This window comes from Lentzea sp. NBC_00516, from assembly GCF_036346835.1.
GTDB classification, from domain to species: domain Bacteria; phylum Actinomycetota; class Actinomycetes; order Mycobacteriales; family Pseudonocardiaceae; genus Lentzea; species Lentzea sokolovensis.
Genome location: NZ_CP107840.1, coordinates 2,918,615 through 3,033,723, shown reverse-complemented (window position 1 = coordinate 3,033,723; position 115,109 = coordinate 2,918,615). Strand labels below are relative to the sequence as shown.

Sequence of the window (115,109 nt, the reverse complement as noted above, 5' to 3'; positions counted from 1 at the left end):
GCACCTGGGCGAACCGGGACTACCAGGTAGTGACTTGATCTCAAACCGCCGGTATAACTTGTTCTCATGCGCCCACAGTGAGGAAGATCACATGACCCACACAATGACGTGTGACAACGGTTTCGAGGGTCCTTCACGACGTTCGTTCATTACTGGAACAGGTTCTATTCTTGGGGCTGTCGCTCTCGGGGGCGTCACTCCGGTGGCGCGAGCGGCGGCGTCGATCGCCGACGCCGCGGTCATACCCGCTCTCGTGATCGGCACCGGCTACGGCGGAAGCGTGGCGGCCCTGCGTCTCGCCCAGGCCGGGGTCGACGTCCACATGGTCGAGATGGGCATGGCGTGGGACACCCCCGGCGCGGACGGGAAGATCTTCGCGAACACGACGACCCCGGACCAGCGGTCGTTCTGGCTGCGGACCAAGACGAAGCAGCCGCTGAGCCACTTCCTGGGCATCCCGATCGACAAGGCGGTCCCGAAGTACGCGGGCATCCTCGACGCCGAGGAGTTCCCCGGCATCACCGTCTACCAGGGACGTGGTGTCGGTGGCGGCTCGCTCGTCAACGGCGGCATGGCCGTGACGCCGAAGCGGGAGACCTTCGGCGACGTCCTGCCGACGGTGAACGCCGACGAGATGTACAACACCTACTACCCGCGGGCCAACCAGGAGCTCGGCGTCAACATGATCAGGGCGGCCTGGTTCGACTCGACCCCGGCCTACCAGTACGCGCGGGTCGGCCGGAAGCACGCCCAGCGGTCGAACTTCCCGTACGTCTTCGTGCCCACCGTGTACGACTGGAACTACATGGAGCAGGAGGCCGCCGGGACGGTGCCGAAGTCGGCGCTGGCGGGGGAGATCCTGTTCGGCAACAACTACGGCAAGAAGTCGTTGCAGAAGACCTACCTCAGCAAGGTCAGGGCGACCGGCCGCGTCACGATCTCACCGCTGCACCGGGTCGTCGACGTCAGGCCGGCGACGGGCGGTTACAAGGTCACCATCGAGCAGCTCAACACCACCGGTGACGCGATCGCGGTCAAGGAGGTGACCGCGGCGAAGGTGTTCTTCGCGGCGGGCAGCGTCGGCACGAGCAAGCTCCTGGTCAAGCTGAAGGCCACGGGCGCGTTGCCGAACCTGAACGGCGAGGTTGGCAAGGGCTGGGGCGACAACGGCAACGTCATGTGCGGCCGCGCGAACCACATGTGGGACGCGACCGGCACACTGCAGTCGTCCATCCCGACCCTGGGCATCGACAACTGGGCCGCGGGCGGCGCCTTCGCCGAGGTGGCACCGCTACCGACCGGGATCGAGACCTACGCGTCGTTCTACCTCTCGATCACGAAGACCCCGAACCGCGGCCAGTTCACCTGGAACGCCGCCGCGGGCAAGGCCGAGCTGAACTGGCAGACGGCGTGGAAGGAGGTCTCGATCAACGCCGCGAAGTCCATCTTCGACAAGATCAACTCAAAGGAGGGGACGATCTACCGGACCGACCTCTTCGGCGTGTACAAGATCTGGGGCGACCACCTGACCTACCACCCGCTCGGCGGCGCGATCCTGAACAGGGCCACCGACAACTACGGTCGCCTGCAGGGCTATCCGGGGCTGTACGTCATCGACGGGTCGTTGATTCCCGGCAGCACCGTGGTGAACCCGTTCGTCACGATCACGGCGCTGGCCGAGAGGAACATCGAGAAGATCATCGCGACCGATCTCTGAGCGGTCCCGTCCGGACTCCTCAGAACTTCGGTAGCACGCACATCGCGTCGAGGCCGAACACCCGGTTCAGCCTGCCGAACACGAGCCAGGCCCCGATGCTCATCGTGAGTTCCACGATCTCGACCTGGCTGTAGTGCGCGGTCATGCGCGACCAGAACTCGTCGTCGAGACCGTGGTGATCCAGTGCGTACCGCTCGGCGTACTCCGCGGCCAGCCTCGCCCGGTCGTCGAAGGCGTCGGTGGTGCGCCACTGGGTCACCGCGTCGACGAAGTCGTCCTCGACCTTCACGCCGTCGCGTTCGGTCCGCCAGTCGAGGCAGAACATGCAGCCGTTGATCTGCGCGATCCGCAGCCGCGCCGCCTCGAACTCGCGCAGTCCCAGCGTGGTGTGCTGGTAGACGGCGAGCGAGAGGTTCGCGGCGGAGATGCCGATGCCGGGCACCAGTTCGCCCCACACGTACCCGATGGGGTCCTTGCCCTCGGGGATGTCGATGTTCATGGCCTGCTCCTTCCGAGCTTGCCGGCGACGGGACGCAGCGGGACGTCGAGCGCGTCGTAGAGACCGGGATCCGCGCCGGCCAGCCAGTCGATCGCGTTGACGATGCGACCGACCGCCGTGGCGTTGCCGCCGGCGGACCGGTTCTCGCCCTCGTCGACGGCCTCGACCGACACCTCGATGCGCGGCCGGCCCTCGATGATCACCTTGTGCGCGCCGTCGCCCGACGGCGGCATCGGCCAGTCCGTGGCGCACGAGTTGTGGATGCGCGTGACGTGTTCGATGACGATGAGCGGCTCGCCGCCCACGATTCCCTGCACCTCGAACCGGATCGCGCCCTGGGTGCCCTTCTCGAACTCGCCCATGGTCCGCGTCGTCACGGTCTCGTCGAGCGCGCGCCGGTCGACGGTCTCGCGGATCTCGTCGAGCTCCACGCCGAGAGCCCGCGCCAGCAACCGGATCTGCCCGCCCCACACCATGGTCGGCACCGTCGGCATCAGCATCGGGGCCTGGTAGTCGAGCGGCTGGCCGAACCCGATCAGCCACCGCACCGCGTCGGGCTGGTCGTAGGTGGAGTAGTCGAAGATCTCCTGGCAGCGGACCGCGTCGATCGTGCTGCCCAGGCCGCTGATCATCAACGGCAGCACGTCGTTGCCCCAGCCGGGGTCGACGCCGGAGACGAACAGCGAACCGCCGCCCTCCTCGATCGCTTCGAGAACAGGTTCTCGAAGCTCCGGAGGGGCGCTGCGCGGGTCGTAGAGCGCGTAGAGGGACGGCGTGACGACCACCGCGCCCGCCCTGATCGCCTTGGTGATGTCGGCGAGCGCGTCGTCGGGACGGATGTCACCGGACGCCGCGTACACCACGGCACGCGGACTCGCGGCGAGCACCGCGTCGATGTCGTTCGTTGCCGTGATCCCGAGTTCGGTGTCCAGCCCGGCGAGATCGCCCGCGTCGCGGCCGACCTTCTCGGGGTTGTGGACGACCACGGCCGTCAGTTTCAGCGCCGGATGGGCATCGACGGCGCGAATGGCGGCACGGCCGACGTTTCCCGTACCCCACACCACTGTGGCGATCATGTGGTGCAGATTACCTAGAACACGTTCTAGTTGTACAGTGCCCATCCGGCGAGAACCTGGGGGCGTGATCAGGTGTAGAGCCTCACTCCCGACAGCTGACCCGCAGGCCAGCCCGTGTTTCCGGTGAACGTGAGCCGGACGTGCCGGACCTGAACGCCGGGCAGTGCCGCCGTGGCCGAGTTCCCGGTCGCGGGGTCGAAAACGTACCCGGCCGACTGCGCGAGCGGGCTGAACGTCTGGCCGTCGGCACTGCCTTCGATCGTCACGGTCTGGGTCCGCCGTCCCCAGGCGGGGTTCGGTGGGAGCGTGAGCACGGCCCGCCTCACGGCTTGAGCGGTCCCGAGGTCGACCTGGATCCACTGCGGGAAGGCGTTGTTGGCGCTCTCCCAGTACGTGTTCGGGTCGTTGTCGACCGCGAACCCGCTGCCGTAGTGCTGGGTCTGCGAACTGTGGGACGTCGGTCGTCCGGCGGCCAGGTCGACGTCCGGGGCAGGCGGCCCACCGATCCACGGCTGGGTGGGCCTAGTGGCGGTCAGCGCGATCTGGCCCTTGAGCATCCTGCCGCCGTCGCCCGTGAGCCTCATGTAGTAGTCGGCCGAGCAACGCGTGCCGTCCTCGTCCAGCGCGAGGTAACCGGAACCGACGGGCACGTCGGCCAGCGTCTCGGCGGTCTTGCAGATCTGGTTGCCCTCGTTGAACTCGTCGAACATCGAGATGTAGATGCCTTGTGCGCCAAGGCGGACCATGTTGTAGAACTGCCGCCACATGAAGTCGCCGTGCAGCCGTTGCCGCGACCCCACGTCGCCCGGCAGCACGCACGGCTGGTAGTCGATCCCGCGTGCGTCGCACTCGGCCTGGTCGGGGCTGTTCACGTTGGTGTGGAAGCGATCCGTGTCCGCCGGGGTGCCGATCCGGCCGACCATCCACGGCGAGATCATGTCGAACGACCGGTACACGCCCGCGAAGCCCTGCCGCGAGTCCTCGATCTCCAGCCGCCAGTGCGTCGGGACACCGCCGATCACGTAACAGCCCCGCGCCTTGAACCAGTTGATCACGTCCTGACAGGCCTCCGGGCCGAACGGCCGGCCGGGGTCGTTGAACCCGAAACCCCAGACGCAGACGACGGGTTTGCCGTTCTGCCGGGCGTAGGCGGGGGAGGACGTGTAGGCGGACATCTTGTCCAGCCAGTCGGTCTTGATCTCCGACTGCATGTTCGTCCAGTTCGTGACGTCGTACATGATGTAGAACTTCCGCCCGGCCGCCTCCGCGGCGGGCCGGACGTGCGCGGTCACGGCGTCGCGGATCGGGCCCTCGCCGCCGGTCGGGTTGAAGCGCTGCAACGCCGCCGTGTCGATGTTGTTGTCGCGCATCCACTGGAAGTGCACGTCGACGGTCTGCCGGTCGTAGTGGGAGAAGAGCGTGGCGGGCCGGCCGTCGCCGAGGTTCGCGAACGCGGTCTGGTAGGTGCGGGCGTAGTCGCGGACGTCCGGCCACGCGACGATCGAGCTCGTGGGCGGTGCGGGCGGCTGGCTCCAGTTGTCGTTCCAGTGCCACCAGCCGTCGATGGGGGAGTTGTCCCCCCGGCAGGCGAACCAGCCCTGGTACCCGACGGTGATCTTGCCGACGACGTCGCCGGGAGGGCTGACCGCGTGCGCCGGGGCGGGCAGGAGCCCCAGCGCGGGGGCGGCGAGCGCGGTGCTGAGCAGTGTTCGGCGTGACAGGGACATCGCGAACTCCTTTGTCGGCGATTCGACTCCAGAGTGCAAGATGTCAACAAGATCACGCAAGAAGTTGACGAACCGGTCTTTTGGTCGCGGACTTCAGCGACCCGGCCCGCCGCGGGGCGCGTGGATCGAGGACGGCGATCAAGGACGGCGACGTCGTGCCGATCCACCCGATCCGAGGTCAGCGGTTCGAGGGCGGGAACCGGCCGTCGAGGCTGCCGAGCGCCACCAGTTCGGTGTACTGGTCCTGCCACGACCGCTCGGTGGCGAGGAGGTCTGCGAGCCGCTGCACCCATTCCTCGTCGACCGTTCGCTTGGCGCCGGCGGCCAGGTGGCGGGCTGTCTCCTCGCGGGCCTTCAACCATTCGGCCAGCGTGGGGGCCAGCGCGGGGCCGCCTTCGTCTTCGGGCATGGGGGCGACCCTACGCGGTGCGCCTGGTGCTCGCCGCTGGTCATTGGGCTATTGTGGGACCGTTGGAGTACCAGCTGACGGCAACCAGCCGCTGCGGTCCCCGACCCCCGTCCGGTCCGGCGTTTCCGGCCGGAGACAGGAGCACCGGCTTGCAGCCGGAACGCCTTTCCTCCTCTGCTTCTTCTCGATTCGGCACGACGCGCCACGCGGCGGAAGACTTCGCGCAGGCACGTCTGCACGCCGAGACCACCGAGCTCCTGCACCAGCGTCAGGCCGCCAAACGAGTGGCGGAACGTTCCCACGACGCGGTCGACTGCCGTGAACTGCTGTCCATGCTCGGGCTGGCGAACCTGCCGGCCTCCACCGCACTTCACGCATAGGGGTACGCACGTGACTCGAGGAACCGTCAAGTGGTTCAACGGCAGCAAGGGATTCGGCTTCATCGCGCCTGAGGGCGGCGGGCCGGACCTGTTCGTGCACCAGTCCGAGGTGCAGGGGTACGACCACCACGGCATTCCCGACAACCAGGCCGTGGAGTTCGAGGTCGGTGAGGGCCAGAAGGGCCCGCAGGCCCGCTCCGTGCGCCTCGTCTGACCGGGCCCGGTAAGTCCACTGTGGAGTGAGCAGGCCCCCGGCCGCTCACTCCACGGCGTCAGTCCGGCAGCAGTGGCACCGAGATGCCCGGATCCCGTCCCAGCAGCGCCGCCCGCGTCACCGACCGGGACCCGAAGCGGTCACGCACGTCGTCCAGCGCGGCGTCGAGAGCGGCCGGCTTCTGCTCCTCGAACGGCAGCGTCATCTGCATCGGCGCGTCGTTCTGGAGGTTCGTGAGCGACACGCCCAGCAAGGTGATGCCACGGCTTTCGATCAACGGCATCGCCGTGCCGAGCAGTTCTCTCGCCGACGCCAGCAGCACCTCGGTCTCCGTCGTCGGATGCCGCAGGGTGTGAGAACGGGTCGCGCGGCTGAAGTCGGCGAACCGCAGGCGCAGCACCACGGTCCGGCACGCGCGGTGGGCCGTGCGCAGCCGCCGCGAGATGCCGTCGATCAGTGAGGCCAGGATGGCGTCGAGGTCGTCACGGGTGCGTTTCCGGCGGCCCAACGCGCGTTGCGAGCCGATCGACCGGCGGCGTCGTCCAGTGTGGACCGGCCGCGGATCGTGGTTGTGCGCCAACGCGTACAGGTGCCTGCCCGCCGCGCGGCCGATCATCGAGACCAGAGCCGCCTCGCCCAGAGCGGCGACCTCGCCGACCGTGCGCAGACCCAGGCCGTGCAGCTTGGCCGCCGTCACCTCGCCGACACCCCACAGCCGTTCGACCGGCAGCGGGTGCAGGAACTCCAGTTCGTGGCCGGCCGGAACGACCAGCAGCCCGTCCGGCTTCGCGACCCCGCTCGCGACCTTGGCGAGGAACTTCGTGCGCGCCACCCCGACCGTGATCGACAGGCCGACCTGCTCCAGCACGGCCGCCCGCAGTCGTGCGGCGATCACCTCGGGCGGTCCGGCGATCCGGTGCAGGCCACCGACGTCGAGGAACGCCTCGTCGATCGACAGGCCCTCGACCAGCGGTGTCGTGTCGTGGAACACCTCGAACACCGCCTTGCTCGCGGCGGAGTAGGCCGACATCCGCGGCGGCACGACGATCGCGTGCGGGCACAGCCTGCGCGCCGCCGCCCCGCCCATCGCCGTGCGCACGCCGAACGCCTTGGCCTCGTAGCTCGCGGCCAGCACCACCCCGCCGCCCACGATCACCGGACGGCCGCGCAGGCTCGGATCGTCCCGTTGCTCGACGGACGCGTAGAAGGCGTCCAGGTCGGCGTGCAGGATCGGGGTGCTCACGAACACATGTTCGCATCCGTCACCCGTTCAGAACAGTGCCGTCAGGACATGAGAGCACGGGCGATCGGCCACACGCCGGGAGATGTGTTCGACAGAACGGTGATGGTCGTGCCGGTGTGCGGGTCGTGAGTGGACTTGAAGGACTCGCCGGCGTCGTACCCGGCGAGGATCACGGTGTCGGTGGTCTCGTGCAGCCAGAAGCCGAGGCCGTAGCGCAGGGACTCCTCCGGAACGTCGTGGCGTGGCCGCGTCACCTCCTCGGCGTGGTCGCCGGCGAACAACGCGCGCCAGAACTTCGACATGTCGCCCGCGGTGGTGTGGATGCCGCCGTCACCGGTCGCCAGCACGGGCAGGTGGAAGACGTTGGAGCGGTCGAGGCCCTCCAGGTAGCCCACGGCCGCGTCGGCGGGCAGCTCGTCGGAACGCAGGAAGTCCGTCCTGGTCAGGTCGGCCGGGCGGAGCACGCGGTCGCGGACGAGGTCGTGGTAGCCCTGCCCGGCGGCGCGTTCGGCCAGCAGCGCCAGCACCACGTAACCGCCGTTGCAGTAACCGAACCGCTCACCGGCCTTGAACTTCGTGGGATGCCCGTCGAGCAACGGCAGGAACGCCTCGGTCGTGGTCAGCGCGTGCACCGCGCCGATCGCGTAGTCGTCGACCTGCCAGTCGCCTTCCTCGTCGAGGTAGTCGCCGATGCCGGACGTGTGCGTGAGCAGGTGCTCGACCGTCACGTCGTCGGCGATCAGCGGAAGGTCGTCGCCCAGCAACGAGCGGGCGGTGGTGTCCAGCGTCAGCGCGCCCTCGCGGATCAGGGAGAGCACGGTCAGCGCGGTGAACCCCTTGCCGCCACTGGCGATGCCGAACCTGGTGTCCACGGTGTTGGGCACGCCGTACGCGCGGTTCGCGAGCCCGTAGGCCTTCGCGAACTCGATCTCTCCGGCGTGGTCGATCCGCACCACGCCGGAGAAACCCGTGTCCTGAGCGATCTTGTCGATGTCTCCCAACGGCATTCGCGCAGGCTAGCCCCGCGTCAACGCCGCGCCGAAACGGTTTTCCGGTGACCGGATTCCGCGCAGCAACACCAGCGGCGCCAACGCCACGACCGCGGCCAGCACGAAGCCGAGCCGGAAGGACGCTCCTCCCGTGAGCAACGCCGCCGCGACCTGGACGCCCAGTGCGGCACCGATCGCCCGCGCGATCCCGCACGTGGCCGCCGCGACGCCGGTGTCCTGCTCGCCGACCGAGGAGATCGCGGCGGTGTAGGTGGCCGTGGACGCGGTCCCGACGCCGAGTCCGAGCGTCACCAGCATCCCCGCCGCGATCTGCCACGGCACCTCGTGCCATCCGGCCACGAACAACGTGCCCGCGGCGGTGAGCGTCAGGCCGGCGGCCATGGCGGTCCTGGTGCCCGCCCGCCGCGCGAACAGTCCGGACAACGGCCCGACCACGACGGCGACCAGCACGGTGGGGAAGAGGTACAGGCTGATCTCGCTGGCCGTCGCGCCGAACCCGGAGAGCAGTTGCGGCACCAGGAAGTACGTCGCCGAGTAGCTCGCCCCGAGTGCCCCGGCCGTGAGACTCGCCCTCCACACCGACCGCAGGACACCGAGATCGACCAGCGGATGTTCGGCGCGGCGTTCGACCGCCACCCACCCGGCACCGAACGCGGCCGTCAGCACGAGCAGCACGGCGGCGGTCGCGAGTCCCTGTGGCGCAAGGAAGAGCGCGAGCATGAGCGTGGCGAGCGCGAGGGCCAGCAACACTCCGCCCGGCCAGTCCAGCCGGGTTCGCCTCACCTGCCCCGGTCCCGGCAACGCGACCGGCGCGACGATCGCCACGGCCGCCACGACCAGCGCCGGAAGCAGGAACATCCACTGCCGCGAGAAGGCGTCGGCGAGCGGCCCGGCGGCGAGCACGCCCAGTCCGCTGCCGACCGTGAACAGGCCGGTGAGCACGCCGACCGCGACCGGTGTCGAGTCGGGGAAGAGCCGCCGTGCCAGCACGAACGACACCGGCAGCACTCCGCCGCCCAGGCCTTGGAGGAACTGCCCGAGCAGGATCACCGGGAACGACGTCGCGAACGCCGACAGCACCGCCCCGGCCACGATGCACCAGGTCAGCACGAGAAGGATCCGGCGCCCGCCGCGGTCGTCGGCGATCTTCGCGACGATCGGCATGGTGATGGCCGACGTGATGATCAACGTCGTGGACAGCAGGCCGGCCTGGGCGGGGTCGAGGCCGAGTTCGCGTTGCAGCAGGGGGAGCGCGGGGAACGGGATGCTTTCCAGGGCGCCGATCGTGACGGCCAGCGCCGCCAGGACGGCCATCGCGGGTCGGGTGGATCTGAGCGTGGTCACGGCTGGTCTCCCTCGTCCGGGGACCAGTAAAGCTACAAGGTGTAGCTAAATTGCGACAGGGGCTTTCGCGACAATGTGTTGCGTAAGTGTGGAGCAACCTAAACAGCGGGCATCCCGTTTCGGAGAGTGTCGGGTTGTTCACCCACTTGAAAGGACCGCGCGGCCTTGTCGCTCGCCACGATCCAGCGCTCTGCCGAGGTGCCCCTGCCGTCCGTGCGGGTGAGAGCACCGCGGCGGTGGCTGTTCGGGCTGGCCGCGGCCGTGCTCCTGGCCCAGATGGCCATCGCGATGATCACCACGGCGGTGCAGCAGACGCCCACGATCGACGAGCCGGTCTACATCGGCTCGGCGGTCGTCCACCTGGAGCAGCACAGCCTCCGGTACAACCCGGAGCACCCGCCGCTGGGCAAGCTGATCATGGCGACCGGACTCGCGTTCGCCGACGCGCGTCTCGACCCCGGCTTCCAGGGCGACCAGACGGAACTCGGCCGGCACGTGCTCTACGAGTCGGGCAACGACCCCGCGAAGCTGTTGCTGCTGGCCAGACTGCCGATGATCGTCCTCACGCTGCTGTTCGGCGTGGTCGTGTTCCTGTTCGCCACGGACATCACGAACCGAACGGGCGGGCTCGTCGCGCTGGCCCTCTACGCGTTCTCGCCCGACCTCATCGCGCACGGATCGCTGGCCACGCTGGACGTCCCGGCCGCCGGATTCGTGCTCACGTCGGTCTGGCTGGTGTGGCGGGCACGTGCCAACCCCGCGCTCTACCTGCCGCTCGCCGCACTGGCCCTCGGCGCGGCACTGGCGACGAAGATGAACACCCTGGCCGCGGTCCCGGTGGTGCTGTTCCTGGTGTTCTGGCACGCCCGCGCCAAAGCCGCGCTCGCCGTGCTGCTGATCGCGCTCGCGGTGGTCTGGGTGTCGTACCTCGCCGTGGATCCGTTGCTGCGCTGGGAGTCCCCGCCGGACCTGCCGTCCGCGCCGGTCGGCTGGCTGCCGTTCCCCGAGCCCTACCTCGACGGGATGCGCGTCCAGGCCGGCTTCGAGAACCGGGTCTGGGGCGGCTACCTGTTCGGCACGCACTACGAGGGTTCGCACTGGTACTACCTGCCGGCCGCGTTGCTGGTGAAGACACCGCTGGGCGCGCTGCTCCTCTGGGCCGCCGGTGCCGTGGCCCTGATCAAACGTCCTGCGGCGGCCTACGTTCTGGCGCCCGCGGCCGTGCTGCTGGCCGTCGCGATGACCGGCAGCCGCGACCTCGGCGTCCGATACGCGATCTTCGTGCCGATGTTCCTCGCGGTCGCCGCCGCGGTGGTCGCGCACCACCGCTGGGCCAAGCTCGCGGTCGCGCTGGTCGCCGTCAGTTCACTGTGGACGTTCCCGTACTACCTGCCGTACTCCAACGAGGTGTTCGGCGGCCCGTCGAAGACCCACCTGCACCTGCACGACTCGAACGTCGACTGGGGCCAGGACCTGGGGCGGCTGGCCGAGCGGCTGAAGCGCTATCCGAGCGAACGGATGTGGCTCGTCTACAAGGGCGCGGGAGTGCCCGAGTATTACGGAATCCGCGCCGAAGACCCGCGCAAGGCGCCGGAAGACCAGGTGCACGGGCTGCTCGTCGTGTCCAACACGGCCATCGCGAAGGCCGACGACCTCCTCCGAGCGTTGATCGACACGAGCACGCCGATCGACGTCGTCGGCCACTCCATCACGATCTTCCGCCGTCCGTAGGTAGGAAAGTTCCGTACCCCTACGGATGCCGACCCTGATTGTTCCGCACGTGCAGTCCTCCGACAGTGATCGCAGCGAACGACCGCCGCCCCTGCCCTGAGGTGGGCGTTCCTGATCCGAGAGGAACCAACGTGACGAGAACACCACGGTCCTGGGGCCTGCTGGCCCTGGTCGCGGCCACGGTGCTGACGCCCGTCAGCATCGCGAACGCCGCACCGCCGAACGCCCCTGCGGCGAACTACCTGGGGGACACGGTCCCCGCGAACCTCGGTGATGCCTCGCCCATGTTCGTCGGCGGGCAGAACGCCACCGTGAGCGAGTTCCCCGGCATCATCGCGGGCATCCGCGCCGGTGGCACCCGGCCGGAGGGACAGACCTGCTCCGGCACGGTCGTGGCGCCGCGCAAGATCCTGATCGCGGCGCACTGCGCGGATGCCCAGGGGGAGAAGAAGTTCGTCTACGGGCTCGACGACCTCAAGGACTTCAAGGGCGGCGCCGGCACCGGTTTCGCCGTGAACGTCGTCAGCTACAAGAAGCACCCGAAGTACGTCAACTTCGACCAGGGCTACGACGTCGCCGTCGTGACCGTGGACCGCGACATCGCTCTGAAGGGCGGTGCCGCGTACCCGAAGTTCGCCACCTCCGCGGACTCCGGCGGCGCCGCGCCGGGCAAGACCGGGCTCGGTTTCGGCTACGGCAAGAAGGACTTCAACGACAACTCGGCGGACGTCACCCTCGACAAGGCGAGCCTGCCGGTCGTCAACGGCGACAGCGTCTGCCAGGGCGTCGGCGCGGGCTTCAAGTCGGCGTACATGATCTGCGCCGGGTACTCCGACGGCCGGATCACGATCCTGCCCGGTGACAGCGGCGGCCCGCTGGTCTTCGACGGCAAGATCTACGGCGTCGCGTCCTGGAGCCGGTCGGACTTCAAGTGGTACTCGGTCTACGGCCGTCTCGACAACGAGATGGGCGACTGGGTCAAGACCGAGGTCGGCGAGCAGCCTCCGGTCGGCGACTTCGGGCTGACCGTCGCGCCGGGCAGCGGTTCCGTCGCGGCCGGCAAGACGGCGTCCGCGGGCATCACCACCACGGCCGGGCCGGGTGGAGCGGAGAACGCCACGCTGTCCGCGTCCGGCCTGCCCAGCGGCGTGAAGGCGGTCTTCCAGCCGACGTCGGTGACCACCGGCAACTCGGCCAAGGTCACGTTCGACGCGAGCACCTCGGCGCCGAACGGCACCTACGAGGTCTCGATCACCGGCACCACGTCGAGCGGCAAGACAGCGTCCGGCAAGTACTCGCTGACCGTCACCGGTGGTGGCGACCCGCAGCCGGGCGACTTCACGCTGGGAGCCTCGCCGAGCAGTGTGAAGGCGGCCAAGGGGAAGTACGTCTCCACCACCATTTCCACTGACGGAGGCGGTCAGACGATCAACCTCTCGGCTTCTGGTGTGCCCAGTGGCGTGAAGGCCACGTTCCAGCCGACCTCGGTCGGCGCGGGCAGTTCGTCGAAGCTGACGCTGGACGTGTCCAGCACCGCGGCCGCCGGTACCTCCAGCATCACGGTCACCGGCACCGACGCGGGTGGGAAGACCGCCACCACGACGGTCTCGCTCACGGTCGAGGGCTCTCAGGAGCCGCCGACCGGTGAGGTCACGGTGACCGCGTCGCCGTCGTCGGCCAGCGTCAAGCAGGGCCTGCTGGCCCAGACCGTCGTGAAGGCCAGTGGTGGCACCGGAAACCTGACGCTGACCGCCTCCGGCGTGCCCACCGGCGCCCAGATGTCGTTCAACCCGGCCACGGTCGGCCAGAACGGCAGCAGCAACGTCTGGATCTTCACGAACTTCTCCACCCCGCCCGGCACCTACCCGATCACCGTCAAGGCCACCTCGGCCGACGGCAAGACCGGCACGACGACGTTCACGCTGACCGTCACCCGCTAGACCCCGTTGGGGGAACAGGGAAGAGCCCCGGAGCCACATCGGCTCCGGGGCTCGTTTCCGTTGCGCGACACTCAGACCGTGAGGGTCCAGGAGTCGATGTTGCCGGTGTCGTAGGTGTAGATGTCCTTCACCTGCAGCTTCCACGTGCCGTTGCGCGCCTCCGAAGAGAGATCAACGGTGTAGGTCTCGTGGATGCCGGAGGAGGACGAAGCCCCGCCGGCCTTCTTGAGGACGTAGGACTTGCCGGATGGGCTGACCAGGTCGACGGCCAGATCGCCGGTGTAGGTGTGGTTGACGTCGACCTTGACGGTTGCCGAGGCCGTGGAGTTGCCGGTGCAGCCCGAGATCGTGACCGACGACGAGACGGCGGTGCCGGTGTCCGGAATGGACACGTCGTCGCCGTTCGTGCCGGGACCGCACTGCGGGTTGGGACCGCCGCCGATGAAACCGCTGTACAGCAGCTTGTTCGGCGAACCGGAACCCGGGTTGGTGACCTTGCCGGAGGTGGCGTTGTTCACCAGGGCGTCGCGCAGGGCCTGGGGGCTCGCGGACGGGTTGGCCGACAGGTACAGGGCCGCGACCCCCGCGACGTGCGGGGTGGCCATGGACGTGCCGGACATGTTCGTGCTGCCGCCGTTCAGCCCCAGCGAGGTGATGTTGTCACCCGGCGCGAAGATGTCCGTGCACGTGCCGTAGTTCGAGAACGAGGCACGCGCGTCGTTGGACGAGGTCGCGTTCACCGTGATCAGCGACGCGATCTTGGCGGGGCCGGTGGAGCAGGCGTCCGTCGAGCTGTTGCCCGACGCGACGGCCATCTGCACACCGGAGGCGACCATGCCGGCGATGGCGTCGTTGCCGATGTCGGCGGTGTCGAAGGTCCAGGAAGCGTTGACCACGGCGGGCTTTTGCGCGTTGGCCGTGATCCACTCGATGGCCTTCACGCCCGCCGAGTCAGGACCGTTGCCCGTGCAGCTCGTGCCGAGCATGCGGACCGAGACCAGCTTGGCCTTCTTCGCCACGCCGTAGGTCTTGGAGCCGACCGTACCCGCCACGTGCGTGCCGTGACCCGAGCAGTCCTGACCGTTCTGGCCGTCCTCGATGAAGTCGGCGCCCACGGACGCGCGTCCCTCGAAGTCGGCGATCGACGTCTTCACGCCGGTGTCGGTGATGTAGACCGTCACGTTCGACGCGCCACCGCTGGGGTAGTTGAACTTCTTGTCCAGCGGCAGCGAGGCCTGGTCCACGCGGTCCAGGCCCCACGTCGGGTTGTCCTGCACGTCCAACGCCTTCGCGGTGCCGTCCTGGTAGACGGCCTTGACGGCGGGGTCGGCCGCCAGCTTCCGCGCTGCGGCCTCGGTCAGGTTCTTGACCTGGAAGCCGCGCATGGCGTGGGAGAACACGGCGTCGAGGGTGCCGCCGTACTTCTGGGTGAGCGCGCTCGACGCCGACTGGATGGCGGCGCCGGACTTGAGCGAGACGATGAAACTGCCGCCGGCCACGGGGTTCCTGGCCTTGACGAAGTCCGCTTCAGCCGCCTGAGCCGGGGTGGCCAGCAGGGCGGAGGCGACGATCAGAACGGCGAGCCCGCAGGTGGTGCGGTGCATGGGAAGTCCTTCCGGTGCTCGTCAGAACGTCAGGGTCCAGGTGTCGATGTTCCCGGCGTCGTAGGTCCAGACGTCGGTCACCTGCAACTTCCACGTGCCGTTGCGGTTCTCCGCGGAGGCGTCGACCGTGAAGGTCTCGTGCACACCCGCGGACGAGGTCGCGCCGCGAGCCTTCTTGAGGCTGTAGGTCGCGCCGGACGGACCGACCAGGTCGATGGCCAGGTCAGCGGTGTAGGGGTGGTTGATGTCCACCTTGACCTTGGTTCCGGTCGAGGCCTTGCCCGTGCAGCCGGTCACGCTCAAGGACGAGGAAACCGCGGTGTTGTTGTCCGGAATGGACACGTCGTCACCGTTGGTGGCCGCGGCACACGGTTCGGGGTCCGGGCCACCGCCGCCGATGAAGCTGATGTTCAGCAGCTTGTTCGGCGAGCCCTGCAGGTCGGTGATCTTGCCGGTCGTGGCGTTGTTCACCAGCGCGTCGCGAACCTGGGCAGGGGTAGCGGACGGGTTCGCGGACGCGTACAGCGCGGCGGCACCGACGACGTGCGGGGTGGCCATCGAGGTGCCGCCCATCGACGTGGTGCCGCCGCCGTTCTTGGTGGAGGTGATGTTCGAGCCGGGCCCGAAGAGGTCGACGCAGGAGCCCCAGTTCGACGCCTGCCCGCCGGTGTAGATCGAGCGCTTGTCGGCCGAGTCGCTGGCGGCCACCGTGATGGCCTCCGGCACGCGGGCGGGGGAGGTCTGGCAGGCGTCGCCGTTGTTGTTGCCCGCCGCCAGGCCGAACGTCACGCCCGCCGCGATGGCGCGCTTCACCGCGTTGTCCACAGTGGAGTCCGCGCCGCCGCCGAGGCTCATGTTCGCCACGGCGGGCTTCTTCGCGTTCTGCGCGACCCAGTCGATGCCCTTGATGATCTGCGAGTACTGGCCGTTGCCGGAGCAGTCGAGCACGCGGACCGCGACCAGGTTCACCTTCTTCGCCACGCCGTACGTCTTCGACCCGACCGTGCCGGCGACGTGCGTGCCGTGGCCCTGGCAGTCCGAGGCGTCCGCGTCGTTGTCGATGAAGTCGTAGCCGTCCTTGGCGCGGCCCTCGAACTCGGTGTGCGCCTTGTAGATCCCGGTGTCCAGGATGTACGCGGTCACGTTCGACGCGGTGTTCGGGTAGGTGTACTTCGCGTCCACGGGCAGGTTCGCCTGGTCGATCCGGTCCAGGCCCCACGTCGGGTTCGTCTGGGTGTCGGACATCCGCGCCCAGCCGTCCTGCTGCACGTAGGCGACCGACGGGTCGGCCGCGAGCCTGCGCGCCGCCGCCTCGTCCAGCTTCACCGCGAAGCCGCGCACCGACGCCACGTAGGTGTTGCTGACCTTGCCGCCGTGCTTGCGGGCGAGGTCGAGAGCCTTGGCGTTGGTGCTGGGAACGTCGCTCGCGCCGTCCTTGAACACCACGATGTAGCTGCCCGCGACGGGGTCGGCGGTCTTCTGGATCGAAGCCGTTTGAGCGGAAACAGGGCTGCTCACGGCCGCTGCGACGGCCAGGCCGATGCCCGTCGCCGCGAGCACGCGTGTTGTGCGATCAAGTCGCATCTCTGGTTCTCCGTTCTCCGGCCGCCTCGGCAGGGGTGGGCGACCACGTGCCGATCACCATCGGGCGAGCGGGAACGGCGAACAATCCGGATATCGCTACGTAGGGATACCCGTCTTTCACTGAACTCCAATCGGCGGAAGCCTGGTTGTGTACGGCCAGGAGGAGCCGATCCCGGCTTGCGCAGCCCGCGCAGCGGGCCGTCATTCGGGACGTTTCTGCTGGTCGATGGACAGGGGCAGGCAGGGCGGGTGGTGCACGAGCAGGTGCACGTGATCGGTCTCGCCGTTGAACTCGCGCAGTTCCGCGCCCAGGCCGGCGCACACGTCCCGCATGATCTCCTCGCAGCGGCGCAGGACCTGATCGGCGAACGCGCCACGCCGGTACGTTGTGACAAAGACCAGGTGGACGTGAAGGTTGCGGATGACACTGCGTCCCCTGCGTACGTCGGGGTCGGGTTCTCATCGTGGTGACATAGACCAACGCTATGGTGATCAACGTGAAGCAGGTCGTGCGGGTGCGGTTGCTGCCGTCGCCCGAGCAGGCGTCGGCGCTGGCCGATACCCAGCGCGCCTGCAACACGGCCGCGTCGTGGCTGTCCGAGCAGATGCACACTGCCGGGGTCGTGCGGAAGTTTGATGTGCAGAAGCGCTTCTACGCCGAACTGCGGGATCGGTTCGGGCTGGCCGCGCAGCCGGCGATCCGGGTGATCGGTAAGACAGTGGACGCCTACACGACACTGCGGGCCAACCTCAAGGCAGGCAACTACGGGCCGCCTGGGTCGAGCCGGCGCCGCAAGGTCGAGGACACCCCGATCAGGTTCCGTCCGCAGGCGGGGCAGCCGTTCGACGCCCGCTGCCTGTCCTGGCAACTCGGTGACGCGGGCCGCGACGGGACAGTGTCGATCTGGACGGTTGCCGGTCGGCTCCGTGGTGTGCGGATTGTGGGAAACCCCGGGCATCTCGCCCTGCTGCGCTCCCGGCCGGCGATCGGGGAAACCGATCTGCTGCACCGGGACGGGGTGTGGCTGTTGCACGCCGTCGTCGACAGTCCCGAGGCGCCCCGGCGGGAACCGGTGAACGGGTTTCTCGGGGTCGACCTGGGCATCGTCAACATCGCGACCACTTCTGATGGTGACCGGTTCTGCGGGGCGCGCCTGAACCGCTACCGCAAGCGCCAGCAGCGAATCCGGAAGCGGTTGCAGGCCAAGAAGACCTCCTCCGCGCGACGGCTGCTCAAGAAACGCCGTCGCAAGGAGGCCCGGTTCGCCGCCGACGTGAACCATAAGATCAGCAAGAACATCGTGGCCGAGGCTGAACGCACCGGACGCGGGATCGCTGTCGAGGAACTGACGGGAATCCGTGTCCGGGTACGGCTTCGCAAGCCCCAACGGGCCACGCTGCACTCGTGGGCGTTCGCCCAGCTCGGTCAGTTCCTGACCTACAAGGCCCAGCAGGCCGGTGTGATGGTGGTGCAGGTCGATCCGGCCTACACCTCGCAGACCTGCCACGCCTGCGGGCACGTCGACAAACGCAACCGCCGCAGTCAAGCGGTCTTCCAGTGTGGCCGGTGTGACTTCGTTGGGCACGCCGACCACAACGCGGCACACAACATCGCGGCCCGCGGTGTCGTGTGCCGGGGCGAAGTCATGCGCCCAGACGCAGCGCCCATCCTGGCAGCCAGCTAGGACGGCAGCAGCAAGCCTGCAAACCCGCCGCTCGCGGCGGCTGGCAAGCTCGCTCCTTCAGGAACGAGCTCATGACCTAACATCGGTGCGGATGAGCCGGACACCGAAGTCCAGGGCGCGGCGTTGCGACCCCAGCGGACTGATGCGCACGAGCTCGCCGGTGCTGGTGGGGCGAGGAGACCAGCTCGGCGCGCTGCGAGCCGCCGTGCCGAGCCATCCCGCGGTGATCATGATCGAGGGCGAGGCCGGCGTCGGTAAGTCACGCCTGGTGCGCGAACTGCTCGACGCGGATCTCGGCCCCATCTCCGTCCTCATGGGCCACTGCCAGCCGGTGGGGGAGCCGTTCCCGTACGGCGCGGTGCTGGAGGCGTTGCGCGACTGCACGGAACGCTTGGCGCGCAATCATTCACGGCTGAGCCCGGTGTCGGGTGTGCTCGGTTCACTGTTGCCGGAACTCGCCGAGTACCTGCCGGCGCCACCGCCTCCGACCGGTGACCCGAGGGCCGACCGGCATCGGCTGTTCCGCGGGATGCGCGAGCTGCTCGGCGTGCTCGGACCGGTGCTGCTGGTCGTCGAGGACCTGCACTGGGCCGACGACGGGTCCCGGCAGCTGCTGCGGTTCCTGATGGGCGACCCGCCCGCGAATCTGTCCATCGTGGTCACCTACCGGCGCGAGGACGTGCCGGGCGGGGTCCCGCTGGGATCGGCGTACCGGCCGCCGACCGGGATCACCAGCGCGTTGCTCGAACTCGAACCTCTCGACGTGGCCGAGGTGCGGGCACTGACGTCCGCGATCCTCGACGGCGAACCTGTGTCGCTGGAGTTCGCGGCCAAGCTGCACGAACGCACGGCGGGCATCCCGTTCGTGGTCGAGGAAACGTTGCGGGCGTTGCGGAATCCGGCCGGTGCCGTGCACGCGGACGGCGCCACGGCCCGTCGGTTGCTCGACAACGTGGACGTGCCCGTGCTGCTGCGTGACGCCATCGCCGAGCGCCTCGCCGCCCTGCCCGCCGCAGCGACCCGGTTGGTGCAGGCGGCCGCCGTGCTGGGCGCGCCCGCGTCCGTGGAACTGCTCGGCGAGGTGGCCGAGATCAGTGAGAGTCGTGCCGCCCTGACGCACGCGCTGACGGGCCACGTCCTGCACGAGGTCGACGCACGGCGGTACGGCTTCCGGCACGCGTTGGCCCAGCAGGCCGTGTACGACACGTTGGGCGGACCGGACCGGCAGGAACTGCACCGCCGCGCCGTCGAGGTGCTCGACCAGGTGGAACCGCGGCCGTTGGTCCAGCTCGCCGAGCACAGCGAACGGGCCGGGCGCACGTCCCAGTGGCTGCGCTACGGCGAGGCCGCCGCGGACAGGGCCGTCGAGAACGGCGACGCGGCCACCGCCACCGCCCTGCTGCAACGGCTGCTGCTCGATCCCGCCGTGCCCGCGGCGGACGTCGACCGGCTCGCGATCAAGCTCGGCCAGGTCGCCCACCAGGGCCTCGACCAGTTCGATCCGACCGAGGCGCTGGAACGCCTGCTGTCCGACCGCCGCCTGTCGACCGCCGCGCGCGGGCAGGTCCGGCACTACCGGGGCGTGCTGCTGATCCGCCAGGCCGGCGGGATCGAGGAGGCCCGCTCCGAGCTCGAACGCGCGGTCGTCGACCTGACCGAGCGCCCGGACCTGGCGGCACGGGGAGAGGCCGTGCTGGGGCTGTCCTACCTCGGCATGACCCCGATGAGCGAGGTCCAGCCCTGGCTCGACCGCGTCAGCCGGGCACGCGCGGCCGAGACCGACCCCGAGCAGAAGATGGCGCTGTACGCCAACGAGGTCGGTTCCAAGATGCACACGGGCGACCCGTCGGTGCTGGCCGAGTGGGGGTTCCGGCCCGCGACCACGTCCGGCGAACTGCGTCAGCTCGCCCGCGCCCACTGCAACCTCGCCGACGCCATGACCACGACCGGTCACTTCGGCCGGTGCGCCGAACTGCTGCGCGACGGCCTGCGGTTCGCCGCCGAGTGCGGTGCGCCGTTCACCGCGAGCACCGCCCACGCGACGAAGGTCCGCCTCGACTGGCTGACTGGCGACTGGGAAGGTCTCGCGGACCGGGCGCAGACCCTGCTCGACGAGTACCGCGACCTGTTCCCGCTGACCAGCGAGCTGTCCCTGATCCTGGGGTCGCTCGCGACGGCGCGCGGCGAGTGGGCGGAGGCGACCAGCTACCTCACCGAGACCGGCGCGTTCGCCCCCGAGGAGTCGATCACGCCGGTCGCCATCGCGGGCTGCGCGGCGCTCGCGCGGACCATGCTGGCGCAGGACGAGATCACCCGCGCCTGCGTCGACGTCGACCGCGGCCTGGCGATCGTGCGCACGAAGGGTGTCTGGGTGTGGGCGACCGAACTCGGACCGGTCGCCGTGGCCACGTTCCTCGCGGCCGGGCGCGAGACCGACGCCGAGACGCTGATCGGGGAGATCGCCGCGGGCATCGAGGGCAGGGACGCCCCGATGGCGTTCGCCGCCCTGGCCTGGTGCCGCGGCCTGCTCGCCGAGGCACGCGGTCAGCTCGACCCCGCCGTGTCGCTCTACCGGGAGGCCGCCGACAGGTACACGGCGTTGCCCGCGCCGTACCTCACCGCGCTGGTCGCCGAACGCGAAGCCGCCTGCCTGCTGCCCGGCGACCAGGAGAAAGCCGCCGAGATCCTGTCGGCGCTCGTCGACACGTTCGACGGCCTGGGCGCCACCCGTGACGCGGCCCGCTGTCGGCACCAGCTGCGCGGGATCGGAGGCGGCAAACCGTCGCGGCGGGGCAGGCGCGGGTACGGCGACGAGCTGTCGCCACGCGAGCAGGAGGTGGCGCGGTTGCTGGTCGCCGGGCACACCAACCGGAAGATCGCCGACGTGCTGTTCCTGTCGCCACGGACCGTCGAGCAGCACGCGGCACGGGTGCTGCGCAAGCTCGGGGTGTCGTCGCGGGCCGAGCTACAGGCCGAGGACCTCGCCTAGGTTGAGCCCGGTCAGTTCGCAGCTCCTGTCCCAGAGCACCTTCGCGGTCTGCTCGTCGGTCATGTGCGCGTGCGGCTTCTCGAGGTGAGGCTTGCCGCGCAGGCCGAACTGACGCGGTCCCCAGAGCTGCCCGCCTTCGACATCGGGGTCGAGAGCGGCATGCACCGCCGGTCGGGCGCCGTCGTCCTTGCCGTGCAACAGGAGTCCGGCGATCCGGGTGGACGCGGGACGGGTGTGCACGCCCGGCCGTGAGGGGGTCAGGGAGTCCAGGGCGCCGCCGGGGTGGACTACGACGCTCATCGCGTCGCTGCGGGCGGCGCGCAGCCGGCGGTCGAGTTCGAAGCCGAAGCTCATCTGGGCCAGCTTGGAGCGTCCGTAGGCGCGTTTCTGGTCGTGGTCGTGGGTGGACTGCAGGTCGTCGAGGTCGAGGCGTTCGGAGCGGGCGGCGAAGCTGCCGACCGTGATGATCCGGGCGGACGTGAGTAGCGGCGCGAGCCAGTAGGTGAGTGCGAAGTGCCCGAGATGGTTGGTGGCGAACAGGAGTTCGGGATCGGCATCCGCGATGCCCGCGTTGAACACGACCGCGTCGAGAGGATCGAGTCCGTCCACTGAGGACTTCAACGACGGCAGGTCGGAGAGATCCAGCGGCGTGTGGCGGACGACGGCGCCGGGGACCCGCGCCCGGATCGACGCCGCGGCCCTCTCCGCCTTGGCCTGGGAACGGCTGCCGAGCACGACCGTCGCTCCGGCTTCGGCGAGTTGCTCGGCGGTGAAGTAGCCGATGCCGGCGTTGCCGCCGGTGACCAGGACGTTCACAGAGCGGGCCATCCTTGCTTGAGGTGGACGAAGGCCTCGGCGAGCGCGGCGGCGCGATCGGGCCGGGCCGAGGCCAGGTCGGGGGTCTCCAGGACGTAGCGGGCCAGCACGTGCAGCGAGTCGTCCGGTTCGTCGCGACCGGTGGCTTCGGCGAGCAGTGCGGCGAGCGTGTCCTGGCAGGCGATCCAGACCGTGCGGGCGTAGGCCCACAGCGCCGGGGTGGCCAGGATCAGGTCCATCCGCCGCCGGTACTCCTCGGGCAGGTCCTCGCGGAACGGCGCCCGGCCGCCGAAGAACGCGTGCAGGGCGTCGAGGGGGGAGGTGCCTTCCGGACGTTCGCGGATCGCTGCCGTCAGTGAGGCTTCCCGTTCGCCGCTGTCGTCGAGGATCAGGGCTTCCTTGCCCGCCGGGAAGTGCGCGAACAGCGTCGCGACCGCGGTGTCGGCGGCCTCGGCGATCTCCTTCACGGTCACGTTGTCGTAGCCGCGTTCGAGGAACAGCTTCAGCGCCGCGTCGGCCAGGGTCCTGCGGGTCGCCGCCTTCTTGCGGTCACGTCTGCCCGTCATGACCCCAGCATAGACAGAACGGTTCTGAAATTGAAACCGTTCTAGTTTTGGCCGGGAACGACGATGCCCATCTCGTAGGCCGCCACGATCGCCTGCGCCCGGTCCCGCACCCCGAGCTTGGCGAACACCCTGCTGACGTGCGTCTTCGCCGTCTGCTCCACGATCACCAGCGCGGCCGCGATCTCGGTGTTCGACATCCCGCGCGCGACCAGCCGCAACACCTTCAGCTCCTGCGCGGTGAGCCGGTCCGCGCGTCCCGGCTCGACCGGATCCGGACGGCGTGCGGCGAACTCCGCGATCAGCCTGCGTGTCACGGCCGGGGCGAACAGGGCGTTGCCGGCCGCGATCACCCGCACGGCGTTGACCAGGTCGTCCAGTGGCGCGTCCTTGAGCAGGAACCCGCTGGCGCCGACCCGCAGCGCGCCGTAGACGTACTCGTCGATGTCGAACGTCGTCAGCATGAGGACGCGCACGGTGCCGGTGAGGTCGGGGTGGCCGAGGATCTCCCTGGTGGCCTCCAGGCCGTCCATGATCGGCATGCGGACGTCCATCAGCACGACATCCGGCTTGTCGCGGATGGCCGCGTGCACGGCGTCGGCGCCGTTGCCGGCCTCGCCGACGACGGTGATGTCGGGCTGTGCGTTGAGCACGGCGTGGAAGCTCTGCCTGACCATCGTCTGGTCGTCGACGATCAGCACCCTGATGTTCACCCGGTCATTCCCCGTTCCCGCTCAACGGCAGCGTCACCGCCACGACGAACCCACCGCGCTCATCCGGTCCCGCACTGAACGCACCGTCGAGGGCCGTGACTCGTTCACGCATCCCCAGCATGCCGTGCTTGGCCCTGCCGTCCGTGGGCGGTGCGGGCTCAGCCGCCGCGCCGTTGGCGACCATCAGCCGAAGTTCCTGAGGAGACGAGGAGATCTCGACGTCCACAGTGGATCCTGGCGCGTGCCGGACGGCGTTGCTCAGCGCTTCCTGGACGATCCGGTACGCGGAGAGCGCCACGCCATCAGGCACGTCCCGCACGTTCCCCTCGATCCGCAGCGACACCTCGACTCCCGCGCCGCGCAACCGGTCGGCCAGTTCGGCGATCTCCTCCACGCGCGGCTGCGGGGCCGTCTCCAGTTCGCCGTTCTCGTTGCGCAGCACGCCGAGCAGTCGCCGCATCTCGGAGAGGCCTTCCCTGGCCGTGGACTGCATCTCGTCGAACTCGCCGAGCAGTTCCGGGGGCAGATCGGCGAACCGGTACCGGGCGCTTCCCGCGCGCAGGGCGAGCACGGACATGTGGTGCGCCACGACGTCGTGCAGTTCGCGGGCGATGACCGCGCGTTCTTCCAGTGTGGCGGCCCGCGTCTGCTGCACGGCGCTGTCAGCCTCGGCGATCCGGCGCAACCGCATCGCGTTGCCGAGGACGAGCGCCCCGCCCACGACGGCGCTCACCATGAGCGCGCTCGGCAGGTAGCCGCGAAGCGCGGGCCACGTGGCCGCGACGGTGAAGAGGAACACCCACGTCAGAACGGTTTGACCGTAGTTCCGCGCGACGATCAGCAGCACCGCCACGGTCGCGAGGATCAGTCCGGGTGACCAGGGGAGGAGCCACTCGTCGCTCCAGAGCCAGTTGATCAGCGGCGTCAGCGCCACCAGCAGCGCGGACACCCGCCAGGACCACAGTGGACGCCGGAGCGTCAGCAGCACCGCGCCCGCCGCGGTCGCCGTGAACCACCAGCCAGGGACCGGGTAGTCCCAGCCGTACCGTCCTGGCGGGACGATCACGTCCAGCAGGACGACCAGTGCGGCCAGGGCGCAGGTGATCCCCAGCCGGACGTGCCGCCACCGCTGCGGGGACGGCGTCCTGGCCAACCGCTTCGCGGCGACGAGCGTGGCGACGCCGGTGGCGAGGAACTGCCTGACCTCAGCGAACATCGACTTCCGGTTTCCGGTCATGCGAGAACGCTCGCAGAAGGCCGCCCGCGGATCGTCGTACCGCGGCGTTGACTCCGTGCGCTACCACCGTAGCCAAGATCGGGTCGTGCTACCGGGGTAGCACGGTCTTCATGGGGAACTGCGAGTTCGTGCGCACGACGCCGGGCAGCCGGGTGATCGCCGACATGTAGAGCTCCTCGTAGGCGTCGAGGTCGGCGACGGCGACCCACAGGTGGTAGTCGGGCTGCCCGAACATCCGCACGCACGACTCGACGGCGTCGATCTCCGCGACCTTCGACTCGAACGCCTCGATGCCGCCGACGTTCTGCGCGGCGATGTCGATGTGCACCAGGACCCGGAAGCCGCGGCCGAGTGCGACGGGGTCGACGGCCGCGTGGTAGCCGGTGATCACCCTGGCCTCCTCCAGTGCCCGCACCCGCCGCAGGCACGGCGACGGCGTGAGGCCCACCTTGTCGGCCAGTTCGGTGTTGGTGAGGCGCCCGTCCTCCTGGAGGTGGCGGATGATTGCGCGGTCGATGCGGTCCACTGGCAGATCATGCCACGGTATGGTCCGTTTGAGGGTTGAAGTGGCAATCGCGTGCCAGCCGTTGAAGCCTAATCTGCTTGTCGTGAACGAACTTCTGCTGACCCACGACGAACGCGACAGGGCCGGAGCCCGGCTGCTCGCGCTCCTGGACGGCTACGAGCGCGGCCTGCCCAAGGCCGACATCCTGCCGGAGCCCGACCGGGAGGCGCTGGCGTCGTTGCTCGCCACGCCGATGCCGGAGCGGGGGATCGGCGTGGACGCGCTGTTCGACAGCTGGGAGGGCACGATCCTGCCCAACTCGACGGCGGTGGCGCACCCGCGGTTCCTCGCCTACGTCCTCGGTCCGCCCCACGGCATCGCCCCGTACGCCGAGGCGCTGGCCGCCGCGATCAACCAGAACTGCAACTTCTGAACGCTCGGCATTCCGGCCTGCGTGAAGATGGGTGCAAGACTGGCCTGACCTGCTGGTTCGTTCTCATTGGATCCGGTTGCATCCGGACCGTTCTGAACGTCAGACGGCCTGGAAACGGCCTGGAAGTTGATCACGTTGGCTCCTCGGGTTCGCGTACAGATGCGCCTCGTGGGGCCTTTCCGCGTACCCGGAGACCGGAAGGTGATCACGGTCGGAGCAGCCTTGAAGATCGGCACGACCTCGGCCACGGGTCGCTCCACCTGGCGTGGGCATGAGGTGGCGGCTACGGCCTGGTTCTCCAACTCGTAGAGGCCCCAGAGGGAAAGCTGTCCGGGCTGGGCGTGGTGGCGCTTACTCATGATCGGCGCTCCTGTGGTCGTAGAGCCTGGGTGAGGCGGTGGCTTTATGCCCCCCGCTCCCTCGGCCCTGGCCGCTTCTAGTGCAGTGACGGCGGTGTCAAGAGTGGGCTTTAGCCCATCGCGTAGCGACGCCGTAGGCGCTCTTGATAGCGGCGGCACGGCATTAGATGATTTCGGCCCCCGTGGGAGGAGCCAGCGCTTGTGAGCTGCACGTTTGCGGGCAATTCCGCGGTGAGGTCTGATCAGTTTCAGGACATGCCGGCCGGACTGTTGGCCGCTGGTGGTGGCGCGCGGACTCGGCCACCTGCGCGCGCTGCTGCGCGGGGCCGACAGGCGGAGCGGAGCGGGAGCCTGGCGTGTCCCGATGCAGGCGGCGGGCGCAACGGTGGGCGGTGTCAGCGTGAGTCGACCGCCCGCGCGCCGCCAGCGGCGGCGCGCTCTTGATCCCATAAAGCTGAATTCTTCAACGCACCAAGTGGACCTGTCCGGCATCACATCGCACGCTCGAACGTGTTCACTCAGCGTTCGGGTTACAGCCGTGGCCAACGGGTACCGTGAGGATGCGATGTCGTTTGGCGGACGAACGGGTGGTGTAGCGCTGTGACGGTTCGAGCGTTGGTGTTGTGGGATGTAGATCACACGCTCATCGACAACGGCGGCATGAGCAAAGCCACCTACGCCAAGGCATTCACTGAGCTGTGCGGTCATGCGCCAGAACACCCGGCTGAAACGGACGGTCGCACAGACCCGATGATCATGGCCAACATGCTCGAACGTAACGGCGTCTCGCCGACGCCGGAGATGATCTCAGAGATTCCCGCAGCCCTGGAGGCTGCGCTCAAGGCAAACTTCAGCGAGCTTCAAAAGCGTGGGCATGCTCTACCGGGCGCGCACGATGTGCTGAACCTCGCCGACAAAGTAGACGGACTGGCTCAGTCCGCGCTCACTGGCAACATCATCGCGAACGCGAAACTGAAACTCGACGCGTTCGACCTGTCAGAAAAGATCGATTGGGAGATCGGCGGATTCGGGTCGGACAGTGATGTCCGCTCAGATCTCGTGGATGTGGCCATTGGGCGCGCCAACAGGAAGTTCGGGGTTGATCTGCCGAAATCGGCGGTCGTCCTCGTCGGCGACACGCTCCGGGATGTCGAGGCCGGCGTGACATCTGGCGTCCGCGTGATTGGTGTGGCAACCGGCAAATTCTCGACCGATCAGCTGGTGGATGCAGGTGCTGATGTCGCGTACGAGTCGATGTCAGACGCGCATCGCGTACTGGAGACGGTGAAGCAGTTCACCGGCCTGGGCTGAGCCGGTCCTACCTCGGCTTCAAGTTTCCATCGAAGGGATACGAGGCGTCCCAGACGCGCTCGAAGCTCTTTTCGTATGTGCGGAAGAGGTCTGCACCCTCAACCTTGCGTAGGTGCAAGATCGGTGCGACATACCCATAGGTGCCGTAAATGTGCTGGTTGACCAGCATCTCGTCATCGAACTGAAAAATCGAGTTGTACAGAGCGGTGCGGTGAAGGTTGAACTTCACTCCTTCAACGCCGAGTAGAGGACTGTAGTACGCAAGCGCCATTCGAACACGTGCCGGAATGGCGTCAAAGAGCTGTTCCTCCACTCCTCGCAGCTCGACTTCCGGGCTGTTCGGATCACCCAGGCAGATTCGGATGTCAGCCCCTGCGGCAGCCTTGGCCTTGAGAATCGCGATCGCTTCGGGGTTCTCCTCCGGCAGAAACAGGCTCGCGTACGCCATGAGGTAGAGCTTGTTCTCAGCCTTCTTCAACAGTTCGAGCCACGTGTTCTTGGGAACTTCGGACCTGTGCGGGTAGAAGGCCACCACCTCGGCACGGTTCGCTCCCTTGCGCGTCTCCTGAAGGCTCGGCCAGATCCACCCAGGTGAGACCTCCAGCAGCCGTGCAGCCCTGTATGCGGTGTCGCGATGCGGCGTGCGATTGACCGAGATCCACCGCTCGACCGTCTTCGTATCGACGCCGATCTGTTCGGCGAAGTCGCGAGGCGTGTAGCCCCGATCAAGCAGGGTGCTGCGGAGACGCTCGTTGATCAACAGGACTCCCAGGACGCGTAGGGGACGTTTTAACTGTATCAGAACGTCCCGATGTGTCTTGATCGCGCGGTGCTGACGTCCGGCCAATCGGACGAAAGTAAGTGGTGGAAGCCGCTGACCGAATCACCGCGAAGGGAGTGGGACACGTGCCGCTGTACGGGCTGGTCCACCCGGAACCCCACGACGAACCGAATGTTGTCGAGGCTGAGCCTGGCAAGCCATGCCTCCTGATCGCTGCGGGCAGCAGCGGTGTCCGTGTGGTGATCCCGCCTCGTGCGGGAGGCCTCCAGATCGCCGCTACCTACGCCCTTCGGCTGGCCGACGCCGCAACCACCTTCGCTGGCCGTTGCCAGCAACTGCAAGACGACCTTGATGCTGCGCCGCAAGAGGCGCCACAGAATCACATTGCCGGAGGCAACTGACATGGGTATTCCCGCTGGTCACAGGTTCCCGATCACGTTCGATGAGCTGTACCCGCAAGGGTTCTTCGTGTTGAGCGTGGATCGCGCGACGGAGTATGTGGAAGGGAAGTCGCCGCGTCCTGCGGTGTGCAAGCTGACGGGCCTTCCGGTGTGGACGGTCCAGGGCACGGACCCCTCCGCGAAAGGCAAGAACACCGGTGCGGTCGTGAAGATCGCTTCGGAGTACCAGCCGGTGCCGCCAGAGACCCTGGCGGGTACGCCGTTCCGCCCGGCGGTGTTCCGTGGCCTGAAGGTCACTCCGTACGTGCGGGACGGCTGGGTGAGCTACACGGTGTGGGCTGACGAGATGCTGTCGCCGCAGTCCTCGAACCGGGGCGGCAAGCAGGCCAACGCCAACGCCGCGCCTGACGCGTCCAAGGCGGCGTAAGCCGTGGAAGACCTCAGGGCGCTGAGTGCACAGTGGGAGAACGCCTACCGGCAGTTCTCGGCGGCCGATGAGGCGAACCGCTATGCGGCTGCTGATGACCCGGAGGCTGCCGCTCGGATCGCTCCCGCGTATCGCCAGGTGGCGTGGTTGTGGCGTCAGCTGGCCGGCCACTGCGAAACCTCGTGGTGGGCCAAGGCGGCTGCGCTCCATGCCGCTGAGATGTTCGACCAGCAAGCAGAGTCGCGCGAACTGCTCGCGCGCAGAGACACCGACGCCTACGGGGAGTCGGGCGCGGGGAGGTTGACGTGACCGTGGTCGAGCGGCGTGAGGCGTCGTGGGCGCAGGCTGAGCGGATCGTGTCGCTCAGCGAGGCTCACGAGGTGCTGCCTCGGTTGATGCCGGGTAAGGGTGATGTCGCCGGTATGCGGCGGTTTCATGAGAAGAGCGCTGCGGTGTACCGGCGGGTGGCTGACGTGGACCGTGGTCACCACCACGAGGCGCTGTACTGGGCCGATCGTGAGGATCGGCTGGCCCGCGCGTTGGACGCGCAGTGAGAAGGAAGGAGGTCCTTCTTGGCTGCGGAAATCTTGACTGAGGATCTGGTGCGGTTGGCGCGTGAGGTCGTGAAAACTCATCCTCAATTCGGGGAAGTGCTTTCGCGGCAGATGATGCGCACGTGCAGCGTGACCCCGGATCCGGAGCGGGCGGCGCACTTTCGGGAACTTGGTGTGCTGCTTGTGGATCTCGGGCGCCTCTATCTGGCCGAGGCAGAGGAACTCATGGGGCCGCCCGAGGTGCCAGAGGTACAGGTCTCGGAATCTGAGTGAAAGTCGTTGTGATGTAGGGATTTGCGTCGTCGGCGCGTGGCTACCTGTCACGTGCTGGTGACGCATGCCTTGTCACACAACTGAATACGGGTGTGCGGCCGGTTGGTGGTCGCCAATGGAAACAGCCGAGTTCTTGGCGGTTCTGGGTCTGCTTCCATGGCGACGCACTGACTGGTCTTTCTTGTCGTCTTCGTTGCTACGCAAAGGAAAACCAGTCGTGTCAATGGTATCTGTGCATACGGGTGCGGCGTCAAGCCGAACCGTTAGCCCGGTGGTGTGGATGTCCTCACTCTCCCTGATGTGTGGGGGTGAGGCCTGATGGGTAAGTGGGTTGATCCGGCCCCGTTCGAGGGTGTCCGTCCGCGTGTGCCGTGGTGGACGCTGGTTCCGGGCAAGCTGAAGTGGTTCGCAGCGCTGCTGGCGCTGGTGTGGCTGCTGCTGGTCGGTGGCGTGCGCCTGGCGCTCGTGGTCGTGCGCTACCCGGTGGTGACGCTGGTCCCGGCGCTGGTGGGGTTGTGCTGGTGGCGGCTCGGTGCGGTGCCGCTGGTCCTGGTGCTCCTCGCCGTCGCGGCCGGCCTGCTGATCTGGTGGGGCCTGTCGCGGGGTTCGTTCTCGCGTCAGGTGTGGTTGCGGCTGGTCACGGAGTTCCGGCGGGCCACGGTGTATGTGCCGCGTTGGAACGTCACGGTCCGCTTGGCGGAGCTGGCCAAGGAGTCCCGGGGTAAGGAGTACCGGCCGAAGCTCAAGCGGGTCCGCTCGGATGGCTGGCGGGACCGTGTCCGGGTGCGGATGATCCCGGCCCAGTCGCACGAGGAATGGGAGCTGCGGCGGGCGGGGCTGGCGCACTCGTTCGGGGCGCGTTCGTGCCGTGTCCGGGTGCTCAAGCCCCGTCTCCTGGAACTCGACTTCGTCCACGCTGACCCGTTGGCTCGCCCGGTGTTGGTGCCGCCGTTGTGCACTGACGCGGACGCGGTCGACCTCAAGCGCGTGGTGGTCGGTGCCCTGGAGACCGGGAAAGCCTGGCGGCTCAAGCTGCTCGGCAACCAGGTTCTCGGGGTCGGTGTGCAGGGCGCGGGTAAAGCCTCGGTGCTGTGGTCGATCGTGTGGCACCTCGCCCCCGCGATCCGTGCCGGTGCCGTTCGCCTCGTGGGCATTGATCCCAAGGGCGGGATGGAACTCGGGCAGTGTGAGGAAGCGTTCTCGCGGCTCGTGTTCGACAACGGCGCGGCTGCGGTCGAGCTACTGGAAGAGATCGCGGCGGAAGTCAAGGAACGGGCCGCTCGCTACCGGGGTGTGCGTCGGATCTGGGCGCGTCGCAGCGGTGAACCGTTCACCCTGCTCATCATCGATGAGTTGGCGGATCTCGTTGCCTACCAACCAGATCGCAACCTGAGGGAACGCGCGGTGCGGGCCGTCTCCACGATCACGTCCCAGGGCCGCGCTCCTGGCTACGCGGTGCTCGGGCTGGTCCAGGACCCGCGTAAGGAGGTCGTCGCGTTCCGGCACCTGTTCGGAACCAAGATCGCGCTCCGGCTGGACGAAGCACCTCAGGTGGACATGGTCCTGGGTGACGGTGCGCGGGCTCGGGGCGCGGCGGCTCACGAGATCAGCGAGAACACGCCCGGTGTGGCGTGGGTCAAGACCGATGGGCGTGGGACTCCTGAGCGGGGACGGGCGTTCTGGGTCACCGATGCGGACTTGGTGGAGCTGGCCATGTTCTTCGGGATCACTGAGGCATCGGTGCACCCGTTCCCGGCCCGCCCCGGCAGTGATGACGCGAGTGAAGGGGGTGTTGCGGCATGAGCGACAAGCGAGAGGAGACCATGACGGCCACTGTGGACAGTGGAGAAACCGTTGGTGTGACTGTGGTTCCGGCGGTCACCCAGGATGTTTCGGGGATGACGTCGGCGGAGCGGGCTCGGATGCCGCTCACGCTCGACGTGGTCAAGGCGGCGGCGGAGCAGCACGGGGTGTGTGTGCGTCCCGTGCTGCGGGAGGTCGTGGACCTCGACACCGGTGAGGTGCGCATGGTCGGTGTGCGCTGCAACTCGACAGTGGCGTCGAAGTGCCAGGCGTGTGCGGACCGCAACCGGCGTTCCCGCATGGCCCAGTGCCGGGAAGGCTGGCACCTCGACCACGAGCCCGTGGCGGAGCGGGAGACCGCGACGAGCGACCAAATCGAGCTGGTCACCTACCGGTCGGACCTGACCGCCGAGTACCGCCAGGCGCAGGGTGAGCAGGATGCGGAACAGGTCGAGGACCTGCGGGAAGCCATCCGGGAGGCGGACTCTGACCTGCGGCGGGAGGGAGTCCGCGGAAACCTCCCCAACGTGGATCGGCCGGCCGCGCCTGCTCCGGTCCGCTCGACCCGGCGGCGTCAAGACTCGCCCAACCTGCCCCGGCGCAAGGTCGCCAAGACCACGGTGGGGCGGGAGTTCGCGGGCAAGTACCGGCCCTCGACGTTCGTCACGGTCACTCTCGACTCCTACGGCAAGGTGCGCACGGACGGCACCCCGGCCGACCCTGCGACGTACGACTACCGGCGGGCTGCTCGGGACGCGGTGCACTTCGCCTCCCTGGTGGACCGGTGGTGGCAGAACCTGCGTCGGGTCGTGGGCTGGGACGTGCAGTACTTCGGCACGGTCGAGCCGCAGAAGCGCATCACCCCACATGCGCACTTCGCCGTCAGGGGCTCGATCCCGCACGCGGTAGTGCGTCAGGTGACGGCGGCGACCTACCTTCAGGTGTGGTGGCCCAACCACGATGAGATCAAGTACAGCGGTGACCAGATGCCGGTGTGGGACATGCGCGCCAAGGGTTTCGTGGACCCGGTCACGAACGTCCCAATCACGCCGTGGGCGGATGCGGTGTCTGATCTGGACACTCCAGCGCACGTGGTCGAGTTCGGGTCTCAGGTGCACTCCAAGGGCATCCTCGGCGGCACCGAGGAAGCTGGACGGCACATCGGCTACCTGACCAAGTACCTCGTCAAGTCGATCTCCGAAGTCGTCGCCGTGGACGACTCGGCGCGGGTGTCGGAGCATGCTGACCGCCTGGCGGCTGAGCTCGCGATCACGCCGTGCTCGGAACGCTGCGCGGTCTGGCTGCTCTACGGCGTCGCTCCCAAGGGGACGAACTCCCGGATGACTCCGGGCCGGTGCCGCTCCAAGGCTCACCGCAGGGAGACGCTCGGGCTGCCGGGGCGGCGGGTGCTGGTGTCACGGCGCTGGTCGGGGAAGACCCTCGCGGAACACAAGTCCGACCGGGCCACGTTCGTCCGTGAGGCCTTGGCTGCTGCGGGGATCGCCAAGCCTGAAGGGACGGACCGGACGCGGCTCATGTGGGCACCGGTCCAGGCAGGTGACCCGCACGCTCCCAGCCGGGCGGAACTGCTGATGCAGATGATCAGTCAGCGGCTCAAGTGGCGGGCCGAGTACGACCAGGCCCAGGCGGTGCTGGCCGCGTTGCCCCGACCCGCGCCCGATGAGGGGCTGAATCTTTCAGCAACTCATCGGGAGGCGGCCTGACCAGGAACGGGGAGGGGGACAGCATGAGTGATCGACCGCGCTTCATCACCGTGGAATGCCTCTGGACGCCGGCCGTTCTGGCCGACTTCCTCGGCATCCCCGAGAAGACGCTGACCGACTGGCGCTACCGCAGCGTGGGACCTGCGTTCGTCCGGCTCGGAAAGCACGTCCGCTACCGCCCGGACGACGTTCGCGACTGGCTCGACGGACAGACCGCCGCCTAGCCCGACCACCAGGACCAGCTGGGCAGTTCCTCCCGGTCTGCCCGGCTGGCCCGTTCTTTCAGCAACTCCCAGAAGGGCACCTCATGGCAGGACACATTCAGGACCGGTGGATGCGCGTCAAGCGTGATCCTGACACCGGTAAGGCTGTGCGGGACGATGAAGGGAAGGCGATCAAGGAGCGTCACCCCGACCTGTGGGGCAAGGGTGACCGGTACAAGGTGCGCTACCCCAAGCCAGGCGGAGGTGAGGACTCCAAGACCTTCCCGGACAAGCAACTCAAGCGTGCGCAGACGTTTCTGACCAAGATGCAGAACGACATCCTGGACGGCGCGTACGTCAGCCCTCAAGCGGGGAAGCTGACCCTTCGTGCCTACGCGGAGAACTACGTGAAGGGGCGGTCCCAAGATCCGGCGTCGCAGGAGACGCTGAATCGGCAGTTGGAGAACAACGTCTTTCCGTTTCTCGGCGACAAGCACCTCGATGTGATCAAGGTGGACACTCTGCGGGACTTCTTGGGGTGGCTGACCGACGAGAGGGCGCTGTCAGTCAACTACCAGGTGCAGATCTGGAAGGCCCTGTCGTCCATCCTTGATGCGGCGCGGGAAGAGAAGAAGATCGGCGCGAATCCCTGCAACTCGAAAGCGATCTCTCCGCCCCGTCCGGTGGAGAACAAGATCGTGACGTGGCCAGAGATCAAGTTGAACAAGATCGCGCTTGCTCTGGAGGCTCGGCACAAGATCGTGATCCCGCTGGGCGCTGGCATGGGTCTTCGACAGGGTGAGATCTTTGCGTTCTCCATGGACAACGTGGATCGCGATCAAATGATCTACCGCTGCTCGCGTCAGATCGCGATCATTGGGAACAAGCTGACGTTCCGCTTGCCGAAGGGGCACAAGACGCGTGAAGTCCCGCTGAGTCAAGGCGTGCTTGATGAACTGGAGGCGTACGCGGAGAACTACCCACCGGTCGCGATCACGCTCCCTTGGAGCGAGCGGGACAGCAAGCAGACCGAGACCGTGAACCTGCTCATGGTCAACTACCAGGGTGTGCCGGACCGACGGCAGACCTTCAACATCCGAGTGTGGCTGCCTGCCTTCAAGCGTGCGCGCATCGAACACGACTCCGACGGCGACGGGATGCACGCACTACGACACCTCTACGCGTCCCACCTGCTCGCCCAAGGCGTCAGCATCCGAGAACTGGCGGACTACCTGGGTCACTCCTCGCCCGCCTTCACGCTCCGCAAGTACGCGCACATGATGCCGTCCAGCCACGACCGGGCGCGGCTGGCGGTCAACTCCATGTTCAAGCCGCGCAAGCGCGCAGAGTCCACAAAGGACGTGACGGCTACCGGCAAGGTCGCCCCCGAGGCCGCCGAGTCACGGCCTGTCGACGGCTGACGGCCTGTCGACGGCTGACGGCCTGGGGACGGCCTAGCGGCCTGAAAACAACTCCACATAGGGATGTTCTGGCAGGTCAGGCCTTGATCGGCGGCAGAACTGCAACTTCTGGCAACTGTCCCCGGCGGCCAGTGTCGTCGAACGCTCCGTGCTGGAGTGGCTGGCCTCGGTCGTCGGCTTTCCCTCTGGCTCCAAGGGAATCCTGACCGGTGGTGGTTCGCTCGCGACGCTCCAGGCGTTGGCCACGGCGCTGCACGACCGGGTGCCCGGGTTCCACGCCACCGGACTGCAGCGCGACGCGGCGCCGTTGGTCGTCTACACCTCCGTCGAGGCGCACCGCAGCGTCGACAAGGCCGCCGCGATCCTCGGCATCGGCCTGGACAACGTCCGCCACATCGCCACGGATTCGTTGCACCGCATGGACGTTTCGGCTCTGCGCAAGGCCATCGCGCAAGACCGCGCCGACGGTCTGCAACCGTGGTGCGTCGTCGCGACCTGCGGCACGGTGTCGACGGGCTCGGTCGATCCGATCGACGCGATCGCCGACCTGTGCGCCGAGCAGGACCTGTGGCTGCACGTCGACGGTGCCTACGGTGCGCTTTTCCTGCTGTCAGAACAGATGCGCGGCCTGATGGGTGGCTGTGCCCGGGCCGACTCGATCACGCTCGACCCGCACAAGCTGCTGTTCGCCTCGCTGGAGGCGGGCTGCCTGCTCGTCCGCGACGGCTCGAAGCTGCGCGACGCCCACGCGTTCGACTCCTCGTACCTGACGATCGCCGATGACCCGTTGATGACCGACTACATGGACTACGGGCCGCAGCTTTCCCGCAACTTCAAGGCTTTCAAGGTGTGGAGCGCGCTGCAGGCGTTCGGTGTTTCGGCGTTCCGAGAGGCGAACGAGCGGACTCTCGAACTGGCGCGGCGGTTGGGCGCCGGTATCACGGCGACGCCCGGACTCACCTTGCTGGCTCCCGTGACCCTGACCGCCGTGTGCTTCCAGGTGGACGGCGCTTCGCCCGAGGAGCACGCGAAACTACTCGAAACGCTGGCCGCCGAGAACGTCGCGCTGCTCGGACCCGTTGTGGTGGCAGGAAAACGGGGCGTCCGCGCCTGCGTCACCAACCACCGCACCTCGGAGGCCGACATCGATCTGATCCTCGACCGGCTGCGGCGCTAGCGCCAGACGTCGGCGAGGTTCCGGTCGAACATGGTCGCGATCGACACCAGTGCCGCGTCGAGGTCGACCTTCTCAGGATCGACGAGTGCCTGCAGGTGGATGCCGAGGAGCGCGCCGTTCAGTGCCACGGCGGCGGTGCGCTCCTGCTCGGCGGCCTTCTCCGGATCGGCCGTGGCCGGGCGGTGCAGGCGCAGCAGGGTCTCGATGCCCTCGCGCCGCCGGGCGAAGAACTCCCGGTACTGCTCCTGCACGACACCTCGGTCGCTCAGCGCCTCGACCAGGATCATGAACACCAGCGCGGAGTTGCCGCTCCTGAGCAGTTCGGCCGTCTCGGCGAACACCTCGGTCAGCGACGGCACGGACTCGTAGCGCTCGGCCGGCCAGATCCGCCCGACCACGCGTTCCACCACGGCCATCACGAGGCCGTCCTTGTTCTTGAAGTGCCACGGGATGGAACCGCGGCTGATGCCCGATCGCTTCGCGATGTCCACAAAGGACGTGCGGTCGAACCCGCGTTCGGCGAAGAGCTCCTCGGCGGCGTCCAGGATGCGGCGGCGGCTCTCGTCGCCGATCTCGTCGATCCGGCGCGGCCCAGGGGAGTTCACGGCGATCATCGTACGACCCCGGCGAGGTCGTGCGGCACGTGCCGAGCGGTCCCGGCCAGCACCAGGCCCGCCACGATCGAGGCGACGGGCGCCACCAGGGCGACCGCGGTCTGCTCGTCCCACAACCACGCCGCCACGCCGGTGAGCGCCGCGCCGCCGAGCCCGCCGACCACCGCCGTGCAGACGCCGATCAGCGCGAACGCCGTCGCCCGGAACTCCTTCGGCGTCACCGAGGCCACGACCAGGCTCAGCGGAACGATGCCCGCGAACGTCATCGCCTGGACGACCATCCCGACGGCCACGTAGGTGGTGATGTCCGGCGCGTACGCCTGCACCGCGAACCCGATGCCCAGCACGGAGAGCGCTCCGGCCGCGAGGTGCAGGCACGCCTGGGGGCTGCGCCGGAACAGCTTGTCGCTCAAGGACCCGCCGAGCGCCGCGCCGAGGAGCCCGCCGATCGCGCAGGCCGAGGTGATGAGGCCGCGAGCCATCGCGTTCTGCCCGAACTGTTCTTCGAGGATGACGTTCATGTAGATCGGCACCGTCGTCACGCACATGCCGAACGCGCCGAGCGCGACCACGACTCGCACGACCGTGCGGATCTTCCTCACGCTGTTCAGCGCGTCGCGTGGTGTCGTCGTGGCGTGCTTCCGGACCGGTTCGGGCAGGCGCAGCGCGGCCAGGCCGAGCAGCAACGCGGGCACGGCGAGGAAGGCGAACGCCCAGCGCCAGGCCTCGTGCTCGTCGGGGATGAACGCCGCGAAGGCCGCCGCCAGCAGGGGACCGGTGACGATGCCGAGCGGTTGCCCGCCGCGGTGCAGCCCGAGCACCCGCCCTCGCCCGGCCGCCGGGTAGGCGTCGACCAGCAGCGACGACTGGATCGGGCCCTCGTTGGCCTTGCCGACGCCCGCGATCACCCGGACCGCGGCGGCCTGCCAGAGGTTCTGGACCGTCCCCAGGACTCCGGCGGCCGCGGCCCAGGCGAGGGTGGCGACGCCCGCGATCGTCGTGCGGCGGTGCCGGTCGCCCAGCAGGCCGAGCGGGAGTGCGGCGAGAGCGACCATCACCGCGGCCAGGGCGCCGACGACGCCGATGGCCGAGGTGCTGATGCCGAGCGACTCGCGGATCTCGGGCGCGAAGACCACGAACATCACGTTGTCGACGCTGTCCAGGACCTGCAGGCCGACCAGGACGCCGACGGTGGCACGGCCGCCGGCGGAGAGGACCTCGCGTAAAGGCATTGGATGCATGCTGAGCAGGCTACTGTGTTGACCAACATAGTGTCATCAGATCAACATAGGGAGGTGTTCCCATGCGGAACTGGACGGGCTCGGCCGCCTTCGTCACCGGCGGAGCCAGGGGGATCGGCTTGGGCATCGCGAGGGCGCTCGCGCACCGGGGTGTGAGCCTCGCGCTGGCCGACGTCGACGAGGAGTCACTGGCCCGCGCCGAAGAAGAGCTGTCCCAGGTGACGGCCGTGAAGACGTATCGGCTGGACGTGCGCGACAGGGAGACGTTCGACCAGGTCGCGGAGCAGGCCGAACGCGCGCTGGGACCGGTGGACCTGCTGTTCAACAACGCCGGCATCGTGCCGCACGCCGCCGTCACCGAGCTGACCTACGACAAGTGGGACCTGGCCCTCGCCGTGAACCTGACCGGCGTGATCAACGGGATCCAGGCGTTCCTCCCGCGCATGCTCGAACGCCGGACCGGCTACGTCGTGAACACCGCGTCGGTCGCCGGGCTCGTGTCGGACCCGAACCTGCTGTACGCGACGGCCAAGTTCGCCGTCGTCGGCCTGTCCGAGTCGCTGCGCCTGAACGTGGCCGAGCACGGCGTCGACGTCAGCGTCCTGTGCCCGGGACCGGTCGACACGGACATCGTCGCCAACACCAGCGCTTCGCACGCCGCCGTCGCGTTGCGGGACGACTACGTGCCCGCCGTCGCGGCGTTCCTGAAGAGCGGACCCGGCATCGACGCCGTGGGCGAGATGGTGCTGGCGGGCATGGAGAAGCGCTCGCCGTGGATCTTCACCGGCTACGACGTCCGGCCGCACCTGGAGAAGCGCATGGCCGCTCTGCTCGACTGCCTATGACACGGGGGTGGTGAGCCGGCGGCCGGACGGCTTGGCGTTGTTCATGGCGAGCAACCCGTCGATCACGCCACGGCCTCGCGGCTGCCCGTGTCCACGTAGATCACGCCGTCCTGCACGACGACCGGGTACGTGCGCACCGCCCTCTTGGCCGGCAGGCACGTCGGGACACCGGTGCGCAGGTCGAAGCTCGCCGCGTGCAGCGGGCACTCGACGAAGCAACCCTCCAGCCAGCCCTCGGACAGCGACGCGTCCTGGTGACTGCAGGTGTCGTCGATCGCGTAGAACTCGCCGTCCGCGTTGAAGACGGCGATCGCCGGGTCGCCATCCAGACGCACGGATTCGCCCACGGGCAGGTCGGCCACGGCGCAAGCGGTGATCATCTCGAACCCCTCCGTTGCGTATTACGGAACTGGATGTGCGATACGCAACAGCAGAATGAGCCAGAACGGATGCCGCGTCAAGACGCCAATGCGGGCGCCGTCGCAGGCGCCCCGGCGCTTCCTCCGGCGGCAACGCCCTGCCTGTGCTGGTTACTCGTTCACAACACAGTTACGGTTGCGTAATGAGCAACAACGGGGAGGCGCGCGACACGGCGCTGGTGCAATCGGTCGATCGGGCGGTGGCGGTGCTGGAGCTGCTGGCCCGCAACGGGGAAGCGGGGATCACCGAGATCGCCGCCGAGCTCGGCGTGCACAAGTCCTCCGCGTCCAGACTCGTTTACACGCTTCAGGCCCGTGACCTCGTGGAGCAGGACGGCGAACGCGGCCCGTTCCGGATCGGCCTCGGCATGCTCCGGTTCGCGGGCGCGGTGACCGGGCAGCTCGACTACGTCCGGGTGGGCGGCCCGGTCTGCACGGAGCTCGCGGACCGGCTGGGCGAGACCGTCAACATCGCGATCCTCGACAGCGGCGTCGCGCTGAACGTGAGCCAGGCGCGGGGCGGTTCCGCGGTGGCGGCGCAGAACTGGGTCGGCCAGCGCACGCCGTTGCACGCCACGTCGAGCGGCAAGGTCCTGCTCGCCGCCGCGTCGGCCGACGACCAGGACCGCCTGCTGTCGGGCGATCTGGAGCCCTGTGCCCCGCGCACGATCACTGATCCCGTGAAGTTGCGGTGCGTGCTGCAACGCACGGCCGAGGACGGGTTCGCGACCTGCATGGAGGAGCTGGAGGCCGGTCTGCACGCGGTCGCGGTGCCGGTGTTCGGTTCGCACGGCGACGTCGTGGCGGCGATCAGCGCCGCCGGTCCGGCCTACCGGCTCTCGCAGAAGCGCATGCCGGAGATCGTCGAGGAGCTGCGGGTGGCGTCGCGCGACCTTTCCGTCCGAATGGGGCATTCCGTGCTGTGAAAGACGTTCACGCACAGCGAGCCCTCGGTCACGGCCGGGGGCTCGTTGCCGTTCCGGGTGCCTCCGTCCGTGCGACAAGGTCTTGACAACGGCTCCGGCGGGCCGCACCGTGATGCCGCTAGTTGCATAATGCGAACTGCGTTGCGTATTACGGAACTCGCCGACAGGAGCGAACGAAGTGGCACATGCGGTCAAGGGTGTCGTGGCGGCGGGGCGCGGAGCCAAGGTCTCGGTGGAGACGATCCTCGTGCCGGATCCCGGTCCGGGCGAGGCGCTGGTGAAGGTGCAGGCGTGCGGGGTGTGCCACACCGACCTGCACTACCGGGAGGGCGGGATCAACGACGAGTTCCCGTTCCTGCTCGGGCACGAGGCCGCGGGCATCGTCGAAGCGGTCGGCGAGGGCGTCACCGATCTGGAACCCGGCGACTTCGTGATCCTGAACTGGCGCGCGGTGTGCGGTTCGTGCCGCTCCTGCCTGCGCGGCCGGCCCCAGTACTGCTTCAACACCCACAACGCCACGCAGCCCATGACGCTCGCCGACGGCACACCGCTGTCGCCCGCGCTGGGCATCGGCGCGTTCGCCGAGAAGACGCTCGTCCACAGTGGACAATGCACGAAGGTGAACCCCAAGGCGCCGGCGGAGGTCGCGGGCCTGCTCGGCTGCGGCGTGATGGCGGGCCTCGGCGCCGCGATCAACACCGGCGGCGTCACGCGCGGCGACAGCGTGGCCGTGCTCGGTTGCGGCGGCGTCGGTGACGCGGCGATCCTGGGAGCCCGGCTGGCGGGGGCGCGCACGATCATCGCCGTCGACCTCGACGACACGAAACTGCGGTGGGCCGAGCGGTTCGGTGCCACGCACACGATCAACGCCCGCGAGCAGGACGTCGTCGAGACGATCCGCGAGCTCACCGAGGGCAACGGCGCCGACGTCGTGATCGACGCGGTCGGCCGCCCCGAGACCTTCCAGCAGGCGTTCTACGCCCGTGACCACGCCGGCCTCGCCGTGCTCGTCGGTGTGCCGACCCCGGACATGAAGCTCGAGCTGCCGTTGATCGACGTGTTCTCCCGCGGCGGCGCGGTGAAGTCGTCCTGGTACGGCGACTGCCTGCCCAGCCGCGACTTCCCGATGCTGATCGACCTGTACCTGCAGGGCAGGCTCGACCTCGGCGCGTTCGTCTCGGAGACGATCGGGCTGGGCGACGTCGAGAAGGCGTTCGAGGACATGCACCACGGCCGCGTCCTGCGCTCGGTGGTGGTCCTGTGACCCAGCCGAGAGTCGTGCTCATCGGCGCGGGCATCGTCGGATGCGCGCTCGCCGACGAACTCACCGCACGTGGATGGACCGACATCACCGTGCTCGAACAGGGACCGCTGTTCGCCACGGGCGGGTCGAGCTCGCACGCGCCGGGCCTGGTCTTCCAGACCACCGGCTGCAAGACGATGACCTCGTTCGCCCGGTACACCGTCGAGAAGTACACGGCGCTGACGATGGACGACAAGTGGTGCTTCCAGCAGCTCGGCGGGCTGGAGGTCGCCACCACCCCGGAACGCTGGACGGACATCAAGCGCCGCCACGGCTGGGCCACGTCGTGGGGCGTCGAGAGCTACCTGCGCGATCCGGAGGAGTGCGCGCGGCTGCACCCGTTGCTCGACCCGTCGAAGATCCTCGGCGGCTTTCACATCCCGAGCGACGGCATCGCGAAACCGCTCAGGGCCGCCGAGGCACAGGCACGCAGGGCGATGGAGCGCGGCGCGAAGTTCCTGGCGCACCACAAGGTCACCGGCATCGAACGCAACGGGCGCCGGGTCAAGGCCGTCGTCACCGAGCACGACACGTTCGCCGCCGACATCGTCGTGTCCTGCGTCGGCATGTGGGGCCCGCGGATCGGGCGGATGGTCGACCTCGACATCCCGCTCGTCCCGATGGCCCACCAGTACGCGAAGACAGCTCCGTTGCCCGCTCTCAAGGGCGTCAACACGGAACTGTCCGAGATGTCGAAGCCGTTGCTGCGCCACCAGGACGCCGACCTGTACTTCCGCGAGCACGTCGACCGCATCGGCATCGGCGCGTACGGGCACCGGCCGATGCCGATCTCGGCCGACGACATCCTCGACTTCGACGTGGCGCCGACCATGCCGTCCGAGATCGCGTTCACCCCGGAGGACTTCGAGACCTCCTGGGACGCCGCCGTCGACCTGCTGCCGGCCCTCGGCGACTCGAAGGTCGAGGAGGGCGTCAACGGCCTGTTCTCCTTCACCCCGGACGGCAACCCGCTGCTCGGCGAACACCCGGGACTGCAGGGCTTCTGGGTCGCCGAGGCCGTGTGGATCACGCACTCCGCCGGTGTCGCGAAGGCGATGGCCGAGTGGCTGGTGGACGGGCAGCCGGACATCGACCTGCACGGCTGCGACCTCAACCGGTTCGAGGACGTCCAGCGCTCACCCGGCTACGTGCACGAACGCAGCTGCCGGGCGTTCGTCGAGGTCTACGACGTCCTGCACCCGCTGCAGCCCGCCGAACGCCCGCGACCGTTGCGCACCAGCCCGTTCTACGAGCGGCAGAAGGAACTCGGCGCGGTGTTCCTGGAGGCGTCGGGCTGGGAACGTCCGCACTGGTACGAGGCCAACGCGTCGCTGCCCGAGGTCGCGGAGATCCCGGAACGCAACGAGTGGGCGTCCCGGTTCTGGTCGCCGATCGCCGGCGCCGAGGCCCTCGTCGCCCGCAAGCGGGTCGCGATGTTCGACATGACCGCGTTGAAGCGACTGGAGGTCAGCGGCCCGGAGGCGTTGACGTTCCTGCAGACCATGACCACCAACCAGCTCGACCGCAAGCCGGGCGCGGTGGTGTACACGTTGCTGCTCAACGAGGACGGGGGAGTGCGCAGCGACCTGACGATCGCCAGGCTCGGCCAGAACCGGTTCCAGGTCGGCGCGAACGGCCCGCTCGACCTCGACTGGCTGCGCCGGCGCATGCCGCCCAACGGTGGCGTGCACATCTCGGACATCACCCCGGGCACCTGTTGCATCGGCCTGTGGGGACCTGAGGCCCGCAACCTCCTGCAACCGTTGACCCGCACGGACTTCTCGCACCAGGCCATGGGGTACTTCAAGGCGCAGGAGGCCTTCATCGGCGAAGTGCCGGTCACCGCGATGCGCCTGTCGTACGTCGGCGAACTCGGTTGGGAGCTCTACACCACGGCCGACATGGGGCGTCGTTTGTGGGACACGCTCTGGGAAGCCGGTCAGCAGCACGGGGTCATCGCCGCCGGTCGCAGCGCGTTCACCAGCATGAGGCTGGAGAAGGGCTACCGCTCGTGGGGCGCCGACGTGACCACCGAGCACGACCCGTACGAGGCGGGGCTGGGTTTCGCGGTCCGCATGAACAAGGGCTACTTCCACGGCCGCAGGGCGTTGGAGGGTCGTTCCGAGGAGACGGCCGTTCGCAAGCTCACCTGCCTGATCATCGACGACGACTACCAGGTCGTCATGGGTTCCGAGCCGGTGTTCGCCGGTGGCCTGCCGGTCGGGTACGTGACCAGCGCGGCCCGCGGTTACTCGATCGGCAAGAACATCGCCTACGCCTGGTTGCCCGCAGAGGTCGCGGTGGAGGGAACTCCGGTCGAGATCGAGTACTTCGGCGAACGCGTCCAGGCCGTCGTGTCGTCCGAACCGCTGTTCGACCCCGAGATGAAGCGGATCCGCTCATGACCCAGACCGAACTGCCGTCCAGCCTCATCCCCACGTTGCCCGGCAGCACCTACACCGATCCGGCGATCTTCGCGCTGGAGCAGGAGAACATCTTCGAGCGGATGTGGTTCTGCGCGGTCCGCAGCGCCGATCTCCCGGACGCCGGCAACTTCCGCACCGTCCAGATCGGACGCGAGAGCGTGCTCGTGACCCGGTCGCGCGACGGCTCGTTGCGTGCGTTCCTCAACATCTGCCGGCACCGCGGCGCCAAGCTGTGCGTCGAGGAGACCGGCACCGTCAAGCGGAACTTCCAGTGCCCGTACCACGCCTGGACCTACGGCCTCGACGGCAAGCTGGTCGCCGCGCCGAACCTCACGTCGATGCCGGACATCGACCGCGTCGAGTACGGCCTGAAGCCCGTGCATTTGAGAGAATGGCTCGGTTACGCCTGGCTGTCGCTGGCCGACGAGCCGGCGTCGTTCGAGGAGACCGTGCAGCAGGACGTCCGCGAGCGGCTGGGCAACCTCGACGCGATCGGCAACTACCAGGTCAGCGAACTCGACCTGGGCCGCCGGATCACCTACGACGTCAAGGCCAACTGGAAGCTCATCATCGAGAACTTCATGGAGTGCTACCACTGCGCCACCATCCACCCCGAGCTCACGGAGGTCCTGCCGGAGTTCGCGGACGGCTACGCGGCGCAGTACTACGTCGGGCACGGCGCGGTGTTCGGCGAGGAGATCAAGGGCTTCACCATCGACGGCAGCGAGGGCTTCGAGAACCTGTCCGGAGTGGACGCCGAGCAGGACCGCCGGTACTACGCGATCACCGTGCGGCCGCAGGTGTTCATCAACCTCGTGCCGGACCACGTGATCATCCACCGGATGTTCCCGATGGCCGCCGACCGCACGATCGTCGAGTGCGACTGGCTCTACGCCAAGGACGTCGTCGCCACCGGCAAGGACGTGTCGCGGTCCGTCGAGCTCTTCCACCGCGTCAACGAGCAGGACTTCGACGCGTGCGAACGGTGCCAGCCCGCGATGTCGTCGCGGGCCTACCGGAACGGCGGCGTGCTGGTTCCCTCCGAACATCACATCGGCGAGTTCCACCGCTGGGTGCAGGAGGCCACGTCGCCGAAACGGTGGTAGAAGGCTTACGCGCCAGAACCACAAGGCACCAGCCGGTATCACTACGTGCACCCGGTTGGTGATGGTCCCGCCCAGCGGGGACTACACCGTGGGGCAGCTACCGGCCCTCTTCGTCACGGCGCCGACGAGACCTCCCTCGCCGGCCAGTTCGGCAGGGTGACGTCGAAGACGACGACCGCCGCTGTGATCAAGGCATTCCGTCAGGTGTGGCGACTTCAGGTCGCGACACCGTTACCGCAGCGTCTTCTCTTGCTGCACTAGGCGAAATGCACAGGCCTGAAGGTGAAGGAGGAGTGTCGGGAGTTCGCGGGCAGGGCTGGCGTCCCACGTCGGTCACCTGCTCAGCTGCTGCGAGACGACCGCCGAAGAGGTCAGATCAACGCCCTGATCGCCTGTTCGAAACCGATGACGTGCTGCGAGGCGAGTTCGCTCGCCTTCTTGGCGTCGCCCTCGATGATCGCGGTGAGGAGGGGCACGTGCTCGTCGACGTGACCGGCCATTCCGGACAGTCGCGGCAGGAAGACGCACCAGATCCGGGTGGCCAGGTTGTCGTACGAGATCAGGGTGTCTTCCAGGAACGGGTTGTGCACGCACCCGTAGATGGCGCGGTGCACACCGACGTCGGTGCGCAGCAGCTCGATGTTGTCGCCGGAAGGCGCGGTGTCGAGCCGCGAGCGCAGTTCGGTGAGCGCGGTCCTGTCCGCAGCCGTGGCGCGTTCGGCGGAGGCGGCCGCGGCGAGGGGTTCCAGGGTCCTGCGCACCTCGGAGATGTGCGAGAGGTCGGAGATGTTCACGTCGGTGGCGAACGTGCCGCGGCGCGGGAAGGCGACGACGAGCCGTTCCTGCTCGAGTCGTTTCAACGCTTCGCGGATCGGGGTGCGGCCGACGCCGAGTTCGGTGCGCAGCCTGTCCTCGTTGATGGGCTCGCCCGGCTTGATCTCCAGCATGACCAGGCGATCGCGCAGCACGGCGTAGGCCTGTTCGGTGAGTGAGACGGAGGCGGGCTCGTCGTTGACCCGTGCGTTCATGTGACCTACGGTACTGCACAGACTGATATACCAGTAGTCGACCAGATGATTTCGCTGGAGGCGTCGCAATGACCAGCCCGCCCGGAGCACATCTGCCCGAGCACCCGGACTTCCTCTGGGACAACCCGGAACCGAAGGCCTCCTACGACGTCGTGATCGTCGGCGGCGGAGGGCACGGACTGGCCACCGCCTACTACCTCGCGAAGGTCCACGGCATCACGAACGTCGCGGTGCTCGAGAAGGGCTGGCTCGCGGGCGGCAACATGGCCCGCAACACCACGATCATCCGGTCGAACTACCTGTGGGACGAGAGCTCCGGCATCTACGAGCACTCGCTGAAGCTGTGGGAGGGCTTGGAGGAGGACCTCGGCTACCCGATCCTGTTCGACCAGCGCGGTGTGCTGAACCTGGCCCACAGCCTGCAGGACGTGCGCGACAGCGTCCGGCGGGTCAACGCCAACCGGCTCAACGGCATCGACGCGGAGTGGGTGGATCCCGCCGGGGTCAAGGAGATCTGCCCGATCGTCAACACCTCGCCGGACGTCCGCTACCCGGTGCTGGGCGCGACCTACCAGCCGCGCGCGGGCATCGCGAAGCACGACTACGTGGCGTGGGGCTACGCGCGGGCCGCGCACGCGATGGGCGTTGATCTCATCCAGAACTGCGAGGTCACCGGGCTGGAGACCTCGAGCGGCCGGATCACGGCCGTGCAAACGTCTCGCGGCCGGATCGCCGCCGGCAAGGTCGCGTTGTGCGCCGCCGGGCACAGCTCGGTGCTCGCGAAGATGGTCGGCCTGCGCCTTCCGCTCGCCTCGCATCCGTTGCAGGCCTTGGTGTCCGAGCTGCTGGAGCCCGTGCACCCGACCGTCGTGATGTCGAACGCCGTGCACGTCTACGTCTCCCAGGCGCACAAGGGAGAACTGGTGATGGGCGCCGGCATCGACAGCTACAACGGTTACGGGCAGCGGGGTTCGTTCCACATCATCGAGCAGCAGATGTCGGCGGCGCTGGAGCTGTTCCCGATCTTCGCCCGCGCGCACCTGCTGCGGACGTGGGCGGGCATCGTCGACGTCAGCCCGGACGCCTCGCCGATCGTCGGCCTCACGCCGGTGGGCGGGCTGTACCTGAACTGCGGCTGGGGAACCGGCGGGTTCAAGGCCACCCCCGGTGTCGGCGACTGCTTCGCGCACACCATCGCCCACGACAAGCCGCACCCGTTCAACGAGCCGTTCACCCTGGAGCGCTTCACCACGGGCGCTCTCGTCGACGAGCACGGCGCCGCCGCCGTGGCCCACTAGGAGCTGACGATGCAACTCATCCCGTGTCCGTGGTGCGGGCCGCGCGAGGAAGCGGAGTTCCACTACGGCGGCCAGGCCCACGTCGCGTACCCCGAGGACCCGTCGGCGCTGACCGACGAGGAATGGGCCCAGTACGTGTTCTTCCGGGAGAACCCGAGCGGCCCGTTCGCCGAGCGCTGGAGCCACCACGCCGGATGCCGGCGGTGGTTCAACGCCGTCCGCGACACCCGCACCCACGACCTGCTGGCCGTCTACCGCGTGGGCGAGCCCATGCCCGAGGTGATCGCATGACGTTCCGCACGCCCACCGGTGGCGCGATCGACCGGGACACCCTGCTGCACTTCACCTTCAACGGCCAGTCCTACACCGGGCACCCCGGTGACACCCTCGCGTCGGCCCTGCTCGCGAACGGCGTGCACGAGGTCGGCAGCAGCGTGAAGCTCGGCCGGCCGCGTGGCATCGTGGCGGCGGGCTCCGAGGACCCGACGTCGCTGGTCCAGATCGAGGCGCCGTTCTCCGAGCCGATGCTGCTCGCGACGACCGTGGAGCTCTACGACGGTCTCGTGGCGAGAGGGCTGGCGGGCCAGGGACGGCTTGCCTCGGAACCGGACCCGTCACGCTACGACGCCAAGCACGAGCACTGCGACGTGCTGGTCGTGGGTGCCGGGCCCGCTGGCCTGATGGCGGCTCTGACCGCCGCTCGCAGCGGTGCGCGGGTGGTGCTGGTGGACGAGCAGAACCAGGCCGGCGGCGCGTTGCTGGGCGTGGAGGAGTACCTGGACGACAGGCCGTCCGCCGAGTGGGCCGCGGACATCGTCGCCGAGTTGAAGAGCACGCCGGGGGTGCTGGTGCTGGAGCGCACCACGGCGTTCGGCATGTACCAGGACGGGTTCGTGCTCGCCCTGCAGAAGCGCACCGACCATCTCGGGTTCGCGGCGCCGGAAGGCGTTGCCCGGCAACGGGTCTGGCGGATCAGGACGCGGCAGACCGTGCTCGCGACCGGTGCTCACGAACGTCCGGTGGTGTTCTCGGGCAACGACCGGCCAGGGATCATGCTGGCCTCGTCCGCGCGTACGTTCCTGCACCGCTACGGAGTGCTGCCCGGCTCGCGGGCCGTCGTGTTCACCACCAACGACAGCGCGTACTGCGCGGCGATCGACCTCGCGGAGTCCGGTGTGGACATCGCGCTGATCGTCGACGCTCGCCCAGAGGCTCCTGCCCGGCTCGCGACCGAGTGCGCGGCGCGGGGCATCGAGGTTCGTGCCGGGCATGTTGTGGTGGGGACCGAGGGCGACGGCCGGGTGACCGCGGCGCGGATCGGCCCGCTGGCCCCCGCTTCACCGGACGTCACCGTCCCGTGCGACACCGTCCTCGTCTCGGGCGGCTGGAACCCCGTCGTCAGCCTGTTCAGCCAGGCCCGCGGGAAGCTGCGCTACGACGGAGAACTCGGCGCTTTCGTGCCGGGCGAGGAGCTCTCCACCGTCCGGGTGGCGGGGTCCGCGACCGGTGAGCTGGACCTGAACGAGTGTGCGCGGCAGGGACGGGACGCCGGTGCGGAGGCCGCTGCCGCCGCCGGGTTCGCGCCGGGCGGTCAGGTACCGCTGCCCGTGTCGGACTCGCGGTGCACGGCACGCTCCGGCCTGGTGCTGTGGCGGGTGCCGGGCGACGACGACGCGAGCTTCGTCGACCTGCAAAGGGATTCGACGGTCTCCGACGTGCTGCGGGCGACCGGGGCGGGCCTGCGGTCGTTGGAGCACGTCAAGCGCTACACGACCATCGGCACCGCGCACGACCAGGGCAAGACCTCCGGCATGATCGCGGCGGGCATCGTCGCCGAGGCGCTCGGCGTCGAGCTGGAAGACCAGCGGCCCACGACGTTCCGCCCGCCCTACACCTCGATCTCCTTCGCCGCGCTGGCCGGCCGTGACCGCGGCGACCTGCACGACCCGGTGCGCGTCACGGCGATCCATCCGTGGCACGTGGCGCACGGGGCGCTGTTCGAGGACGTCGGGCAGTGGAAGCGGCCCTGGTACTACCCGAAGCCGGGCGAGGACCTGCACACGGCCGTGCTGCGCGAATGCCGTGCCACGCGGGAGAGCGTCGGCATGATGGACGGCTCGACGCTCGGCAAGATCGACGTGCAGGGCGCTGACGCCGGCAAGTTCCTGGACATGCTCTACACCAACATGATGAGCACGCTGAAGGTCGGCAAGATCCGCTACGGCGTGATGTGCGGCGTCGACGGCATGGTGATCGACGACGGCACGGTGATCCGCGTCGGCGAGGAGCGGTACCTCATCACCACGACCACCGGCAACGCCGCGAAGATCCTCGACTGGATGGAGGAGTGGCTGCAGACGGAGTGGCCGCACCTCGACGTGCACTGCACCTCGGTCACCGAGCACTGGGCCACGATCCCGTTGGTGGGCCCGCGATCCCGGGACGTCCTCGCCGCCGTCGCCCCCACGCTGGACGTGTCGAACGAGGCGTTCGAGTTCATGGCCTGGCACGACACCGTCGTCGCGGGAGTTCCGGCGCGGGTGTGCCGGATCAGCTTCTCCGGCGAGCTGGCCTACGAGATCAACGTGACCGCCTGGCACGGCATCGCCGTCTGGGAGGCGCTGATGGAGGCGGGGGAGCAGTACGGGATCACGCCGTACGGCACCGAGACCATGCACGTGCTCCGCGCCGAGAAGGGCTACCCGATCATCGGCCAGGAGACCGACGCGACGGTCACACCGCAGGACCTGGGCATGTCGTGGGCGGTGTCGAAGAAGAAGCCCGACTTCATCGGCAAGCGCTCGTTCGCCCGCGCCGAGAACAACCGCTCGGACCGCAAGCAGCTGGTGGGGCTCCTGCCCGTCGACCCTTCGGTGCTGCTGCCGGAGGGGTCGCAGATCGTGGAGACCGATCGGCTGCCCGAGCCGCCGGTGCGGATGCTCGGCCACGTCACGTCCAGCTACCCGAGTGCCGCGCTGGGCCGGACGTTCGCGCTGGCGCTGGTGCGCTCGGGCCACGAACGCATCGGCGAGACCCTGTTCGTGCCCGTCGAGGACGCGCTCGTGCCGGTCACCGTCACCGAATCCGTGCTGTACGACAAGGAAGGAGCCCGTCGTGACGGCTAGCCCTCTCTCCGCCTGGACCGATCGGCTGGCGGCGCTCGCCCCCGTGCTGAACGCCGCGGAGCTGCCGTTCCGGTCGCAGCTCACGGTTCGCGTGTCGGATTCCGGTGCCATCGCGGCGATGGGTTCGGCGCTGGGCGTCCAGTTCCCTTCTGCCGCTTGTACCTTCATCTCGGGCTCCGGACGGTTCGGGGACGTCGAGGTGCTGTGGCTGGGCCCTGACGAGTTCCTCGTCGTGGCCGCCCCCGACCTGCAGATCACGATCGAGGAGGTGTTGCGTGGCGCGCTCGGGACTGTCAGAGGGTCCGTTGTGGACACTTCGGCTCAGCGCACGACCGTGGTCCTTCAAGGGCCGCGGGTCCGGAACGTGCTGGCTCACGGATGTTCCGTGGACCTGCACCCGGCTTCGGCTCCCGGCGGCACTTGCGTGCAGACGCTGCTCGCGAGGACGGGAATCATCCTGCAGGTGAACGGCGACGACCGGTACACGGTCCTGGTGCGGTCGTCGTTCGCCGAGTACTTCGCGGCGTGGCTCGGCGACGCGTGCTCCGAGTACCTGGCGGTGGCGTGATGCCCCAGTTCACCCTGACCCTGCACTGCCCGGAACGCGCGGGCATCGTGCACGCCGTGACGTCGTTCCTGGTCGACCACGGCTGCGACATCGTGCAGCACCAGCAGTTCGACGACGACGTGCGCGGGAAGTTGTTCCTGCGCACCGCGTTCTCCTGCGACGGCGTCGAGGCCGACGACCTCGCCGGTGAGTTCGCGAAGGTCGCGACCCAGTTCGAGATGGACTTCGACCTGTGGGACGACCGGCCGCCACGCGTGCTCGTGATGGTGTCGAAGGCCGGTCACTGCCTCAACGACCTGCTCTTCCGCTGGCGTGCGGGCGGTCTCGGCGGTGAGATCGCCGCCATCGTCTCGAACCACGAGGACCTGCGCCCGATGGCGGAGGCGGCTGGGCTCGACTTCGTGCACGTGCCCAACACCGCCGACACCAAGCACTTCGCCGAACAACGCCTGGTCGAACTCGTCGACGAGTACCAGGCCGATCTGGTGGTGCTGGCGCGGTACATGCAGGTGCTGTCCAACGACCTGTGCGCCAAGCTGGCCGGCCGCGTGATCAACATCCACCACTCGTTCCTGCCGGGTTTCAAGGGCGCCAAGCCCTACCACCAGGCCTACGACCGCGGCGTGAAGTACGTGGGCGCGACGGCCCACTACGTCACCCCCGACCTCGACGAGGGCCCGATCATCGAACAGGAGGTGCTGCGCGTGGACCATTCCTTCGACCCACGCGCGCTCACCGCCGCCGGCCGCGACGCCGAGGCCCTCGCCCTGTCGCGTGCCGTCCGCTGGCACTGCGAGCACCGGGTTCTGCTCAACGGCAACGGAACCGTCGTCTTCCGCTAGTTCTTGCGCACGAGCAGTTGGGCCTGCAGGAACCGTTCGCTCTCGATCGGTTCCCGCACCAGCCGTCCGACCTCGCTGAAACCCGCCTGCTTCAGCAGATCCACCAGAGCCGACGGAGACCAGCGGTAGGCGAGCGTCACCTTGTGGTCGAACTCCTGCGGCTGCGGATCGTCGCCCGCGAAGAACCCGAGCATCAGGTGGCCGCCGGGCTTGAGCACGCGGCAGAACTCGCCGAACACGGCCGGCAGTTCACGCGGCGGCATGTGGATGACCGAGTAGAACGCCAGAATGCCGCCGAGAGCCCCGTCCTCGAGGTCCAGTGCGGCCATCGAGCCTTCCTCGAACCTCAGGTCCGGATGGGCCTCGCGGGCGATGGCGATCATCGCGGGGGAGAGGTCGAGCCCGAAGACGTCCAGCCCGAGCGAGCGCAGGTGCGCGGTCAGGTGGCCGGGACCGCACCCGAGGTCGGCGACCGGTCCGTCGGTGAGTTCGGCGAACGCGGCCAGCATCGCGCGTTCGAGCGGCCTGGTGTCGAGCATGTCGCTGAAGAGATCGGCGTAGAGGGACGCCACTTCGTCGTACGGGGTCACGGCGAAAACCCTACCGTGAATTGTTGTGAGTGATTTGCTGTTGCCAGAGATCGGCTATTGCACCGTCGACGCAAACCTGTTCTCGTGCATATAGTGCGGCCGTGATTTCCGTTCTGCGCGATCCGACGTACCGGAATCTGTTCGGCGCTCAGGTCGTCGCGCTGACCGGAACGGGCTTGGCCACTGTCGCGCTCGGTCTGCTGGCCTACGACCTCGCCGGTGCGGAGGCAAGCGCGGTGCTCGGCACCGCGCTGGCGATCAAGATGATCGCCTACGTGACGGTGGCGCCGATCGCCACGGCGTTGCTCGGGGCGCTGCCTCGCCGTGCTGTCCTGATCGCGCTCGACCTCGTGCGGGTCGCGGTCGCCGCCATGCTGCCGTGGGTCAGCGAGGTGTGGCAGGTCTACGTGCTGATCTTCCTGCTGCAGGCCGGATCCGCCGCGTTCACGCCGTTGTTCCAGGCGACCATTCCGGACGTCCTGCCCGACGAGCGCGACTACACCCGCACGATCACGTTGTCCCGTACGGCCTACGACCTGGAAAGCCTGCTCAGCCCGGCTCTCGCCGCCGCGGCGCTGGCGGTCGTCAGCTTCCACCAGCTCTTCCTCGGCACTGCGCTCGGCTTCGCGGCTTCCGCCCTGCTCGTCACGTCGGTGGTGCTTCCGCGCCCGAAACCGCTGCCGCGCAAGGGAGGCTGGTACGACAACACCACCCGCGGCATCCGCATCTACCTCGCCACACCGCGGTTGCGCGGCCTTCTCGCCGTGCATCTCGCCGCGGCGGCCGCGGGCTCGATGGTGTTCGTGAACACCGTGGCGCACGTGCGGGACGGGCTCGGCCGCGACGCGTCCGACGTCGCCATCGCCTTGGCCGCCAACGGACTGGGATCACTGACAGCGGCACTGTTGTTGCCCCGGCTGCTCGACCGATTCACGGATCGCGCTGTGGTGCTGCGTGCGGCAATCACGCTCGTGGCCGTGTTGTTCGCGGGCACGGTGTTCGCCGGCCACTGGCCGACATTGCTGGTGCTGTGGGCGTTGATCGGCGCCGGATGTTCGCTCGCCCTCACGCCGGGGGCGCGTCTGCTGCGCCGGTCCGCCGATCCGCTCGACCGGCCCGCGTTGTTCGCCGCGGACTTCGCGCTGTCCCACGCCTGCTGGCTGCTCTGCTACCCGCTCGCCGGTTGGCTGGCCACGACCGCGAACATCACCACCGCGTTCGTCGTGCTCGGCGCGATCACCGCCGTGGGCGCGGTGGGCGCATTGCGGCTCTGGCCGACGTACGACCCGGAAGTCGTCGAGCACGAGCACCGCGACCCGACCGGCAGTGTGTGGACGCATTCGCACGAGTTCCGCATCAACTCCGACCACGCGCGGTGGCCTGAATTGAAGAGGTAGAACCGAAAAGTTAAATTCGCAGGTCGCAGGTATTCCGGAATACCGTTTCGGCACCCTGCCTGCGAAGGAGTTCCACTCATGCGATTGCGCAGCAAATTCGTCGCTGCCGCGTGCGGATCGGTCCTGACGATCAGCGCGCTCAGTGCCGTACCGGGCGCGTCCGCCGCCCAGCCGGATCCGGCTGGGCGGCAGAACGAGGCCCACCAGCGGTTCCAGGGCCTGTCGCAGGACCTGCGCGGCCAGCTCGCCGGGCACTGGTTCGACGCCTCGGCCGGCAAGCTCACCGTCGCCGTCCCGACCGAGAACGCCGCACGGCAAGCACGCGCCGAGGGTGCCAACGCCGTTGTGGTGCAACGCAGTGCCGCAGAGCTCGACCGGACGCTCGATGAGGTCAAGAAGCTGATCGGCGACGGCGTGCCCGGCGTCTACAGCTGGGGTGTCGACGTGCGCGACAACCAGGTCGACGTCACGGTCAACACGACGAAGAAGACCCAGGCCACCGAACGGTTCCTGGAGAAGGTGCGCGGGCTCGGCGGTATCAACGTCGTCGAGACCAAGTCCCAGCCACGGCAGCAGGCCGGCACCGTGCAGCCCGGCAGCCCGTGGTGGCCGGGTGCGGAGACGTACTGCTCGGTCGGGTTCGCCGCGACGGATGCCAACGGCGGCAAGCACTTTCTGACCGCCGGGCACTGCACGAACGACGCGAACCAGGCCGCGTACGGGCAGATCAGCCAGCAGAACCGCCTCGGTACCTCGAACGTCGGCGGCAGCCGCACCGTGAACGCCCGCGAAGGCGACATGGGCGTGGTCGCGGTGACTGAGGCCGGGTGGAACCTGTCCGCCGCCGTGAACACCTGGGGTTCGCCCGCGATCACCGTGACCGGGTCGGCCGAAGCGATGGTCGGCGACCGCGTCTGCCACTCCGGCAACACCTCGAAGTGGCAGTGCGGAGAGGTCAAGTACACGCACAAGTCCATCGACTACGGCGGTGGCCTGATCATCGAGGACCTCACCTGGACCACGGCCTGCTCGAAGGGCGGCGACTCGGGCGGCGCGTGGCTGCTCGGCGACAAGGCGGTCGGCCTGCACGAGGGCGGCCCCTCGCAGTGCGTGCAGAACCCGACCAACGACAACGACCTCTCGATCTTCCAGCCGGTCAACGAGGCTCTGCGCAAGTGGAACCTCACCCTGGTGACCGGTGGCGGCGACACGGCGGCCCCCAGCGCGCCCGGCAACCCGCGTGCCGTGAGCACCACCGCGTCCAGCGTGGCACTGGCCTGGGAGGCCTCCACGGACAACGTCGCGGTGACGGGTTACGACGTCTACAACGGCAGCACGCTCGCCACGGCCGTCACCGGCACCACGGCGACCGTCACGGGCCTGAAGGCGGACAACGACTACACGTTCACCATCAAGGCCAAGGACGCCGCCGGCAACGCGTCCGCCGCCAGCGCGTCCGTCACCGCCCGCACCAAACCGGGCAGCGCCGACGCGGAACCGCCGACCGCGCCGAACAACCTCCGCTCCACCGGCGTCACGGCGTCCAGCGTCGCACTGGCTTGGGAGGCCTCCACGGACAACGTCGGCGTCACGGGTTACGAGGTGCTCAACGGCAGCACGGTCGCCACCACGGTCACGGGCACCACCGCGACCGTGAGCGGACTGACCGCCGACACCGCGTACACGTTCACGGTCCGTGCGCTGGACGCCGCCGGCAACCAGTCGAAGCTGTCCACTTCGGTCAACGCGCGCACGTCGTCCGGCAACACCGGCGGGCGCACCTTCACGAACGACACGGACTACCAGATCCGTGACTTCCAGACGGCGATCAGCGCGGTGCGATCCACCGCCACCGGCTCCGCCACCAACCCGATCACGGTCAAGGTGGACGCCACCCACACCTGTCTGGAAGACCTGAACGTCACGCTCGTCGCGCCGAGCGGCCGCGCGTATCCGCTGATGCGCACGCCCGGAGGCAGCTACAGCTGCCATCCGTTCCCGGCGGGCAGGACGTTCACCGTGGTCCCCGGTGCAGGGGAGACCGCGAGCGGCACCTGGACGCTGCGCATCGGGGACAACGGCCCCGGTGACACGGGCGTCCTGAGCAGCTGGTCGCTCACGGTCTAGGAGAACGGTGGACCTGGTGAACGGTCGTTCACCAGGTCCACTCGAACCCGTAACAGCCCGGCCCGAACTTCAGCGCGACCCCCAGCACGGAACCGCCTTCGTCCAGCTGCACGCCGAACGACTGCCGCGCCCCGTCCGCGTCCTGCACCACCCGGCGGCAGGTGCGCGGAACCGCGTCGAACGTGACCTCCAGGACGTACTCGTGCACCGGCCGCCGGAACTTCCGGGAGTAGTTGGTGGCCAGCGGATACGGCGCCTGGTTCACCAGCTCGTGCTCGGTGATCACCGTCTGCCCCCGCCGCAACGGAGCCCGGAACAGCAACTCCGCCACCAGCAACCCGTCGGAGGGACGCGTGACGACCCTTCCGAGCCGGCAGTTGTGCAGCGGCCTGATCACCGGCAACGGCCTGTCGTGCTCGTCGAGGTGCAGGATCACCACCCACCGGTCCGGTCCGTCCTCCTCGGCCCGCAGCACCTGCCGCGACACGAACGACCGCTCACCCCGATCAGGCCCGACCGTGACGCGGTCGTGCTGACTGATCCGCGTCAGCCGCGAGTCCCAGCGCGTGTCGACCCCGCCGACCACGTCGTCGATCACCGCGGGCATCGGCCAGAACGCGCTGATGGAACTCTGCAGACGGCTCCCGCGCAACGCCGGGGCGAGCAGGGCGGACAACGCGCCGGCCTCGAGGTCCAGCACTTCTTCCAGGTGCGTGACGGCGGCGAGCGACGCACGGCGTTCCGGCCGGCTGCGCCCGGTCTGCCAGTAGCTCAGCGTCGCGAGGCTGACCGACACCCCGCGGCGGGCCAGGTGGTCGCGGATCCGTTCGAGTGACAGACCACGCGCCACGACGGCGTCCCGCAACGTGGACGCGAAGTCGGGCATCGCGAGCGACATCGATGTCTCCTTCCGGCCGGGGACCCGACGCTATCCCTCTGATGGCGCAACGGAAGCCGGGACTTAAAAGTGAAAACGGACATCGGCGGATCGCCGCACGTCAATCGTGACGACAACCATCCGAACGACCGGATGTCCGGGGCGACTTCGACAGCTACGGTCGCGTGACCCTGCATCCCTGCGAAGGAGCCCGACTGTGCGAAGAAGAAGATCTCTGCTCGCCACAGCACTGGTGTCTGTCACCGTGGCAGCGCTGGCCCTCCCTGCGGCCTCCGCGCCCGCCCTGGCAGCCGGGTGTTCCGGCACCAACGAAGCCGACGTGGCGATCGGCGACAACACGACGGTCGAGTCGTCGATCGCCATCAGCGACTGCGCGTCGGCCCCGTCGGCCACCGCCACGGTGCCGGTGAAGATCGTCCACACCTACATCGGTGACCTCCAGGTCAGCCTGGTCGCCCCGGACGGCTCCGCCTACGTCCTGCACAACCGCTCCGGCGGCTCCGCGGACAACATCGACCAGACCTACACCGTCGACCTGTCGGGCGAGACCTCGAACGGCACGTGGAAGCTGCGGGTCAACGACAACGCGAACAACGACACCGGCCGCGTCGACGCCTGGTCGCTGAACCTCGGCGGCTCGAACCCGGCGAACGACTTCTCCGTCGCCGTGTCCCCGGCGTCCGGTTCGGTGGCGGCGGGGTCCTCGGCCTCGACCACCGTCCAGACCCAGACCACGGCGGGCGAGGCGCAGACCGTCGCGCTGACCGCCACCGGACTGCCCTCCGGCGCCACCGCGTCGTTCAGCCCGGCGTCCGTCACGACGGGCTCGAACTCCACGCTGTCGATCAGCACCGCGGCGTCGATCTCGTCCGGCACCTACCCGATCACCGTCCGGGCCGCGGGCAGCACGACCAAGACCGCGACCTACACGCTGACCGTCACGGGCGGCACCGGTCCGCAGATCCCGGACATCGACATCAACGCGGTCAAGGCGCACCTCGCCCAGTTCGGCACGATCGCCTCGCAGAACGGCGGCAACCGGCGTTCCACCTCGGCCGGTTACCGCGCGTCGGTGACGTACGTGAAGGACAAGCTCACCGCGGCCGGCTACAGCGTGACCGAGCAGCCCTGCGCCTCCGGCTGCACCAGCGGCGCCGGTCCGAACGTGATCGCGGAGTGGCCCGGCGGCAACGCGAACAACGTCTACATGTTCGGCGCCCACCTCGACGGCGTGTCCGCGGGTCCCGGCATCAACGACAACGGTTCTGGCTCGGCCGCGTTGCTGGAGACGGCGCTCGTGCTCGCCCAGCGCAACCCGTCGATGCTGAACAAGGTCCGCTTCGGCTGGTGGACCGACGAGGAGCAGGGCCTCAACGGCTCGCGCTTCTACGTCTCGCAGCTGCCGACGGCCGAGCGCTCGAAGATCAAGACCTACCACAACTTCGACATGGTCGGGTCGACCAACGGCGGCTACTTCATCAACAACATCACCAGCACCCAGTCCACGCACATGAAGGCGTACTGGGACTCCCTGGGCCTGTCGCCGGAGGAGAACACCGAGGGCCGCAACCGTTCCGACGACGCGTCCTTCACCAACGCGGGCATCCCCGCGTCCGGCTACGCGATGGGCGCCAGCGCCCGCAAGACGGCGGCCCAGGCGACGAAGTGGGGCGGTACCTCGGGTGCCGCGTTCGACCCCTGCTACCACTCGTCCTGCGACACCACCGCGAACATCAGCGACACGCACCTCAACCGCGCGGTCGACGGCATCGCCTACACCCTGTGGAAGTCGGCCGTCGGCACCAGCACGCCGGGCGCCGACTTCTCCGTCTCGGTGTCGCCTGCCTCCGGTTCGGTGGCGGCGGGCTCGTCGGTCTCGGCCACGGTCGGCACCGCCACGGTGAGCGGTGACGCCCAGACCGTGCAGCTGACCGCGTCCGGACTTCCTTCCGGCGCAACGGCTTCGTTCAGCCCGGCCTCGGTGACCACCGGGTCGGGCTCGACGCTGACGATCAGCACCACGGCGTCGGTCGCCGCGGGCACCTACCCGGTGACGATCACCGCCGCCGGGTCTGCCTCCCGCACGGCCACCTACTCGCTGACCGTCACGGGCGGCGGTGGCGGCAGCTGCACCGGCACGAACCCCAACGACGTCGCCATCCCGGACGCGGGCGCCGCGGTCGACAGCGACGTCGTGATCTCCGGATGTTCCGCCATGCCGTCCGCCGGCTCCGTGGTGACGGTGCGGATCGTCCACCCGTACGTCGGTGACCTGACGGTGGCGTTGATCGCGCCGGACGGCACGTCCTACACGCTCCACAACCGCACCGGTGGTTCCGCCGACAACATCGACCGCACGTTCACGGCCAACGTGTCGAGCGAGACCGCCAACGGGACGTGGAAGCTCCGCGTCCGCGACCTGGCGGCGTCCGATGTCGGCACGATCGACACGTGGGGCATCAACCTGGCTCCGTAGGCGGGTTTTCCCGAGCAGTTCCGCGAGGGCCCTGGGCGACCAGGGCCCTCGCCCATTTCTCCGGTCATGCTCCTGTCGACGCGCGCAATCCGGCGGAGGTTGGCTGTCGTCGAGACCTTTTCGGACTGTTACAGAACGCTGAAGAACGCTTGTCCGCGGCGGCCGGGTGCGTCCCGCGATTCCGGCGTCTTGAGACCCATCCCACAAAGGCTCGCTTTTTCGGGTTGATCGGGTTTGAAATCGAAATGTGCCGAGCCGCCGAGCTCGCACCGATTCCTCGGACCCGGAAGGCTGTTGCCTTGAACGCACCCGTGATGAATGCCGCCTGGACGACGATGACCAGGGCGGAACGCGAACAGTTCGACGAGGACGGTTATCTGCTGATTCGCGGAGCGCTTTCCTCGGACGAGGTCGAGTTCTACCGCGATGCGATCGACCGGGTTTACGCGCGGCGCACTCCGGGTGAGCCGATGCATTTGCTCAGCGCGGTGCGGAACTGCCCGGAGCTGGCCGGATTGCTCGACCACCCCGCCGTTTTCGGTTACGTCTGGTCGATGATGGGCTGGAACACGCACGTCTACCACTCGCACATCGACGTGCACCCGCGAGTGAAGGAGGAGAAGCCTTTCTGGTGGCACTGGCACCAGGACGGGGGCCGGCAGAACCGCGAGATCGAGACGGACCCGCGGCCGAGGCTGTCGGTGAAGCTCGCTTACTGGTTCTCGGACGTCTCGCAGCCAGGACGCGGCAATCTCACCATCGTGCCTGGTAGCCACAAGACCAACTGGCTTCCAGGGCCGCCCAGCCGCGGCGTCGAGTGGCCCACGCCGGACGGCGCGCGGCAGGTCCTCGTCGAGCCCGGTGACGTGCTCTTCTTCGATCGCAGAATCTGGCACGCGCGTTCCGACAACCACTCCGACGTGACCCGCAAGGTCGCCTTCTTCGGCTACACCTCGCGGTGGATCCACATTCGCGACGAGGTCGAGGACCTGCCCGCGCAGCCGTGGTGGGACGGCATTTCCCCGGTCCAGCGGCAGCTGCTCGGAAACGCTGGCGACGGCAGTGGCGACCACGCCTGGGGACATTTCCCGGAAACGACCCCGCTTTACGGTGAACTGGCCGCACGCGGTCTGCTCGACTCCAGCATTCCCGCCCTGATTCCCTGACCGAGGACGTTTCCCAACTCATGTGTGGACTGCTGACCTACATCTGCGCCTCCGGTTCGGCGAAGGACAGGACCGCCGCGATCGAGAGAGCGCTCGAGACCCTGCACCACCGCGGCCCGGACGACACCGGGTGCGTGACCGTCGGCGACGAAGTGGTGATGGGCTTCAAACGGCTGTCCATCATCGACGTCGAGCAGAGCGAGCAACCGCTCGAATATGAGAACGGACGCTATGTCATCACGTTCAACGGCGAGATCTACAACTACCTGGAACTCAGAGATGAACTGATCGCCGCCGGGCTCACGTTCACGACCGAAGGCGACACCGAGGTCATCGTCGCCGCCTATCACCACTGGGGGCAGGCGGCGGTCCGGCGGCTGCGCGGAATGTTCGCGTTCGTCATCTGGGACCGTCGGGAACGGGTCGCGTTCGGCGCGCGCGACCCGTTCGGCATCAAGCCGCTGTTCCACCTCGTCACCGACGACGGCGTGTTCTTCGCGAGCGAGAAGAAGGCGCTGCTGCCGTTCGCCGCCTGGGGCGACCAGACCCTCGACCACGCGAGCCTGTCCTACTACCTGACGCTGCAGTACGTGCCGGAGCCGGCGACGCTGCACAAGCAGATCAAGCGGATCGGCTCGGGGGAGTGCTTCACCTACCGTTCCGAGGACGGCCTGGCCGTGCGGCGGTACTACCAGCCGGAGTTCCGGCCGGTGCCGCACGACGACCCGGAGCGGCTCTACGCCCGGATTCGGGACGCTCTCAGGGAAAGCGTCCGCCTCCACCTGCGGTCCGACGTGCCGGTCGGCGCGTTCCTGTCGAGCGGCATCGACTCGACGGCGGTCGTCGCGCTGGCGCGGGAGGTCAACCCGGACATCCTGACGTTCACCGCGGCGCTGGAGGTCGAGGGCTACTCCGAACTGCCGGTCGCCGAGGAGACCGCGAAGGCCCTGGGCGTGACGATGCACCCGGTCGTGGTCGACGCGCAGATGATGATGGACGTGCTGCCCGAGATCATCTGGCACCTCGACGAACCGGTGGCGGATCCCGCGCTGGTGCCGCTGTACTACGTGGCGAAGAAGGCGAGCGAACACGTCACGGTCGCGTTGTCCGGCGAGGGGTCCGACGAGTTCTTCGCCGGCTACACGATCTACCGGGAACCGTTGTCGCTCAAGGCGGTCACCGGCCTGCCCGACGGTGTGCGGCGCGGACTGAAGGCCGTGTCGAAGGCCATCCCGCAGGGCGTGAAGGGCAAGAGCTTCCTCGAACGCGGCGCGACGCCGATCGCGGAACGCTACTACGGCAACGCGCGGATGTTCACCGAGGCCGAGAAGTCCTTGCTGCTCAAGCAGTACGACCCCGGCGTGAGCTACACCGACGTCACCGGGCCGATCTACGCCGAGGCGCAGCACCTCGGCGACGTCGAGAAGATGCAGTACGTCGACCTCTACACGTGGCTGCGCGGCGACATCCTGGTCAAGGCCGACCGGATGTCGATGGCGAACTCGCTGGAGGTGCGGGTGCCGTTCCTCGACTACGCGGTGTTCGACGTGGCCGCGACGATTCCACGTGAGCTGAAGCTGCCGCCGCGCTCCACCGACACCAAGTACGCGCTGCGCCGTGCCCTCGAAGGCGTGGTGCCGCCGCACATCGTGAACCGGGTGAAGCTCGGGTTCCCCACGCCGATCCGGGTGTGGCTGCGCGCCGAGATGTACCAGTGGGCGTTGCACGTGCTCGACACGTCGCGCGCGGATTGGCTGCTCGACCTCGACCTGGTGCGGCGGTTGCTCAAGGAGCACAAGGACGACGTGGCCGACCACAGCCGGAAGATCTGGACGGTGCTGGTCTTCTGCCTCTGGTACGAGATCTTCGTGACCGGGAGCATCGATCCGCGGCCGAAGCGGGCTCCGTCGCAGTTGCTGACCAAGCCGGTGCTGACGAAGCCCGCGCTCTGACCACGGGTGGGGCCTCCGTCGGGGGAGGCCCCACCCGTCACCTCGTCTGGCCGCGCCCGTTGACCACGGACGTGGTGATGGAACTCGAGTAGGTCTCGACGCCGGGGCTGATCCAGGGCTGGGACGGCCGCGCACCCGCCACCGTGCGCTCACCGATGAACTCGCCGGTCGCGGGATCGATGATCAGCTGCCGTTGCTCTTGCTCCGTCGTGAGGCCCAGCGCGACACCGTCACGTCCGTCCAAAGTGGTCGCCTGGGCCGCGATCCGGATGCCGGGGATCTTCGCGATCGCGCGATACCACTGGGCCCTGAGGTCCGCGGGCATCATGCCCGTGGCCAGGATCTGGATGGCGTAGTGGAACATCGTGTCCGGCGCGCTGCCGCGGTTCTCCGTCAGCTTCTTCAACCGGCCGTACAGCTGGTCCGGATCGCGAGGCAGTCGCGCGTAGAACTCCGGGCTGTCCCAGTCGTCCGGATCGCCGCACACCTTCTTCGGCTTGGCCTCCGGGAAGAAGTCGCCACACGGACCGGCCCACTGGCCGTCGTCGGTGGGCTGGATCGCCAGCGGCGGTGTCTGTCCCGCCGGCAGGTTCTGGCCGATCACCCGCGGCGATCCCAGCACCTCGCGCGTCTCCTGCCAGACGTCGCGGTCGTTCGCCGGGATCCAGCGCGATATCTCCTGCTCCAGCAGGTAGGTGTAGCCGATGCCGCTGTCCGGGTTCTCGACGTCCGAACGGCTGGACCTCACGTGTTCGACGCGAAGCAGGTACTGGCCGGGCCCGACCCTCGGCGCCACCGCGCCGACGTCGATGCTGTCCGCGGCACGCAGCAGCACCTCGGACGCCGTCGCGACGTTCAGCGTCTGCTGCCGGGTGACCACGACCCCGGCGGTGCCCGCGGCCAGCAGGACGACCGCCGCCGCGGCCGTCGGCAGCACCCACCCGCGCCGCTTGCGCAACGGCGTCACGCCGTCGAGTTCGGCCATCAGCCTGGCGCGCGCCCCCGCCAGGTCGCCGGGCGTCTCGCGGGCGTCGCGGTGCAGCAGCTCGAATGCCTCGTCGAGCTCTTTCATCGGGGTGCGTCCTCCGTGGAGTTCGTGAGCAGGGACTGCAGGCGATGGCGCAACCGGTGCAGGCGCGACCGGACCGTGCTGGACGGCACGCCGAGCGCGTCGGCGACCTCGGCCGGTTCCAGCCCGGCCCACGAGGTCAGCAGGAGAACGTCGCGGTCCTGCTCGCCGAGCCGGGCGAGTGCCCCGGCGAGCGCGCGCATTCTGGCGGCGGCGTCCACGCGGTCCGCGACCGCCGTGTCGTGGTTCTCCACCTCGGTCTCGCCGCCGGCCGCCCGTGACGTCAGCCGCAGGCCGCGCACCTCCTGCCGCACGTGGTTGCGCAGCAGGTTCGTCGCGATGCCGTACAGCCAGCTGCGCGCGGTGGCCTGGGCCGGGTCGTACGTCCTGCGTCTTCGCAGCGCGACGAGGAAGGTCTCGGCCACGAGGTCGTCGGCGGCGTCGGGACCGGCCCGTCCCGCGAGATAGGCGCGGATCTGCCCGGCGTAGGTGTCGAAAAGCCACGCGAAGACCTCTTTCGGGTCCTGCGTGGTGAGGTCGGGCCGGTGTCCCTGCTCGGCGATGCGGGTCACGATAGGAGTTGTCGCGACCGCCCGCCCGCGTCCCGTTGATCCGAACGAATGAGACCCGGGTCACATCAATGAGGCATAGTGGCCTCTTGGTTTACGTCTGGAATGGGTCTTCTGGGATGCCACTTGGCGGACGAGCATCAGCACCGTGACCACCTTCACCCACACCATCACCGAGCTCGACGGCGCGGAGACCGCCCAGGCGTTCGACGCGATGCGAGAGCTCCGTCCGCACCTCACCGACGTCGACGAGTTCGTGGACCTCGTGCGCGCCCAACGCCGGGAGGGCTACCGGATCGCCGCCTCCCTCGACGCGAACGGCCAGGTCGTCGCGGTGGCCGGGTTCCGGCACATGACCAACCTCTACGCGGGTTCACACCTCTACATCGACGACCTGAGCACGCTGCCGGCCGCCCGCGGGCAGGGCCACGCGAGCGCCCTGCTGCGGTGGGTCGACGACGAGGCCCGCAGGCTCGGCTGCGCGGGCGTGCACCTCGACTCCGGGACGCCGAGGCACAACGCGCACCGCCTCTACCTGGCCTCGGGCTTCGTGATCCCCGCGTTCCACTTCGCCAAGAGTCTCTGAAAGGGCGTCGCTCCGACGCCGTGCAGGGCGACGCTGCCGAGCACGCAGACCACGGTGATCGTCAGGATCGTGTCGGCGGCGTTCCCCTCGGGCAGCCGGTTGAAGGCCAGCAGGCCGAACACGATCGTCGTCGTGCCGCGTGGTCCCAGCGCGCCGACGAGCAGGCGTTCGCGCCGGGGCATCCGCGACCCGGTGAAGGCGAGGAACACGGGCACGAGCCGGACCACGGTGAGCACGGCCGCGCAGAAGAGCAGGACCTGCCACGAGACGCCCAGGTAGAACGTGAGCACGGCGGCGATGCCGACCACGAACCACATGGTCATCGTCAGCAGGCCGGTGACGTCCTCCAGCAGGTGCAGGTCGGTGTTCAACGCGTCCGTGCGCGCCTCGGCCCGTCCGGTGCGAACCCGGCGGGCCTTGAGCAGCCGGTGCACGTACCGGAACGCGATGCCGCAGACGAACGAGGCGACGAAGCCGTTGCCGTCGATCGCGACCGTCGCGGTGTAGGTCAGCAGCGGGGCCAGCAGCACCGCGACCCGTGCGGACTGGTCGCTCACCCAGCCTGACTGGTGCGCGAGGTCCATCAGCCAGCCGAGCAGCGCGCCGATCACGACGCCGGCCAGCAGGGCCTTCAGCGCGAACGGCAGCACCGTGCCCAGCGCCTCCAGCGGCGTGCGGTCCTGCGAGTCGTCGCCCGCCAGGATCAGCGCGAACAGGAACAGCGGCGTGACGATGCCGTCGTTGTAGCCGCTCTCGACGTTCAACGTGCCGCGCACCCGCACCGACAGCCCCGGATCGCGCACGACCCGTTCCGCCGGGGCGAAGTCGATCGGCACCGTCACGCACGCGACCAGCAGGAGGACCGCCCACGGCAGGGTCGGGAACAGCAGCCAGCCCAGCAGCGCGGCCACGGCGATGCTCACCGGCATGGCCACCAGCAGCACGCGTGCCACCAGCCCGGGATAGGCGCCCCACAGCCGGCCCGCGCGCACCTCCGTGGCGTCGACGAACAGCAGCACCGCGAGGATGATCTCGGCCGCGTGCTGCACGGACTCGGTGTTGAGGCCCTCCGCGATGGCGCTCGGCTCGAACAACCCGACCACGACCCCGGCCAGCACCATCACCAGCGGCGCGCCGAGGTTCCAGCGGTCCAGCCGGTTCGCGGCCAGTGATCTGACGACCATGGCGAACGCGGCGGCGAGCAACAGCGAGTTCATCCGCCCATCCTGGCCGACGGAGTCCACAGAGGACGCACGACTCGGCCGGACCCCGCCGATCGTCGGGTGTGGTCCAGCCGGTCGGGGGAGGCCGGACCGACCAACCCCGGATGCGCGCCCGTGGCGTGCGAGCCGAGACTGGACCGCATGGTTCGCGTGATCGTCGTCGACGACGAGGAGCTGGTGCGCTCGGGGTTCCGCCTGATCCTGCGGGCGGCGGGGGACATCGAGGTCGTCGCGACGGTGACGGGCGCGCAGGCGGTCAAGGAGGTGAGCCTGCACCGCCCGGACGTCGTGCTGCTCGACATCCGGATGCCCGACGTCGACGGGCTCACGATCCTGCGGCAGCTGCGCGGCTCCCCGAATCCGCCGGTGGTGGCGATGCTCACGACGTTCGACTCGGACGAGTACATCGCGACGGCGCTGCGGTCGGGCGCGGCCGGGTTCCTGCTGAAGGACACCGCGCCGGACCAGCTCGCGCAGTTCGTCCGCACGCTCGCGGCGGGTGGTGTCGTGCTGTCGCCGAAGGTCACGCGCACGGTGGTGGACGGGTATCTGGGCTCGGGCGCGGGTTCCCCGGAGGCGGCGAGGGCCGAGCGGCTGACCGAGCGGGAACGGGCCGTGCTGGTGCTGGTGGCAGAGGGACTGTCCAATGCGGACATCGCTTCGCGCATCCACGTCAGCGTCGGCACGGTGAAGGACCACGTGTCCGCGATCCTGGCCAAGCTGGGCGTCGGCAGCCGCGTGCAGGCGGCGCTGCTGGCTCAGCGGGCGGGGCTGCTGTGAACCGGGCGCTGCTCGTCAACGCCGCGCTGATCGTGGTCGCGGCCGTCGAGTCGGGGCTCAACGAACCGCGCGACCCGCTTTCGGTCGGCGTCGCGGTTCTGGCCGTGGTCGCGCTGGTGTTCCGGAGTCGCTGGCCCGTGCTTGTGTTCCTGGCGACGCTGCCGGCGCTGGCGATCGTCGGCGGGCTGCTCGCCACCGTGTTCGCGCTCTACTCGGTGGCGGTGCGGCACTCGGATCGAGTGCTGCTCACGGGGTGCGCGGTGCTCGGGACGGCCGGGTATCTCTTTCCCGGCATGGATCTCGAGGTGGAGCAGGCCGACGTGCTGCTCGTGGGGATCTACGCGGTGATGACGGCCGTGGCGCCGATTTTCTTCGGAAGGCTCGTCTGGGCACGTGAGTACGAACGTGAGCTGGACGCGCAGGCCGTGCTGGCCAGGGAACGCAACCAGTTGGCGCGTGAGATGCACGACGTGGTCTCGCACAAGGTCAGCCTGATCGCGGTCCAGGCGGGAGCGCTGAGCGTGTCCACCGCGGATCCCGACGCACGGGCCGCCGCCGAGAACGTTCGCCGGTTGTCCGTCGACACGCTGGACGAGTTGCGGCACATGGTGAACCTGCTGCGCGCGTCCGGAAGCGCGGCCACCGAGCTGACTCCGCAACCGACGTTGTCCGATGTGGACGGATTGGTGGCGGGCAGCGGCATCGAGGCCACGCTGACCGGGTCCGCTCCCGCCGGCATCGACTCGGCGTGCCAGCGCACGATCTACCGGACGATCCAGGAGGCCCTCACCAACGTCCGCAAGCACGCCCCCGGCGGCACGGCCCACGTCGAGATCGCGCACGACACCCATCTGACCGTGACCGTCACGAACACCGCGCCGACCCGTCCGACGCTCGCGTTGCCCAGCGCCCGGCACGGACTGGTCGGCCTTCAGGAGCGGGCGGCCCTGCTCGGCGGGGTGATCACGTCAGGCCCGACGCCCGACGGTGGGTTCCGCCTCCAGCTACGGCTGCCGTTCACACGGTGACAATTCACCTAAACCGGGACGCCGCGCTGTACGTACACCCAGACATGAGCGGATCTCAGTCCGGTAACGAGAGGGCGCCACATGGGCAAACACCACGATGACCACCGCCGTGGCAAGGTGATCGCGGGCGCCGTCGGCCTCGTCGCCGTGGCGATCACCGCCGCGACGTTCACCGCGAGCCAGGCGGCGCCCGAACAACGCACAGCACCCGAGCAGGCCACCGAGACGTTGCGCGAGAAGGCTTCCGTGCCGGGAACCGCGTGGGCCGTCAACCCGGCGACGAACGAGGTCCTCGTCACCGCGGACAGCACCGTGACCGGCACCAAGTGGGACAACCTGGTGTCCACGGTCAACGCCATGGGCGCCGGCGTGAAGCTGCAACGCACCGCCGGCACCTTCCGGCTGTTCGCCGAGGGCGGCGACGCGATCTTCGCCGGCAACAGCCGCTGCTCGCTCGGCTTCAACGTCGTCACCGGCGACGACCGCCCCGCCATCCTGACCGCGGGCCACTGCACGGCCGCGGGCAGGCAGTTCTCCCTGACACAGGGCGGAAGAGCCGCCGCCACCGTCGCGCGGTCGACGTTCCCCGGCACCGGCGACTTCGCCCTGCTCACCTACAACGACCGCAACGCCAACGCACCCAGCGAGGTCGACACCGGCAACGGCCGCAAGGTGCGGATCCAGCGCGCCGCCGAGGCACGCGTCGGCACGCAGGTCCAGCGGATGGGCAGCACGACCGGACTGCGCGACGGTCGCGTGACGGGGTTGAACGCCACGGTGAACTACCCCGAAGGCCGTGTCACCGGCCTGATCCAGACGACCGTGTGCGCGGAGGGCGGCGACAGCGGCGGCCCGCTCTTCACCGCCAACGGCAACGCGATCGGCCTGACCTCCGGCGGCAGTGGTGACTGCCGCAGCGGTGGCGTGACGTTCTTCCAGCCCGTCACGAAAGCGCTGGCCGCGGTCGGCGCTCGCATCCCGTGAGTTTCAGGCGGCGTCCCGTCTGCTCACGGGGCGCAGCCTGATCCGGCGCCGCACGCGCTGGCGTCCAGCACGGTCCGCCGTGCTGGACGCGTCGTGCGTGGTGTCGCCCTCGTTGTGCGCCAAGGGAGTGCGGTCGCTCGGCCCGCGTTCGCTGAAGTGCACGAACACCAGCAGCACCAGTCCGACGAGCAACAGCGAGTGCGACAACACGCGCGCCGCCGTCGCCGTGCCGCTGACGAGATCGCTGGCGGAGTAAGGGATCAGCACCGCGACGAACGCGGCCGTGACGGGCAACATGCCCGCGACGGCGGCCGGGCGCAGTGCCGTCCACAACAGACCGAGGCCGAGCGCGAGGTTCCACGCCGTGCTCTCGTTGAACAGGTGGCTGCTGTCGACGCCGGTCGTGTGGCCGCCGTGTGCGGACGCGTTGACACCCACCACCTGAGCCACGCCGAGGGTGAGCTGTGCGACGGCGACCCCGGTGAGCAGTCCGCGCGGCAACCAGCCCCGTGGCGCGGGCGGGGTGATCGGGGGCGCGGCGTCGAGGATCGCCGCGGCCAGGTCCGGTACCCGCGTGGCCGGTCTCACCCGGAGCGTGCGGGTGAGCGCGGCGGCGCTGTCGTGCCACTCCTGGCAGGACGCGCAGCTGTCGAGATGCGCGTCCACCTGGTCGGCGGGCACGCCCTCTGGTTCCCCGTCGAGCCTCGCGGACAGGGCTTCGCGGCAGGTGTAGCACTCCACACCGACATTGTCGGCCATTGAGCGTTCACAGTTCCCGGCAATCTTGAGCGTTGGGTTACTCTGCCGAATCGTGTCGACTTCGAGGAGTGACGACGAGGCGGTGACAGCGTGCGCGCTGGCCGCCGGTGCCGGTGATCGCGAGGCGCTGGAGCGGTTCATCCGCCTGACGCAGCGCGACGTCTGGCGGCTGGTCGCCCACCTCGGTGGCATCGGTGTCGCCGACGACCTCACCCAGGACGTCTACCTGCGGGCTTTGCGCAGCCTGCCGGGTTTCGAGGCCCGCTCCTCGGCCCGCACCTGGCTCCTCTCGATCGCCCGCCGCACCGTCGTCGACCACATCCGGGCCGCCGTCGCGCGCCCGTCGATCGCCTGGTCGGCCGACTACCGGCTGGCCTCGGACGCGGACCGGTACGCCGAGCACGTCCGTTACGCGGGGTTCGAGGACGTGGTCGAACTCAACGTGATGCTCGCCGGTCTCGCACCCGAGCGGCGGGAGGCGTTGCTGCTGACCCAGGTGCTCGGCCTGTCCTACGCCGAGGCCGCCGAGGTGGCGGGCTGCCCGATCGGGACCGTGCGGTCGCGGGTGGCCCGTGCCCGTGAGGACCTGATCAACGGGCAGGGCCACGAAGACGTCGGCGTGGTTTAGCGTCGCCAGACGGTGCCGCGGCGTTCGTACTCCAGCACTGTCTCGGCTCGCTGGGCCACCTGCGGGCCGGCGAACCGTTCGACCAGCCACAACGCCACCTCCAGCCCCGAGGTGATGCCGCCGCCGGTGATCAGGTCGCCGTCGTCGACCACGCGGGCGTTGATCACGGTCGCGCCCTGGGCGGCGAGGTCGGCCTTGGCGGCGGAGTGCGTGGTCGCGTTGCGGCCCTGGGTGATCCCCGCCGCGGACAGGATCATCGTGCCCGTGCAGATGCCGGCCTTGAGCGCATCTGAGTCGGCCAGCCTGCGCAGGAACGCGCGGTCGCGGATCAACGGGTGCACGCCGGGCCCGCCGGGGTTGGCGTAACCGCCGCCGGGCACCACGAGCACGTCCGCCTCGCCGGGCGACCAGCCTTGCGGCACGTCGACCTTGGTGCCGTACGTGCAGGTGATTGTGCGCGGGCGGTCCGTCGAGACGAGGGTGGTGCGGATCGCGCCGTTGCTGAGCTTGCCCGCCAGGCCGAGCACCTCGACGGGGGCGATGAAGTCCTGTTCCTCGACGCCTTCGAACATCAGCACCTGCACTCGCAGCGGTGTCGCGGCGGTGGCGGTGGCGGTTCCGGTGAGTCCCAGTGACAGCGCCGAAGCGCGCAAGAAGGTTCGACGTTCCATGGTTCACAGGTCGGCGCGGAAACGCGTTCGGTTCCGGGGAACTTCACGGCTCGTTCGCGCGACTAGTGGCCGTGGAGAAGGTTCACCTGCGCGGGCGGGCAGCGGTGCCGGTGCTGACGACGGCGGCGATGACCGCGTCGATGCTGCCGTTGTTCCTGCTGGGAGCGCTTTCCCCCGCGCTGGTGGGGGAGTTCGGCATCGCGCGGCCGTTGCTCGGCGTGCTCGTGACGGCCGGGTTCGGCGTGGCGGTGGTGCTGTCGCTGGCGATCGGGCCGGCGGTGGACGCGCTCGGACCGAGGCGCTCGATCATCGCGTTGTTCGCGACGAGTGCGGTGGCCCTGACCGTCTTCGCCACCGCGTCGCACTACGCGGTGCTGGTGCTCGCGGTGGCGCTCGGGGGCGTTCCGCAGGCGCTGGCGAATCCTTCGACCAACAAGCTGATCGCGTCGTCCGTGCCCGCGCCGCGCCGGCCCGTTCTGCTGGGTGTCAAGCAATCCGGCGTGCAGCTCGGCGCGTTCGTCGCCGGACTGCCGCTGGCCTGGCTCGCCGACGGCGTGAACTGGCGGCTCGCGGTCGGCGTCGCCGCTTTCACGGCCCTGCTGGCGGCGTTCGCCTGCCTGGCTCTCCCCGAAGATCCCGCGCCTGCTCGGCGTCCGCCGCTGAGGGTCTCGCTGACCGCGGACGCGCTGATCTGGCGGCTCGCGGGATTCTCGGTGCTGCTCGGCTCGGGCATCGCGGCGGTGAACACGTACGTGGCGCTGTTCGCGACGGAGGAACTCGGCTTCACCGCACCGGTCGCGGCCGGATTGGTCGCGGTGCTCGGCGTGGTCGGCATCGCGGGCCGGATCCTGTGGTCCAGGATGGCGGGGACGTCGGCGCGTGACTTGCTGGGCTGGCTGTCCGCGGCGGCCGTGCTGTCGCCGCTGCTCCTGCTGACCGGGATTCCCGCACTGGCCTGGGTGGCGATGGTGGTCGTGGGCGGGTGTGCCGTCGCGGCGAACGCGATCTCGATGCTGCTGGTCGTGGCGGCGTCGTCGGGACCTGAACTGGGCCGGAACTCCGCGCTCGTGTCGGCCGGGTTCTTCGCCGGGTTCGCTCTCGGTCCGCCGCTGTTCGGACTGCTCGGCTACACCGCTGGGTGGGTGCTGGTGGCGGCGGAGTTCCTCGCGGCTGCGGTCGTCGCGTGGCGGGCGCGATGAACCGGGTCGAGGCGACGCTGGCGGAGGTGGGTGAACGGTTCCCGCTCTACGCCGGTCCTTCAGGCCGTTGGCGTACAACGGCTCGCGGCTCGTGGGTCGGCGGGTGCTGGGCGGGGTTGTTGTGGCTGAACGGTCACCGCGACGCGCCGCGATGGACCGCGAAACTCGACTGCTGGCACGACACCGACACCGTGCTGCAGGGCCTGATCTTCTGGTATGGCAGGGGAGACACCGAACGGGCCGCGAAGTCGCTGGCCTCCCGTGCGGTCGACGGCGTGATCCCGTGGGGCACGGCGTTCGGACCCGACACCGGACTCCGGGCGGACGGCGCTGCCGGAGTGGTGCCGTTACTGGCTTCCACCGGCCTGCACGACCTCGCCCGGTCTCATGTGGACGCTCATCTGGAGCTGACCGAGACCTGGCCGCGGGGACGGGCCTGGCTGATGCTGGCGGCGGCTGACGCGGTCCAGTGGCTCGGCGAGGAGTACCGCCCACGCGCCGAATCGATGGCACGCGAGTGGCTCGCGCCCGGCGACACCGCGGCGGACGCGATCGCCGCCGTCGCGATGCTCAAGCTCGGCCTCGACGCGTCGGCGCCCCTGGCCCGGCTGGGCAGTGCGGTGCGGGACGACAGACTGCTCGGCGGCACCTACGACGATCTCGAGAACCATGAACTGGTGTGGGGCACGTTCTTCTACGCCCTGGCACTGGCGATCGCGTCCGGGGAGGTCAGTTCGCGCGAGTTCTGAGCACTCGCCGTGCGGTGTCGGAGACGTGCATCTCGTCGGCGCCGTCGAGGATCCGCGCCGCCCGGCCGATCCGCGCGAGCATCGGCAGCGTGCCGGGGGCGAGCCCCTCCGCCCCGAACACCTGGATCGCCGCGTCCGTCACCTGGTGCAGTGTGCGCGCCGCCGCGACCTTCGCGAGACCGATCTCGGTCCGCGCGTCCTGCTCCGCCGCAACGAGTTCGGCGGCCTGACGGGTGAGTGCCCGCGCCGACCGGATGGCCAGCAACGACTCGAAGACGTGCTGCTGCACCAGTTGCCGATCAGCCAGCGCACTACCGCGCACCTGGCGTTCGTTGGCCCGCAGGCACATCAGCTCGAACGCGCGCTCCGCCATCCCGATCCACCGCAGGCACCGCAACGTCCTGCCGAGCGCGAGCCGGGTCCCCGCGATGGCGAGCCCGTCACCGCCTTCACCGAGCAGGTGGTCGTCCGGCACGAACGCGTCTTCCAGCGCGATCTCGAACTGACCGGCCGCGCCCAGCACCGGAATCTCCCGCACCACGCGGAAGTTCCTGGTGACGAACAACGACCCGCTCGCCAGAACCGTGACGTACGAGGCGTTTCCGGCGCCGGTGGTGAACCACTTCCGCCCGTTGAGCACCCAGCCGCCACTGGTCCGAACGGCCGTCGTGCGCGCGGCAGCCGGATCAGAGCCCGCCACGCCCGGCTCCGTCATCGCGTAGCTGCCGCTGATCTCCCCGGCCACCAACGGCTTCAGCAACTCCAGCACGGCCGGACGGGCGAACCGCCGGAACATCCGCACGTCGAGCAGGCACGCGGAACCGAGCGCCGCCGGCCCGTGATCGCTGCTCCCTTCCCGCTCCGCCAACGCGAAGTACTCGGTCAGGCCCAGCCCGCCACCACCGAGTTCGCGCGGCAGTGGCAAAGCCCACAGCCCGGCGGACTTCGCGAGCACCCGCAACCGCGTCAGTTCTGCCTGACCTGCCTCGCCTCCGGCGTCGAGCACCGTCTCACTTGGCTGCACGTGCTCACGGACGAACGCGGAAACCTGTTCCAGCACCGGCTTTTCCTCTCCGCTGGGAACTCGGGCGGTGTCCCGTCCGACTGGTGGACGACCGACCGCCGTCGCCAGGAGGAGGCCCCGCGTGACCCTGCACCTCGACCGGACGACGAGCGATCCGCCGTTGTCCGCCACCGAGATCACCGTCCGCGGCGACTCGGCCGCGGCCGACGTGCTCGGCGCGCTCCTGCACCAGTCGGGCGCGAGCGTCTCCCGGTTCCCGGACGCCGGCGGTGAGCCCGCCCACGTCGAGGCCGTCGCTGAACTCGCGATCAGCTGGGCCGGACCGTTGCGCGGTGGCGAGGTCACCGACGAGGCGAGCGCTCAGGCCGTGTGCGGGCCGATGCACGTGCACGGCCGCAGCCAGGGCTCACCGCGAGGCCTGGGCCTGGACTACTGCGCCACCGCGGCCGGCGTCATCGGTGGCACGGGGTTGCTCGCGGCGTTGTTCGACGGTCGGTCGAGCGTCACGACGAGCGTCGCGCAGTCCGCGCTGATGACGGTCTCGCAGTACCTCGCGGCCGCGGGGGCGCCGGAGGCCGAGGCCGCCGCGCTCGAACCGGGCGGGCCGCCGTTCCGGAGCGCAGACGGGGTGCTGTTCGAGATCGAGGCGCTCGATCCGGCGGTGTGGCAGGCGTTCTGGGCTGGTCTCGGCGTGCCGGGCAGGGTGATCGGCGCTGGCTGGCGGCCGTTCCAGTTCCGGTATCCGACCGCGACCGCGCCGCTGCCGGCGGAATTGCACGCGGCGGCGGAGGCGCGGACGTTCGCCGAACTGAAGGCGCACGCGGACGCGACGGCGATGAGCATCTGCCATCTGCACGCGCCCAACTCGACGGGAGGACCGGCATTCGAACTGGCCACACTGGACTTCAAGGGCGAACGGGATCGCGTGCGAGGTTCGTCGCCGTTGTCCGGCCTGGTCGTGCTCGAAGCCGGTCGCCGCGTCCAGGCCCCGCTGGCCGCCCACCTCCTCGGCCTCCTCGGCGCCACGGTCATCCGCGTCGAACCGCCCGGCGGCGATCCGTTGCGCGGCATGCCACCCATGTGCGGCGACACGTCAGCCCGCTGGCTGGCCCTCAACCGCGGCAAGTCCGCCGTCGAGATCGACATCAAGGATTCCCAGGACCGCGACCGGCTCCGCGACCTCGTCCGCACCGCCGACGTCTTCCTGCACAACTGGGCCCCGGGCACCGCCGAACGCCTCGGCCTCGGCGCGCACGACCTGGCCGCGGTGAACCCGGCACTGGTCTTCGTGCACACCTCGGGCTGGGCGGGCAGACTCGCCGACGCCCCGATGGGCACCGACTTCATGGCCCAGGCCCGCACCGGCCTCGGCGCGCTCCTGCGTCCCGCCGACGAGCCCCCGGTCCCGTCGCTGATGACCCTGCTCGACGTGCTGGGCGGCCTGCTCGGCGCCTACACGACCGTCGCCGCTCTCCTTCAGCGCGAACGCACCGGCCGCGCGATCCGTGCCGAGTCGTCGCTGCTGGCGGCGGCCGAACTCCTGCAACAAAGCGCGAAAGGCCGTCCCGCAGCGGGTTTCCGCCGCCCGTTGCTCGGCGACGGCGGCTGGATCCACGACGGCGTCCCGGTCACCGACGACCTCGCCTCGATCACCACCGACCCGCGGTTCACCGACGTGGTCGGGCTGGACGACGACCGATGTCCCGAAGTCCTGACACCCTGGAGGTTCAGATGACGACCACCACCGTCCACGACCTCGTTCCTGCCGCGCTCCGCCAGCAGTGGGCCGAGCAGGGCCACTACCCGGACCGCGACCTCTACGACCTGTTCTCGGTGCGCGTCTTCTTACACCCGTTGCGAACAGCTGTGATCGACGACGACGGCGAGCTGACCTACCTGCAGCTCAACGAACTCGCCCTCCGGATGGCGGCGAACCTGCACGAACGCGGCGTCCGGCCCGGCGATGTCGTGGCCGTGCAGCTGCCCAACGGCCGGTACGCCGTCGCCGCCGACCTCGCCGTCGCCGCGGTGGGTGGGGTGGTGCTGCCGTTCCCGGTCGGACGCGGCGAGCACGAGGCACGCTCGCTCGTCACCCGCGGCGGCGCGGTCGGGGTGATCGCGGACGACCTGCCGGACGCCTGGTCCACCGTCTCGTTGCTGGCTCCGGCGGACGTGGTCGAGCCGGTGCGCTCGGATCCCCACGGCCCGGCGCGGATTCTCGTGTCGTCGGGCTCGGAGGCCGAGCCGAAGATGGTGCTGTACTCGCACAACGCGTTGCTCGGAGGGCGCGGCGCGTTCGTCGGCAGGCTGATTCCGCCGGGGGAGGAGCTGCGGGCGTTGTTCCTCGTGCCGCTCGCGTCGTCGTTCGGCAGCAACGGAACCACGGTCACGCTCGCCCGGCACGGTGGCACCCTTGTACTGCAGAGCAAGTTCAGCGTCGAGTCCACTGTGGAACTGATCGCACGAGCGCGGCCGACCCACCTGTTCGGTGTGCCGACGATGTTCAAGATGCTCCTGAACCAGCCCGGCGACTACTCGTCGATCCGCGTGATCGCCCCCGGTGGCGCCCAGCTCGACGCGGCGACCGCCGAAGCGTGCCGCGAGGTGTTCGACGCCGTCGTGGTCAACGTCTACGGGTCCGCGGACGGCGTCAACTGCCACACCGCGTTGGACGACCCGCCGAACCGCGGTGCCGGGCGGCCGAACCCGGCGGTGGCCTCGATTCTCGTCGTGGACGACGCGCTGCGGCCCGTTCCGACCGGCGTGGTCGGCGAGATCATCGCGCGCGGCCCGATGAGCCCGTTGCGCTACGTCGACGACGACCTCAACGCCCGCTACCGCACCCCGGACGGCTGGGTCCGCACCGGCGACCTCGGCGTGTTCGACGCGGAGGGCTATCTCTCCGTTGTCGGGCGACGCAAGGACATCGTGATCCGCGGCGGCGCGAACATCAGCCCGGCCGAGGTGGAGCAGGCGCTGGCCGCTCACCCGTCCATCCGGGACGTCGCGTGTGTCGGCGTGCCGGACGAGCTGATGGGTGAGCGGCTGTGCGCGTGCCTCGTCGTGAGCGCCCCCGTGACCGTCGCGGAGCTGGGGGAGTTCCTGGGCGGGCTGTCCCGGTTCAAGCACCCGGAACACCTGCTGGTGCTGCCCGAGTTCCCCCTCACCCCCGCGGGCAAGGTCGACCGGGACGCCCTGCGCGTGCTCGCTAGGCGAGAGCCTCGCTGATCGTCTTCGCGTTGGCGCGGTAGACGCCGAGCAGGTCGTTGTCGTCGTCGGGGTAGTTGACGAGGTCGACCTGCTTGGCGTTCGCGTCGGGCAGCACGGTGCCGGTGCTCATGTGGGAGTTCTCGAAGACGAACTGCGGCGCCTTGTTCCTGAGCTCCGCGACCTGCGACGCGGTCACCGGTTCCGGCCCGTACACGCCCAGCAGTTCGGCACCGGCCAGGTCGGCGGCGTACCCGACGAACATCTGCGCGACGACCTTCGGCCGCTGCCCGCCCGGCCACTTCGCCTTCACCTCACCGGCGAGCCTGGCGTACTCGGCGTCGAAGCCCTCGATCCACTTCTTCGCCGCGTCCTGCGTGCCGAACAGCTCGCCGAGCCGCGTGACCTCGGCCTTGACCTTGTCGCGTGAGTTGTCGAGCGCGACCTCGACCTTCTTCGCGTTCGACCCGGCGGCGTCGGTGATCTTCGGTGCGAACGACTCGAACGGCGCGTACAGCACATAGTCCGCGTCCGCCACCGCCTTCAGGTCGGACGGCTTCGGGTCGTAGTCCGGCGCGTGCAGCACGGACTTCGGCACGATCACCGTGACGTTGCCGGCGCCGGCCGCCTTCGCGAACCCGGCCTCCCAGCTCGTCGTCGCCACGACCTTCGGTCCGGTCTGCTGGGGCTGCGGGGTCGCGGTCGTTCCGCACCCGGCCAGCAGCAGTGCGGCGGTCAGTGTGAGGAGGCGGACTGCCATGCGAGGGTTCTCCGTTCGGGAATGAAATGGGCGGCGAGCGCGACAGCGCCCGCCAGAAGTACGAGGACCGGACCAGGCGGCTGGTCCAGCAGCAGGGCCAGGGCGAACCCGGCCAGGTTCACGACGACGCCGATCCCGACCGCCCACAACGCCATCCCGGTCAGGGACTGCGCGAGCCGCCGGGCGGCGAGGGCGGGCAGCAACGTCAGCGCGTCGACGAGCAACGCCCCGGTCAACCGGATCGCTCCGGCGATCGCGATCGCCACCAGCACCAGCAACACGAGCGTCAGCCGGTTGACCGGCACACCCGAGCACGCGGCCAGCTCCCGGTCGTGCAGGAGAAGCGCGAGTTGCCTGCGCCGCCACAGGAACAGCCCGGGCACGAGGACCGCGAGCGCGCCGAGCAGGATCACGTCACCGGTCTTGGTCGCCAGGATCGAGCCCCACAGCAGCTCGAACGCCGCCGACGCGTTCACACCGGAGATCGACAGGACCAGCAGCGCGGCGGCGATCGCCAGGCTCATCAACAGACCCATCGCGCCGGACAGGCCGGAGGAGCTGCGAGCCAGCGGGGCGAGGCCGGCACCGGACAGTCCACACGCGACCACCGCGCACAGCAACGGGTCCAGGCCGGTCAGCAGGCCGACCGCGATGCCCAGCAACGCGATGTGCATCATGGCGAAGCGGACCGGCATGATGTCGAGGCCGATGATCACGACGCCGACGATGGGCAGGGCCACCGCGCCGAGCAGCAGGGCGAACGCGGCCCGTTGCACGGCGGCGAGTTCCAGGATCTCGATCACGTGATCTCCCGCAACGTCCCGGCGGCCATCTCCAGCACCCGCTCACACCGCTGCACCACGGCCCGGTCGTGCGTCACGACGACCACCGTGACCGGCAGACTCGTCAGCAACCCGGCAACGGCGGCCTGCCCCTCGAAGTCCAGCGCGGCGGTGGGTTCGTCGGCCAGCAACAGCCCGGCCCCGGCGTCGACGCACCCGATCGCCCGAGCCAGATAGGCCCGCTGCAACTGCCCGCCGGACAACGTGTGCACCGGCTGCCGCCCGAGGTCACCGACCCCGAGTTCACGGGCCGCCGCACGGGCAGGCTCCAGCGCGCCGCTGCTGGCCAGCAGTTCGTCGACGAGCAGCGGGAACCGGCCCGCCGCCTGCCGTTGCGGGATCCACGCGATCTCACGCCGCCGCCGAGCCCAGTCGCCGGCGGTGCGGGCCTGCCGCGCACCGACCTCGACGACCCCGGCCGCCGCGCGATGGAGCCCGAGAACGGCGCGCAGCAGAGTCGTCTTGCCGGAGCCGTTCGTGCCGGTCAGCGCCACGCGTTGGCCTGGCGCGACGTCGAGCGAGACGTCGCGCACGACCGTTCTGCCGCCGTGCGCGCAGCTCACCCCCGCCAGCCGCACCGGCAGACCTGTCGTTTCCACGAGCATCTAGTCGGTGCGCGAACCCGATCAGTTCCCTCCAAAGGGTGAGTTCGGGAACTTCCGCGCCACACCGTCCGACCAGTGGACGGGTCACACCGGGCCGGTCATCACCTCACTGGCTCGGTGTCACCGGGAAACGGCCTGCGCGAAGGCGAACACGTGGTCCGGGTCGTACTTCGCGGCGACGTTCCGCAGCCGGGCGAGGTTGCCGCCGTAGTACGCCTGCGCCCACTGCGGCATCTGCGGGTCGATGTAGTTGACGTAGCCGGTGTCGCCGACCAGCGCGCCGAGGCCGTCGCGGATCTTCGCGAGCCTCGTGCGCGCCTCGTCGGCGGCCTCGGGTGGCGTCTTGAGGTAGATCTGGACGTTCGCGAGAGCCGTGCGGTGGGGGAACGCGGTGGCGTCCGGCGCGACGTCGGCCACCGCGCCGCGCAGGCCGTCGAAGATCAGGTACGTCTCGTCCGACTGGCCCGCCAGCAGGTTCACCGCCTTCGCCGGGTCGCTGATCGGCTCGCGCACCACGCGGGAGGACGCCACGGCCGACTCGCGGGCGATCGGGCCGCCCGCGAAGTACTGGGTGGCCTCGGCGTAGGTCTGCGGCTGGATGAACCGGGAGGCCGGGGCAGGTAGCTGGCCGACCAACGCGGCGAGGTCGCCCACCGAGCCGATGAAGCAGCCCCCGATCCGGCAGCTCGGCTGGGCCCCGCCGCGCACGACGGCGTTGGACCACAGTTCGTTGGGAGCCTGGGCGATCCACGTCTGCCACGCGCCGAGCGCGTCCGCGGCACCGGTCGGGTAGGACAGTGAGAAGACGGTCACCTCCGGCGCGGGCACGGTCGCGAACACGAACTCCGTGACGATCCCGAAGTTGCCGCCGCCACCGCCGCGCAACGCCCAGAACAGGTCGGGTTCCTGCTGGGCGGACGCGGTGAGCAGTCGTCCGTCCGCCGTCACCACCTGCGCCGACACCAGGTGATCGCACGTCAGCCCGTACTTGCGGGAGAGCACGCCGATGCCGCCGCCGAGCGTGAGGCCCGCGACGCCGACGGACGGGCACGTGCCGGTCGGCAGGCACCGGCCGGACGCCGCCAACGTCTTCGCCACGTCACCGAGCGCGGCGCCGGAACCGACGCGGACCTGGTCACCGGGCAGCATCTCGATGCCGGCCAGACCGCGCACGTCGACCTGCAGGCCACCGGACGGCGACGAGTACCCGGCATAGCTGTGGCCACCGCTGCGGGCGGCGAGGGCCACCCGTCCACGAGCCGCCTCGACGCACGCCTGCACGTCCGCGGCAGAACCGACCTTGGCGACGGCGGCGGGTTTCCGGCCGTCCCACACGGGGTTGAAGCCCTGGTAGGCGAACCCGTCGTCGCCCGCCAGCACGAGCCGGCCGGACAGCTTGGAACGCAAAGCGGTCCAGTCGGGCGGTCCACTCGGAACGGACGAACTGGACGGTGGCGGAACCGGGGAAGTGGGGGAGGTGCAGGCCGCGAGTGCGGCACCGGCACCGGCGAGGCCCGCGACCTTCAGAAACCTGCGTCGATCCACCCGGCCCATGGTGGCACGCCATGATCACCCGTGCAGGTTGTACGACCTGAGGTGGACTTTCCTCCCCGACCGCAGCGTGATGACCGCTGACGAGCCGTAGATCCACCCTCAGCTGGTGACATTTCGCAGCAGTGCACGAATGACGGCGGTGGCAGCGGTCGCCGGAATGATCCCGCTGACCCTCGCACCTCAGGCCCAGGCGGCACCGGACCTCGGGTGGGGTGCGTGCGACAAGCCGGTCGCGGACGGAGTCGAATGCGGCACGCTCACGGTGCCGGTCGACTGGGCGAAACCCGGCAAGGGCACGGTCGGGTTGCGCGCCTACCGGTGGAAGGCCGAGAACAGCAAGGGAACCGTCCTGGGCTTCCCGTCCGGCCCTGGACAGCCCGGCGACTTCACCTTCGGCACCCTGCGGCCCGCCCTGCCCGGCTACGACCTGATCGCGCTGGACCCGCGCGGTGTCGGCGAGAGCCACCCGATGACCTGCGACGTCGACAAGATACTCAAGATCCCGTACGTGCCGCCGACGGACGCCGGGGCGTTCGAGGCGCTCGAGAAGAACCAGAAGGCGTTCTGGTCCACGTGCACCACAGGCGTCAAGAATCTCGACAACCACCTCGATGCCTACAGCACGGCGAACGACGCTGATGCGTTGCGCAAGGCCGTGGGTGCCAAGCGGGTCAACGTGTACGGCCTGTCGTACGGCACGTTGCTGGCTGAGCGGTACCTGGAGAAGTTCGGCCAGCACGTCGACGGTTCGATCATCGAGGGGGTGATGAACCCGAACCAGGGCCGCAGGGAGTTCATGACCACGGCCGCGGCGGGCGTCGAGGCGATCTTCGCGAAGTTCACGCGGTGGTCCGCTGAGACGCCGGACAGCGCGCTGCACGGCCAGAACCCGGCCGACGTGTTCCGCAAGGCCCAGCAGAACGCGGGCAGTCTTCCGGGGAAGTTCTTCGGCTTCCCGTGGTCCGACGTCATGATCACGCGGTATTTCGAGATCTTCGCGCCGCGCGACTTCGCCGAGGTGGCGAAGGGGCTGCGTGATCTCGCAGACGGGCGCAATCCGTTCCCCGACGAGCCCGGCGGTGAGCCGCTGCCCCAGAGGTTCGAGTACGCGGACCCGAACACCTGCTCGGACTGGCCGTTCGCCGTGCCGACCGCGGAGGAGGCTCGCGCGGATCTGGCGTCGACCAGGAAGGCGGCGCCGGTCGTCGGCTACTCGACGAACTCCAGCAACTACAGCTCGATCTGCGTCGGTGGCCCGAAGACCGGACGGCCGAAGCCGGTGTCCTCGCGCAGTACGCACCCCACGCTGCTGCTGAGCAACTCGCTCGACCCGGCGACACCGAAGGTCTGGGCGGACGCGGTGCAGAAGCAGCTGGGGCGCAAGGCGATCCACGTCGTCACCGATCAGGTCGGCCACGGCGGCGGCATGGACGACCCGGTGACGCTGAAGAAGGTCCAGGACTACATGGCCAGCACGACCCGGCCGTGAGCCTTGCGATGCCAGGCATCCGTGACGTCGGCGAGCGGCACCACCTCGTGATCGACGGTGAGCGCGCCCTCCGCGGCGTGCCGGGCGATCACTGAGATCGCGTCGGCCCGCTGCTGCGGGGTCAGCTCGTTGTTCGTGTAGCCGGACAACCGCAACGACCGGCTGCGCAACGTCGACGAGGTGATCGGGGACGTCTCACCCGCCGAACCGCCGAGATTCACCCACCGGCCGCCTGGGCGCAACGCCTGGGCGGCCGCGGCGGCGGGTTCCCCGAACAACGGGTCGATCAGCAGGTCAGCGCTCTGAGCTGCCACGTCTTCCAACGTGACCACGACGTCGGCTCCGGCCCGCGCCGCGCGTTCACGGCCTTCCTCGGAACGCGCCGCGGCGATCACCCGCCCGGCACCGGCGAGACGCGCGAGCTGGATCGCGGACTGCCCGACCGCGCCACACCCGAGCACGATCACGGTCTCCCCGGCGACCAGCTCACCCCGCCACGTCAACGCCATGTACGCGGCGACGGCGGACAACCCGAGCGCGGCCATCAGGACCGGATCGACGTCCGGCAGAAACACCAGATCTTCCTCGCGCGCCAACGCCTTCGCGGCCATGCTGCCATCTCCCGGAGCCATCCCGGCAGTGGTGGGAAACCACACAGTTCGCCCGTTGACCGTCCCGATTCCCTGCACCCCGGGCACGTACGGCGTCGCGGGCACCCCGAAGTAGGAGGTTCCGCCGGCGCACAACAGGTCCAGCGGCGTGATGGGCGCCGCGAGCACGTCCACGACGACCTCGCCGGAAGGCTCGCCCCGGTCAGCGAGCGACGGCGGCTGACCGGGACGAACGACTAGTGCGGCGCGCACGGCTGCAGGACGAAGTCGTACTCGGCGAGCACCCAGGGCACCTCGGACAGTCCGCCGTCCGGGGTGACGCCGGGTTCGCGCGGCACGAACCTGACCACGAGCTCCTGCTTGGTGCCGAACACGACGTCGCTGTCGAGGTACTCGGCGCCCTCTTCGAACAGGTGCGTGATCAGCGGCTCGAACCCGTCGGCGGTGAGCAGGAAGTGCACGTGCGCCGGGCGGAAATGGCTGATCTCGGTCTGCTCGATCAACGCGCCGACCGGCCCGTCCATCGGGATCGAGTACCCCTTCGGCGTGATCGTCCGCACGCAGTAGCTGCCGTCCGGTTCGGCCCGGTACTTCGCCCGCAACCGCGCCTCGTCCACGTCGAGCTGGGCCTCGTAGGCGCCATCGGCGTCGGCCTGCCAGACGTCGAGCACGGCCCCCGGCACCGGCGACCCGTCGAGCGAACGCACGGTTCCGGTGAGGTAGAGCGGAGTTCCGGTCACGTCGTCGGACATGTCGCCGCCGAACCCGAGTTCGGGGGAGCCGTCGATGTGGAACGGCCCGAGCACCGTCGCCGGCGTCGCTTCCGGCGCGAACTGGTGGTTCATCTGCACGACCAGCATGCTCAGCCCGAGCACGTCGGAGGTCAGGATGAACTCCTCGCGCTTCTCGTCACTGATCTGCCCGGTGGCGGTGAGCCACTGGATGGCGGCCATCCACTCGGCCTCGGTGAGCCGCACCTCGCGGGCGAAGTCGTGCAGGTGGCGGACCAGCGCGGTCATGAGCAGCGCGGTCCGCGGGTCCTTCGCGGTGGCCCAGCGCTGCTCGGCGAGCGCGGTGATGTTGTCCTCGGTGACGAGCTGCATTGCTCACTCCTCGACAGGTGCTACGGACCTGGTGTTCTCATCGACAGAAAGGAAGATCTGGTTGGCGACGGGATTGCGCAGCTCCTCCGCGAGTTGCCCGATCAGCCCGGCGGTGCGGGCCAGCAACGCGAAGCCCCGCAGCAACTCCAGTGGCAGGCCGAGGTCGGCCAGCACCGCGCCGCACGTGCCGGCGCCGTTGAGCGGCAACGTCTTGCCGAGCACCTGCGGGTGAACGCGCCCGATCGCGGCGAACAGCGAGAGGTGCGGCCCGACCAGGCCTTCCTCCTCGGCGATCTCGAACAGGCGTGGCGTGCGGGGATCGCCGTTCTTGTGCACGTGGTGCCCGAGCCCGGGGATGCGCGCTTTCCCTTGCGCCTGAATGGTTTCCAACGCGAGGGCGTCCCAGTCCTCCCGGGGTGCGTGAGCGCTGACCACGGCGTTGAGGAACCGGCCGGCGTCCTCGGTGACGCCGAGGAACCGCGACCCGCCGCCGAGCAGCCCGGCGGCGAGCGCGCCCTGCACGGAGTCGGGCGCGGACAGGAAGGTGAGGCGGCTGACGATCGCGGTGGGCGTGAACCCGTGGTCGGCGAGCGCGGCCAGCACCGCCTCGAACAGCCGTGTCTCGCCGGGGCTCGGCCTGCGCTGGGTGGCGAGCCAGAACGCCAGCTCACCGAACCCGACGGTGCCCATCACGTCCCGCGCGAGGTCCTGCCCCAGCAACGTGATCGTGTCGGGCGTCGATGCGCCGAGCGCCGTTTCATAGACCGTCACGGTCCTCCTTCAGCCACGCGCGCAGCTCGTCGCCGTGCTCGTTCAGTTCCGGTGGCGGCAGTTCGTAGACGGCCGGGGTCTCCGAGAAGCGGATCGGGTGCCGGGTCGTCGGCACGTCGCCGACCACCACGACCGGGTCGAGCCCGAACCGTTCGGCCATCGCGAACCCGCCGTCGATCGTGTTGATCGGCCCGCACGGCACCCCGGCCGCCACGAGCAGGTCGAACCACTCGACGGCGCCACGCGTTCGCAGCCGTTCCAGCAGGATCGGCCGCAACTCCTCGCGGTTGTGCGTGCGGTCGGCGTTGCGCGCGAACCGCGGGTCGTCCGGCACCTCGGACAACTCCAGGACCTCGCACAACTTGCGGAACTGGCCGTCGTTGGCGGCCGCGATGATCAGGTCGTTGTCGGCGGTCGGCAGCGGCTCGTAGGGGAACACGCTGGGATGCGCGTTGCCCATCCGGAACGGCACCACCCCGCCCGCGACGAACGCCGAGCTGTGGTTCACCAGGCCCGTCAGCGCCGACGACAGCAGGTTCACCTCGACGAGCTGACCCTGCCCGGTCTGATCGCGGTGGCGGAGTGCCGCGAGGATGCCGATCACGGCGTGGTTGCCCGCCATCACGTCGAACACCGAGATGCCCGCGCGGTACGGCGGCCCGTCCGGATCACCGGTCAGGCTCATCAGCCCGGAGATCGCCTGCACCATCAGGTCGTAGCCGGGAACGTGCTTTCCTTCCCCGGAACCGAATCCCGTGATCGACGCGTAGATCACCCTCGGGTTGTCCGCGCTGACGCTCGCGTGGTCGAGCCCGTACTTGGCCAGGCCACCGGGCTTGAAGTTCTCGATCACGATGTCCGCGCGCCGGGCGAGCTCACGGCCCAGCGCGGCGTCGTCCGGGTTGCGCAGGTCGAGCGCGATCGACCGCTTGCCCCGGTTGATGCCGAGGTAGTAGGTCGAGACGTCCTCGCGCACCGGCGGCATCCACGTGCGGGTCTCGTCCCCGGCCGGACCTTCGACCTTGACGACCGAGGCGCCCATGTCGGCCAGCAGCATGGTCGCGTACGGGCCCGCCAACACGCGGGAGAAGTCGGCGATGAGCAGGCCTTCGAGTGGACCACCCATCAGACGGACGTCCTGGTGTCGCCGCGGTACTCGGTGTAGGTGTAGGGGTTGTCCAGCACCTTGGACTCCGGGACGTCCGGGTTCATGCCCTTCGCCCACGCCTCCTCGCCGAGCTGCGCCCGCAGGTGGTCGACGGTGCCGGAGACCTCGGTGCGGATGGAGTCGAGGTCGACGCCGACGAGCTTGTGGTCGCGCTTCACGATCCGCCCGTCGACGATCACGGTGTCCACATCGGACCGTTGGGCCTGGAACGCCACGTGTCCGTACGGGTTGAGGATCGGGAACATCGCGGGGGAGTTCTCGTTGCGCAGCAACACGACGTCGGCCTTCTTGCCGACCTCCAGGCTGCCGAGGTCGTCCGCGCGTCCCAACGCCCGCGCGCCGCCCATCGTCGCCCACTCCACGACCTGCTGGGCCCGCAACGACGAGTGCGTGACGGTGTCGTTCGTGCTGTGCGCCGCCATGTGCTCACGCGATCGGTCGGCACCCAGCGTCGTGCGCATCGCGGAGAACAGGTCACCGCTCCACCACACCGACGTGTCCATCGACAGCGACACCGGGATGCCGTGCTCGCGGATCGCCCAGGTGGGCGGGTAGCCCTGGCCCGCGCTCTGCTCGCTCTCGGTCGACACGGAGATCGAACCGCCGGTCGCCGCGATGCGGTGGTAGGAGTCGGCGGACAACGTCGCCGCGTGCACGTAGATCGACTGCGGTGTCATGAACCCGTTGTCGTACATCAGCCTGATGCCGTCGTCGTTCGTCGCGCCCCACACGCCCGCGTGCGTCGTGACGGGGACGCCGAGCTCTCGCGCGACCTCGAAGGCGGGCTTCTCGGGGAACGACGGGTCACCGGTCACGTCGAACGCGAGCTGGAAGCCCAGCATGTCGTCGCCGGTGATGCGGCGGGAGACGAAGTCGCGGAACTCGGGCGTGGCCGTCCAGGCGGCGGGGCTGTCCTGGATGTTGCCGTACGCCAGCACGAACCGGCCGGGCACCGCCTGCAACGCGTCGACGGCGGCGTCGGCGTGCTCGGTGGTCTGCAGGCCGTGCGACCAGTCGACGGTCGTGGTGACGCCGGCGTCGAGCGCCTCGGCCGCACCGAGGAGGTTGCCGGCGTGGATGTCCTGCGGCCGGAAGACCTTGCCCCACTCCAGGTAGTACCAGACGAAGTACTGCGTGAGCGTCCAGTCGGCGCCGTAACCGCGCATCGCCGTCTGCCACATGTGCCGGTGCGTGTCGATCATGCCCGGCATGACGATGCCGTTGGTGGCGTCGACCTCGACGGTCCCCTCCGGCACCTCCAGCCGTGGCCCGATCGCGGCGATCCGGTCGTCCACCACGAGCAGGTCGTGATCGACGAGGGGCGCGCGGCCGTCCATGGTCAGGACAGTGCCGTTTCTCAGGACGACGGAACTCATCGGGAACTCCTTGACCGTCTGGCGGACAGGTGTCCGTTGAATCGTCAACCTTCGACGGCCTCAGGTCAACCCTTAAGTCTTGTATCGAGGTCCTAGGACGCGACGAACTCGTGCGGCACCGTGCCGAGCCGGGCGAAGTCGGCGCTGATCTCGCCCGCGACCTGCAGCAGGAGCGGCAGGTGGTGCTCGACCATGTGCTCGACCGACGTCTCGGACGCGTGGCAGTTGACGTTGATCCCGGCGACGACCTTGCCGTTCCCGTCGCGCAACGGCGCCGCGACCGACCGGATGCCCAGCGCGAGCTGCTCGTCGGTCAACGCCCACCCGCGCGCTCGCACGTCCCGCAGTTCGGCGTCGCGCTCGGCCGCCTCCGGCCGCCACTTCGGCGTCAGTCCCGACCGGGTCGGCTGCGCGAGCACGGCCTCCAGTTCGCCCGGCGGCAACGCGGCGAGCTGCACCTTTCCCAGCGAGGTCGGCAGCGCCGGGAACCGCGTGCCGATCTGCACGGACAGCGTTACGATCTTCGGCACGGCGACGCGGGCGACGTAGATGATGTCCGACCCGTCGAGCTGCGCGATCGACACCGACTCGTTCGTGCGGGCGCACAGTCGCTCCATGTGCGGGCGCGCCACGTCCCACAGTCCCATCGACCGCACGTACGCGACGCCGAGTTCGAGCACTCTCGGCGTGAGCGCGAAGCCGGTCTCGCTCTGTCGCGCGTAGCCGAGCTCGACCAGCGTCAGCAGGATGCGGCGCGTGGTCGGCCGTGCGAGCCCGGTGGCCGTGGCGACCTCGCTGAGCGTCATCACCGGGCGCAGCGGCTGGAACGCGCGGATCACGTCCAGGCCGCGGGCGAGCGCCTCGATGAAGTCGGGGCCGGTGTCAGGGCGAGCAGGCATGAGCCCACGATATCGGACACTTGTCCGTTAATGCGTGAGGTGTTTGCCGAGGTACTGGCCGGTGAGGCTCTGAGACGCCCCGACGAGTTGCTCCGGTGTGCCGGCGGCGACGATCGTGCCGCCCGCCGCGCCGCCACCGGGACCCATGTCGACGACGTGGTCGGCGTTGGCGATCATGTCGAGGTCGTGCTCGATGACGACGACCGTCGCGCCCCTGTCGGTGAGGCGCCCGATCACCGACAGCAGCGTGCGGATGTCGAGGGGGTGCAGGCCGACGCTGGGCTCGTCCAGCACGAACAGCGCGTCCGCCTGGTCGCGGTCGAGTTCGGACGCGAGCTTGAGCCGCTGGGCCTCGCCGCCGGACAACGCGGTCGTGGCCTCGCCGAGCGTGAGGTAGCCCAGGCCCAGGTCGATCAACGAACGCAGCCGGGTGCGGACCCGGCGCATGTCTCCGACGTGCTCGACGGCCTGCCGCACGGTCAGCGCGAGCAGTTCGGGCAGCGTGAGCCCGTCGTCGGCGCGGCGGTACTCGCTCGCCGCGGGGGAGTAGCGGGTGCCCGCGCAGTCCGGGCAGGCGATGTCGACGTCCGGCAGGAACTGCACGTCGAGCGAGACCTCACCGGTGCCCTCGCAACGCGGGCAGCGCAGCGAACCGGTGTTGTAGGAGAAGTCTCCGGCGGTCAGGCCGTCCGCGTTGGCCGCATAGGCGCGGCGAAGATCGTCCAGCACGCCGCTGTAGGTGGCGACGGTGGAGCGGACGTTGACGCCGATCGGGGTCGCGTCGACCACGTTGACCCGCGTGATGGCCCCGGCGTCGATCTTCGCGACCCAGGCGGGCAGCGGGTCGCCGGAGTTCCTGGCTTCCAGCGCCGGCACGAGGCTCTCCAGTACCAGCGTGGTCTTCCCCGAACCCGAGACGCCGGTGACCGCGGTCAGACGGCCCTGCGGAAGGTCGAGGTCCAGGGCGTGGACGGTGTGCAGCGGGCGCGTGGAGAGGTGGATGCGCCCGTGCTCGAACATCTCGTCCGCACCGACCCGAGGCCGCACGACGACCGGTTCGCGGCCGACGAGAAAGCCGCCCAGCAACGAGTCCGGATCCTCCGCGAGCGCTCGGACGTCTCCGGTCGTCAGGACCCGTCCGCCTTCCGCGCCGGAACCGGGACCGATCTCGATCAGCCAGTCGGCCTCGCGCAGCACCTGGACGTCGTGGTCCACCAGCACCACGGAGTTGCCGTCCCGCAACAGGTCCCGCACGACGCCGAGCAGTCCGTCCACGTTGGACGGATGCAGGCCGATGGACGGTTCGTCCAGGACGTAGAGCACGCCGGTCGTCTGGTTGCGCACCGCCCGCGCGAGCTGGACGCGCTGCCGTTCGCCGGTGGACAGGGTCGACGACGCCCGATCGAGACTGAGGTACCCGAGCCCGAGTTCGACCAGCCGCCGCGCGGTCTCCAGCAGTTGGCTGACGATGCTCTGCGCCATCGCGATCATGTCCGGCGGCAGGGACTTCTCGACCAGCGGCGCCCAGGTGACCAGGTCGTCCAGGGTCATGGCGGTGGCCTCGGCGAGGTCGATCCCGTCGACGCGCGGCGCCAGTGCCTGTTCGCTGAGCCGGGTGCCGTGGCACGTCGGGCAGGTCTGGGTGGTGATGAACCTGTTGACGCGGTTCAGGCCGCGTTCGGTGGTGGCGTTGTCCAGCGCCTCTTGGACGGCCAGCCTGGCGTTGCGGTAGGTGAAGTTCAGGTCGAACAGCCTGCCGTTCTTGGACGGCACGCGGATCTTCCGCTTCTCCGCCGGGCCGTGCAGGACGATCTCGCGCTCCTGGTCGGTCAGGTCCGCGAACGGCACGTCGGTGCGCACGCCGAACTCCCCGACGACCTCGGGCATCACGGCCAGCCCGAACAACGACCAGGGCGCGACGGCCCCGCCCGCGATCGTGAGCGACGGATCGGGGACCAGCCGGGCCTCGTCGATCTCCCGGACCACTCCGGTGCCGGTGCAGTGCGGGCACGCGCCGTCGGAGTTGAACGCCAGCGCCTCCGCACCCGGCGCGGAGAACGTGACACCGCAGACCGGACAGGTCAGCGGCACCTCCAGGGCCACGTCGATCGTCGGCGCCTGCGGGTGGCCGTTCGGGCAGCGGTGCGAGGCGAGCCGGGAGTAGAGCAGCCGCAGCACGTTGAGCAGTTCGGTCGAGGTGCCGAACGTGCTGCGGACCCCCGGCACGCCCGGCCGTTGCCGCAGGGCGAGCGCGGCCGGGACGTGCCGCACGCTGTCGACGGCCGCGCGCGGCGCCTGGGACATCCGGCGCCGGGTGTACGTCGACAAAGCCTCGATGTAGCGCCGCGATCCCTCCGCGTACAGCACGCCCATCGCGAGCGACGACTTGCCCGAACCGGACACGCCGGCGATCGCGACGAGCTTGCGCAGCGGCACCGTGACGTCGACGTCACGCAGGTTGTGGACCCGCGCGCCGCGCACCTCGATGGCCAGAGGCTGTTCCTGCATCCGTCGAACCTACGGCCTGGAGACCGTTTCCTCCTGGCGACGCGACCGCAGGCTGGTCAGCGTGACGACGCCGAGCGTGACCACGATGACGGCCAGCGAGACCGGCGTCGGGATCGTCGGCACGGCAGGCCAGACGCCATGTGCCCAGTGCAGCACCAGCTTCACCCCGATGAACGCCAGGATGATCGCGAGGCCGTGGTTGAGGTGCACGAGCTTGGCGAGCAACGACTGCAGCACGAAGTACAGCGCGCGCAGGCCGAGCAGCGCGAACGCGTTGGTGGTGAACACCAGGTACGGGTCCTCGGTGATGCCGTACACCGCGGGCACCGAGTCGATCGCGAACACGACGTCGGTCGCGAAGATCGCCACCACCACGATCGCGAGCGGCGTGAGGGCGCGCTTCCCGTTCTCGCGGACGATCATCTTCGTGCCGCGGTAGTCGTCGGTGACCGGCATCAGCCTGCGCAGCAGCCGCACCGACCGCATCTTCGAGGTGTCCTTGGCCTCGGGGTGACCGGCGAGCGCCGTCTGCAGGATCTTCACCGCCGAGACGAGCAGCACGAGCCCGAACACGAGGAACGCCCAGGTACCTGCCGACAGCATGGCGGCGCCGGCGGCGATGAAGATGCCGCGCAGCACCAAAGCGCCGACGATGCCGTAGAGCAGCACGCGTTGCTGGATCTCCGCCGGCACGCTGAACGCGGCCAGCAGCAGCATGAAGACGAACAGGTTGTCCACCGACAGGGACTTCTCCACCACGAACCCGGTGACGAACTCCAGCGACTGGCCGCTGCCGAACTGGAACCACAGCCAGAGACCGAACAGCAGTGGCAGCGTCAGGTAGAAGACCGACCACCCCGCGGCTTCCTTGACGGACACCTCGTGCGGGCGGCGCGTGACCAGGAAGTCGACCACCAGCAGGGCGAGCAGCGCCGCGATGCTCACGAACCACAAACCGGGCGACGCCACGGATTCCACGGGCACAGGTCCTCCTCGAACATGATCGTTCGAGGTCTCCTTCACCCGGTGCGGGTGGCCTCCCGAGGACGTCATCGGACGTCCGTACTGACCGGGCAGGCGCTTGGGAAGTACTCCCCTCGCCGCGAAGCATAGGTAAAGCAATAGTAAAGATCAAGCTGATGCCGGGGGCTTGCGTCTCAAGCGGCTTGAGGTTCGACACTGGCGTCATGAACGACATCAGGCTGTACGCGATCGGAGAGGTGGCGCGACGCACCGGGCTGAGCGTCAGCGCCATCCGGTTCTACTCCGACGAGGGAATTGTGGTGCCCGCTGACGTCACGGCGGCCGGGCATCGCCTCTACGACGTGCACGCCATCGCCCGGCTGGAGTTCGTCAGCACGTTGCGCGAACTGGACGCGGGCCTCGACGACATCCGGCGGCTGCTGGAGGGACGAGTGACGCTGTCCGACCTCGCGACGGCGCACCTGTCCCGGTTGGACGACCAGGCCCGCCGCATCCGCTCGAGGAAGGCCGTGCTGCGGACGATCGCCCGGCAGCACACCGAGGCGGAACAGGTGATCCTCATGCACAAGCTGGTGGGAATGTCCGACGACGAGCGAGACCGGCTTTTCGACGACTTCTGGAACGAGATCAGCGAGGGTCTCGAAGTCAGCCCCGAGTTCCTCGGGCTCATGCGCAACGGCCGTCTGGTCCTGCCGGACGAGCCGGCCACCGAGCAGCTGGAGGCGTGGATCGAGCTGGCGAACCTCCTGCAGGACGCGGACTTCCGCCGCGAGGTGAAGGAGGCGCTGCGCGAGACCTTCTCCTCGCCCGCCGCCGCGATGATGACGTCCGCGGAGATGGTGGGCGTGTTCGAACGGGGAGGCGCGATCCTCGTGCGGGCGCAGGAGGCGCAGCGATCCGGTGCGCCCGCCGACTCACCGCTGGGGCGTGAGATCGCCGGTCTCTACGCCGCTCACATGGGGGAGATCACCGAGATTCCGGACAGTCCCGAGTACCGCGCGAAGCTGGCGGTCGACGTGCTCGGCATCGAACAGATGTACCTGGAGTCGTTCGAGGAGGCCGCCACGTCCACCGATCCGTACACCCGGTACCAGTCGCTGGTGGCGATCATCGACGAGACCGCGAAGGAGGCCACCGAGTTCATGCCGTTCGCCTGGCTGTCCGCGGCACTCAAAGCTGCTGCATCCCCGTGCAAGCCGTGACCGCGAAGGTGTCGACTCGACGAAAAGCGTGTCGAGTTGACACCTTCCGTGTCCCCCGTAGGAGCTACACACGAATGTCCACCGCACGGGGACGTTCCGGACGCGTGAAATCCCTAACGTTCCGGCCATGCGATTTCTGAAGCAGTTTCTCCTGGTCGCGGCCGTCTCGTTCGCGGGTGGCGTCGGCGTGCAGGCGTTGGGGTGGAACGCGCCGCTCACGCTGGTCGCCGGCATCGTCGCGGCGGCGCTGGCACTGGCCGCGTACGCCTGGGTGGTGCGCAGGACCGAACGCCGCGAGCCCACCGAGGTCTCGTTGAAGATCGTCGCCGGCGCTCTCGGCCGCGGCGTCCTCGTCGGACTCGCGATGTTCGGGGCGGTGATCCTCAACATCGCCTTCCTCGGCGGCTACGAGGTGCGCGGCTGGGGTTCGGTGTCCGGCATGATCGCGATCTTCGGGTTCATGGTCGCCGTCGCGGTGACCGAGGAGCTGATGTACCGAGGCGTCGTGTTCCGCATCGTCGAGGAGTACCTCGGCACGTGGCTCTCCCTGGTCCTGAGTGGACTGGTGTTCGGCTTCGCGCACATCTTCAACCCGAACGCCACGGTGTGGAGCTCGCTCGCCATCGCGATCGAGGCAGGCCTCATGCTCGGTGCCGCGTACGTGGCCACGCGCAACCTGTGGGTGCCGATCGGGGTGCACTTCGCGTGGAACTTCGCCCAGGGCGGCATCTTCAGCACGAGCGTCTCCGGTCAGGACGCTCCGCAGGGGCTGCTGGACGGCGTCACGTCCGGGTCCGCGCTCGTCACCGGTGGGGCGTTCGGGCCGGAGGCGAGTGCGTACTCGGTGCTGGCCGGCCTCGTCGTCACGGCGGCGTTCCTGTGGCTGGCCAAGCGCCGCGACAACATCGTGCCGCGCCGTGGCCGTGCCGCGTCGGCCGCTACTCTCGCCGCGTGATCAGCCTTCAGCGGTGGCGCGCCTGGGACGTTCGCGTCCAGGACGCGCCACTGGCGTTGCTGCTCGTGCTGGCATCGCTGGTGCCCGCGTTGAACGACAAGGGCACCCAGCTCGGCGGGCTGCCGAACCGGCCGTTCGACGCCCTCACGATCGCGGTGATCGCGTTCGAGTGCCTGCCGCTGGTCGTCCGCCGGAAGTGGCCTCTCGCCTGCCTCGCGCTGGTGTCGGTCGCGTTCGCCGTCGACCAGCTGCGCGGCTACCACACCGTCGCCGGCACGGCCCTGTCGATAGCGTTGATCAGCGCCGGGCTGCACCTGTCGCACCACCGGCGCGGCACCGTGATCGCGCTCTCCGCCGGGTACGTCGGGCTGGCCGTCGCGCTGGACCTGAACGGAGCCACGGAAGGCGTGGCCGGGTTCGTCACGTTCTACCTGGCCGTGGCCGCCTTGTGGGCGATCGGCGCGTGGCTGCGGCTCTCGCGCAGCGCCGAGGAGGAACGCCGCCGGCACGTCGCCGCGGCCACCCGTGTCGCGGAACGGACGTTGATCGCCCGCGAACTGCACGACGTGGTGACCCACCACGTGACGGCGATGGTGGTGCAGGCGGAGGCCGCCCGGTACCTCACCGCTGCCCCCGACCGGCTGGACCAGACGCTGCAGGCGATCACCGACACCGGCCGCCGCTCGCTGACCGACCTGCGGCACCTGCTCGACCTGCTGAACCCCGACCACAGCACGGAAACGCTCGGGGACCTGCGCACGCTGGTCGAGCAGACCCGGCTGGCCGGGCAGCCGATCGAGTTCGCCGAGGAAGGTCAGGCGGTGGCGGACGCGGGCAGCGCCGAGGCCGTCGCGTACCGGGTCGTGCAGGAGGCGTTGACGAACGCGCTGAAGTACGCGCACGGCAACCAGACGAACGTGTACGTGCGTTACGGCGAAAGGGAGATCACCGTGGAGGTCGGCACCGAGGGCGCCAGGTCGTCCACAGCGGTCGGAGGCAGCGGGCGCGGCCTGGCCGGGCTGCGCGAGCGCGTCGACGTCCTGGGCGGCGAGTTCTCGGCGGGACAACGGGACAGCGGCTTCGTCGTCCACGCGCGCATCCCCGCGGGGAACCCGGCGTGACCGCACCGGTCCGGGTGCTGGTGTGCGACGACCAGGCGCTCATCCGCACCGGGTTCGCCACGATCATCGACGCCCAGCCCGACCTGGAGGTCGTGGGGGAGTGCGGGGACGGGCGCGCGGGGGTCGAACTGGCCAGGAAGCTCAGCCCGGACGTCGTCGTGATGGACGTGCGCATGCCGGTGCTCGACGGCATCGGGGCGACCCGGCTGCTGGCGGGCGCCGGCGTTCCCGATCCCGTGAAGGTCCTCGTGGTGACGACCTTCAACCTGGACGAGTACGTCTACGAGGCGTTGCGGGCCGGTGCGAGCGGGTTCCTGCTCAAGGACGCGCCCCCAGCCCAGTTGCTGCAGGGCATCCGGACCGTCGCGAGCGGCGCCGCCCTGCTCGCGCCGGAGGTGACGCGCCAGCTCGTCGGCAGGTTCGCGGCGCGCATCCGGCCCGCCGAGGAGGTCGCGCGGACCCAGCTCGCGCCGCGTGAGCTGGAGGTGCTCCGGCTGATCGCGGAGGGCCTGTCCAACAGCGAGATCGCCGCGGCGCTGGTGATCAGCCAGGAGACGGTGAAGACGTACGTGTCGCGCATCCTCACCAAGCTCGACCTGCGCGATCGCGTGCAGGCCGTCGTCTACGCCTACCGCCGCGGCCTGGTGACCTGAGCCCTTACCGGGCGATTACGAGACGTGACGTGATCGTCACGAAGCGATAAGAACCTGGTCATGAGAATCCCTGCCATCGTGTCCACCGTTCTGGCCGTGGGCGCGCTTCTGACACCAGCGGCCGCGGCCGACCGTCCCCTCTGGTTCACCTCGTGGGCGCAGTCGCAGCAACACCTCGTCCCCGTGACGTTGCACGACCAGTCGATGCGGATGATCACGCACCTCAGCCAGGGCGGCAGTGCGGTCCGGATCCGGGTGCAGAACACGTTCGGCACGCAGCCGTTGAAGATCGACCGCGCCACGGTCGCTCTGAGCGTCGGCGGTGCGGAGGTGGAAGGCATCCGCGACGTGACGTTCGGAGGCCGTCGCGCGGTCACGATCCCGGCCGGAGGCGAGCTGTGGAGCGACCGGACGACAGTGACCACCAAGCCCGGCACCGATCTCGCCGTGAGCATGCACGTCGCCGGTGACGTCGTGCCCGGCCGGCACGAGTCGGCGTTCCGCGAGAACTACCTGACCCCGTCCGGCTCAGGTGACCGCACCACCGATGCCGGTGCCGCGTACACCGAGAAGACCCAGTCGACCTACCTCGTCAGCGCGGTCGACGTGTTCAACCCGTTGCTGAAGGGGACGATCGTGCCGTTCGGCAGCTCGGTCGTCGACGGCGTGGGCAGCACCAACTGCGGCCCGGGCTGCACCGAACTCGGCACCAACAAGCGGTGGGCCGACGTGCTGGCGCGGCGGATCGTGGCCTCGTCACGCCCCCAGCTCGCCGTCGCCAACGCCGGCATCAGCGGCACCACGAGCGCCGTCTGCCCGAACACGCCGGCGCCGTTCGTCGGCCTGGATGCGTTGTCACGCCTGGAAAGGGACGTTCTCGCGCTGCACGGCGTCACGGACGTCATCTACTACTACGGCACGAACGACCTCGCGAACGGCTGCACCGCCGCACAGATCTTGGCCAGCTACCGCACGGTGTTCGAGCGGCTGCGCAAGGCCGGGATCGCCGTGCACGTCACCCCGATCACGCCCCGGCCCGGCTACAGCGACCAGAACAACGTGGATCGCCACGCCGTCAACGACTTCGTGAAGCGCGGCGGCGACTGCTCGGACACCTGCGCGTCGGTGCAGGACTTCGACCAGGTGCTGGAGGACCCGATCAGGCCGAACGCCGTCAACCCGCGGTACGACACGGGCGACGGCGTGCACGCCAACATCGCGGGGCAGCAGGCGATCGCCGACTACATCGCGCTGGAGGACCTGGGCTAGCGCCGCCCGCCGCCCGCGCTGTAGGCGACGGTCCCGGCCACGAACAGCACTGCCGCGGTCCACGTCGTCGCCGCGTCGTCCGCGGAACCGAGCGGCCACGTGACGATCCGGCCGGTCAGCGACCCGCTCGGCGGCATGATCGCCGCCACCGCCCACCACAGCACGGGAGCGGTGGCGGCGAGCCGGGCGCCCGCCACCGTCGCCGCCAGTCCGGCCAGGCCGACCATGCCCGCCGTGTCGCGCACGATGAACGCCGCGTCGAAGCGCTCAGAACCGAGTTGCTGCACCAGGAACACCGAGGCCGTGGCCACCGCGGTGGCGAGCAGGAGATGCCCGAACCTCCACAGCGGCCAGGGGATCGCGGTCGACCTGTCGAGTTCCGGGTCCTGGCCCGCGAGGCCGGCCGTGGCCACCAGCACGGCGGCCAGCGATGTCAGCGAAGCGCTCAACGGCGTCCACGGCGAGTGGAGCGCTGACCAGGCGATCAACACCACGACAGGCAGGAGCACCAGCGCCGCGGGCACCGCGCGTGACTGCGCGTACAACGCGAGCGGCCTCATCGGCTTGCCTTCAGCACGTCGAGCACGCGTTCGGAGTCCTGGCACGTGAGCAACATCTGCCGTGCCCGCGCCACCCGGTTCAGCTGTTCCTGCGCGGACTGGCCGCGGAACTGCTGCCAGGCCTCGTCGATGTCCGCTCGCAGCTTGCTGCTGTTCCACAGGAGAGGTTCGGAGGCCAGCTCGGCCAGTTCGCCGTTGAAGTAGCCGGCGGTCAGGTAGCGGACGACGCCTTCGTAGGTGTTGAAGCTGTTCGGGCCGGAGCATCCCGCCACGCCCGCTCCGGAGAGCAGTTCGAGCCGCAGCTGGTCGTCCGTCATCGTCAGCACGCGGGGATAACCCTGCGACGGCACGTAGACGGTCTTCTGGTCGCGTTGTGGCGCGGTGAGGTGCGCCATCGCCGACGTGTCCTCCCTGATCTCGGTGGGCGCGTCCGGCAGGACGGCGAGCTTGGCCAGCACGTCCCGTCCCACCGCGGCGGTCCTGGGGAGGTCGTCCGAGTGCGCCTGGCTCAGGCACACCTTCCCCTCGCAGACCAGCCTGCTCGCGATCGAGTCCGCCACGAGCACGTCGGAGTACTTGACCGGCATGATCGACAGGGCGAGGACGACGGCCAGCCCGGCCGGCACGAGTGCCGCGAGCCGTCCGAGATGCGTCCGTGCGACGAGCAACAGGAACGCCGTCACGCCCAGGCCGGTGAACCACGCGATCTGGCCGAGGTCGACGGAGGTCGAGGTCGTGACGAGGTCGGAGCTCGGCGCGTCCATGACGGGCGTGAGCAGAGCCAGAGCGGAGATCTCGTCACCGGGAGTGGTGACTTCGAGCGCCCGCCCGGCCGTGGTCGCGACCATGAACGTCGCCACCAGAGCCACCGGCGCGGTCAGCGGGTGCGGCAGGAGCCGGCCGACCGCGAGTCCCAGAAGGACACTCGACGCGAGGGCGAGCACGACGGTCACCAGGAGCGGGACGAACCCGGCGGAGACGAATCCGCCGCCCAGCGCGACGTTGGCCACCAGCCCCGCGCAGAGCAGCGCCGTCGCGACCGCGACCACGCCCGCCACGGCGGAGGCGAGCGTGCCGAGCCGGACCCAGCCGGGACGGGAGGTGGCGTCGAACAGCTCGGTCACCCGCGCGCGGCTGTCCCGCATGCCCTGGAAGACGGCCAGTCCGACGACGAGAGCCCACACGTAGGCCAGCGGCAGCCGGAGCCCGAGCACCGCCGACGTCGAGTTGCCCGTCCACTGCACGCTCGACGACATGACCAGTGCGAGCATTCCGGTGCCGGAGACGAGGACGAGCAGCCCGGCCCAGAGCGCGGTCGAGCGCCGCAGTTCGATGCGCAGCGCGGTCACCAGGCACCCCCGGCGGGATTCGCGCTGATCAGCGCCGAGTAGCCGCGCTCGATCGGCGTGTCGCCGACGTGCGTGGCCGTTCCCGCGGCGGTGAGATCGGCAGGGGTTCCCTGGAACACAAGAGATCCTTCCGACACGAGCACCACGTCGGTGCACGCCGCCGCGACGTCCTCGACCAGATGCGTCGAGATCAGCACGCAGGCCTGCTGGCCCAGTTCGGCGACGAGCTCGCGGAACCGCAGCCGTTGCGCGGGATCCAGCCCGACCGTCGGCTCGTCCAGCAGCAGGACCTCGGGGTCGTTGACGATGGCCTGCGCGATGCCGGCCCTGCGGACCATGCCGCCGGACAACGACTTCATGCGGTCCTCGGCGCGGTCGGTCAGCCCGACCCGCTCCAGCGCGGTGCGCACGGCACCGGGAATCCGCGCGGGCGGCACCTCCTTCAGCCACGCCAGGTACTCGACGAACTCCCGCACCTTGAACCGCTTGTAGTAGCCGAAGTGCTGTGGCAGATAACCGAGCCTGCGCCGCACGGTCCTGAGCTTGCCGTCAGCCGGCGTGCCGAGCAACGACAACGTCCCCGCGGTGGGAGACCGCACCGTCGCCAGTGTGCGGATCAGCGTCGTCTTGCCCGCGCCGTTCGGGCCGAGCAGCCCGTGCACACCCCGGCCGAGCCTCAGGCTGAGCCCGTTCACCGCGTTGCGGCCGTTGCGCCCGCCCACGCGCACGACCAGGCCGTCGGCTTCGATCGCCTGCATCCCGTTCTCCCTCAAGTGGTTCCGGTCTTGATGGGCAAGACGGCGCTGGGGCGCCTGAGGTTCTCGGAATCGTGTGACGCCGGTCACCGCGGACCGTCGAGGTCGAGCTCAAGTTGCTCAATAGCTTCAGTGTTGACCAAAACTAGTCCGCCGACGGACGCAGACCCACCGCGAGCGTCAGTTCCAGAACCCGCAGCGGAGACCCGAGATCCGGGAACAGGTCGCGAAGCTGCCCCATCCGGTACCGGACGGTCTGCGGGTGCACGAACAGGGCCGCTGCCACGTCCTCGCGGCGCCCCTGGTGCAGCAGCCAGGCGCGCAACGTCTCCTCCAGCTTCTGTGCGGAGGTGGCGGGCAGTGCCAGCAGCGGGGCGAGCGCGCGCGCTCGCAGGTCGGCGTACGCGTCAGGGTCGGCGCTCAGCACGAGAGCGGCCAGGTGGTCCTCGGTGTCGCGGATGTCTGTGGGGAGCGAGCGCGCGCGTACAGCCCGTGCGTAGGAGGCGGTGGCACGCATCCACGGGCGTGCCGGGCCTACGACGGCGGAACGGCTGACGAGCTGTCGTAGCAGGTGGGAGCGGTCGGCATCGGGGACGAAGAGCACGCCGGTGGAGTCGGGCAGGTCGTCCAGGACCAGCGTGCCGGGGTCGAGCAGGCGGTAGGCGGGGCGAGCCTGGAAGGCGGGCAGCAGGACCACCGTCAGCGTGGTCGGCGGCTGCCAGCCGGCCCGTTGCGCTGCTGCCTGGAGGACCTCGGTGCTCGAGCCGGCCAGCAGGTCGCGGGCGAGTTGTTCGAGGTGACGCTCGTGCGCGAGGCCTCGTACGGCCAGTTCGTCGGCGTGGCCCGCGGCGCTGGCGGCGGAGAGTTCGTCGATGTAGGCGAAGGTCAGTTCGGCGAACTTCGCCACCTCCGCGGCGGGCAAACCCGCTGGTACGGCGCCTGCGGCCAGGCCTCGCCAGGCGACGCGGGCGCCGACGCGGTACGCGCTCAGCAGGGCGTCCATCGAACGGCCGTCGCGCACCTCGCCGCGGCCGAGTTCGTAGGCCGCGTCGCCGGCGCCGCCGCCTCCGTCCGCGCCACTGGCGAGGTCCAGGTACGCTCCGAGCGCCGTGCGGACGGCGCGGCGGATTGTGCCGCCCATGCGTCCGGAAAGCGCGTTCGCGTAGCTCGGCACCTCGTCGATGATCGCCCGGACCACCTCGTCGGCCGTCGTCTTCAGGACCGCCCTCAGTGCGGTGACGGTCTTCTCATCGAGGGCCAGTTCGGTGGCCCTCCGCATTGCGTGACTCACGATTTGTTCCCCGCGAACAATCCAGCCCGGCAGATTCACGTCCTACGGACAGGACTTTACGCCCTGGGGCTATCAAGCTGGAGTCATGACTAGTGCCGCCCTCCGCAGCAGGGCGTGGAAACTGCTTGAGTTGGTCACGACGCCGCTGCTGCCGTCCGACTACCTCGACCTGGTCAGCCCACTTCGAGCGGGTGCTGACCTGCGCGGCCGCATCGTGGCCGTGCACCGCGAGACAGACGATGCCGCGACCATCGTGATCAGGCCCGGGAAGGGCTGGCGCGGTCACGTCGCCGGTCAGTACATCCGGATCGGGATCGACGTCGACGGCGTGCGCCTGTGGCGTGCGTACTCGGTGACATCGCCGACGAGCCGCGCCGACGGTCGCATCACGATCACCGTGAAGGCCATCCCCGACGGCAAGGTCAGCAACCACCTGGTTCGCAACGCCAAGCCCGGCACGGTCATCCAGCTCGACCAGGCCACCGGTGAGTTCGTGCTGCCAGCCGCCAAGCCCGCGAAGGTGCTCTACCTGACGGCCGGCAGCGGCATCACGCCCGTCATGGGCATGCTGCGCGACACGAAGTTCGCCGACGTCGTGATGGTGCACTCCGCGCCGCGCAAGGAAGACGTGATCTTCCGCAACGACCTGCACGATCTCGTGGCCGACAAAGCGCTGACGCTGGTCGAGCTGCACACCGACACCGACGGCATGCTCGACATCGCCGAGCTGGAGAAGCTCGTGCCCGACTGGGCCGAGCGCGAGACCTGGGCCTGCGGCCCGACCGGTCTGCTCGACGCCGCTGAAGAGCACTGGACGAAGCACGGTGTCGCCGAGCGCCTGCACATGGAGCGCTTCCGGCCCACCGTCGTCGTCGCCGGCGAGGGTGGCGAGGTCACGTTCGGCAAGACGGGCAAGACCGTCGAGGCCGACGGCGCGACCCCGTTGCTGAACATCGGCGAGGAGGCCGGTGTGCTGATGCCGTCCGGCTGCCGCATGGGCATCTGCTTCGGCTGCGTGACGCCGCTGAAGTCCGGCGCCGTGCGAGACCTGCGCACCGGCGAGATCACCGAGGCCTCGGACAGCCCCACCGCCCACGTGCTCGTCCAGACCTGTGTGTCCGCCGCCGCGGGCCCTTGCGAACTCGAACGCTAGCGCCCACCACAGACATTCAGTCCTCCCCCCGCGAAGTGGCCCACCCCCAGCCACTGCTCCCCGGAAAGCGAGCTTCATGACCGCCATCGATCCCACCGCCCACCTCTCCGACGAGCAGATCGAGGAGCTCGGCCGCGAACTCGACGCGATCCGCGACGAGGTCATCGCGAGCCGTGGTGAGAAGGACGCCGCTTACATCCGCAAGGTCATCTCGATTCAGCGCAAGCTGGAGCTGACGAGCCGCGGCATCCTGCTGTTCTCGCTCTTCCCGCCGGCGTGGATCATCGGCACCGCCGGTCTGTCGGTCGCGAAGATCATGGACAACATGGAGATCGGCCACAACATCCTGCACGGCCAGTGGGACTGGATGCGCGACCCGAAGATCCACTCCACCACGTGGGAGTGGGACCACGTCTCGCCGGCCGACCAGTGGAAGCACTCGCACAACGAGCTGCACCACACGTACACCAACGTGATCGGCAAGGACAACGACCTCGGCTACGGCATCATGCGCGTGGACGAGGACCAGAAGTGGCACCCGATGTACCTCGCGCAGCCGCTCTGGAACTTCATCAACGCGTGCTTCTTCGAGTACGGCATCGCCGCGTACGACCTGGAGCTGGGCAAGAACCTGCACAAGCGCCGCCGCAAGAACCCCGAGTTCGTCGCGCGGGCCAAGGCCGTGGGCCGCAAGATCCGCAAGCAGGTGCTCAAGGACTACGTGATCCACCCGCTGCTGTCGGGCCCGTCGTTCCTCACCACGCTCGCCGCGACGTTCACCGCGAACCTGATCCGCAACCTCTGGTCGCACTCGGTCATCATGTGCGGTCACTTCCCCGAGGGCGTGCAGACCTTCGAGCGCCGGTCGATCCGGGGCGAGACGCGCGGCCAGTGGTACCTGCGCCAGATGATGGGTTCCGCGAACATCAGCGGCAGCAAGGCCATGCACTTCATGACCGGCAACCTGTCGCACCAGATCGAGCACCACCTGTTCCCGGACCTGCCGAGCAACCGGTACGCCGAGGTCGCGGTGAAGGTGCGCGCGCTGTTCGAGAAGTACGAGCTGGACTACGTGACCGGCCCGCTGCCCAAGCAGGTCTTCTCGGCGTGGCACAAGGTCTTCCGCCTGTCGCTGCCGAACAAGAAGCCGAAGGTCAAGACGCCGAACCGGGACAAGGAACTGGTCGCCGCCTGAGACCGGTAATGGTTCAGTCCTTTCGGCCGTACCGGAGACACCTCCGGATTCGGTGAGATTCCTTCGTGGGGCCCGAGTTATTCCCCTGCTGCTTCATCGGGCCCTCCGACGGAGGAACACATGCGAAGGGTCTACCTCGTCGCGGCCGGCGTTCTCGCGGCCGCGACGATCTACACGCCTGTCTCGACCGCGGCCCCTGCCGCCGCGGCGATCACCGAAACCGTCTACGTCGAGTCCACGATCGACAGTGACTCGGACGGCAAGCTCGACCGGATCGCCGCCGACGTCATGCGGCCCGACACGGCCGAGCGAGTGCCGATCGTGATGGAGGCCAGTCCCTACTACGGGCTGGGCGCTGCTGCCGCGTCGGCGACGAACGTGCCGCGCGGCTTCGGCCGTTGGTACGACGAGTACTTCGTGCCGCGCGGGTACGCCGTGGTCGAGATGGAGATGCAAGGCACCTCCCGGTCGACCGGCTGCCCGACCACCGGCGGCCCCGAGGACACCGCGAGCGTCCGTGCGGTCGTGGACTGGCTCAACGGCCGGGCGAAGGCGTTCTACGCCGATGGCCGGGCGGCGGTCGCGAGCTGGAGCACCGGCAACGTCGGCATGCTCGGCGTCTCCTACAACGGCACGCTGCCCAACGCGGCGGCCGCGGCGAACATCCCCGGCGTGAAGACGATCGTGCCGATCGCCGCGATCTCCAGCTGGTACGAGTACGCCCGTGACCAGGGCATCGGCTACAAGGGCTGGGAATCGAACTACCCGACCTTCCTCGCCAACTACGTCGTCAGCGCGGCGCAGAAGGCGAAGTGCAAGCCGGTCTTCGACAAGCTCTCCGCGGACGACGGTGACGAGTCCTGGGACTACACGTCGTTCTGGAAGGCCCGCGACTACCGGGTGGGCGCGCAGAACGTGTCGGCGTCGGTGTTCGCGGTGCACGGCCAGGCGGACTGGAACGTCAAGCCGTCGCAGTTCGGCCGCTGGTGGAAGGAACTCGCGGACCGGAACGTGCCGCGCAAGATCTGGCTGCACCGAGGCGGTCACCTCGACCCGATCTCGTTCCGCCAGGCGGAGTGGCAGCGCGTCATGGGTCTGTGGATGGACCACTGGCTCAAGGGAGTGGACAACGGGATCATGGACGAGCCGATGGCCGACGTGCAGAAGCCGGACGGCAGCTGGGAACAGGCCGCTGCCTGGCCGCGGCCGGACACCCAGGACACGACGCTGTACTTCGGCCCGGCGGCCGGTGGCATGTCCGGTTCGCTGACCACCACGCCGGTGACCAGCGGTACGCAGAAGCTGGGCACGAACGCGAACATCAGCGAGACGACCATGATGGCCGGCCCGGAGACCGCGAACACCAGCCGGCTCGCCTACGTGACGGCACCGCTGACGAAGGACGCGCGGTTGTCCGGTGAAGTCAGCCTGACGGTTCGTGTCGCGTCGAACCGGGCGTCGACACCGCTCACGGCGTTGCTGGTGGACTACGGCCCGAGCACGCAGGCGGTGCTGTCCGAACGCAGCCCGCTGCAGTTGTCCACGGAGGTGTGCGGCCGCAACGACCTGCGGGACAAGACCGGCTGCGCGCGTCCTCCGGACGTGTCGATCCAGGCGGTCTCGGCGACCATGCTGACCAAGGGTGCCGTCGACGCCAAGAACCGGTTGTCGCTGGAGACCGCGACCCCGTTGCCCACCAACGGGTCCACCGCGGACGTCACCTGGAAGCTGCACGCCCGTGACGCGCTGATCCCGGCCGGGCACCGGATCGGGATCGTGCTCGTCACGAACCACAACGCCTACCTCGCCACGGACACGGCGGCGAGCGGTGTGTCGCTGAACGTGTCGCTGGGCGTCAGCAAAGTGGTGCTGCCGATCGTCGGCGGTGCGCTGAACAAGTGATGACGAGCCGGGGTCTGCGGACTTCACATCCCGCAGGCCCCGGCGTCGTTAGTGTGGCGCGATGCTTCTGGCCGCCATCCCCAGTCCGACCCAGGGCGTCTGGCACCTCGGTCCGATGCCGATCCGCGCCTACGCGTTCTGCATCATCGCCGGCATCCTCGTCGCCGCCTGGCTGACCGAACGCCGTTACGTCCAGCGCGGCGGCAGGCCCGGTGTCATCAACCAGATCGCGACCTGGGGTGTTCCGTTCGGCATCGTCGGCGCCCGGCTGTACCACGTGGCCACGACCTGGCAGCCCTACTTCGGCCCCGGCGGAAGTCCTATTCGCGCCCTCTACATCTGGGAGGGCGGGATGGGTGTCTGGGGCGCGATCGCACTCGGCGCGCTCGGCGCGTGGATCGGCGCTAGGCGGGCCGGTGTGACGCTCCCTCCGCTGGCGGACGCGGCGGCGCCGGGAATCCTGCTGGCACAAGGGATCGGCCGACTCGGCAACTGGTTCAACAACGAGGTGTACGGCGGCCCGACCGACCTGCCGTGGGCGCTCACGATCCACGAGTGGGACCAGGACGCCGGCCGTGCGGTGATCGGTTCGGACGGACTGCCGGTGGTGCTGGGGACGTTCCACCCGGCGTTCCTGTACGAACTGCTGTGGACCTTCGCCGCGGCGGCCGTGGTGATCTGGGCCGACCGCCGGTTCCAGCTCGGGCACGGCCGCGCGTTCGGGCTGTACGTGGTGCTCTACACGCTGGGCCGGCTGTGGATCGAGGCGCTGCGGATCGACACCGCGAACACGATCCTGGGGCTGCGCCTGAACATCTGGACCTCGCTGATCGTGGGACTGGGCGCCGCCGCGCTGACGCTGTGGTCGGCACGGCGGCACCCGGGCCGGGAGGACCTCAGCTCAGCTTCGGGCCTGAGTTGTACGCCTCCGCCAGCAGACGCGGGTTCCGGACGGACCGCTGCGGGTTGATCGTGACCGTCCGGACCTCACCGGGCAGCAACCAGAAGTAGTTGTCGCCGTACAGGGTCGGCAGCACGCGGTCGGTGCCGTTGCGCTCCCGCAGGGACAGCCGGACCATCGCGGCCACGGTCTTGCCGGTGTTGCGGATGGTCGCGGTGTAGCCGTTCTTGTTGCTGCTCAACGTGGCCGTGAGCGTGGTGTACGCGAGCTGGTTGAGGGCGTGCATGGACTCCGGCGTGCGGTAACGCCAGTAGGTGTTCTCGGAGATCTGCTTGCCCTGGGCGTCGGTCAGCGTGAGGCGCAGCAGGTGGAACGCGGGCAGCGCGGCGTCGAACGGCACCGTGAACAGGTTGCTCGCCGAGGTCGCGGCGACGTCGAGCTTCTGCTCCTGTGCCTGCCCGATCGCCTTGCCGTCCAAGGCGAACAGCTGTGCCTTGACGGTGACGCCCATCAGGTGCGAGGCGGTGTGGTTGACCGCCGTGACCTGCCAGGTCGTCAGGTTCGCCTGCACGTGCCGCCGCTCGCAGCCCTTGCGGGAGCCGTAGTAGCTGCCGTTGACGTCCATGTCGTAGTCGTAGGTCTGCCACACCGTGCTGTGCCACGCCGGGTGCGACATCCACAGCAGCACGCCGGTGGCGTCGTTCCACAGCCTGGCGTTCCACGCCTCGAAGATCGCGCGCATGTTCTCGTAGTTGACGAACTGCGCCTTGCGGCAGAACTCCTCCATGCTGCTCGACGGCGCGAGGCGGGCGTCGATCGCGGCCTGGTAGCCCTTCGGCTGCTGGTTGCTGTTCTCCGACCAGTCGTGCATGTACCAGGCGTCCCCGATCGGCCAGCCGGAGTTGCCCTGGCCGACGAGGTTGCGCATGCTCTCGACCACCGACACCGTCGGCAGGCCGATCTCGCTCCAGAACCCGAACTTCCCGCCCGTGGCCTCGCCGGTGCCGTACGTGCGCGGGTCCACCCACCGGTACGTGCCGTCGCCGGTGATCACGCCGCCTGCCGAGTTCGGCTGGTACATCAGGTCCGTGTTGGTGTGCACGATCTCGCGCAGCACCTTGTCGACGGCGTAGGGCGGGCTGCCCTCGTTGCAGCCGAACCACGCCACGCAGCAGGCGTGCGACCGGTAGCGCAGCACGGTGTCCTTGGCCTGCGCGAAGAACTGGTCGTGGTTCGCGGGGTCGGCTGACCAGCCGAGCCAGAACTCGTTCCACAGCAGGATGCCGTACTTGTCGCACGCCTCGAAGAGCTCTTCGCGGTACGACGAGCCGACCCAGTTGCGGATGACGGTGAAGTTCATGTCCTTGTGCAGCGCCACCGCGGCGTCCGCGCGCGAACCGGGCATGCGGCGCAGCAGCTCGTCCCAGCCCCAGCTGCCGCCGCGGGCGAAGATCTTCACGCCGTTGACGAGGATGATCAGCGGTTTGGGGGAGTTGTCCTGCGACACGACGTCGGTCCAGTTGTCGCCGTCCTGCGAGACCTGGATCTTGAACGTGGCCGCGTAGGCCGTCTCCCAGCGCAGCGTCACGCGGTCGAACGAGGTCGCGGCGCCCAGGTCGACCTGCACCCACTCGTTGTCGTTGTAGTTCGAGGTCCAGCGGGACTTCGGGTCCCCGTCCGTGACGGCGCCGGGCGAGGTCCAGTCGGCGGCCGACGACGCGGTCGCGGTCTTGCCGCGCGCGAGGTCGGTGTCCGGGGTCTTGCTGTCCACGACGGACATGGTGAAGACGGAGAATCCCCAGCTGGTGGCGCGCCTGCCGCCCTGCATCCGGACGTGACGGGCCTGCTGGGGCGGGAAGTCGACGGTCTGCTCCGCGGCGCCGTCGACGATCGTGATCGGCAGGTCGTACTGGTAGGTGACCTGCCGGATGCCGAACTTGAGCTTCTTGCGGTCGCTGACCGCGGTGCCGACGGTCGCCGTCAGCGTCAGGTCGTGCAGCGTCGGGTCGCCGTACCCGTTGGGCCACCACAGCTTCGGGTTCTTGATCCGCAGCTGCGAGTGCGTGGCCGGCGCGAACACGGCGGCCGCCTCGGAGTTCGCGGGCACGCTGACGGTGCTGCTGACCTTGATGCCGTCGAACTCGGCCGTCACGGTGACGCTCTTCGCGGACGACTCGACGTTGCGCACCGGCACGGTGAACGTGACCTCGGCGGTCGTCTTGTCCGGCAGCACCGTGTCGATGCGCGGATCGCCGACGACGACGGCACCGGTCGAGCGCAGCCGGACGTGGTTCCAGATGCCGGAGGCGCGGTCGCGGACGGCGGGCATCCAGTCCCAGCCGGACACCGCGAGGTAGGTGGGGGAGTTCTTGAACATCGTGCTGTTCGCGCCGACCCACGCCTCGCCGCGCGGTCCCTTGTCGCCGGGGCTGCCGGGGAACGGCATCGGCGCGATCCTGACCGCGAGGTTCTGGTCGCCGGTCTTGCGCAGCGTGGGCGTGATGTCCAGCGCGGCCCGGCCGAACGGGTTGCTCACGGCGCCGATCTTGGCTCCGTTGAGCCAGAACTCGGCCTCGTGGTTGATGCCGTCGAACTCCAGCCACACGTGCCTGCCCGCGCCCGTGTCGAGGCCGCGCGGCACGCTGAACGTGCGCCGGTACCACCACGTGTGCCGGGACAGGGCCTCCGGGATCTTGAGGTTGTTCATGCCGTACACCGGATCCGGCAGGTGACCTTGCTCGACCAGCGACGCGAGCACCGTGCCGGGCACGGTCGCGGGCACCCAGCCGCGGGTGTCGACGTTCTGACCGGACAGCGCGGCGCCGTCCTCGGCGGGCGCGAAGTCCTGCATGGTCAGCACCCAGCCCGACTCGAGCGGCACCGACCCGTCCGCCGCCACGGTCAGCGCGGGGTTCTCGTGGTTGCGCACCGGCCAGTTGGTCCAGCCCTTCACCGCGGGCCGGTTGTCCCTGCTGGTGCCGTAGACCTGGAGACCGTTGAGCCCCAACGGGTTCGTCGTGGACCTGCGCGAGGCGGAGAAGCGGACCCAGCGCGCCTTGACGGCCGGGGTGAACGGGATCGTGATCACGCCGCCCGCACCGGACTCGGTGGCGTGGACCGTCCGCCAGACCTTGCCGTCGTCGGACACGTCGAGGTCGAAGACGGTCGCGTAGCTGGAAAGGATCTCCGTGCCGAGGGTGTCGGCACGCGAGCCGTTCGCGTCGAACGCCCCGTCACCCGGCTTGGCCTCGAACGTCAGCACCACCGAACTGATCTCGCAACGGCCCTGCAGGTCGACGATCATCCACTGGCCGTCGCCCTGACCCGCCCGCCAGCCGGAGCCCCGCACGCCGATCTGCGCGAGACCGTCCACGGCGAACTCCGCCGGCGTCGCCGCGTAGTCCGTCGAGGACACCGACACCGGACGGAACAACGCGAGGTCCACGGCCTTCTGCTGCGCCGCGGCCTGCTCGGGTGCGGCCGACGCTGACCCTGACAACACGGAGCTCAGGCCGAAACCGGCGAGCAGACCACCGCCCATGGTCAGTGCCTGTCTGCGTGACACGCCGCTGTCCTCCGCCATTGCGAGCTCCGATCCCTGTCCTGACAACGTTGCCAGGAAGCTTCGGTCTCGTTACGCGACTGGTCAACAAGACAAACGAGACAGGAATTCACGGCTGCGACATCGATGTCATGGCTTCGGGATCGAGTCATGTCCGCTGGCCAGGCACAACGCGGTCCGTCCCGGTTTCGTGCGCGTAAAAGACCGGTCCGCCGGGTGGACCGGTCTCCGTGAGTGCCTTGGAGTTGATTCGGTGACCATTAGCCTGGGGCAGGATCGATCACATGACACCGAGCGACTACGACGCCGTGGCTCAGGCGTACGCCGCCGACAACGAGAAGAGCTTCGCCAACGCCTACTACGAGCGGCCGGCGACCCTGGCGCTGGCCGGAGACGTGGCCGGGCGGCGGATCCTCGACGCCGGGTGCGGTGCCGGCCCGTTGTTCGCGGCGCTGCGGGACCGGGGCGCGATCGTGAGCGGGGTCGACGTGAGCGCCGGGATGCTGGAGCAGGCGCGGCTGCGGCTCGGGGCCGGCGCGGACCTGCGGGTCGCCGACCTGGCCGATCCGCTGCCGTTCCCCGACGCCGAGTTCGACGACGTCATCGCCTCGCTGGTGCTGCACTACCTGAAGGACTGGGGTCCGACCCTCGCTGAGACGCGGCGCGTGCTGCGGACGGGCGGCAGGCTGATCGCCTCGGTCAACCACCCCACCGCCGAGTACTGCATGGAACGCCTGGCAGGGCGCAGGCCCGACTACTTCTCGACCTACGCGAACCCAGGGCGGTGGCCCGTGGGGGACCAGACGGTCGAGGTGACGTTCTGGAACCGGCCGCTGCACGCGATGACCGACGCGTTCACCGCGGCAGGGTTCCGGATCTCCGTCATCAGCGAACCGCCGCCGCTGCCGGAGGCGCGCGAGGTGTTCCCCGCCGAGTTCGGGTACTTCGCGGACGCCCCGAACTTCCTGTTCTTCGTCCTCCAGGCGGAGTGAGCCTCTACTCTCCGCGCGTGAGACGTTTCATCGTGGCAGCCCTATGCCTTTTCGCGGCCGCGTGCGGCACTTCCGCACCGGCCACCACATCCACTCCGAGCGCGACGCCGGTGGAGGACGCACAGTCCATTCGGGACGTCTTCGACACCTACGCGAAGGCGGCGCTGGCCAACGACGGCGCCACCGCCGTCGAAGTGGTGTCGCGCAACACCCTCGACGAGTACGACAAGATCAGGAAGCTCGCGCTCACCGCCACGGAGAGCGAACTCGACCCCCTCGTGCCGAGTGGCCGCGTCCTCGCGTACGCGATGCGCGCGGACCTGGACCCCTCGACGGTGCGCGGCGCGTCGCCGAAGGACCTGGTGAAGGCCGCGGTCGACCGGAACATCGTCGGTGCCGCGAGCATCGCCGACGTCACCCTGGACAAGCCGGCGATCACCAAGGACAACGCCATCGCCAAGGTGCTTCTCGACGGTGAGTTCACCGGCACGATCTTCGGCTTCGTGCGCGAGGACGGCAGGTGGAAGTTCGACTCCCTTGCGGTCTTCGGGCTGACGGACGCCGACCTGAACGCGCTGCGCAACGAGAAGAACCTGAGCAAGGACCAGCTGTTCGACGAGGTGCTGGTCGCGAAGTACGGCGCCGCGAAGGCCGCCGAGGTCCGCTTGCCCCTCGGCGGCTGACGCGGGGTCACACCGGCCTGATCACCGCGGTGACGGTGATGTCGACGTACCGGCCGATCAGGAACCCCGGCGCGCGGACGCCCAGCGTGCGGCGGTCCAGCCGGGCCGTCGCGGTCAGCACCGCCTCCCGTTCGTCCACCGAGGACAGTTCGGCGGTGCCTTCGATCGTGGTGTGCGCACCCCTGGCGGTGAGCGTGCCGGTGACCTGCCAGCCGCTGCCGGCCACCCGCGCGGACGTCGCGGTGAACCTCATCGTGGGATGCCGGTCGAGGTCGAGCAGGCCTGGTTTGCGCAGGTCCAGGTCGCGCTTGGCGTTCCCGGTGTCGATGGCGCCCAGGTCGAGCGTGCCGTGCACGGCCAGCAGCGCGCCGTCCGTGCCGATCTCGACGGTGCCCGCGGTGACGGGCACGGTGCCGTGCGCCTTGCGGCCCAGGTTGCCGACCTGGAACGACGCGGTGCTCCGAGTGAGGTCCGCCCGCCACACTCCTGCGGCGAGCGTGCGCACGGCGGTCATGACTGTCCGCCGTCGTACTCGAAGACCTCGAGCACCGGGTAGATCTCGACGCGGTCCGCGCCCCGCAGCAGTGCCGCGTCCTCGCCGGGCAGCAACTGCGTGCTCATGATCGCCTTCTGCGTGTCGATCAGCACCTGCTCGGACTCGGCGATCGACACCACAACCTCTGCCCCGTCCGCCCGGCGCAGCACGTAGGTCGCGATGTTGCCCGGCACCGACAGGGCCGCGGGCGTGATCCGTTGCTTGGCCGCGAAGTCCGCGGCGGCCAGCTGTTCCGGGCCTCGGGGCCCGTCGAAGTAGGTGAGCTGCGCGTACATGGTCGCCTCCTCTGGTGGTGCACCGAGTCTCGGCCCGTTCGGCGCGACGCGGATCCGTGCCAGTACGGAGTGCGGTACTGAACCGCCACCGGTCGGCGATACTCCGGGTGTGGAGGAGACTCCGATCTTCGGACGGGACCGCGAGCTGGCCACGCTCCGTGCGAGCCTCGTCGCGGCGGCGGGCGGCTCCGGCCGGCTCGTGCTGGTTCGAGGTGAGGCGGGCATCGGCAAGACCCGGCTGGCTTCGGCCGTCGTGTCGATGGCTTCGTCGTACGGAATCCCGGTCGCGCGTGGTCACGCCGTCGACGACCCCGGCATGCCTCCGCTGTGGCCCTGGCGCAGGCTCGCTCGTTCGCTGCCCGAGCTGCGGCGAGTGCTGTCCGAGGCGCATCTGGACGACTCCGCGCGCTTCGCCATGCTCGCCGACGCCGCGGACGTGCTGGTGGCCGAGGCGAGCGCGGCCGGACTGCTGATCGTGCTGGAGGACCTGCACTGGGCGGACCGCACGTCGTTGCGCCTGCTCGGTCACCTGGCGGCCGAGTTGCCCGCCGCGCGGATCCTGGTGGTCGCGACCTACCGCGATGCCGAGCTGTCCGAGCTGATGCGTGCCCCCGCCACCCGCACGGTGCACCTGGGTGGGCTGACCAGGGGAGACGTGGCCGGGTGGGCGCGTTCGGCGGGCGTGGCGGACCCGGACGCACTGGCCGCGCGACTCGTGGACAGCACGGGCGGCAACCCGCTGTACGTGCGGATGCTGCTCGACAGCGGTGAGGAGGCCGGGGAACTCCATCGGCTGGTGTTGTCGCGGCTGGACCGGTTGGGCGCACGGGCCCGGGACGTGCTTGGGATGGCGAGCGTGCTGGGGGAGCGGATCGAACCCGCGCTGCTCGCGGCCGTCACCGGGGACGAGCCTTCGGCGTCACTGGACGAGGCTGTCGCGGCCGGGGTGCTGCAGGTCCACGACGGGGCGCTGGCCTTCGCCCACGCCCTGGTCAGGGATGCGGTGTACGAGGACCTCGCGCCTTCGGTGCGGGCCGGCCTGCATCGGCGGTGTGCGCTGGCGCTGGCCGCCGCGGGTGGGGTGCCGGGCAGGATCGCGGCTCAGTGGCGGCGTGCGAGCGGAGTGGACGCGCCCGCGGAGTGCACTCGGTGGGCGACCGAGGCGGCGCGGGCCGCCACGGCGGAGCTGGCCTACGACGAGGCGGTCGGGTTCGCCGCACTCGCACTCGCTTCGTCCGAGGAGAAGACGGCGGAGCTCACCCTCGCACTCGCACGAGCCGAGTTCCTCGCCGGCGACACCGCGGCGAGCCTGGACCACTGCCGCACCGCTGCCCGTCTCGCCGAGCAGTCGGGCACCCCGGACCTCATCGCCGAAGCGGCCCTCGTCATCACCGGCATGGGCGACCGCTCGCTGCTGACCGCCGTCGACCAACTCTGCGCCACCGCCCTGCGGCACCACCCCGGCGAAGCCACCGCGTCCCGGCTGCTCGCCCGCCGCGCCATGGCGGCCACCACCACCGGTCACGGAGACCGCGCACGCGAGCTGTCCGCGACGGCGTTGGAGCTCGCGGTGCGCAGCGGCGACCCCGACGCGGAACTGGACGGCATCCACGCCCGGCACCTGGCGTTGTGCGCGCCGCAGTTCCGCGACGAACGGGTCGTGCTGGCGACCCGGGCCGTGGAACTGGCCGGGACGGCCCGGCAGCCGCACGCCGAGCTGTGGGGGCACGTGTGGCTGGTCGACGCGGCGTTGCAGGCCGGGGATCTGGGCGAGCTCGACCGGCAGCTGGAACTGATCGAGCAGTTCGCGGCGGCGCGGCAGCACGCGGTGGCGTGGTGGCACCTGCACCGGTTGCGGGCCACGCGGGCGGCGCTGGTCGGGCAGTTGCGGAGAGCGCGGGAGTGCAACGAGACCGCGAGGGCTGTGGCCGAGCGGATCAGGGCGACGGCCACCACGGGCATGTACTACGCGTTCCAGCAGGGGTTGGCGCAACTCGAAGGCGGCGTCGACGAAGCGGCGGCGCGGGAGGCGTTCGCGGTGCTCGACCAGGTCGGCGACATTCCGCTGGCCCGTGTCTACGTGCCGCTCCTGCACGCGTTGCTCGGGGAGACCGAGCAGGCGCGGGCCACGTTCGAGGAGTTCCGGGCGCTGCCGGCGACGCTGGAGGTCGCGCCCACGTGGGCGCCGCTGGTCTCGCACATCGGTGCGGTCGCGTGCCTGCTGGACGACGCCGAGGCGGCGGCCGGGGTGTACGAGGTGCTGTCCGTGCTGGAGCCGCACTACGGAGCGGACGGGTCCGGTGCGGTGTTCTCCAACGCCGCCACGCCGCAGTTGCTCGGCGACCTCGCGATGACGTGCGGCCGCAGGGAGGTCGCGGCGGAGCACTACCGGCTGGCGCTGGAGATGAACGCCCGCATCGGCGCGCGGCCGTTCACCGCGCTCAGCCGGCTCGGACTCGCCAGAGCACTCACCGACCCGGCTGCGGCACGGACGCTCGCGACCGAGGCCGCGGCCGAGTTCCGGGCGCTGGACATGCCGATCCGGCTCGCGCAGGCAGACCGGTTCCTGAAGCAGATCAAGACCGACGAACAGGCACGGGATCCGTTGTCGCCCCGCGAGTCCGAGGTCGTGGACCTGGTGGCGCAGGCCCTCACCAACCGGCAGATCGCGACGAAACTGCACCTGAGCGAACGCACCGTCGAGACGCACGTGCGCAGCGTGCTGGCCAAACTCGGGTTGCGCACCAGGACCGAGATCACCGCCTGGGAGCTCACGCGCCGGGCGTGACCAGGCCCGTCTCGTAGGCGAGGACGACGGCCTGCGCGCGGTCGCGCAGCTCCAGCTTGGCGAAGATGCGTGCCACGTGCGTCTTCACGGTGGCCTCGCTCAACGTGAGGTACGAGGCGATCTCGGAGTTCGACCGTCCACTCCCGACCAACGCGAGCACCTCGCGTTCCCGCGGTGTCAGAACAGCGAGATCCCTGTGCACGGCGGGAGCGGAGACGCCGGAGACGCCGGAGGCGAAGCGTTCCACGAGGCGCCGGGTGATCGACGGCGCGAGCAGGGCGTCACCGGTCTCGACGAGCCGCACGGACGCGATCAGGTGTTCCGGCGTGACGTCCTTCAACAGGAACCCGCTGGCACCCGCCGCCAAAGCCTCGTACACGTACCGGTCGAGGTCGAACGTCGTCAGCATCAGCACGCGGGAGTCGCCCGGCTCCTGCACGATCCGCCGGCACGCCTCCAGCCCGTCCATGCCCGGCATGCGGATGTCCATCAGCACGACGTCCGGCCGGAGATCGCGCACGACCGACACCGCCTCGGCCCCGTCCGCGGCCTCGCCGACGACCTCGATGCCACCGGAGTTCAGGATCATCCGGAACCCGAT

General features: G+C 69.4%; 103 protein-coding genes and 1 pseudogene (1 of these 104 cut by a window edge). 55 read left to right on the top strand and 49 right to left on the bottom strand.

Going from position 1 to position 115,109, the window contains the following annotated elements; genetic code table 11:
• Positions 1-103: 103 nt before the first annotated feature.
• The gene (locus OG205_RS13620; protein ID WP_330278161.1) at positions 104-1,717 is read left to right on the top strand and encodes a GMC oxidoreductase; all 1,614 of its coding nucleotides are present in this window, start codon (positions 104-106) and stop codon (positions 1,715-1,717) included.
• A gap of 19 nt (positions 1,718-1,736) precedes the next feature.
• Here OG205_RS13620 and OG205_RS13615 read toward each other — a convergent pair whose 3' ends face one another.
• The 4 genes from OG205_RS13615 to OG205_RS13600 form a co-directional block, all read right to left on the bottom strand.
• Positions 1,737-2,216: a carboxymuconolactone decarboxylase family protein gene (locus OG205_RS13615; RefSeq protein ID WP_330276593.1), complete on the bottom strand. Its 480-nt coding sequence runs from the start codon at positions 2,214-2,216 to the stop codon at positions 1,737-1,739.
• A complete protein-coding gene (locus OG205_RS13610) occupies positions 2,213-3,292 on the bottom strand; it encodes an NAD(P)H-dependent amine dehydrogenase family protein (RefSeq protein ID WP_330276592.1) in 1,080 nt (359 codons plus the stop codon). Before OG205_RS13610 ends, OG205_RS13615 begins: the two co-directional genes overlap by 4 nt.
• 68 nt (positions 3,293-3,360) lie before the next feature.
• A complete protein-coding gene (locus OG205_RS13605) occupies positions 3,361-5,019 on the bottom strand; it encodes a discoidin domain-containing protein (RefSeq protein WP_330276591.1) in 1,659 nt (552 codons plus the stop codon).
• Between the two features lie 178 nt (positions 5,020-5,197).
• A complete protein-coding gene (locus OG205_RS13600; RefSeq protein ID WP_330276590.1) occupies positions 5,198-5,428 on the bottom strand; it encodes a hypothetical protein in 231 nt (76 codons plus the stop codon).
• Positions 5,429-5,577: 149 nt separating this feature from the next.
• On the opposite strand from OG205_RS13600, the gene OG205_RS13595 reads away from it, so the two are divergent.
• Together OG205_RS13595 and OG205_RS13590 are read left to right on the top strand one after the other, a co-directional pair.
• Positions 5,578-5,808 (top strand): hypothetical protein, encoded by a 231-nt coding sequence (locus OG205_RS13595; protein WP_330276589.1) that lies wholly within the window; start codon positions 5,578-5,580, stop codon positions 5,806-5,808.
• A gap of 10 nt (positions 5,809-5,818) precedes the next feature.
• Complete coding sequence (locus OG205_RS13590) at positions 5,819-6,022, top strand: cold-shock protein (protein ID WP_093601844.1); 204 nt, start codon at positions 5,819-5,821, stop codon at positions 6,020-6,022.
• 58 nt (positions 6,023-6,080) lie between these two features.
• Here OG205_RS13590 and dinB read toward each other — a convergent pair whose 3' ends face one another.
• Genes dinB through OG205_RS13575 form a run of 3 tightly spaced genes read right to left on the bottom strand, consistent with a single transcriptional unit; the run spans position 6,081 to position 9,619 of the window.
• Positions 6,081-7,271 carry a DNA polymerase IV gene (gene dinB, locus OG205_RS13585; RefSeq protein WP_330276588.1) on the bottom strand — a complete coding sequence of 397 codons (1,191 nt, stop codon included), beginning with the start codon at positions 7,269-7,271 and terminating at the stop codon, positions 6,081-6,083.
• Between the two features lie 35 nt (positions 7,272-7,306).
• Positions 7,307-8,272, bottom strand: coding sequence for a serine hydrolase domain-containing protein (locus OG205_RS13580; protein WP_330276587.1), 966 nt, complete (start codon positions 8,270-8,272; stop codon positions 7,307-7,309).
• A 9-nt stretch (positions 8,273-8,281) separates the two neighbouring features.
• Positions 8,282-9,619, bottom strand: coding sequence for an MFS transporter (locus OG205_RS13575; RefSeq protein WP_330276586.1), 1,338 nt, complete (start codon positions 9,617-9,619; stop codon positions 8,282-8,284).
• Between the two features lie 165 nt (positions 9,620-9,784).
• Between OG205_RS13575 and OG205_RS13570 the strand changes: the two genes are divergently transcribed.
• Positions 9,785-11,350 carry a phospholipid carrier-dependent glycosyltransferase gene (locus OG205_RS13570; protein ID WP_330276585.1) on the top strand — a complete coding sequence of 522 codons (1,566 nt, stop codon included), beginning with the start codon at positions 9,785-9,787 and terminating at the stop codon, positions 11,348-11,350.
• Between the two features lie 131 nt (positions 11,351-11,481).
• Positions 11,482-13,290 (top strand): trypsin-like serine protease, encoded by a 1,809-nt coding sequence (locus OG205_RS13565; RefSeq protein WP_330276584.1) that lies wholly within the window; start codon positions 11,482-11,484, stop codon positions 13,288-13,290.
• Between the two features lie 71 nt (positions 13,291-13,361).
• On the opposite strand, the gene OG205_RS13560 is transcribed toward OG205_RS13565, so the two are convergent.
• The 3 genes and pseudogenes from OG205_RS13560 to tnpA all read right to left on the bottom strand — a co-directional run.
• Complete coding sequence (locus tag OG205_RS13560; protein WP_330276583.1) at positions 13,362-14,894, bottom strand: S8 family serine peptidase; 1,533 nt, start codon at positions 14,892-14,894, stop codon at positions 13,362-13,364.
• 21 nt (positions 14,895-14,915) lie between these two features.
• Positions 14,916-16,478: a S8 family peptidase gene (locus tag OG205_RS13555; protein ID WP_330276582.1), complete on the bottom strand. Its 1,563-nt coding sequence runs from the start codon at positions 16,476-16,478 to the stop codon at positions 14,916-14,918.
• Between the two features lie 228 nt (positions 16,479-16,706).
• Positions 16,707-16,925, bottom strand: a pseudogene (gene tnpA, locus OG205_RS13550) (IS200/IS605 family transposase); the annotation flags it as partial.
• Between the two features lie 38 nt (positions 16,926-16,963).
• Here tnpA and OG205_RS13545 point away from each other — a divergent pair.
• Together OG205_RS13545 and OG205_RS13540 are read left to right on the top strand one after the other, a co-directional pair.
• Positions 16,964-18,163 carry an RNA-guided endonuclease InsQ/TnpB family protein gene (locus tag OG205_RS13545; protein ID WP_330276581.1) on the top strand — a complete coding sequence of 400 codons (1,200 nt, stop codon included), beginning with the start codon at positions 16,964-16,966 and terminating at the stop codon, positions 18,161-18,163.
• Positions 18,164-18,254: 91 nt separating this feature from the next.
• A complete protein-coding gene (locus tag OG205_RS13540) occupies positions 18,255-21,152 on the top strand; it encodes an ATP-binding protein (protein WP_330276580.1) in 2,898 nt (965 codons plus the stop codon).
• Here the strand turns inward: OG205_RS13540 and OG205_RS13535 are convergent.
• The 5 genes from OG205_RS13535 to OG205_RS13515 all read right to left on the bottom strand — a co-directional run bounded on the left by OG205_RS13535 (position 21,129) and on the right by OG205_RS13515 (position 25,007).
• A complete protein-coding gene (locus tag OG205_RS13535) occupies positions 21,129-21,968 on the bottom strand; it encodes an SDR family NAD(P)-dependent oxidoreductase (RefSeq protein ID WP_330276579.1) in 840 nt (279 codons plus the stop codon). The genes OG205_RS13540 and OG205_RS13535 overlap by 24 nt on opposite strands.
• A complete protein-coding gene (locus OG205_RS13530) occupies positions 21,965-22,534 on the bottom strand; it encodes a TetR/AcrR family transcriptional regulator (RefSeq protein WP_330276578.1) in 570 nt (189 codons plus the stop codon). The genes OG205_RS13535 and OG205_RS13530 overlap by 4 nt, the downstream gene beginning before the upstream one ends.
• Positions 22,535-22,575: 41 nt before the next feature.
• On the bottom strand, positions 22,576-23,244 hold the full coding sequence (locus OG205_RS13525; protein ID WP_330276577.1) for a response regulator transcription factor: 669 nt from the start codon (positions 23,242-23,244) through the stop codon (positions 22,576-22,578).
• 4 nt (positions 23,245-23,248) lie between these two features.
• Positions 23,249-24,481 carry a sensor histidine kinase gene (locus OG205_RS13520; protein WP_330276576.1) on the bottom strand — a complete coding sequence of 411 codons (1,233 nt, stop codon included), beginning with the start codon at positions 24,479-24,481 and terminating at the stop codon, positions 23,249-23,251.
• Between the two features lie 88 nt (positions 24,482-24,569).
• Positions 24,570-25,007, bottom strand: coding sequence for an Lrp/AsnC family transcriptional regulator (locus tag OG205_RS13515; protein WP_330276575.1), 438 nt, complete (start codon positions 25,005-25,007; stop codon positions 24,570-24,572).
• A gap of 82 nt (positions 25,008-25,089) precedes the next feature.
• On the opposite strand from OG205_RS13515, the gene OG205_RS13510 reads away from it, so the two are divergent.
• Positions 25,090-25,419, top strand: a complete 330-nt coding sequence (locus OG205_RS13510) for a hypothetical protein (protein WP_330276574.1) — start codon at positions 25,090-25,092, stop codon at positions 25,417-25,419.
• Positions 25,420-26,378: 959 nt separating this feature from the next.
• The gene (locus OG205_RS13505) at positions 26,379-27,089 is read left to right on the top strand and encodes an HAD family hydrolase (RefSeq protein WP_330276573.1); all 711 of its coding nucleotides are present in this window, start codon (positions 26,379-26,381) and stop codon (positions 27,087-27,089) included.
• A 7-nt stretch (positions 27,090-27,096) separates the two neighbouring features.
• On the opposite strand, the gene OG205_RS13500 is transcribed toward OG205_RS13505, so the two are convergent.
• Entirely contained in the window at positions 27,097-27,849 is a 753-nt protein-coding gene (locus OG205_RS13500) for a helix-turn-helix domain-containing protein (protein WP_330276572.1), read from the bottom strand.
• A gap of 38 nt (positions 27,850-27,887) precedes the next feature.
• The gene (locus OG205_RS13495; protein ID WP_330276571.1) at positions 27,888-28,274 is read right to left on the bottom strand and encodes a hypothetical protein; all 387 of its coding nucleotides are present in this window, start codon (positions 28,272-28,274) and stop codon (positions 27,888-27,890) included.
• A 73-nt stretch (positions 28,275-28,347) separates the two neighbouring features.
• Here OG205_RS13495 and OG205_RS13490 point away from each other — a divergent pair, with 73 nt between their 5' ends.
• The 9 genes from OG205_RS13490 (at position 28,348) to OG205_RS13450 (ending at position 35,853) form a co-directional block, all read left to right on the top strand.
• Positions 28,348-28,698 carry a hypothetical protein gene (locus OG205_RS13490; protein ID WP_330276570.1) on the top strand — a complete coding sequence of 117 codons (351 nt, stop codon included), beginning with the start codon at positions 28,348-28,350 and terminating at the stop codon, positions 28,696-28,698.
• 3 nt (positions 28,699-28,701) lie between these two features.
• Positions 28,702-29,007, top strand: coding sequence for a hypothetical protein (locus tag OG205_RS13485; RefSeq protein ID WP_330276569.1), 306 nt, complete (start codon positions 28,702-28,704; stop codon positions 29,005-29,007).
• On the top strand, positions 29,004-29,252 hold the full coding sequence (locus tag OG205_RS13480; protein ID WP_330276568.1) for an AMED_5909 family protein: 249 nt from the start codon (positions 29,004-29,006) through the stop codon (positions 29,250-29,252). Before OG205_RS13485 ends, OG205_RS13480 begins: the two co-directional genes overlap by 4 nt.
• An 18-nt stretch (positions 29,253-29,270) precedes the next feature.
• Positions 29,271-29,525, top strand: coding sequence for a hypothetical protein (locus OG205_RS13475; protein WP_330276567.1), 255 nt, complete (start codon positions 29,271-29,273; stop codon positions 29,523-29,525).
• A 318-nt stretch (positions 29,526-29,843) separates the two neighbouring features.
• Positions 29,844-31,328, top strand: coding sequence for a cell division protein FtsK (locus OG205_RS13470; RefSeq protein WP_330276566.1), 1,485 nt, complete (start codon positions 29,844-29,846; stop codon positions 31,326-31,328).
• Between the two features lie 95 nt (positions 31,329-31,423).
• Positions 31,424-33,052, top strand: a complete 1,629-nt coding sequence (locus tag OG205_RS13465) for a replication initiator (protein WP_330278160.1) — start codon at positions 31,424-31,426, stop codon at positions 33,050-33,052.
• Positions 33,053-33,075: 23 nt separating this feature from the next.
• On the top strand, positions 33,076-33,276 hold the full coding sequence (locus OG205_RS13460; RefSeq protein ID WP_330276565.1) for a helix-turn-helix transcriptional regulator: 201 nt from the start codon (positions 33,076-33,078) through the stop codon (positions 33,274-33,276).
• A gap of 110 nt (positions 33,277-33,386) precedes the next feature.
• A complete protein-coding gene (locus tag OG205_RS13455; protein WP_330276564.1) occupies positions 33,387-34,676 on the top strand; it encodes a tyrosine-type recombinase/integrase in 1,290 nt (429 codons plus the stop codon).
• Positions 34,677-34,791: 115 nt separating this feature from the next.
• Positions 34,792-35,853 (top strand): pyridoxal phosphate-dependent decarboxylase family protein, encoded by a 1,062-nt coding sequence (locus OG205_RS13450; RefSeq protein ID WP_330278159.1) that lies wholly within the window; start codon positions 34,792-34,794, stop codon positions 35,851-35,853.
• Here the strand turns inward: OG205_RS13450 and OG205_RS13445 are convergent.
• Both OG205_RS13445 and OG205_RS13440 read right to left on the bottom strand, forming a co-directional pair.
• Positions 35,850-36,458, bottom strand: coding sequence for a TetR/AcrR family transcriptional regulator (locus OG205_RS13445; protein WP_330276563.1), 609 nt, complete (start codon positions 36,456-36,458; stop codon positions 35,850-35,852). The two genes, OG205_RS13450 and OG205_RS13445, sit on opposite strands and share 4 nt — an antisense overlap.
• 5 nt (positions 36,459-36,463) lie before the next feature.
• Positions 36,464-37,699, bottom strand: a complete 1,236-nt coding sequence (locus OG205_RS13440) for an MFS transporter (protein WP_330276562.1) — start codon at positions 37,697-37,699, stop codon at positions 36,464-36,466.
• Positions 37,700-37,770: 71 nt separating this feature from the next.
• Here OG205_RS13440 and OG205_RS13435 point away from each other — a divergent pair, with 71 nt between their 5' ends.
• The gene (locus tag OG205_RS13435) at positions 37,771-38,553 is read left to right on the top strand and encodes an SDR family NAD(P)-dependent oxidoreductase (RefSeq protein ID WP_330276561.1); all 783 of its coding nucleotides are present in this window, start codon (positions 37,771-37,773) and stop codon (positions 38,551-38,553) included.
• A 62-nt stretch (positions 38,554-38,615) separates the two neighbouring features.
• On the opposite strand, the gene OG205_RS13430 is transcribed toward OG205_RS13435, so the two are convergent.
• Positions 38,616-38,933 carry a bifunctional 3-phenylpropionate/cinnamic acid dioxygenase ferredoxin subunit gene (locus OG205_RS13430; RefSeq protein ID WP_330276560.1) on the bottom strand — a complete coding sequence of 106 codons (318 nt, stop codon included), beginning with the start codon at positions 38,931-38,933 and terminating at the stop codon, positions 38,616-38,618.
• A gap of 182 nt (positions 38,934-39,115) precedes the next feature.
• Between OG205_RS13430 and OG205_RS13425 the strand changes: the two genes are divergently transcribed.
• The 4 genes from OG205_RS13425 (at position 39,116) to OG205_RS13410 (ending at position 44,733) form a co-directional block, all read left to right on the top strand.
• Positions 39,116-39,898, top strand: a complete 783-nt coding sequence (locus OG205_RS13425; protein WP_330276559.1) for an IclR family transcriptional regulator — start codon at positions 39,116-39,118, stop codon at positions 39,896-39,898.
• A gap of 178 nt (positions 39,899-40,076) precedes the next feature.
• On the top strand, positions 40,077-41,162 hold the full coding sequence (locus OG205_RS13420) for an S-(hydroxymethyl)mycothiol dehydrogenase (RefSeq protein WP_330276558.1): 1,086 nt from the start codon (positions 40,077-40,079) through the stop codon (positions 41,160-41,162).
• Entirely contained in the window at positions 41,159-43,606 is a 2,448-nt protein-coding gene (locus OG205_RS13415) for a GcvT family protein (protein WP_330276557.1), read from the top strand. Before OG205_RS13420 ends, OG205_RS13415 begins: the two co-directional genes overlap by 4 nt.
• Positions 43,603-44,733, top strand: coding sequence for an aromatic ring-hydroxylating oxygenase subunit alpha (locus OG205_RS13410; protein ID WP_330276556.1), 1,131 nt, complete (start codon positions 43,603-43,605; stop codon positions 44,731-44,733). Before OG205_RS13415 ends, OG205_RS13410 begins: the two co-directional genes overlap by 4 nt.
• 371 nt (positions 44,734-45,104) lie before the next feature.
• Here the strand turns inward: OG205_RS13410 and OG205_RS13405 are convergent, their stop codons facing one another.
• Positions 45,105-45,761 (bottom strand): GntR family transcriptional regulator, encoded by a 657-nt coding sequence (locus OG205_RS13405; RefSeq protein ID WP_330276555.1) that lies wholly within the window; start codon positions 45,759-45,761, stop codon positions 45,105-45,107.
• A gap of 68 nt (positions 45,762-45,829) precedes the next feature.
• Here OG205_RS13405 and OG205_RS13400 point away from each other — a divergent pair, with 68 nt between their 5' ends.
• The 5 genes from OG205_RS13400 to purU are packed head-to-tail and all read left to right on the top strand — an operon-like array spanning position 45,830 to position 51,594.
• Positions 45,830-47,059, top strand: coding sequence for a sarcosine oxidase subunit beta family protein (locus OG205_RS13400; protein ID WP_330276554.1), 1,230 nt, complete (start codon positions 45,830-45,832; stop codon positions 47,057-47,059).
• Positions 47,060-47,068: 9 nt separating this feature from the next.
• Positions 47,069-47,350, top strand: coding sequence for a sarcosine oxidase subunit delta (locus OG205_RS13395; protein WP_319979606.1), 282 nt, complete (start codon positions 47,069-47,071; stop codon positions 47,348-47,350).
• Positions 47,347-50,184, top strand: coding sequence for a 2Fe-2S iron-sulfur cluster-binding protein (locus tag OG205_RS13390; RefSeq protein WP_330276553.1), 2,838 nt, complete (start codon positions 47,347-47,349; stop codon positions 50,182-50,184). Before OG205_RS13395 ends, OG205_RS13390 begins: the two co-directional genes overlap by 4 nt.
• A complete protein-coding gene (locus OG205_RS13385; protein WP_330276552.1) occupies positions 50,174-50,752 on the top strand; it encodes a sarcosine oxidase subunit gamma in 579 nt (192 codons plus the stop codon). The genes OG205_RS13390 and OG205_RS13385 overlap by 11 nt, the downstream gene beginning before the upstream one ends.
• The gene (gene purU, locus OG205_RS13380; protein ID WP_330276551.1) at positions 50,752-51,594 is read left to right on the top strand and encodes a formyltetrahydrofolate deformylase; all 843 of its coding nucleotides are present in this window, start codon (positions 50,752-50,754) and stop codon (positions 51,592-51,594) included. Before OG205_RS13385 ends, purU begins: the two co-directional genes overlap by 1 nt.
• On the opposite strand, the gene OG205_RS13375 is transcribed toward purU, so the two are convergent.
• Positions 51,591-52,133 carry a class I SAM-dependent DNA methyltransferase gene (locus OG205_RS13375; protein WP_330278158.1) on the bottom strand — a complete coding sequence of 181 codons (543 nt, stop codon included), beginning with the start codon at positions 52,131-52,133 and terminating at the stop codon, positions 51,591-51,593. The two genes, purU and OG205_RS13375, sit on opposite strands and share 4 nt — an antisense overlap.
• Before the next feature lie 152 nt (positions 52,134-52,285).
• On the opposite strand from OG205_RS13375, the gene OG205_RS13370 reads away from it, so the two are divergent.
• Together OG205_RS13370 and OG205_RS13365 are read left to right on the top strand one after the other, a co-directional pair.
• Positions 52,286-53,581, top strand: a complete 1,296-nt coding sequence (locus OG205_RS13370) for an MFS transporter (protein WP_330276550.1) — start codon at positions 52,286-52,288, stop codon at positions 53,579-53,581.
• Positions 53,582-53,659: 78 nt separating this feature from the next.
• Positions 53,660-55,708 carry a fibronectin type III domain-containing protein gene (locus OG205_RS13365; RefSeq protein WP_330276549.1) on the top strand — a complete coding sequence of 683 codons (2,049 nt, stop codon included), beginning with the start codon at positions 53,660-53,662 and terminating at the stop codon, positions 55,706-55,708.
• Positions 55,709-55,736: 28 nt separating this feature from the next.
• Here the strand turns inward: OG205_RS13365 and OG205_RS13360 are convergent, their stop codons facing one another.
• Positions 55,737-56,606: an XRE family transcriptional regulator gene (locus OG205_RS13360; RefSeq protein ID WP_330276548.1), complete on the bottom strand. Its 870-nt coding sequence runs from the start codon at positions 56,604-56,606 to the stop codon at positions 55,737-55,739.
• 196 nt (positions 56,607-56,802) lie between these two features.
• Here OG205_RS13360 and OG205_RS13355 point away from each other — a divergent pair, with 196 nt between their 5' ends.
• The 3 genes from OG205_RS13355 (at position 56,803) to asnB (ending at position 62,200) form a co-directional block, all read left to right on the top strand.
• Positions 56,803-59,082, top strand: coding sequence for a M28 family peptidase (locus tag OG205_RS13355; protein ID WP_330276547.1), 2,280 nt, complete (start codon positions 56,803-56,805; stop codon positions 59,080-59,082).
• A gap of 299 nt (positions 59,083-59,381) precedes the next feature.
• A complete protein-coding gene (locus OG205_RS13350) occupies positions 59,382-60,248 on the top strand; it encodes a phytanoyl-CoA dioxygenase family protein (RefSeq protein WP_330276546.1) in 867 nt (288 codons plus the stop codon).
• Between the two features lie 20 nt (positions 60,249-60,268).
• Positions 60,269-62,200, top strand: coding sequence for an asparagine synthase (glutamine-hydrolyzing) (asnB, locus tag OG205_RS13345; protein ID WP_330276545.1), 1,932 nt, complete (start codon positions 60,269-60,271; stop codon positions 62,198-62,200).
• A 37-nt stretch (positions 62,201-62,237) separates the two neighbouring features.
• On the opposite strand, the gene OG205_RS13340 is transcribed toward asnB, so the two are convergent.
• Both OG205_RS13340 and OG205_RS13335 read right to left on the bottom strand, forming a co-directional pair.
• Positions 62,238-63,272 (bottom strand): CU044_5270 family protein, encoded by a 1,035-nt coding sequence (locus OG205_RS13340; protein WP_330276544.1) that lies wholly within the window; start codon positions 63,270-63,272, stop codon positions 62,238-62,240.
• A complete protein-coding gene (locus OG205_RS13335; protein WP_330276543.1) occupies positions 63,269-63,841 on the bottom strand; it encodes an RNA polymerase sigma factor in 573 nt (190 codons plus the stop codon). The genes OG205_RS13340 and OG205_RS13335 overlap by 4 nt, the downstream gene beginning before the upstream one ends.
• A gap of 145 nt (positions 63,842-63,986) precedes the next feature.
• Between OG205_RS13335 and OG205_RS13330 the strand changes: the two genes are divergently transcribed.
• A complete protein-coding gene (locus OG205_RS13330) occupies positions 63,987-64,424 on the top strand; it encodes a GNAT family N-acetyltransferase (protein WP_330276542.1) in 438 nt (145 codons plus the stop codon).
• Here the strand turns inward: OG205_RS13330 and OG205_RS13325 are convergent.
• Entirely contained in the window at positions 64,370-65,641 is a 1,272-nt protein-coding gene (locus OG205_RS13325) for a cation:proton antiporter (RefSeq protein WP_330276541.1), read from the bottom strand. The genes OG205_RS13330 and OG205_RS13325 overlap by 55 nt on opposite strands.
• Positions 65,642-65,788: 147 nt before the next feature.
• Between OG205_RS13325 and OG205_RS13320 the strand changes: the two genes are divergently transcribed.
• From OG205_RS13320 to OG205_RS13310, 3 genes are all read left to right on the top strand, one after another.
• Positions 65,789-66,427, top strand: a complete 639-nt coding sequence (locus OG205_RS13320) for a response regulator transcription factor (RefSeq protein ID WP_330276540.1) — start codon at positions 65,789-65,791, stop codon at positions 66,425-66,427.
• Positions 66,424-67,455 (top strand): sensor histidine kinase, encoded by a 1,032-nt coding sequence (locus tag OG205_RS13315; RefSeq protein WP_330276539.1) that lies wholly within the window; start codon positions 66,424-66,426, stop codon positions 67,453-67,455. The genes OG205_RS13320 and OG205_RS13315 overlap by 4 nt, the downstream gene beginning before the upstream one ends.
• 81 nt (positions 67,456-67,536) lie before the next feature.
• Positions 67,537-68,439 carry a S1 family peptidase gene (locus OG205_RS13310; RefSeq protein ID WP_330276538.1) on the top strand — a complete coding sequence of 301 codons (903 nt, stop codon included), beginning with the start codon at positions 67,537-67,539 and terminating at the stop codon, positions 68,437-68,439.
• A gap of 3 nt (positions 68,440-68,442) precedes the next feature.
• Here the strand turns inward: OG205_RS13310 and OG205_RS13305 are convergent, their stop codons facing one another.
• A complete protein-coding gene (locus OG205_RS13305; RefSeq protein WP_330276537.1) occupies positions 68,443-69,198 on the bottom strand; it encodes a zf-HC2 domain-containing protein in 756 nt (251 codons plus the stop codon).
• A 52-nt stretch (positions 69,199-69,250) separates the two neighbouring features.
• On the opposite strand from OG205_RS13305, the gene sigC reads away from it, so the two are divergent.
• On the top strand, positions 69,251-69,826 hold the full coding sequence (gene sigC, locus OG205_RS13300; RefSeq protein ID WP_330276536.1) for an RNA polymerase sigma factor SigC: 576 nt from the start codon (positions 69,251-69,253) through the stop codon (positions 69,824-69,826).
• Here the strand turns inward: sigC and OG205_RS13295 are convergent.
• Positions 69,823-70,497 carry a DJ-1/PfpI family protein gene (locus OG205_RS13295; protein WP_330276535.1) on the bottom strand — a complete coding sequence of 225 codons (675 nt, stop codon included), beginning with the start codon at positions 70,495-70,497 and terminating at the stop codon, positions 69,823-69,825. The two genes, sigC and OG205_RS13295, sit on opposite strands and share 4 nt — an antisense overlap.
• A gap of 71 nt (positions 70,498-70,568) precedes the next feature.
• On the opposite strand from OG205_RS13295, the gene OG205_RS13290 reads away from it, so the two are divergent.
• The gene (locus OG205_RS13290; protein WP_330276534.1) at positions 70,569-71,696 is read left to right on the top strand and encodes an MFS transporter; all 1,128 of its coding nucleotides are present in this window, start codon (positions 70,569-70,571) and stop codon (positions 71,694-71,696) included.
• A complete protein-coding gene (locus tag OG205_RS13285) occupies positions 71,681-72,445 on the top strand; it encodes a hypothetical protein (RefSeq protein ID WP_330276533.1) in 765 nt (254 codons plus the stop codon). Before OG205_RS13290 ends, OG205_RS13285 begins: the two co-directional genes overlap by 16 nt.
• Here the strand turns inward: OG205_RS13285 and OG205_RS13280 are convergent.
• The gene (locus OG205_RS13280) at positions 72,426-73,505 is read right to left on the bottom strand and encodes an acyl-CoA dehydrogenase family protein (RefSeq protein WP_330276532.1); all 1,080 of its coding nucleotides are present in this window, start codon (positions 73,503-73,505) and stop codon (positions 72,426-72,428) included. The two genes, OG205_RS13285 and OG205_RS13280, sit on opposite strands and share 20 nt — an antisense overlap.
• An 85-nt stretch (positions 73,506-73,590) precedes the next feature.
• Here OG205_RS13280 and OG205_RS13275 point away from each other — a divergent pair, with 85 nt between their 5' ends.
• Positions 73,591-75,204 carry a CoA transferase gene (locus tag OG205_RS13275; RefSeq protein ID WP_330276531.1) on the top strand — a complete coding sequence of 538 codons (1,614 nt, stop codon included), beginning with the start codon at positions 73,591-73,593 and terminating at the stop codon, positions 75,202-75,204.
• Complete coding sequence (locus OG205_RS13270; protein ID WP_330276530.1) at positions 75,201-76,697, top strand: class I adenylate-forming enzyme family protein; 1,497 nt, start codon at positions 75,201-75,203, stop codon at positions 76,695-76,697. Before OG205_RS13275 ends, OG205_RS13270 begins: the two co-directional genes overlap by 4 nt.
• Here the strand turns inward: OG205_RS13270 and OG205_RS13265 are convergent.
• From OG205_RS13265 to OG205_RS13250, 4 genes are all read right to left on the bottom strand, one after another.
• On the bottom strand, positions 76,678-77,436 hold the full coding sequence (locus tag OG205_RS13265) for a metal ABC transporter solute-binding protein, Zn/Mn family (RefSeq protein WP_330276529.1): 759 nt from the start codon (positions 77,434-77,436) through the stop codon (positions 76,678-76,680). The two genes, OG205_RS13270 and OG205_RS13265, sit on opposite strands and share 20 nt — an antisense overlap.
• On the bottom strand, positions 77,412-78,239 hold the full coding sequence (locus OG205_RS13260) for a metal ABC transporter permease (RefSeq protein ID WP_330276528.1): 828 nt from the start codon (positions 78,237-78,239) through the stop codon (positions 77,412-77,414). Before OG205_RS13260 ends, OG205_RS13265 begins: the two co-directional genes overlap by 25 nt.
• On the bottom strand, positions 78,236-78,877 hold the full coding sequence (locus OG205_RS13255; protein ID WP_330276527.1) for a metal ABC transporter ATP-binding protein: 642 nt from the start codon (positions 78,875-78,877) through the stop codon (positions 78,236-78,238). The genes OG205_RS13260 and OG205_RS13255 overlap by 4 nt, the downstream gene beginning before the upstream one ends.
• Positions 78,878-79,003: 126 nt before the next feature.
• On the bottom strand, positions 79,004-80,437 hold the full coding sequence (locus tag OG205_RS13250; RefSeq protein WP_330276526.1) for an FAD-binding oxidoreductase: 1,434 nt from the start codon (positions 80,435-80,437) through the stop codon (positions 79,004-79,006).
• Between the two features lie 130 nt (positions 80,438-80,567).
• Here OG205_RS13250 and OG205_RS13245 point away from each other — a divergent pair, with 130 nt between their 5' ends.
• A complete protein-coding gene (locus OG205_RS13245; RefSeq protein ID WP_330276525.1) occupies positions 80,568-81,926 on the top strand; it encodes an alpha/beta fold hydrolase in 1,359 nt (452 codons plus the stop codon).
• On the opposite strand, the gene OG205_RS13240 is transcribed toward OG205_RS13245, so the two are convergent.
• The 8 genes from OG205_RS13240 to OG205_RS13205 form a co-directional block, all read right to left on the bottom strand.
• On the bottom strand, positions 81,899-82,789 hold the full coding sequence (locus tag OG205_RS13240) for a quinone oxidoreductase family protein (RefSeq protein WP_330276524.1): 891 nt from the start codon (positions 82,787-82,789) through the stop codon (positions 81,899-81,901). The genes OG205_RS13245 and OG205_RS13240 overlap by 28 nt on opposite strands.
• Positions 82,774-83,640, bottom strand: a complete 867-nt coding sequence (locus OG205_RS13235; protein WP_330276523.1) for a dioxygenase family protein — start codon at positions 83,638-83,640, stop codon at positions 82,774-82,776. Before OG205_RS13235 ends, OG205_RS13240 begins: the two co-directional genes overlap by 16 nt.
• Before the next feature lie 3 nt (positions 83,641-83,643).
• Positions 83,644-84,411, bottom strand: a complete 768-nt coding sequence (locus OG205_RS13230) for a citryl-CoA lyase (RefSeq protein WP_330276522.1) — start codon at positions 84,409-84,411, stop codon at positions 83,644-83,646.
• Positions 84,398-85,537 carry a CaiB/BaiF CoA transferase family protein gene (locus tag OG205_RS13225; protein WP_330276521.1) on the bottom strand — a complete coding sequence of 380 codons (1,140 nt, stop codon included), beginning with the start codon at positions 85,535-85,537 and terminating at the stop codon, positions 84,398-84,400. The genes OG205_RS13230 and OG205_RS13225 overlap by 14 nt, the downstream gene beginning before the upstream one ends.
• A complete protein-coding gene (locus tag OG205_RS13220) occupies positions 85,537-86,955 on the bottom strand; it encodes an amidohydrolase family protein (protein ID WP_330276520.1) in 1,419 nt (472 codons plus the stop codon). The genes OG205_RS13225 and OG205_RS13220 overlap by 1 nt, the downstream gene beginning before the upstream one ends.
• Before the next feature lie 92 nt (positions 86,956-87,047).
• Entirely contained in the window at positions 87,048-87,854 is an 807-nt protein-coding gene (locus OG205_RS13215; protein ID WP_330276519.1) for an IclR family transcriptional regulator domain-containing protein, read from the bottom strand.
• Between the two features lie 27 nt (positions 87,855-87,881).
• Entirely contained in the window at positions 87,882-90,362 is a 2,481-nt protein-coding gene (locus OG205_RS13210; protein WP_330276518.1) for an excinuclease ABC subunit UvrA, read from the bottom strand.
• A gap of 9 nt (positions 90,363-90,371) precedes the next feature.
• The gene (locus OG205_RS13205; RefSeq protein WP_330276517.1) at positions 90,372-91,346 is read right to left on the bottom strand and encodes a TerC family protein; all 975 of its coding nucleotides are present in this window, start codon (positions 91,344-91,346) and stop codon (positions 90,372-90,374) included.
• A gap of 203 nt (positions 91,347-91,549) precedes the next feature.
• Between OG205_RS13205 and OG205_RS13200 the strand changes: the two genes are divergently transcribed.
• From OG205_RS13200 to OG205_RS13180, 5 genes are all read left to right on the top strand, one after another.
• The gene (locus OG205_RS13200) at positions 91,550-92,548 is read left to right on the top strand and encodes a MerR family transcriptional regulator (protein WP_330276516.1); all 999 of its coding nucleotides are present in this window, start codon (positions 91,550-91,552) and stop codon (positions 92,546-92,548) included.
• A 127-nt stretch (positions 92,549-92,675) separates the two neighbouring features.
• Positions 92,676-93,503, top strand: coding sequence for a CPBP family intramembrane glutamic endopeptidase (locus OG205_RS13195; RefSeq protein WP_330276515.1), 828 nt, complete (start codon positions 92,676-92,678; stop codon positions 93,501-93,503).
• Positions 93,500-94,624 (top strand): sensor histidine kinase, encoded by a 1,125-nt coding sequence (locus tag OG205_RS13190; protein WP_330276514.1) that lies wholly within the window; start codon positions 93,500-93,502, stop codon positions 94,622-94,624. The genes OG205_RS13195 and OG205_RS13190 overlap by 4 nt, the downstream gene beginning before the upstream one ends.
• Entirely contained in the window at positions 94,621-95,277 is a 657-nt protein-coding gene (locus OG205_RS13185) for a response regulator transcription factor (RefSeq protein ID WP_330276513.1), read from the top strand. The genes OG205_RS13190 and OG205_RS13185 overlap by 4 nt, the downstream gene beginning before the upstream one ends.
• Before the next feature lie 60 nt (positions 95,278-95,337).
• Positions 95,338-96,546, top strand: a complete 1,209-nt coding sequence (locus OG205_RS13180; protein ID WP_330276512.1) for a GDSL-type esterase/lipase family protein — start codon at positions 95,338-95,340, stop codon at positions 96,544-96,546.
• Here OG205_RS13180 and OG205_RS13175 read toward each other — a convergent pair.
• The 4 genes from OG205_RS13175 to OG205_RS13160 all read right to left on the bottom strand — a co-directional run bounded on the left by OG205_RS13175 (position 96,543) and on the right by OG205_RS13160 (position 100,501).
• Entirely contained in the window at positions 96,543-97,106 is a 564-nt protein-coding gene (locus OG205_RS13175; protein WP_330276511.1) for a hypothetical protein, read from the bottom strand. The genes OG205_RS13180 and OG205_RS13175 overlap by 4 nt on opposite strands.
• Complete coding sequence (locus OG205_RS13170; RefSeq protein WP_330276510.1) at positions 97,103-98,455, bottom strand: hypothetical protein; 1,353 nt, start codon at positions 98,453-98,455, stop codon at positions 97,103-97,105. Before OG205_RS13170 ends, OG205_RS13175 begins: the two co-directional genes overlap by 4 nt.
• The gene (locus OG205_RS13165) at positions 98,452-99,213 is read right to left on the bottom strand and encodes an ABC transporter ATP-binding protein (protein WP_330276509.1); all 762 of its coding nucleotides are present in this window, start codon (positions 99,211-99,213) and stop codon (positions 98,452-98,454) included. Before OG205_RS13165 ends, OG205_RS13170 begins: the two co-directional genes overlap by 4 nt.
• A 142-nt stretch (positions 99,214-99,355) precedes the next feature.
• A complete protein-coding gene (locus tag OG205_RS13160; RefSeq protein WP_330276508.1) occupies positions 99,356-100,501 on the bottom strand; it encodes a helix-turn-helix domain-containing protein in 1,146 nt (381 codons plus the stop codon).
• Between the two features lie 85 nt (positions 100,502-100,586).
• Between OG205_RS13160 and OG205_RS13155 the strand changes: the two genes are divergently transcribed.
• The 4 genes from OG205_RS13155 to lgt all read left to right on the top strand — a co-directional run bounded on the left by OG205_RS13155 (position 100,587) and on the right by lgt (position 105,721).
• On the top strand, positions 100,587-101,654 hold the full coding sequence (locus OG205_RS13155; RefSeq protein ID WP_330276507.1) for a ferredoxin reductase: 1,068 nt from the start codon (positions 100,587-100,589) through the stop codon (positions 101,652-101,654).
• A 76-nt stretch (positions 101,655-101,730) separates the two neighbouring features.
• On the top strand, positions 101,731-102,849 hold the full coding sequence (locus OG205_RS13150; protein ID WP_330276506.1) for a fatty acid desaturase family protein: 1,119 nt from the start codon (positions 101,731-101,733) through the stop codon (positions 102,847-102,849).
• Between the two features lie 120 nt (positions 102,850-102,969).
• A complete protein-coding gene (locus OG205_RS13145) occupies positions 102,970-104,751 on the top strand; it encodes a CocE/NonD family hydrolase (protein WP_330276505.1) in 1,782 nt (593 codons plus the stop codon).
• Positions 104,752-104,812: 61 nt separating this feature from the next.
• A complete protein-coding gene (gene lgt / locus OG205_RS13140; protein WP_330276504.1) occupies positions 104,813-105,721 on the top strand; it encodes a prolipoprotein diacylglyceryl transferase in 909 nt (302 codons plus the stop codon).
• Here the strand turns inward: lgt and OG205_RS13135 are convergent.
• On the bottom strand, positions 105,648-109,217 hold the full coding sequence (locus tag OG205_RS13135; protein WP_330276503.1) for a discoidin domain-containing protein: 3,570 nt from the start codon (positions 109,215-109,217) through the stop codon (positions 105,648-105,650). The two genes, lgt and OG205_RS13135, sit on opposite strands and share 74 nt — an antisense overlap.
• Positions 109,218-109,498: 281 nt before the next feature.
• On the opposite strand from OG205_RS13135, the gene OG205_RS13130 reads away from it, so the two are divergent.
• Together OG205_RS13130 and OG205_RS13125 are read left to right on the top strand one after the other, a co-directional pair.
• Complete coding sequence (locus OG205_RS13130) at positions 109,499-110,206, top strand: class I SAM-dependent methyltransferase (protein ID WP_330276502.1); 708 nt, start codon at positions 109,499-109,501, stop codon at positions 110,204-110,206.
• Positions 110,207-110,223: 17 nt separating this feature from the next.
• Complete coding sequence (locus OG205_RS13125) at positions 110,224-110,889, top strand: hypothetical protein (RefSeq protein WP_330276501.1); 666 nt, start codon at positions 110,224-110,226, stop codon at positions 110,887-110,889.
• Positions 110,890-110,896: 7 nt separating this feature from the next.
• Here OG205_RS13125 and OG205_RS13120 read toward each other — a convergent pair whose 3' ends face one another.
• Positions 110,897-111,403, bottom strand: a complete 507-nt coding sequence (locus OG205_RS13120; protein WP_330276500.1) for a YceI family protein — start codon at positions 111,401-111,403, stop codon at positions 110,897-110,899.
• Positions 111,400-111,720: a hypothetical protein gene (locus tag OG205_RS13115; protein ID WP_330276499.1), complete on the bottom strand. Its 321-nt coding sequence runs from the start codon at positions 111,718-111,720 to the stop codon at positions 111,400-111,402. Before OG205_RS13115 ends, OG205_RS13120 begins: the two co-directional genes overlap by 4 nt.
• A gap of 109 nt (positions 111,721-111,829) precedes the next feature.
• Here OG205_RS13115 and OG205_RS13110 point away from each other — a divergent pair, with 109 nt between their 5' ends.
• Positions 111,830-114,508 (top strand): ATP-binding protein, encoded by a 2,679-nt coding sequence (locus OG205_RS13110; protein ID WP_330276498.1) that lies wholly within the window; start codon positions 111,830-111,832, stop codon positions 114,506-114,508.
• On the opposite strand, the gene OG205_RS13105 is transcribed toward OG205_RS13110, so the two are convergent.
• Positions 114,492-115,109: the 3' portion of a response regulator transcription factor gene (locus tag OG205_RS13105; RefSeq protein WP_330276497.1), read on the bottom strand. The gene runs 48 nt beyond the window's last position; 618 of the gene's 666 nt are visible here — the last part of the coding sequence; its start codon lies beyond the right edge, outside the window — the gene reads right to left on this strand; it ends in the stop codon at positions 114,492-114,494. The genes OG205_RS13110 and OG205_RS13105 overlap by 17 nt on opposite strands.

Coding starts and splice junctions, on each gene's coding strand:
- OG205_RS13130 (WP_330276502.1), top strand. CDS start 109,499: ATGACACCGAGCGACTACGACGCCGTGGCTCAGGCGTACGCCGCCGAC.
- OG205_RS13145 (WP_330276505.1), top strand. CDS start 102,970: ATGCGAAGGGTCTACCTCGTCGCGGCCGGCGTTCTCGCGGCCGCGACG.
- OG205_RS13235 (WP_330276523.1), bottom strand. CDS start 83,640: ATGCAGCTCGTCACCGAGGACAACATCACCGCGCTCGCCGAGCAGCGC.
- OG205_RS13115 (WP_330276499.1), bottom strand. CDS start 111,720: ATGTACGCGCAGCTCACCTACTTCGACGGGCCCCGAGGCCCGGAACAG.
- OG205_RS13470 (WP_330276566.1), top strand. CDS start 29,844: ATGGGTAAGTGGGTTGATCCGGCCCCGTTCGAGGGTGTCCGTCCGCGT.
- OG205_RS13270 (WP_330276530.1), top strand. CDS start 75,201: ATGACGACCACCACCGTCCACGACCTCGTTCCTGCCGCGCTCCGCCAG.
- OG205_RS13245 (WP_330276525.1), top strand. CDS start 80,568: ATGACGGCGGTGGCAGCGGTCGCCGGAATGATCCCGCTGACCCTCGCA.
- OG205_RS13150 (WP_330276506.1), top strand. CDS start 101,731: ATGACCGCCATCGATCCCACCGCCCACCTCTCCGACGAGCAGATCGAG.
- OG205_RS13610 (WP_330276592.1), bottom strand. CDS start 3,292: ATGATCGCCACAGTGGTGTGGGGTACGGGAAACGTCGGCCGTGCCGCC.
- OG205_RS13215 (WP_330276519.1), bottom strand. CDS start 87,854: ATGCCTGCTCGCCCTGACACCGGCCCCGACTTCATCGAGGCGCTCGCC.
- OG205_RS13180 (WP_330276512.1), top strand. CDS start 95,338: ATGAGAATCCCTGCCATCGTGTCCACCGTTCTGGCCGTGGGCGCGCTT.
- OG205_RS13520 (WP_330276576.1), bottom strand. CDS start 24,481: ATGACCGGAAACCGGAAGTCGATGTTCGCTGAGGTCAGGCAGTTCCTC.
- OG205_RS13545 (WP_330276581.1), top strand. CDS start 16,964: ATGGTGATCAACGTGAAGCAGGTCGTGCGGGTGCGGTTGCTGCCGTCG.
- OG205_RS13320 (WP_330276540.1), top strand. CDS start 65,789: ATGGTTCGCGTGATCGTCGTCGACGACGAGGAGCTGGTGCGCTCGGGG.
- OG205_RS13305 (WP_330276537.1), bottom strand. CDS start 69,198: ATGGCCGACAATGTCGGTGTGGAGTGCTACACCTGCCGCGAAGCCCTG.
- OG205_RS13175 (WP_330276511.1), bottom strand. CDS start 97,106: ATGAGGCCGCTCGCGTTGTACGCGCAGTCACGCGCGGTGCCCGCGGCG.
- OG205_RS13440 (WP_330276562.1), bottom strand. CDS start 37,699: ATGCCTTTACGCGAGGTCCTCTCCGCCGGCGGCCGTGCCACCGTCGGC.
- OG205_RS13120 (WP_330276500.1), bottom strand. CDS start 111,403: ATGACCGCCGTGCGCACGCTCGCCGCAGGAGTGTGGCGGGCGGACCTC.
- OG205_RS13265 (WP_330276529.1), bottom strand. CDS start 77,436: ATGGCAGTCCGCCTCCTCACACTGACCGCCGCACTGCTGCTGGCCGGG.
- OG205_RS13435 (WP_330276561.1), top strand. CDS start 37,771: ATGCGGAACTGGACGGGCTCGGCCGCCTTCGTCACCGGCGGAGCCAGG.
- OG205_RS13405 (WP_330276555.1), bottom strand. CDS start 45,761: ATGAACGCACGGGTCAACGACGAGCCCGCCTCCGTCTCACTCACCGAA.
- OG205_RS13430 (WP_330276560.1), bottom strand. CDS start 38,933: ATGATCACCGCTTGCGCCGTGGCCGACCTGCCCGTGGGCGAATCCGTG.
- OG205_RS13200 (WP_330276516.1), top strand. CDS start 91,550: ATGAACGACATCAGGCTGTACGCGATCGGAGAGGTGGCGCGACGCACC.
- OG205_RS13365 (WP_330276549.1), top strand. CDS start 53,660: ATGCGATTGCGCAGCAAATTCGTCGCTGCCGCGTGCGGATCGGTCCTG.
- OG205_RS13530 (WP_330276578.1), bottom strand. CDS start 22,534: ATGACGGGCAGACGTGACCGCAAGAAGGCGGCGACCCGCAGGACCCTG.
- OG205_RS13310 (WP_330276538.1), top strand. CDS start 67,537: ATGGGCAAACACCACGATGACCACCGCCGTGGCAAGGTGATCGCGGGC.
- OG205_RS13340 (WP_330276544.1), bottom strand. CDS start 63,272: ATGAAAGAGCTCGACGAGGCATTCGAGCTGCTGCACCGCGACGCCCGC.
- asnB (WP_330276545.1), top strand. CDS start 60,269: ATGTGTGGACTGCTGACCTACATCTGCGCCTCCGGTTCGGCGAAGGAC.
- OG205_RS13295 (WP_330276535.1), bottom strand. CDS start 70,497: ATGGAACGTCGAACCTTCTTGCGCGCTTCGGCGCTGTCACTGGGACTC.
- OG205_RS13400 (WP_330276554.1), top strand. CDS start 45,830: ATGACCAGCCCGCCCGGAGCACATCTGCCCGAGCACCCGGACTTCCTC.
- OG205_RS13225 (WP_330276521.1), bottom strand. CDS start 85,537: ATGGGTGGTCCACTCGAAGGCCTGCTCATCGCCGACTTCTCCCGCGTG.
- OG205_RS13605 (WP_330276591.1), bottom strand. CDS start 5,019: ATGTCCCTGTCACGCCGAACACTGCTCAGCACCGCGCTCGCCGCCCCC.
- OG205_RS13210 (WP_330276518.1), bottom strand. CDS start 90,362: ATGCAGGAACAGCCTCTGGCCATCGAGGTGCGCGGCGCGCGGGTCCAC.
- OG205_RS13540 (WP_330276580.1), top strand. CDS start 18,255: ATGAGCCGGACACCGAAGTCCAGGGCGCGGCGTTGCGACCCCAGCGGA.
- OG205_RS13495 (WP_330276571.1), bottom strand. CDS start 28,274: ATGTCAGTTGCCTCCGGCAATGTGATTCTGTGGCGCCTCTTGCGGCGC.
- OG205_RS13600 (WP_330276590.1), bottom strand. CDS start 5,428: ATGCCCGAAGACGAAGGCGGCCCCGCGCTGGCCCCCACGCTGGCCGAA.
- OG205_RS13250 (WP_330276526.1), bottom strand. CDS start 80,437: ATGGGCCGGGTGGATCGACGCAGGTTTCTGAAGGTCGCGGGCCTCGCC.
- OG205_RS13395 (WP_319979606.1), top strand. CDS start 47,069: ATGCAACTCATCCCGTGTCCGTGGTGCGGGCCGCGCGAGGAAGCGGAG.
- OG205_RS13560 (WP_330276583.1), bottom strand. CDS start 14,894: ATGCACCGCACCACCTGCGGGCTCGCCGTTCTGATCGTCGCCTCCGCC.
- OG205_RS13555 (WP_330276582.1), bottom strand. CDS start 16,478: ATGCGACTTGATCGCACAACACGCGTGCTCGCGGCGACGGGCATCGGC.
- OG205_RS13220 (WP_330276520.1), bottom strand. CDS start 86,955: ATGAGTTCCGTCGTCCTGAGAAACGGCACTGTCCTGACCATGGACGGC.
- OG205_RS13455 (WP_330276564.1), top strand. CDS start 33,387: ATGCGCGTCAAGCGTGATCCTGACACCGGTAAGGCTGTGCGGGACGAT.
- OG205_RS13425 (WP_330276559.1), top strand. CDS start 39,116: ATGAGCAACAACGGGGAGGCGCGCGACACGGCGCTGGTGCAATCGGTC.
- OG205_RS13580 (WP_330276587.1), bottom strand. CDS start 8,272: ATGCCGTTGGGAGACATCGACAAGATCGCTCAGGACACGGGTTTCTCC.
- OG205_RS13195 (WP_330276515.1), top strand. CDS start 92,676: ATGCGATTTCTGAAGCAGTTTCTCCTGGTCGCGGCCGTCTCGTTCGCG.
- OG205_RS13410 (WP_330276556.1), top strand. CDS start 43,603: ATGACCCAGACCGAACTGCCGTCCAGCCTCATCCCCACGTTGCCCGGC.
- OG205_RS13325 (WP_330276541.1), bottom strand. CDS start 65,641: ATGAACTCGCTGTTGCTCGCCGCCGCGTTCGCCATGGTCGTCAGATCA.
- purU (WP_330276551.1), top strand. CDS start 50,752: ATGCCCCAGTTCACCCTGACCCTGCACTGCCCGGAACGCGCGGGCATC.
- OG205_RS13460 (WP_330276565.1), top strand. CDS start 33,076: ATGAGTGATCGACCGCGCTTCATCACCGTGGAATGCCTCTGGACGCCG.
- OG205_RS13465 (WP_330278160.1), top strand. CDS start 31,424: ATGACGTCGGCGGAGCGGGCTCGGATGCCGCTCACGCTCGACGTGGTC.
- OG205_RS13620 (WP_330278161.1), top strand. CDS start 104: ATGACGTGTGACAACGGTTTCGAGGGTCCTTCACGACGTTCGTTCATT.
- OG205_RS13155 (WP_330276507.1), top strand. CDS start 100,587: ATGACTAGTGCCGCCCTCCGCAGCAGGGCGTGGAAACTGCTTGAGTTG.
- lgt (WP_330276504.1), top strand. CDS start 104,813: ATGCTTCTGGCCGCCATCCCCAGTCCGACCCAGGGCGTCTGGCACCTC.
- OG205_RS13375 (WP_330278158.1), bottom strand. CDS start 52,133: ATGCTCGACACCAGGCCGCTCGAACGCGCGATGCTGGCCGCGTTCGCC.
- OG205_RS13360 (WP_330276548.1), bottom strand. CDS start 56,606: ATGTCGCTCGCGATGCCCGACTTCGCGTCCACGTTGCGGGACGCCGTC.
- OG205_RS13390 (WP_330276553.1), top strand. CDS start 47,347: ATGACGTTCCGCACGCCCACCGGTGGCGCGATCGACCGGGACACCCTG.
- OG205_RS13165 (WP_330276509.1), bottom strand. CDS start 99,213: ATGCAGGCGATCGAAGCCGACGGCCTGGTCGTGCGCGTGGGCGGGCGC.
- OG205_RS13615 (WP_330276593.1), bottom strand. CDS start 2,216: ATGAACATCGACATCCCCGAGGGCAAGGACCCCATCGGGTACGTGTGG.